This window comes from Fulvivirga sp. M361, from assembly GCF_007097395.1.
GTDB lineage: Bacteria > Bacteroidota > Bacteroidia > Cytophagales > Cyclobacteriaceae > Fulvivirga.
In genome coordinates this window covers 115,344-230,686 of the sequence record NZ_VKDC01000004.1, presented here as the reverse complement: position 1 = coordinate 230,686, position 115,343 = coordinate 115,344, and the positions used below count along the sequence as shown (strand labels likewise).

Sequence of the window (115,343 nt, the reverse complement as noted above, 5' to 3'; positions counted from 1 at the left end):
TTTTTTTTAGGATCAGAATGTAAACCTAAAAGTATGTGAAAACGACCCTACACTGTTTGGTATATGTTCCAAACACAAGGGATATATGTATCATCGTATTGTAATTGCAGCCTTTTTCATGTAAAATGCATAATGAGAAGTGTGCTATTCATTGTATTATTCGCATGCTCCAACCTCTTTGCTCAGAACAATAAAACACGTTTTTTCAGAGTACCTAAAGGGCTGTCGCAGCATACCATTACCAGCATCGTTCAGGATGATCATGGATTTTTATGGTTTGGTACCCGATACGGGCTTAACCGTTATGACGGACTTCGGTTTACCACCTATAAACACCTGGCCAGCGATAGCACCTCACTGGGCAATAGCACGATAAAGTCCATGATCGTGGATAAAAAAGGGGACCTGTGGATAGGAACATCCGGAGGTGGGTTAAGCCATTATTTGTACGATCAGGATAAATTTATGAATTACCGTCATGATCCTGACAACGCGGTCAGCCTGAGTGATAATTTCATCAACACAGTATATGAGGATGATCAGGGTAGTATTTGGATAGGAACAGAGAACGGCGGCCTGAATAAGTTTGAATTTGACAGCAACACATTTACGAGGTATTATGCTAACCAGGATGATCCTTTAAGCATTGCCGATAATCATGTGACGGCCATACAGGAAGATAAATATGGCAACCTATGGATAGGTACTATTAACAATGGAATGAGCTTGTTTGATAGCAAGGGAAATCGGTTTACAAACTATAACATAAATCAGAGAGAAAACGGACTGGACGGTAACAGTATCCGGTCATTGTATCAGGGACGAAGCGGATCACTTTGGGTTGGGGGCCATGGCATACAGGAAGTTGTTTACCATAAAAATGGACGATACAGCTTTAGAAATATAGGACTTAAGAATAAGTTGTTAAGCGATAAACTGGCAGGTGCAGTAGTACTATCCATATGTGAAGACAAGCGTGGTCAGTTATGGGTAGGTACGGAAAACGAAGGGTTGTTTATCATCGATTTAAAGACCAATGATATTACACATTATACGCATAACGTTCAGGATGAGTATAGCTTAAGTGGTAATTCTATATGGGCTATAGCAGAAGACCGCACAGGTACTATCTGGATAGGGATTCACCATAATGGCATCAATAAAGTTGACCCCTTTGAACAGAAATTTCAGGCAGTTTTACAAAGTAAAGTGCCGGAACAAGGTCTGAGCTATGGCTTGGTAAGCTCTTTTGCGGAAGACCAAGACGGTACGATCTGGATAGGGACGGACGGAGGGGGGCTGAACCACTTCAATCCCGGAAGTTATCAATTCATGCACTATGAAAATGAGTCTCTTAATGCTAATGTAAGTTTATCCAGTAATGCTATTGTCAGCCTCATTATGGATGAGCGTAGTGATTTATGGATAGGTACGTGGAATGGCGGGGTAAACTTAAAAAAATCCGGTTCAAAGCGTTTTATTCATATCAGACATGATCCTGACAATCATAACTCACCTTCAGGAAATGATATATATGATCTGTACCAGGATAAAGATGGTGATATCTGGATGTTGGCCTTTCGCGACGGACTGGACAGGTTGGATGTAAAAACGGGATTATACCATCACTACATGAGTGACCATGGACCCAATAGTATTACCAGTAACTATGTACGGACCATTTTACAAGACAACAATGGGTATTATTGGTTAGGTACGGAAGGCAGCGGGCTGGATCGTATTCATTTGAATGATGCTCATGAGATCACTCAGGTGAAAAACTATAGCTATGCACAGGGTACAACTTCAGGGCTTAGTCACAACACCATAACCTGCCTGTACCAGGATACACGCGGTAATTTATGGATAGGCACTGAAGGAGGGGGATTAAATAAACGGTTAGATAATGACACGTTTCAAGTGATCGATGAAGTTAAAGGTATGCCGGGTAATGTCATCTACAGTATTGAAGAAGATGATTTTGGGAAGCTATGGATAAGTACAAACCAGGGACTGGCCAAATATGACCCACTGAGCAATAATATCGAGAAATTCACAAATACAGACGGACTTCAATCACTGGAGTTTTACAAAGCTTCAAGTTACAAAACTACATCAGGGGCTCTGCTCTTTGGAGGTATTAACGGGTTTAACATGTTCTATCCGACAGAAGTGGAACAAGGAAATGAGAACATACCGCCGGTGCATATCACCAGGTTCTCTATCTTCAATGAAGAAGTAAGGCCTGGAGCACATTCACCATTGGATCATAATATCATTGTGGATTCGGTCATATTACTTCATCATGATCAGGACAATTTCAGCTTCGAATTTTCAGCCCTTAATTATTCCCAGTCCATTAAAAACCAATATGAATATAAATTAGAAAACTATGATCGTCAATGGCAAAGTATAGGAAACCGGAATAGCGCCTTTTATACAAATGTATCTCCGGGAGAGTATGTATTCAGGGTCAGGGCGTCTAATAATGACAATCTTTGGAATATGGAAGGAACGTATGTGAAGGTCATTATCGCCAGGCCGTGGTATTTTAGTAACTGGGCATATATCGTGTACTTTTTTATTTTCGCGGCCATTCTTTATATAGGCAGGCAGAATATTATTCACCGTGAAAGGTTAAAAAGCGAGCTTCAGCTGGAGCATGTAGAGCTTACCAAAATGCAGGAGATGAGTGCGGTGAGGTCTCGTTTTTTTGCTAATATTTCACATGAATTCCGGACACCACTTACATTAATAATAAGCCCGTTAAAAACTCTTTATCTTGACGAAACCGGAAGCAAATACAGGAAGCAGATAAAAATGATGCTGCGGAATGCTGAAAGGCTGCTACGATTGATTAACCAGATATTGGATTTGTCGAAACTGGAGTCAGGCAGTATGAAATTAAAAGCCACAGAACAAGATATCACCAAGTTTATTCACCCTATTGCATACTCCTTTATCAATTATGCGGATAAACAATATATTAATTACAAAATTAACCTTCCGAAGGAACCGGTTATGGTCTATTTTGAAAAAGACCAGTTTGAAAAAGTATTGATCAACCTGCTTTCCAATGCCTTCAAATACACTCCGGAATTTGGTAAAATACAGCTTTCGGTTACCGGGGATAACCATCAGGTAGTTATTGAAGTAAAAGATACCGGTATTGGGATCCATAAAGACCAGTTAGACTTAATTTTTAACAGGTATTACCGGGGAGATAAAGATGAGTTCAAAGGAACAGGGATAGGACTTGCCCTTACCAAAGAATTGGTAGAGTTACACAAGGGAAAAATAAGTGTAAGTAGTACGCAGGGTCAGGGCACCAGCTTTACCGTCACTATTCCTTTGGGACATCAACACCTCAAGCCAGAGGAAATATCCAGCGAACCTATAGCGTTTGGCCTGAGTGCGGAGTCCCTCATGGAGCTGGATGAAATGGGTAAAAACGGACTTCTGGAAAAAGAAGCAGACCCCAACGATACACAAGAAAATGATCTGCCATTAATCTTAATAGCGGAGGATAATGTGGAGGTGAAATCTTTTATAGTGGAATTCCTGGAGACAACCTACAGGATATTGGAAGCGGAAGATGGTGTAACAGCCCTGGAGATGGCGAAAGAACAGATTCCTGACCTCATTATAACAGATGTGATGATGCCTGAACTGGATGGTTACCAATTGTGCCAAAAGCTTAAGCAAGATGAAAAAACCAGCCATGTTCCTATCATAATGCTCACTGCCAAAGCTTCCGGGGATAGCATGGAAAGAGGTTTTGAAATGGGAGTGGATTATTATGTGACTAAGCCATTCAATCCAAAACTATTAGAGTTAAGGATTAAGAATATTTTACGATCCAGGCACCTTTTTAAGGAGCAGGTACTTCATAATAAAACAGTAAACCTCGACCCTAAACATGTTACCATTTCAAGTGCCGATGAAAACTTTTTGAAAAAGGTTGTGGCCTGTGTGGAAGAAAATATGTCAGATTCTAATTTTCAGATTGATGATCTGTGCAAGCACCTTGGCCTTAGCAGGATACAACTCTATAGGAAATTAAAAGGATTAATCGGGCAGTCGGGGAATGAATTTATACGTTCCGTGCGGCTGAAAAGAGCTGCCCAGCTGATCAGGCAAGACCAGCTTACCATAGCCGAGATCACCTACCTGGTAGGTTTCAACGATCTGCAATATTTCAGGGACTGCTTTAAAAAGCAATTCGGTGTCAAACCTTCGGAATATATGACGCAAAACAGGGAATCAGAGATCTAATGTCTTTATAGTCAGCTGGTTTATAAGCCATATAGTTTTGGTAATGTTTCAAAAGCCTTGCACTATTGAAATATTTATCGGGTTATCTTTTACTATTCCAATATAATTTAAGGTTCCAAAACCAAACCTAAGATGTTTATGATGAAACTTAGACTATTTACAAAAGTATTGATCTTCAGCCTGGCCATGTGCCCAATACTTGTACCTGTATTAGCACAGGTACAGGTAGCGGGCAAAGTTTTGGATGGAGATACGAATGACCCTTTACCAGGGGTTAGTGTGCTGGTAGAAGGAACTACTAATGGAACCATAACTGACATAAACGGCGACTATAATCTTTCCGTGGCCACAGGCAGTGAAATCCTTGTATTTTCTTTTATTGGATATGAGACGTTGAAAGTGCCTGTAGAAAATCGATCGCAGCTTGATATTAATCTTAAAGTAAGTACAACAGCACTGTCTGAGGTAGTAGTGGTAGGCTATACGTCACAATCGAAGCAGACTGTGACAGGATCTATAGCTACGTTAGACACGAAAAAGGCCTTTGAAACACCAGTGGTGAATGCATCCGAAGCTTTACAGGGTAGAGTTGCCGGGGTAAGTGTAATTGCTGCCGGCCAACCTGGTGACGCTCCCATTGTAAGGGTACGAGGGTTTTCTTCACCAAACCTAAATGATCCCTTATATATTGTGGATGGAGCACAGATCGTAGATGCAGCAGCTATGGCTGATCTGAATCCGGGAGATATAGCGTCAATTAATATCTTGAAGGATGCAGCTGCTGCATCTATCTATGGAGCCCGTGCTTCTAATGGAGTTATTATCATTACAACGCGTAAAGGAGAGGCAAGCCAAAAACCTACCATTACCTTTGACACCTATTTAGGTGTACAGCGCCCCACTAACCTACCCGGAGTATTAAATTCTCAGCAGCTAGGTGACGTGATCTTTCAAAGTCAAATAAATGATGGTGTTACCCCGGGTCATGCTCAATATGGAAATGGTGCAGCGCCTGTGCTCCCGGATTTCATCAATGGAGATCCTTCATTACCTTACAGCACTTCTGACAATCGTATTGCAAGTGCCAATCAATCAGGTACCAATTGGTTCGATGAAATATTTGAAGAAGCCCCGGTCCAAAACTATTATATCTCAGCTAACGGAGGTACTGAGAAAGGCCGTTACATGATGTCGGTTGGATATCTTAATAAGCAGGGGATCATGCTAAATACAGATTTTGAGCGTTTTTCCGCCAGAGCAAACACCGAATTTAATGTCAAGGACAACGTTCGTGTAGGACAACACCTCAGCCTTTCTTACTCTGAACAGACAGGTGTGCCGAGCAAGCTAGGTGACGACAATCCGGTGTCATTAGCCTATAGAAGTAACCCTCTGGTGCCGGTCTTCGACGATGGGGGTAATTTTGCCGGTACGTACTCTACCGCAAATGAGCTGGGTAATGCCCGCAACCCGGTAGCAGAGTTGGAAAGAGCTAAAAATGACCTGAACAGATCATTCAGAATCTTTGGAGATGCCTATATGGAGGTGGATATCATTGAGGGGTTGACAGCCAAAACATCTATAGGTATTAATTACCAAAGCTTCTTGAGTGGTTCCTTCACAGCGTTGAATCCTGAACATAGTGAGCCAAGAGGTGAAAATGCGCTCTCTGAAACCGATGGGTTTCAAAGTGGCTGGGTATGGACGAATACCCTTGTCTATGAAAAAACCTTTGCGGATATCCATAACTTCAAAATATTAGGAGGTGTTGAAGCATTGGAAACAACGTTACGAAGAAAGAGAATTACGGTTGGAGACTTTTTTCTTGAAGACCCCGATTTCCTTATTCCCGGTGCTGGCTCAGGTCCTCTTAACATTATTCCCAATACACGCGATGAATCTATTGTGACCACTTTTCAGAAGAACTCACTTTTTTCCGTTTTTGGACAGCTAAACTATACACTAAAAGACCGTTACCTGGCTACGTTCACTCTTAGAAGAGATGAGTCATCCAACTTTATAGATAATACAGATATTTTTCCTGCTTTAGGACTTGGTTGGATCATCAGTGAAGAAGCCTTTATGAACGGCGTTGTTCCCATTTCAAATTTGAAATTGCGCGGTTCATTTGGTGAGCTCGGAAATCAATTTGTGCCGATAAGCTCTCCCACTGGCGATGTATTTATACTAGATCAACTTTTTGGATCTTACAACTTTGATGGTACCTCAGGAGGTAACCGTCCGGGAGCAGCTCTCTTTACGGTAGGTAATCCGGATCTGAGCTGGGAAACCTCTCAGCAGTTGAACATTGGGCTGGATATTGGTCTGTTAAAAAATGACCTTTCTCTTTCACTGGATTACTTTCAAATTGATACCAAGGACCTGATTTTCGCGCCTCGTTTACCTTCTACCGGTTCAATTGCCAATCCACCTTTTCGCAATATCGGTACTATGACTAATAATGGGATAGAAGTACAGGTTTCTTATGGTAATTTTTCTAAACCTGGTGATTTCAGGTATGACCTGTCTTTAAACATATCCACCTACAATAATGAGCTGACAGATTTACGCGGCAGCTCATTCATAATAGGAAAGGTGCTCCGTGGAAATAGTTTTACACGCACACAGCAGGGGCAGCCGATTTCATCTTTCTACGGCCAGGTGGTCGAAGGTATTTTCCAGAATGAAGAAGAAGTTCGGGAACATGCAGATCAGGGATTTGAAGACCCTGCAGATGGAGTAGGTAGATTTAAGTACAGAGATGTTAACGGAGACAGTGTGATCAACGGAAATGACAGAACTTTTATAGGAAATCCTCATCCCGATTTCACCTATGGTTTTAGTGCTAATCTGGCTTACAAAAATTTTGATCTGTCTTTGTTCTTCCAGGGCTCACAAGGTAATGATATCTACAACTACACTCGATTCTTCTCAGATTTTCCATCCTTTTTTAATGGAGGACGAAGCGATAGGGTACTGGATTCATGGTCACCTGAAAACCCAGGTGCCCAATTACCTGCACTAAGCGAAAGGGTAATCAATGGTGAGACCAACCCCAATTCTTATTTTGTGGAAGATGGTTCATATTTAAGACTGAAAAACGTTCAACTAGGATATAACCTTCCGAAGTCGCTTCTCTCTCGAATTGGCTTCAGTAATGCAAGAGTTTATGTGCAAGCTACGAACCTGTTTACCATTACTGATTATGAAGGGCTGGACCCTGAAATAGGTTCGCTTTCCCCGTCGCTTTTCACCTCTAACCTGGACCTGGGAGTGGACTTTGGAAGCTTTCCGTTGGCGCAGACGTACACACTTGGTTTTCGTGTAGATTTTTAATTTCTCAAAGAGACACTTATGAAAAAGATAATTGCAATTATAGTAGTATCGATCGCGGTCATATTCAGTTGTAGTGATGACTTTCTGGATAAACCCTCTCAAGGCAGTTTGGATGTGCCGGAAAATGCGGAGGGTGTAGACCTGTTACTTACCGCAGCTTATGGGCTGTTGGATGGAGTTACCCAGGGTACGGTAGGAAACGAATGGTGGGGAGCCGGTGATAACTGGTGGGTAGAGGCGCTATCTGATAATTCACACAAAGGGAGTGAAAATAATGACCAGGAACTGCTGAATGACCTTCAGCTTTACAATTGGGACGCCAGTAATTCTTATTTTCTGGGCAAATGGTTGGCTTTATACGGAGGCATCGACCGTACGAATACAGTCATTAATTTTGCTTCACGCATTACAGGTGATTTTCCTGCACAAGTAGCCGAAGCCCGTTTTTTGAGGGGACATTATCATTTCGAGCTACAGCGCCTTTATCAGAACGTGCCTTACATAGGCGAAGAAGATATTTTCGATCCTAATAAGCCGAATGAAGGCCCCATCTGGGATGAAATAGAGGCTGATTTTCAATTTGCCATCGAAAACCTGCCTAACACACAAGATCTTCCTGGCCGTGCTACACGATGGGCGGCTTTGGCTTATAAAGGCAAAGTGCACCTCTATCAGCAAGAGTGGGATGAAGCGCTTCCTCTATTTGACGAAGTGATTACGGACGGTCCGCACGCGTTGCACCCCAATTTTATCAGCAACTTTAATTTTCCGGATAAAAATGGTATAGAATCAATATTTTCCATCCAGTTTGCTGTAAATGATGGGGCTCCTAATAATTTCAATGGCAATCAGGGAGGTACTCTTAATTTCCCGTCCGCCTTTGGATATTGCTGTGGTTTTTACCAACCGACCCAGGACCTGGTAAACACTTTTAAAACGGATGGTGCGGGTCTGCCTTTGTTAGATACCTACAGTGAAACGGACGTCACTAATGATCAGGGCATCGAAAGTGAAGACCCCTTTACACCTTATGCCGGAGAGCTGGACCCAAGGCTGGACTTTACGGTAGGGCGACGAGGGATCGAGTATAATGGTTTCGGAGTGCATATTGGGAAAGACTGGATCAGGAAGCAGTCTGATGGAGGCCCATACCTGCCCAAGAAAAACGTGTATCAGTCGGATGAATCTGATGCCCAGGGTACCGGCGCCTGGGGACAACAGTTCCCGGGTATAAATCACAACGTGATCCGATATGCTGATGTACTATTAATGGCAGCTGAGGCTGCGGCTGAACTTAATGAACTGACTAAGGCGCTGGAATATGTCAATGAAGTAAGGTTGAGAGCTAAAACCACTGAACGTGTTCAGGCACCAGGCGGTGGAGATGCGGCAAACTACGAGGTAGAACCTTATGGTAACTTTCCTGATCAGGCGTTTGCTATTAAAGCAGTCCGTTTTGAACGTAGACTGGAACTTGCCATGGAAGGGCATAGATTATTTGACCTGAGACGATGGGGAAATGCTGTAGAAGTGATGAATGAATTTTTTGAGAACGAATCAAGGTTATTGCCAGAGGCCTTTATTAACAGCACTTACATGGAAAAACATAACCTATTCCCGATACCTACTAACGCAATAGACCTGAGCGAAGGTGTATTGAAACAGCATAGTGTCTGGTAACACCTGTGCTTAGAAGTGTTGGCTAATGAGAGATAGACCATACTATTGGTCTATCTCTTTTTACATAATTGATTAAAACATACACCCGTTGTTTAGCTTTTCACTTTTGTAATAAGTAGCTGTCGCTAACTTACAGGTTGAGATGTTTTGAGAAATTGTAAGTAATATTTTAATACTTATAAGCATTGAGATGAGAAGAGCCATATTGAAAAGCCTGTGTTTTTCCCTGGTTGTAGCCGTTTACTCTTTTACCACAGGTTGTAATAGGCCAAATACCACGGATAAAAAAAGGTTCAAAAGAGTGCCTACCAATGTATCAGGTGTAGTTTTTTCAAATGACCTGACAGAATCCGATACACTGAATTACTTTACTTACCCCTATATCTATATGGGAGGAGGTGTAGCGATCGGAGACTTCAATAATGATGGGCTTCAGGACCTGTATTTTACAGGTAATATGGTGAGCAACAAATTATACCTCAACCGGGGCAACATGCAATTTGAGGACAATACCACGTCCAGTGGTGTGGCGGGAGATGATCGGTGGTATACCGGTGTGACATTGGCCGATGTAAATGCGGACGGATACCTGGATATCTATCTCAGTGTTTCAGGGCTTAATGGAATAAAGGAAAACCAGCTGTTTATTAATAACGGTGACCTGACCTTCAGTGACAGAGCCCAGGAGTATGGTATGGCCGATCCGGGTCAGTCAATACAGTCCGCTTTTTTTGATTATGACAAAGATGGGGACCTGGACCTATTTGTTGCTAACTATCCCATCGCTCCTTTCAATACCCCCAACTTTGTTTATCGGAAATGGATGCAGGAAAATGATCCGGTTAAAAGCGACAAACTTTACCGCAATGAAAAAGGAACATTTGTAGATGTAACACAGGAGGCCGGCTTGCAAAATTTTGGCCTTTCGATAGGGATTTCTATTACGGACCTTAACCAGGATGGATGGGAAGATATATATGTATCCAATGATTTCAGTACCCCTGATTACCTGTATCTGAATAATGGTGATGGAACGTTCACTGATCAGTTAAAGCAGGCCACCAAACAGACCGCATTTTATGGCATGGGGGTAGATGCTGCAGATATTAATAATGACGGGCTTATGGATTTCATGCAGGTGGATATGGCAGCACAAGATAATAGAAGGTCGAAAGCCAATATGGCCAGCATGAACCCTGCATTGTTTTGGAGTACGGTGAATGCCGGCTTTCATTACCAGTACATGTACAATGCCCTACAGCTTAACCGGGGAATTGACCCAAACAACCTCCCGATTTTCAGTAATGTAGCCTGGATATCAGGAGTGTCTTCTACTGACTGGAGCTGGGCACCACTTTTTGCTGATTTTGATAACGACGGATGGAAAGACCTCTTTATTTCCAATGGTACCAGGAAAGAGATCAACAATCGTGACTTCTTCAAAAGTATAGAAGGAAAAAGAGCTAAAATGAGCGCCTCGGAATTATTTGATGCTAGTCTGAAGCTTCCTTCTGAACCCATTGACAATTATATGTTCAGAAATATGGATGGTCTCAACTTTAGTCCGGTTAACCAGGAGTGGGGTATCCATTTTAACGGATTCTCCAATGGCGCATCCTATGGTGACCTGGACAATGACGGTGACCTGGACCTGGTACTTAATAATATTGATTCCATGGCTGTGATACATCAGAATCTGACCAGTGAAGAATTTGGGACCAACTATCTAAGGCTACAACTAAAATCGCCTTCAAAAAATATTCATGCTATTGGCAGCAGTGTAAAAGTAGTGACAGGAAGTAACAGTCAGTTTCTACATCTTGCGTTAAGCAGGGGATTTCAGTCTTCCATAGAGCCCTTTTTCCATGTAGGAATGGGTGACCATACGCAGGCAGATTCAATTATTGTGACCTGGCCGGATGGCACCTTGAGCTATCAATTAGACGTACCTGTCAATCAACTGATTGAAATTGAATATCAGAATACATCCTTGCCTGTCAGGAACCCTGATCCCAAAACAATGTTTACCGCAGCCACCGGATTATTTGATACTGCCTTCCTGCACCAGGAAAACATCTTTGACGACTATCGTTTTCAGGTATTATTACCCCATAAAATGTCAAACCTGGGGCCGGCGCTGGCCACAGGAGATGTTAACGGGGACTCGAAAGAAGATGTATTTGTGGGCAATGGCGCCGGTTATGCGGCTAAACTTTATATCCAGAATGAAAAAGGCACATTTGTTATGACCCCGGTCCCGGCCTTTGAAGAAGATGCAGGATATGAGGACATCTCAGCAACATTTTTTGATGTGGACAATGACGGGGATAATGACTTGTATGTGGTTAGCGGAGGCAATGCTTTTCCGGCCGATGATCCTCATTATCAAGACCGATTGTATCTTAATGATAACGGCACTTTTCAGCGGGCCATGAACATATTACCCGACGGTATGGGGAGTGGCGCTTGTGTTAAACCCTACGACTTTGATAATGATGGAGACCTGGACCTTTTTGTGGGGGGTAGACACCATCCCAGAAACTATCCTAATCCCGGTAAAAGTCATTTGCTTATTAATACGCTCGATCGGGGTAGGTTGGGTTTTGAGGACCTGACGGATAAACTTGCGCCGGGTTTAAAAAACACCGGAATGGTGACCGATGCCCTATGGATGGACTTCGATGGAGATAACCTGACAGACCTTGTGATAGTGGGTGAATGGATGCCTGTCACCATTTTTAAAAATGTGGGCCACGGCTTCATAGATCATACCAAAGAGTTCGGCTGGGATCAGAGTGCCGGATGGTGGTTCAGTATTGATACTGCCGATTTTGATCATGACGGAGATCAGGATATTGTTGTTGGAAACCTAGGCCTGAACTACAAATACCAGGCATCCGATGATGAACCATTTGATATATTCTTCCATGACTTTGACAATAACAGTTCCTCTGACATTGTACTGGGGTATTATAACGAAGGCACTCAATTTCCGGTGCGAGGAAGGCAGTGCTCTTCTGAACAAATACCAACAATAAAAGTGGTGTTTGAAGATTATAACTCATTTGCAAACGCCACTCTAAAAGACATTTACGGAGCAGGCCTGGAAGAAGGGCTGCATTATTCTGTTAGCAGCTTTTCAAGTGTTTATCTTGAAAATCAAGGCGGAGGTGTTTATAAGAAAACAGCTTTACCTCAATTAGCACAAATTTCTACCATTGATGATTTGCTTATCTACGATTTTAATGAAGATGGTGATCTTGACCTGTTGTTGGCGGGCAACCTGTATGCCTCGGAAGTAGAAACCCCCAGAAGCGACGCGAGTATTGGTCAGGTGTTGCTGGGTGATGGAAAAGGAGGTTTTGAATCACTTCATTACAAGAAAAGTGGCTTACGGCTGGATCAGGATGTCCAGGCATTGCAGCTTATCACTATTGATGGTGAAATTCACATACTGGCGGCAAATAATCAAGGGCCATTACAAGCCTATAAAACGTCAATAAAAAAGGAGACCCTGGAATAAGGGCCTCCAAACCTAACCCTGAATGTGACTAATCATCCCGGGCCAATTCTAAAACTCGTATTGGGAGACCCTGCAAAGCATCTTGAGATCACGGGGAATGCTTCAGTGATCACATAGAAATAGCTGAATGTTTCACCGTTGAGGGTAATGCTTCGGGCAATACCGTTGCATTCATCAAGATCACCTGAGTTTGCTACAAACTCGTAGTCATTAGTATATTTTCCATTATAAGTACCACATGGTGCTGTGATACCATCGCCAGGCCGGTCACCGCTCTTCAGTTGATAGCCAGGTGTCAGTTCTACCATATTACCGCTGGCATCCGGGCCGAATTTGTATAGAATAGGAAAGCCGTCTGCAGCCCAGCCGATTTGTATACTTTCTCCGGGAACTACACTTCCTGTTCCAAGGCCTGCCAACAGTTGATCAGCATATATGGCCATATCTCCATGATAATGATAGGTGCCGTCTGGCTGTACATGTGCAATAGCACAATCGAGCCCTACGGCATTCATATTGTTATTAGGTTCAAATACCCAATCCCAATTAAATTCACCTGTATTTGTATTTTCAAATATAAAAGGTTCGGCGGGTGCAGGATCAATGGCTACTCCGTTTAATGCTACGCCAAACTTGTATCGTGGGCGCCCATCGTCATCAATAGCGGTGATCGAAGCTCCTGTCACAGGGTTTGCATTCATGCTAAACGATTTGGACTCACTGTTCAGGGCTGATACGATCTTTGGGATTTGATTACCATAATCATGGGTTGGGATACCGTTAGTGGTGATCTCACGTGTGCCACCATTTATAGAGGCTGAATAGGTATTCGATACTCCGGTAGTCTGGTCACAAACCCGGTTATTTTGGTCGGTAGAATTATCATTGCTACATGACACTCCGGGTATACCACTGTCATCGTTATCGATCAAGGTAATGGTCAGTGAAGTAGCCCCCGTAGCACTGACCTGGGAAGGAAGGCGTTGTGTATTTAACAGGATGATGATTGTTTCATCATCTTCTTCCACCGTATCATCAATAATTGGAATGGTCACTGTAGTTTCTATGTCACCGTCTTCCACAGTTACCGATCCCGCCAATGCCTGAAAATCCTGTCCGGCTTCAGCAGTTCCATTTACATCATAGTTAAATACAAGGCCTGTTCCGGTTTTATTTACCTTATCAAGACTTATTTTGAATGTCCCTATATCCGATTCACTGACAGAAGAGATACCTGAAATACTTGCACGGTAAGCCACTTCTTCCGCACCGGCCTCATCATCTCCGCATGACCACACGAACATACTGATACTGAGTATTATTAATCTTAATTTATTCATCTTCATCGTTTTGATCTTCTTCATAATCCAAAAATTAACTTCCCTTTATTTTATTACTACCTCTATCCTGTCCTTATCCAACCGAAAGGCACGTGCCTTCCCGAAAACATTCGTTCTTATGAGATTGGAATGTGTCTCGTTATAGTCAATCAGGCAGGTGTTGAAAACATTTATAGTTTGTATCTGTACCTCTGGAAGGGGCAGGCTTGCAGTAATCCGTATATAATCCTGCTCATAGTCAATGGCATGTATATCTATTTCCGTACATTGCTCATTGACTATGAGTTGAAAGTTTGCTGCGAGGTATTCTTGTATATGTATTCTCCAGCTAACCTCATGATGGGCATTTATCAGTTCCGGATAAGTGGTGACCAGGGATTTTTCGAGGTTTCTTCTGTCAAAGTTTATGTTCAGTACATACCCAGAGTCCCCTCGCGTTATCTCAAATATTGCCATGTTTAGTTCATGACCATAGCTGTTATAACAGAGAAACAGTATTATTATGATTATGATATGTTTTTTCATTTCAAGCTTTTTTGTAAAAAGTCAGGGACCAGTTATAAGATGGCTGGTGTTTAAACAGATGAATCGGAAAATATACTACCCCCTGGCAAGAAATATTTTAAAAATGTGCTGTGAGTGCTAGATATTGCGGATAATAATATCCGGCAATATATGTGTACTGATGTACTGCAACGACAATAGCATAATGTGGTGCAGATTGCCCGGGAAAAAGTATATCAGAAACTGTCCTGGTTACATAAATGCAAAGAAAACCAACCATACCAGCAGTAAAAGTGGCAGGAGGAAAGGAATAGAAAAACGGATGATATATCCAAAGAAGGACGGCATCTTGATCCCGATTTCTTCTGCTATGGACTTCACCATAAAGTTAGGGCCATTACCGATGTAAGTAAACGCCCCAAAGAATACAGCGGCGACAGAAATGGCAGTCAGGTCGATGATAGAGTTCTCGAATGTGCCTCCATTGGCAAATGCCATTACATCAGTAATATTAAGGATAGAACCTCCCGAAGCCGCGAGTGCAGCTGTAAGAAAATTGATATAAGTAGGAGCGTTGTCAAGGAAGCCGGAAAGTAACCCGGTGCCCCAGTAAAGCGTATTATGGCTGATCAGTTTGGAACCTTCCGGAGAAGCTGCGAAACCGCCTACTAACTCCAGGGCCGGCATCATTGTGCCAAAGATGCCGATAAAAATAAAAGCCACTTCTCTGATGGGTTCAAAACTAAATGCATTACCGTCTATGGCTTCTTTCTTAGCAAGTTTGAATGAGAAGAAAGCCACAGAGAACATGATGATCTCCCGTAAAAAAGAGAATTTTTGACCGTCATAATGGATAGCAGGGACCCAGTCCAGTACATTAGGATCGAGGAATACAGAACCGATAATCACGGCCAGCCAAAGAAAGTTCCTCTTACCCGTAATGCTTATTTTGTTGGTATAAGTGATATCTTCTTCACTTAAGCCGACACCAGACTTGTTACGCTTGTCAAACACATAAAACGTAATGAGCAATAAAATAAGTCCAAACATCCATGGAAAGAAATTATGAATGAGTGTCCAGAAGAAAGGCACCCCTTTTAAGAATCCCAGGAATAGTGGAGGATCACCAATAGGGGTCAAAGAGCCGCCGATGTTACTAACAATAAAAATGAAGAAAATAATATGATACGCCTTTATCCGGGTTTTGTTTAAGCGAATAAAAGGCCGGATCAACAGCATTGACGCCCCGGTAGTACCTATTAGATTAGAAATAACGGCACCAATCAAGAGCAAAACAACATTCAGGATCGGTGTGGATCTCTTGTCAACATTGATCATTATACCGCCTGATGCAATGTAGAGAGAAGCCAGTAAAGCTATAAACTGTACATACTCTGCCAATGCATGGATAGGGCTGTGTGTATTGTGCAGTGCAAACAAATAGTACAATACCACGGCTGCAGCGAGTGCCATAGCGACTTTCGGATAATTCTGATGCCAGAAATGTTCGTAAAACAGTGGCCCCGTGGCGATCATGAGGAGTAAAGTTACAAACGGAATCACGGTCCATCCCGGAGGGGCATGGTGATCATCTTCGGACTGATGCCCTTCCTCCTCACCCCCTTCGGATAATTCGGTATTGGCAGTATGAGCCAAATCATCTTTTTCAGAACGTGCCTGAGCGGAAAGAGACGAAAACAACAGAAGAATAAGAAAAGAGAGATTGAGCAGTATCCGTCCCACAGAAAAATATTTTTGCTAATATAAATTAATAAAAAAGAATTTTACAAAACTGACACTGTCTACTACAAGCTTATTAGAGTTTTGTCTTCAAATAGGCAATGCGCTTTTAACCTTTAAACTTGTAATAAATGGAATTAAACTAACTGTTGGAGAGCTATTTCGAACGAAGTACTTGCAATGTTTATGTTTTTGTTATTCTTTTTATAGGTGCGTTCCAGTGCTTTGCGAATGGTTTCTGAGGTGTCATTAAATATGGCCTCATCCGTTACATTTACTTCATTTTCCATAAGAAATGCAAAAACCCGTGCCATACCACAGTTAGCGATGAAATCAGGGATCACAGAAAAGTTCTGATCTGCATGGAGTCCTGTAGCTCCAAAAAAAATCTCAGGATCGGCAAATGGCACATTAGCGCCACAAGAAAAAACCTCCAGCCTGGATTTTATCATCCGATCCACCTGGTCCCGGTTGATCAGGCGTGAAGCTGCGGCGGGAACAAACACCTCGAAATCCAGGTCCCATATCTTTTCGTTGACCTCTTCAAAAGAAAGCATTCCAGAAGCGGAAAGTTTATTCCCATCACGATCCAGATAGAGTTTCCTGATCTCTTCAAAGGTAAAACCATCAGATTTGATTAAACCACCGTCTTTATCGATGATTCCCACTATTCTTACTCCCATTTGTGCCAAGTAGAACCCTGCGGCGGCGCCTACATTGCCCCAACCTTGTATTACAGCACGTTTAACTTTCACATTACCTTCCCAAAGGTGGTAGTAGTGTCTTACTGCTTCAGCTACCCCATACCCGGTGATCATGTCAGCAACGGTATATTTTCCTGTTATCGAGGGAGAGTATTTTTCATCTTCAAGTACCTTTACCACACCCAGTCGCAATTGACCGATGCGGTTTATAATTTGAGCTTCATTGGGATGGAAGTGACCATGAAATACACCTTCTTGCGGATGCCATACTCCTACATCCTCTGTTACAGGTATTACTTCATTGATCTCGTCCACGTTCAGGTCGCCGCCTGTGCCGTAGTAATATTTCAGTAGAGGCTTTACCGCTGCAAACCACCGCTGTAACACCCCGGATTTACGGGGGTCGTTAGGGTCAAAGTTAATGCCTGACTTAGCCCCTCCAATGGCCGGGCCTGATACGGTAAATTTTACCTCCATGGTTTTGGCCAGGGATTCCACTTCTCTTCTGTCCAGCCCTTTGCGCATGCGTGTACCACCTCCGGCGGCGCCTCCGCGTAATGAATTGATCACTACCCATCCCTTCGCTTCCGTCTCCTGGTCACTCCATTCAAAAATAATTTCAGGCTGTTTGGTCTCAAATTTTTCGAGAAGTTCTTTCATACTAGGTGGTTTGGTTTGTAATGCGCCAAAACTACACAAATTAATAAAGTTAGTCGGTTACAAAGTGCCTTACACAAAATCAAATATTGTGAAGCTGTTTATGTACTTTTGAAGTTTATAGGATCAATTTTAATCGATGAACCTGGTAGTAGATGTTGGCAATACGAGAGCGAAGGCCGCTGTTTTTCGACAAGAGGAGCTTTGTAGCGTTACACACGAAATAGATATAGAAGATCTTAAGACATTACTTGCTGAAAATAAGCCTGAAAAAGTTATCATAAGCAGTGTGCGTGATGATACAGCCGATTTTTTAGAGGTGTTGAATGAATATGATCCACTTGTATTGTCACATCGTACAGCACTTCCTTTCAGTGTAAACTACTGCACACCGCAAACCCTTGGTAATGATCGTCGCGCAGCGGTAGCTGGTGCTCAGGCATTATTTCCAAATACGAACTGCCTCATCATTGACTGCGGAACGTGTATTACCTATGATATACTTTCTAAAGAGCAGGGCTACATGGGAGGCAGTATATCCCCTGGTTTGCATATGCGTTTTCAGGCCTTACATACTTTTACTTCCGGTCTGCCGTTACTAACACCTGAAGAAAATGTGCCGGTTACCGGGCAAAATACCCGGGATGGTATAGAAAGTGGGGTTATTCATGGTATTATAATGGAAATAGAAGGGTTGATAAACCATTACAGTAGTAAATTCGTCGAATTACGTGTAATTATGTGTGGTGGAGACACCAATTTTTTTGAAAACAAAGTGAAAGCTCGCATATTTGCAGCCCCCGAGTTGGTTTTGAGAGGTTTAAACACGATTTTACACCACCATGCTTAAGAATTTATGCCTTTTACCGGTAATAGCCTTGCTTTTTACCTATAGTCAGGCATTGTGTCAGACCGGTAATTCCCCTTTCACCTCGCAAGGTATTGGTGATATCGTAGATTTAGGACTTACACATAACCAGGGTATGGGTGGCACAGGTATAAGTAATGGGTCTTTTTGGTTTCTCAATAATATCAATCCGGCACTTTTACCCTACAATTCCTTCACGACGTTTTCCGCAGGGTTCGTAGGAGAAAACAAAACACTTGAAAACGCTGAAACTTCTGAGAAAAACGGATCAGGGAATTTAGGTTATCTGGTTACGGCATTTCCTATTAAGCCCGGAAGGCTGACCACTTCCGTAGGCCTGATGCCATACAGTAATGTAGGCTATGAATCAGAGTCATTGGTTAACATTCCCAACGCCCCAAATGGAGAACAGGCGCTTAGGGTAGTGGAAGGTTCGGGTGGATTCAACCAATTTTTTTGGTCTAACGGATACGCTATAAATAAAAGGTTTTTTGTAGGCCTGAAAGCAGCTTATATATTTGGCAACATAAAAAAGGACGAATCATTTGTGTTACCGACTGTTTCAAATTTTACGAGTGGGTTTAATCAACGTTTATCTACTTCAGATTTTATATTTACCGGTGGGATAGCCTACAATAAAGATTCAATTTTCAACAACCGGATACAGTTTAAGGCAGGACTTACCTATGATTTCGGCTCTAAGCTCAATGCTAAAAATTTCTCGAGGCTGGAACTAAGGACCGCCGATATACCTATTGACGGAGATACGTTAAACCGTAATGACGCAGGTAGTTTGAGCATTCCTCATGCAATAGGTGTCGGCTTTTCCTTGAATAATGGCTTCAAGTGGACTGTAGCGCTGGATGTTAAATACCAGCCATGGTCTGATTACAGAAACTTTGCAGGTGGCAATGATGATCTTGGTGATCAGGTGAGAATTGGCTTTGGAGGAGAGTTTACCCCGGACCCTTCTTCAGTTACCAGTTACCTTAAAAGAATAACATATAGGGTGGGATTAGCCTACGAAAATACGCCATATCAGATAGTTGGTCCGGATGGTTCTTTCACACAGGTGAACGACTTTGGCATAAATCTTGGATGGACACTTCCGATAAGTAGGGTTTCGAATCTTGACTTTGCATTGCAATATGGAACCAGAGGTAATGTAGACGACACTTTAATTCAGGAACAATATCTTAATTTTTATTTTGGTGTGACTATCAACGACCAACCCTTTAAAAAGAGAAAATATTATTAAGCAACTGTGTTAATTATGAAAAGAATAATGATGAAGACAATTTTATTTTCAGCAGTAGTTGCGTTGACAGGATACTACGCTCAGGCGCAGTGTGGAGATTGGAAGTTTCCTGAAGACAAAGCTACATTCGATGAAAAAAATGTTTTATATAGTGATGCATTGAGGAACAAGGATTATGCAAATGCCAAGGGGCCACATCTGTGGATCTTAACAAATGCACCGGATGTCAACAAAGCGATCTACATAAACGGGGAGAAAATATACAAAGGATTGGCCGACAAGGAAAAAGACGCCGATAAGAAAAAAGAGTATATAGACTCTCTAATGCTGATGTATGATATGAGGCTACAATATACTCCCTGTGGTGAAGAGGCAGATATTGCAGCCAGAAAAGCTTACAATGCCTACCGCTACAACGTAAAGAACAAAAGTGAGCTAGAAAATATCTTAGGACTATTTGACAAGGCTTATGAACTGAATGGCAAAGACCTGCCCTATTATATGATATTGCCTTACATGAGCGTAGTACAGTACAATGTTAAGTATGTTAAAAATTTATCTGAAGATCAGATACTGGATCGCTACGATAAAGTGATAGAAACAGTGGATTATCAGATCGCCAACGGGAAAAAACCGGACAGGATAAAGAAACTGAAAGATTATAAAGGTTCGATAGAAGGAATTCTTGTAGGCTTGGTTGACATAAACTGTGACTTTGTCAGAGAAAAAATGGCTCCTAAATTCAGAGAAAACCCTGAAGACCTTAAAATGGCTAAGAAAATTTTTGGATTCATGCTGAAAGGTAAGTGTACAGATGATCCATTGTGGTTAGAGACAGGTGAAGTAATATTGGCCAACACACCTGACTTTGCCATTGCAAAAGCATTAGGTAGCAAGTTCAAAGCGGCGAAAGAGACAGAGAAAGCTGAAAAGTATTTCAACCAGGCGTTAGAGATTGCTAGTGAGCCTGCCGATAAAGCGGATATGTATATCCAACTTGGTAATTTGAAGTCCGGTAGTGTAGCCAGAGATTATTATAGAAAGGCACTCAGTGCGGACCCAAGTAAAAAAGAAGCGTATTCAGCCATAGGCTATTTGTATTATGGTAGTTTCGAGCGATGTGCTGGCAAAGAAGATTGGGTAAAAGACAGAGCAATTTTCATCGCTGCGTATGATATGTTCAAAAGAGGTGGTAATACAGCTATGATGGGCAAAGCAAAAGATGCATTTCCTTCAAAAGAAGAAGTGTTTACATATAACTACGAGGTAGGAACTTCAGTTACCGTAGGTTGTTGGGTTAATGAAACAGTTACCATTCAAACCAGGGATTAACAAAAACATAATGTGATAACCAAGGCCGTAACTTTTTTGTTGTTACGGCCTTTTTTAGTAAAATGAAAGCTCTTTTTGTTACCATAGCACTTCTGGTATTGATCTCTTGCGGCGCCCCTGATCAGGGGATGGAAGAAATTCCTAATTATGATGGCGCTATTCAATCGGCTGAAGATATGGTATTGTACCATAGTGAAGATGCCAGAGTCAAAAACAAACTGGTTACCCCCAGGTTCCTGGAATATGTAAACGGTGACAAAGAATTTCCGGAAGGGCTGTATTTCGAATTCTTCGATGAAGAAGGTAACGTTACCTCTACGTTGAAAGCCAATGAAGCTTATTATTTTAAAGAGGAGGATCAATGGAGAGGAAGAGGTGATGTAGAAGTGCAGAGTATGGAAAAAAATCAGAAACTTAACAGTGAAGAGCTCTTTTGGAAGCCAAAAGATGAAAAGATCTTTACTGAAAAATTTGTGACTATAACACTTCCGGATAAGGTATTATACGGACATGGCCTCACAGCCAAGCAGGACTTTTCTTCTTACCAAATCAAAAAAGTGCAGGGGACTTTTAACGTTGAAGAATAAAGCTCTACCTACGATCGTTTTATCCATTGCCGTCGGGTTACTCGTTATAGGCATTCACCAAACCATGACCTTAGGTTTCTCCTATTCCTACTGGATTTTTATGTTATGCATAAGTCTTTTATTTTTATATAAGTTGATAAAGCCGAAAGGCAAAGCAGAGTAAAAGTCCTATGGAACTATCCCTATTGGCCCCTATTTTGATAACATTGCTTTTTTCTGCACTCTTCTCAGGGATTGAAATTGCTTTTGTCTCTGCAGATCGGCTTCATATTGAGTTACAAAGTAAAAAGCGTTTATGGTCAGCTCAAATTGTCTCAAAATTTGTTCAGAACCCATCCAGGTTCATAGGAACTACCCTGGTGGGTAATACCCTGGCGCTTGTATTGTATGGGATTTTTATGGCCCAATGGTTGGAACCCTTAATGTGGGCCTATCTGCCGGAATTCTTAAAGAATGAAGTTGCAGTACTAATATTTGAGACCATCCTGTCTACCTTGGTTGTTTTGTTTACAGCAGAATTCCTTCCAAAAAGTATTTTTCTGATCAACCCAAACTGGATGCTTAATGTTCTGGCCTTTCCCATGGACATTATATACAGGATAATGTACTTGCCAGTGGTGGCGCCGATAGTATGGATGTCTAAGATCATTATCACCAAGGTATTAAGGCTGGAATACCAGGAAGATAGGCCTGTATTTCGACTTACTGATCTGAATAACTATATCAAAAATACAGTTGAGACCAGTGAAGAAACAAATGTTGAATTGGATACTAAAATATTCAGCAATGCACTGGAATTCAAGACAATACGGGTTAGGGAGTGCATGATCCCACGTACTGAAGTGGAGGCTATCGATATTGAGGATTCTATTAAAGACCTGAAAAAATCGTTTATAGATTCGGGTCATTCAAAGATACTGGTATATAAGGAAAGCATTGATAATGTCATTGGGTACTGTCACTCACTTGAGCTTTTCAAAAAACCTAAATCTATTGAGGATATCTTGACACCCATCATTATTGTTCCTGAAACGATATTGGCGAATGAACTTATGATCCAATTTATCCAGGAACGTAAAAGTCTGGCGCTGGTAGTAGATGAATTTGGTGGTACTTCCGGTATAGTGAGCATGGAAGACATCATAGAAGAGATATTCGGTGAAATACAGGATGAGCATGATGAAGAAGAAGATTACGCAGAACACAAGATAAATGAAAAGACCTACATCTTAAGTGCAAGACATGAAATAGACTACCTGAATGAAAAGTATAACTGGCAGCTTCCGGTTGGCGATTATGAAACATTGGGTGGCCTTATCCTGTCAGTAACTGAAGATCTGCCGGATACAGATGACCGTGTGGAAGTGGAGCATTACACTTTTGTCATCCAATCTATGAAAGATATTCGCATAGATACGGTTAAGTTGCTTATTGGCACTGAATAACTTAAATCGGAAGTTAGTAATTCCGGTATCGTATGTCAGACCATATCAGTTTGATTTTATACTTAGACTGCTTAAATTTGCGCACTTTTAAAATAATTAGCTAGAAACTATACATATACAATGGCATTAATAAATACGCTCAGGAATAAAATGGGCAAAGTAGTCGTAGCGCTCGTTTCGCTGGCTATACTGTCTTTTATCCTGGCAGATCTGATGGGGCCGAACTCTACATTGTTTGGTGATGACAATAACGTAGGTGAAATAGCAGGGCAAACCATCAGCTTGAAAGATTTTCAGGCGGAAGTGCAGCAAAGAGAGAATAGCTACATCTTGAATACCGGAAGTGTAGCTACGGAAAAAGAAAAGCCATCACTACGTCAGCAAGCCTGGGACTTTCTGATCACCAGATATGCCTTTGGCGAGCAGTATGACGAATTAGGTGTAAGAGTGACTGGAGATGAACTATGGGACATGATGCAGGGAAAAAACATCAGCCCGGGGATCAAACAGTCCTTTACCAATCCTGAAACAGGTGAATTTGACCGTGCTCAGTTTATGCAGTTTTTACAGCAACTGCCAAGCCTTCCCGGTGATGCCCAGGTGAGATGGGAACTCTTTAAAAAAGAGCTGAAGCCAAGTCGTGAGCGTTTGAAGTATGAAAACCTGATGTTACTCTCCACTTACGTGACTTCTGCAGAAGCTCAGCGTGAATACAATATGCAAACAGATCAGGCAGAAGTAAAATACCTCTATATTCCATATTACGCTGTTAATGATTCATTGGTAAGCGTAACAGATAGCGAGTTGTCCGGTTACCTTGAAAAAAACAAAGAAAAATACAAGGTAGAGGAAACCCGAAGTATGAAATATATTTCATTTCCCGTAGTTGCTTCAGCACAAGATTCTGCCTACGTGAGAGAAGAGATGACGGACCTGTTGGAAGAGTTCAAAACAGTGTCGGATGATTCTGTTTTTGCCGATGTAAATACCGACGGATTGAACTTCTTTGGTAAATACCATATCGGTAACCTGCCACAACAGCTACAGCAAGAAATAGAAGGACTTTCCATTGGTGATGTAAAAGGGCCTTACCTGGATGGAGCCAATTATAAATTGTATAAAGTAACCGACATTTTTGAAGATACCATAGCGAATGCAAAAGCCAGTCATATCCTGATCAAAGGTGAAGATGATGAGGCGGAAGCAGAAGCGAAGAGAATATTGAGAGAGATCAGAAGTGGCGCCAGTTTTGAGGACATGGCCAGGCAATATGGTACAGATGGTACAGCTTCCAAAGGGGGTGACCTCGGATGGTTTGAAGACGGTAGAATGGTGGCTGAATTCAATGACGCTGTATTTGATGCTACCCGAACCGGCCTGATCAACCAACCTGTCAAAACTCAGTTTGGATATCATATCATCAGAGTGGATGAACTTAAAACAAATACTGCATATAAAATAGCGACCATAGAGCGTGAGATTTTGCCGGGGGATGAAACCCAAAATGCAGCATTCAGGAAAGCGGATGAGTTTGCCGCTAAAGTAGACGACCTTGATAGCTTTGATGCACAGGCTGAAACAGACACACTCACTATCGTTCCGGCTAACGATCTGGCGAAAAATGCTGCCAGGATCGGCTTTTTAGGAGAAGCCAGGCAAATTGTGAGATGGCTGTTCAAAGATGCTTCCAAAGGTAATGTATCAGAGGTTTTTGAACTGGATGATCAATATGTAGTAGGCGTTATGACCAAAGAGACAGAAGAAGGCTATCAATCTGTAAATAGCGTGAAGGGTGAGCTTACGGCTAAAGTAAGAAATGAGAAAAAAGGAGAGATAATTATCAATAAGCTTTCCGGTATGTCGGGATCACTCGACGATATTGCAGCGTCTTATGGCGACGACGCCAAAGTGTATACTTCTTCTGATTTAAAGATCAGTAGTAATTCTCTTCCGAGTGTAGGGTTTGACCCTAAAGCTGTGGGTAGGGCGTTTTCTTTGGAAGCAGGTCAGAAAACAGAGCCCTTTGCATCGGAAAATGGGGTATTGATCGTAGAAACAATCACTAAGACGATCGCTCCTGAAATAGCCGATTATGCCACATACAAAACTCAGTTAGAACAGAATAGAAAAAATCAGACGAGTTATAACATAGGAGAAGCGGTAAAAGAATTCGCAGACATCAAAGATGATCGCTTCAAATTCTATTAGTAAAATATGTAAGATCAGTAAAAGGAAAGCGGGCAGTATCCCCGCTTTCTGTATTTTAAGACCTATCATGTATGGACAACTCCATAGAATCTTTTCGTGAAAAGTTGGACCAGGAATATAACTGGCCCTCGCTCTACACCTTTAAGTTCATAGTGCCGGTTGATAATATAAGCGCGCTGAAAAAGATATTCCAAAATCATACGGTTACGGAAAAGAAATCAAGGAATGGCAACTATGTGAGTATTACAGCCGAGGTAATGGCCCAGTCAAGTGATTACATTATTAATGTTTATCTTGAAGCCAATAAAGTGGAGGGAGTAATCTCATTGTAGATAAATGGGACTATTTAGAATGCAGTAAATCTCAAACAATAAATAAACACCAGCTTATGTGGACCGAAGAAGACAATAAACTCAAGAAAACCTTCCAGTTTGATGATTTTGTCCAGGCATTCAGTTTTATGACAAGGGTAGCTATAGTGGCCGAAAAAATGGACCATCATCCGAATTGGTCTAATGTATATAATCAGGTAAATATTGAGTTAAATACACACGATGCCGGGAATATAGTGACCGAAAGAGATCACAAACTGGCGGCTGAAATAGATAAACTGATTTGACACCGTGTTAACTCAGCTTTACCTGATACCTACGCCTATAGGTAACCTGGAAGATGTCACACTTAGGGCATTGCGTATTCTTAAAGAGGTGGATGTTATCCTGGCAGAAGATACCCGTACCTCGGGAAAGCTCCTGAAACATTATGACATTAACAAGCCACTTCGCAGTTACCATATTTTCAACGAGCATAAAGCCGTAGCCTCCCTGGTGCAAACCATGCAGGAAGGTAAAGTCATGGCTTTAATGTCGGATGCAGGTACTCCTTCTATTTCCGACCCGGGCTTTTTGTTAGTGAGAGAATGTCTGGCTAACGGGATACAGATAGAATGCCTTCCGGGGGCTACGGCCTTTGTTCCTGCACTGGTCAAATCCGGGTTGCCCTCTGACAAATTTATATTTGAGGGCTTCTTACCTCATAAAAAGGGAAGACAAACGCGCCTTGAAGGGATAAGTGATGAAGATAGAACTGTTGTATTATATGAATCACCACACCGGTTGGTGAAATGCCTGGACCAACTGATCCGGCATTGTGGAGAGGAAAGGCAGGCATCCGTTTCACGCGAACTCACTAAAATGCATGAAGAAACAGTGAATGGTACGTTAAAAGAATTAAAGGAACATTTTGATAAGGGGCCTATCAAAGGAGAGATAGTCATTGTATTGCACGGAAAATGATCTTTAACAGTAGACTATAAACTGGAGTAAAAGTATTCCCTCAAAAAATGATAAGCATCATTCGTCGTACAAAAAAGGCGATAGATATAATTCACTATGCTTTCAATTTACATATTTGCAATTGAACATTAAGTCAGTAAGTGTAAGCGAATGAAAGACCTCATATCCATCAACCAATCTGTTCGTGAGAGTTGCCGTGAAGTGGCCCGTTTCATAGGGAACGAAAGTAAAAACTTCAGTAAGGATAAAATAGAACATAAAGGCCTCAACGACCTGGTTTCTTATGTGGACAAAGAAGCTGAGCGTAGTTTGGTGGAAGCGTGTCGTAAAATATTGCCGGAAGCTGGTTTCATCACCGAAGAAGGTACCGATAACACTCGCCGGGAGGCCTATAACTGGATCATTGACCCGCTGGATGGCACCACTAATTTCACGCATGGATTACCTGTTTTTTCGATAAGTGTAGGACTCATGCACTACGATGAAATTGTGGCTGGCGTAGTACATGAAGTGAATAGAGATGAGTGTTTTCACGCAGTAAAAGATCAACAGGCATATTGTAATGACGAGGTGATTTCCGTGTCACCTGTAGAAGATTTGCAAGACAGCCTGCTGGCTACAGGCTTTCCATATTATAACTTCGATCAAATGAACGAGTACCTTAAGGTGCTGAATACCTTTATGCATAAAACCCATGGATTACGGCGTATGGGCAGTGCTGCGGTGGATCTGGCTTACGTAGCTTGCGGACGGTTTGAAGGGTTTTTTGAATATAATCTAAATGCCTGGGACGTAGCGGCGGGTGCATTTATTGTACAGCAGGCAGGGGGTAAAGTGACCACTTTCAATGGTGGAAAAGAGGCCATATTTGGAAGGCAAATAGTAGCAGCCGGCCCGGTTCATCCCCAAATGTTACAAACGATACAGGAATTCTGGGGAAAATCGAACTAAAGTATTTATATTGAAGTTTCTATAACACTATGCAGGAAGTATTTGTAGGAGTATTATTTACGGGTGCTTTGGTCTATCTGGGGTCTTTTTTATTCAAGGCTACAAAAAGAGAAGGAGGCTGTGCCTCAAATTGTAATTGCGGATCAAAAGCTTCTACAGCACCTTCTTTGAAATCTACTGTCAAGTTGCCAGGATCTTAAATTTTACCTTTCCAAGATCAGGCCCAAACGGTGGTCCCCTCCGTGCAATTTTTACACATCTCTATCTCAGCTCGTGAACCAAGTAAAGCAGATCTGAACTGTTGATATGCTTTCCCGTGCCATAATGCTTTAAAAGAGCCTTTGGCCACCTCTCCTAAGGCGTGATGGCCATCTTTATCAAAACAGCAAGGCACTACTTTTCCATCCCATGTTATTACACAGCTATGCCACATCTTCCAACAGTGGTTGAGCAGTTTGTTCTTAATCTTATAACTACCACCGGCCTGTTTCACATACCTGGAATACCGGTCAATGGTGGGGATCAGGTCAGATCCCTTTTCATAATCATAAATTTGGGCTGTTTTTAAACCTATTTCATCCACACCCAGCTCGTGTGCTAATTTTTGCACTTCATTGATTTGGTGCTGGTTGGGTTTAACTACCAGGAATTGAAAGATCACATGAGGAGTCTTTGATCGCAGTTGACGTTTCCATTTTATTACATTTTTTGTTCCCTCAATTACTTTTTCGAGTTGTCCGCCTACCCGGTAGGCCTGGTAGGTGGCTTGTGTAGTGCCGTCAATGGAAATGATGAGCCGGTCCAGGCCTGATTCTACTGTTTTTCTGGCATTTTCTTCCGTCAGGTAATGCGCATTGGTAGAAGTGGCTGTATATATATGTTTCGAAGAAGCATACTGGACCAGGTCTAAGAACTGAGGGTGCAGGTAAGGCTCACCCTGAAAATAAAATAGCAGGTACATAAGTGTGTCCTGCAATTCATCAATTGTTTTTTTGAACAGCCCTTCCTCCAGCATTCCGGTAGGCCGGGAAAAAGATCGGAGTCCGCTCGGACACTCAGGACACCTTAAGTTACACGAGGTAGTAGGCTCAAAAGAAATGCTTATCGGCATGCCTTTATGTACCGGCCTTCGGGTAAGTCTCGAATAGAGATAGCTACCAATAACTTTGACCATATTACCCGCTCTTCTTAAAGTAAGTTTAGAAGTAAAATTAATGCCGTCTCTGAGGTTTGCATTCACATGGTGAAATTATGAAATATCAGCTAAACAATCCTTGGCGGTTCAGGTAAGAAACGGTGTTCTGAAAAGATGTGTCCTTTATGGTTTGTTTTCTCAACATTCAAATGCTTCTTTCGTAGTATATTCACAAGATGAAAACATTTTACTCCCTGCTTCTTCTGCTCCTTAGCTTCAATGTTCACAGCCAGGTGAAATTGTCAAACAAAGCAGATATACGCGTAATAACCGTTGGTCCTTACCAGGGAGAGCTTTATTCTGCTTTTGGGCATAGCGGCATAAGGGTGTATGACCCGGTCAACAGAATAGATGACTTCTATAACTATGGCATATTTAACTTTGATCAGCCTAACTTCTATTTGAATTTTGCCCGCGGGTTCCTGAACTACAGAGTGGCTGTGAGTGATTATTCCAGGGTGGCTAATTTCTATTCCTATGAAAATCGCTACATACACGAACAAGTACTCAATCTGGATTCAATACAGCAGCAACAACTCTTTGAGTATCTGGTATGGAATGCCAAGCCGGAAAATATGTATTACTATTATGACTACTTCTATGATAACTGTGCTACCAGGGTGCGTGATGTGCTGGAAAAAGCTTTGCCGGGAAGTGTCTCTTTTGATGGTTCTTACATTACTACAGATTATAGTATTCGTGACCTTACGGATGTATATCTTCAGTACCAGCCATGGGGTGATCTTGGGATAGATATATGCCTTGGATTGCCCATGGATGTAAAGGCGACACCTTTTATGTATATGTTCCTCCCGGACTATGTGGAATCGGGATTTGACCATGCCAGTATTATTCATAATGGTCAGAGCGTACCTTTAGTAAAGGAGAAAGTAATGAGTTATACGCCCAGGGAAGTAACCGTTTCAGAAAGCTTTTTTACTCCCATGGTAGTATTTACACTCATACTGGTAGCTGGTGTATTCATCACATTTACAGGATATAAAAAGAAGAAAGCTTTTTTAGGGATTGATGCTGTACTGTTCAGTATCATAGGACTGATAGGATGGTTACTATTTTTGCTATGGATAGCTACGGACCATAAGGCTGCTGCACGAAATATGAATCTGTTATGGGCCTTTCCTCTCCATTTTCCCATGGGCTTGTTACTGCTGAGCAGTAGATGGAATACTTTTAAGTCAATTTATTTCAAGGCAATTGTCATCCTTCAGGCGATAACATTGATAGGATGGTTTTTCTGGCCTCAAAATATGCACGAAGCACTCATTCCCATTGTGGTTTTGTTATTGATAAGGTCATGGCATGTTCATAAGCGTTTGAAAATGTCAATATAAAGTAAAAGGTTGTCCCGGATGCTTCCGAAGTGGATCATTAGACAAAGGACGAACTAAGTATAAATAGCAGGCATTTAAATTACCGTTTGATAACATGAAAGAATTGTATACAGAAATTCAGATCAATGCACCTGCATCAAAAATCTGGTCCGTTCTAATGGATTTTGACCTATATCCCGAATGGAATCCTTTTGTGATAAGTGTCATTGGCCGCGCCCATTTGAGAGAACGTTTGAAAGTGACAATTCAAACAGGTGAAGCAAAAACGATGCGGTTTACCCCAAGGGTGACCATTTTCAAAAAGGAGAAAGAATTTGCCTGGTTAGGCCAGCTTTTGATGGCAGGGCTGTTCGACGGACACCATAGGTTTGAGATCAAAGAAATAGAGCACGGGCAGCACCTGTTTATTCAAAAAGAACAATTCAGCGGTTTACTCGTGCCGCTATTCTGGAAAAAACTGGATGTGGGTACCCGTGCAGGTTTCGTAATGATGAATGAAGCACTTAAAAAAAGAGCAGAGCAATGAATCGGATCGATCGTCTTTCAGCAATATTGATTCAATTACAGAGTAAAAAAATAGTGAAGGCCCATGAAATTGCCGATCGTTTTGATATCAGCCTTCGCACGGTGTATCGTGATGTGCGTGCGCTGGAAGAGGCCGGCATACCCATAGGCGCTGAAGCCGGAGTGGGCTATTTTCTAATGGAAGGATACAGCTTGCCGCCGGTAAAATTTTCAAAAGAAGAGGCTGGTTCATTACTTATGGCTTCCAAATTGGCCGAAAAGCTGACAGACCGATCCATTAAAAAACACCTAAGTGATGCCTTGCTTAAAATTCGTTCGGCGTTAAAACTGGAAGAGAAAGATTATCTCGAAAGCATTGAAAATAGTATTGAAGTAATCCATTTACCTGAAACAATGAATAATACCGATGCATCCTTTCCCGATCATTTTTTGACTGAAATACAGAATGCTCTGGCACAGAAAAAGGTCATCAACTTTGATTACTTCTCGAATTATAATGGCGCTTTTACCAATCGTAATGTTGAGCCTTTGAGCCTTTGTTATTATTCCAGGCATTGGCATTTAATAGGATACTGCCAACTCAGGAATGATTTGCGTGACTTTCGTTCAGATCGCATCATGAAATTATCAATGACAGCTCAGGCTTTTGAACCTTCCAGGCATTCAGACTATAAAGACTATGTGACTACTATTATGCAAGGGTCGGAACTGCAGGAAGTTACCATAAGATTCACACACGCGGTGACCCCGTACATCAATGAGCAAAAATATTTTATGGGCTATGTAGAAAGCACCAAAGCAGCTGATTACGAAGAAATGAAATTTATGACGGCTGATCATCGCAACTTTGCCCATTGGTTGCTCCAGTTTAGTGATCAGGCAACTATTGTTGCACCTCAGACCTTGAAAGATCGGGTGATTTTATTACTAAAGCAGGCTCATGTGCATCATTCAGCCTTAGAGCATGCCGAAAAACCAGGCAATTGAATAAATACCAATGGCAAGGGCTACCGGCATAGCTGCGAGACCTTTGAAAAGTTGGCTAGCCTTATTTTTTCATTTTTTTTAATAGATAGTACTTATTTCTGATGAGCACTCTTATTTAAGTATAAACATTGTGGGTAGTTTTCCAGGTGGCATTTTCTTTTAATACCTTAAAGCCTTCTTTTTGCTTGTAAGACTGATACCATTGGAAATGGGTTATTCATGGAGCACTGTGCTCCAAACCGTCCTCCGTACATTTTTCTAAGGTTTCTTCGCCGGACGAAAACAGTGTTCCGTATTTTTTCAATTTTTTTCATTTTTCTCAAATCCTGCTGACATAGGGTTGTCACTACCCCCTGTTTTCTTTACTGAAAAAACATGAAACATCTAACAATTCTAATTTTAATGATCATGACAGCAGTAGTGACAGCAAAAGAAACCGCCGTTTATGAACTGGTAGTTTACAAAATCAAAAAAGATTATGAAGATAACTATCACGAAGTACTGGCAAAGGCCAGGGGGCATATACAAAAACTGCCCGGTTTGATAGAATACCAGACCTTTCGTTCTGCAGAACATACCACAGTTTTTATGGATCTGGTCAAGTGGAATTCAATAGAAGAAGCGCTGGACGCAGCCAAGAAGGTGGAAAAAATGAAAGAACTGGCAGAATTCATGAAGGCATTTGAAGAAATCAAATTTATGGACCATTTTGAATCGTTTGACTTAGAAAATACCACTAAGCTGGATTTGATCAAGGCAGATAAGGACTACTATAAAGCTGGACGGGAGCCTGTTATAGTGAATGTCAAACCTTATAACTATTTAATGATCAATGGTGTTTCTGCTCCCGAGGATGTGCGATTTCTTGAAGCTATAGAGGCCATTTATTCCGTAGCATATACGGTTAAATTCCAATATAAGTCCAAAGAGAAAGATTTCGTGGTGCCCAAAATGGAGGCGCAATGGTGGGCGGAAGGACCTCTCACTTTTGAGCAAACGCCAAGAGAGGAGTGGCACTGGAATATAGTGATCCCAATGCCGGAATATGTAGAAGCGGAGGAAGTAGAAAGTGCTATTCAAATCTCAATAGAAAAAAAGCAACAGTCTCAGATCAGTGAGGTGGAATTCAAACCGCTGAATGAAGGCAGGTCTATTCAGGTACTGCATGTTGGAAGTTACGAAGAAGAAGGTCCGACATTGGAAAAAATATTTGCCTTTGCCGCTGAAGAAGGACTTGAGATCAACGGTCATCATCATGAAATCTATATTACTGACCCGAGAAAGACAGCCGTTGAAAAGTTAAAAACGATCATTCGTTATCCCGTGAAATAACCAAGCATATGGCGCTGTCTTTATTTTCGGGCAGCGCTATTTAAAATAATTACTATGGCAGAACCACTCAAAAACCAATTTTTTCAACCTCCATTTATTACAGCGTTAGGTAACTCATTACAAGAGGAATATGAACACTTTAACGCTAAACAGTTTACACAAGATGTATTAAATAACATATGGACAGACCTGGAATTAAAAGGGCGTATGACCCATATCAGCCAACAACTGCATAAACAACTGCCTGAAAGTTTTCCGGAAGCGGTCAATATTCTTTCAAAAGTAGTGCACACGTTTACCGGGTTTGATGGTATGGTCTTTCCTGACTATGTACAACACTATGGTTTGAACCATTGGAATGAATCAATGGATGCTTTGGCCTTATTTACGCAGTACTCCAGTAGTGAATTTGCGATAAGACCATTCATAATGTCTTATGAAAAAGAAACGATGAGTAAAATGCATGAATGGTCTTTACATGCTGATCATCATCTTCGGCGGCTGTCCAGTGAAGGCTGTCGTCCACGCTTACCCTGGGCCATGGCATTGCCAGGGTTTAAAGCAAATCCCATCAGGATCATTCCTATTCTTGAAAACCTTAAGGCAGACTCTTCTGATTATGTGCGGAAAAGCGTAGCCAATAATTTAAATGACATTACAAAAGATAACCCGGATGTTGTAATAGGTATTGCCCAACGCTGGGGACTTAATGTTAAAGAAACGCATTGGATAGTAAAACAAGGACTCAGGAGTCTTGTGAAATCAGGAAATACAGATGCACTCGATATATTGGGTTTTACCAAAGCAGAGGTACAACTATCAGACTTTATACTACAAAACGACAGCATACAGTTAGGAGAAGGTATTCAGTTCACTTTTACGTTGACCAATAAAGGTGCTAAAGCCTGCCACATAGCGGTTGACTACATCATCCACTTTAAAAAAGCCAATGGTTCCAATACGCCCAAAGTATTTAAATTGACTACCAGTAAAATGGAACCCGGTGGAAGTCAGCGTTTTTCGAAAGAACACCGGATTACACCTATTACAACACGTCGTTATTATGGTGGTGAGCAGCTATTGGAGGTCCAGGTAAATGGTACCGTGCTGGCAAAGAAAGCTTTTAAGCTTAGTATTGTTTAAGCCTCAACAGATCAGTCAAAATGAAGAACGGGTTAATTGACGTCTGGTCGACACCATAGGTTATTTCGACGATTAATACATACTAAGGCCAACATTTTAATCGTTGTTACGGTTACTTAATAATAAACATAGCGCTATGGAAAACCTACAATTAAACCAGGAAGGAAAAGAAATCAAGCTGAAAAGAGCATTGATTTTGGGAAACTTCTATCAAAGAAAAGTAAAGATCATCAGAGCCATTAATCAAGGTTATGAAACAATCGTTGATACTATCGTCGGATTGAAGCATGATTTTGTGATTACACGAGATGGACGAAGTATTCCCAAAAGCTCTATTAAGATCATTTATCAAATATAAATTTCTCCGAAAGCCAAGCTGTACATTATTAAAACCGGGTCATTCACCCGGTTTTTTTATTTATCCCAGACCGGGTTGATGCCTTACACACGATCAAAACAACTGTGCTCTCATCAATACAATATGTTAATTTATGATCTGACCTACATCTGTAGACCAGGAACAAAGCGGTTGAAGCGCTTTTACACATTAAACGACGCTTTTAATATGTTGGAAGGGGTCGTTGGTCGAAATATCTGTTGACATACAACTTTCCCAGCTTAAACACGATTAATTTTATTGTAGTTGAGTGTTGTGAAATTGGATCCTGCCATAAGATTCAGGAAAAGCACGCCTGACCATAGTTAACAGATAGTATAGATAATGCAAACAAGCCTGATTACATATTATCAGCGAATTCCAAGGTTAGGAAAACACATCTTGTTTTGGCTTACCTTTATTACTTTTTTTGCTGTGTTGTACGGCAGTTTTGATGAAGATTATGGTCGCCAGTTCAGGCTGCAACTTATTTACCTACCTAATAAGCTGCTGGCTACTTATATCACCATTTACATACTTCTGCCCCGCTTTCTGCTTACCGAGCAATACCTCAGGTTTTTCTCTCTGACCAGCCTGGTCTTGTTGGTAGCAGGTTTTATGCATTGGCTCACTTATTATTATGGGGAGGCGCCTATATTCTGGCCGGAAAAAGATATAGGCCCTTTGTGGTATCCTAACAAAATATTGAAATCCGCCACGTATGTATATCCGGTGGTGGTATTGGCAACATTGATCAAGTTTTTTAAACACTGGTACCAAAACCAGCAGGCTACGCGGCAGCTTGCGGAAGATAAATTAAGCGCCGAACTCAAATTTTTACGATCGCAAATACATCCGCATTTTCTTTTTAACACCTTGAATAACCTGTATGCACTTACCTTAAAGAAATCTGAAAAAGCCCCGGAAGTTGTCTTAAAGCTATCTCATTTGTTAAACTATATGCTTTATGAATGCAATACGGATCGTGTGCCGCTTTCGAAAGAGATTGAGTTACTCAAAAATTACGTGTCGTTGGAAAAACTCCGTTATGGTAACCGTCTGGACATATCGCTGAATATATCCGGTAATACACGTGATCATGACATAGCACCCATGCTGGTGCTTCCATTTATAGAAAACAGTTTTAAACATGGTGTCAGTGATGAGATTGAAGACGCCTGGGTGAGTATTGATCTAACCATTAAAGAATGCCTGCTTACCTTAAAGGTGGACAATAGTAAAAGCAATCAGCTAAGTAAAGATGAACAGAAATATAGAGAAGGGATAGGATTGAAAAATGTGAAAAGAAGGTTGGAATTATTGTATAAAGGTGGTTACGAGCTAAAAACCCTGGATACCGTTGAGTCCTACCTGATCGTTTTAAAAATGGATATGCAGTCACACAAAAATGTAGTAAAAGCGGATTGATGGTTCATTTTAAACCCTAAAAAGACCTGGTTTGGTCCCTTGTAAGGATGCTTAAATAGTATAACATTATGAAAACGAAGTGCCTGATAGTAGACGATGAACCATTGGCTGTAGAGATCATAGAATCTTACCTCAATCGCCTGGATAATATGGAGATTATTGGTAGTTGTAACAATGCGATCAAAGCGTTTGAAGTTTTGCAAAAGCAGCCGGTAAACCTACTTTTTCTGGATATTCAAATGCCCAGACTTACAGGGATAGACTTCCTTAAGACACTTAAAAACCCACCGAAAGTAATCCTGACCACGGCATATCGCGAGTATGCTCTTGAAAGTTATGAGTTAGATGTGGTAGACTACCTTTTAAAGCCAATTTCCTTTGAGCGTTTTTTCAAAGCGGTAAGTAAAATATATCGACAGGAAATGACCGGCAATGGTGGGTTCAGGGAAAAAGAGGCAAATGCCACGGATAATGACCCTTACCTGTACCTAAAGGCAGATAAAAAGATGGTAAAGGTGATGCTTAAAGACATCCTTTACATAGAAAGTCTCAAGGATTACGTACGTGTAAAAACTCCTGCCAAAGATGTAATTACACATCAAACCATCAGTTATTTTGAAGAAAAGTTGAGCGAAGACTCATTTTTACGCATCCATCGTTCCTTTATAGTGCCCATTGGTAAGATTGAGACCTTTTCCGCTTCAGCAGTGGAAGTGCCGGGTAAGGAGCTGCCTATTGGCCGCATTTATAAAAATAATGTGTTGAAAGTGTTAAACGAGCTGCATCATTTGTGATGCTATTGCTTGAGGGTCAACAGCGAAGTTAGTAAAGCTAATTTTGAACAAAACCCGCTTAAGGTGATGATAGGTCCTTACAAACTTCATTTGATACCTGTTTTAGATATAAAGTCCCTTTAGGCGAATTCCATATTTATTAGTTAAATTAATAACTTTACTAGTAGTCAATTTTTTAATCGGTATGAAAAAGACATTTGGCATCCTTTTCATTTTTATATGTACAGGACTATTTACGGAAATTTTTGCGCAGGACGATCCATTGCTCGATACCTACAACAAGGCGAATGAAAAGCTGAATAAGGGAGAGTACAAAAGTGCACTGTTGGATTACAGCCAACTTATCAACTCTAAATTCAGTGATAAAGAAGTACTGGTAAAACGAGGTATAGCCTACTTCCAAACCAAAGCATATCAAGAGGCTAAATCTGATTTTGATGCGGCATTGAAGGCCAGAATAAATACAGCTGATCTCTTCGGCTATCGGGGGCTTACCAAATATGAGTTAAAAGACTATCAGAGTGCCGCTGCAGATCTGGAAAAAGGTATAGATATGGGTTTTAATGAGCCCCAGGCTTACTTTCACCTGGCGAATGCAAAGTTTCGGTTGGATAATTATAACGATGCAGTAAAGTATTACGACCGTGCCGTTACCGCAGGTTTAAACAACGCTTCACTGTTTAATAATCGCGGTAAAGCCAAGTACAACCTAAAGAACCTCGCAGGTGCAGTACAGGACTATGATAAAGCGTTGTCAGCAGATGCCGGATATACAAAAGCACTTGAGAACCGTGCCCTGGCGCAATATGAGTTGAAAAACTGGGAAGCGGCAAAGACCGATTATGAAAAATTGATCAAGAGCGGACAAGTGACAGCGGATAATTTTGAGAGAAAAGCCATTAGTATTTATCAGGCCGGCAAACCTGCGGACGCAATTAAGGACATGGAAAGTGCCATTCAACGCGGGAGTAAAAATGATCTGTTGAAATTGTACCTTGGGAATGCTTATTATGCACAGGAAGATATAAAAAAAGCAACGCTTTACTACGAACAGGCACAACGCGCCGGATTGGAAGACAAGCAATTACCCATTAACCTGGGGAAGATATATTTCCAAACGAAAAACTATTCAGCAGCAGAAACTACTCTTTCGGAGGCTTTGAATAAGGGTAACAATACAGCGGATGTATACCTGTATCGCGGATTGGCAAGGTACCAACTAAAGAATGAAGAAGGTGCTTTACCCGACCTGCAAAGGGCGATAGAAGGAGGCGCTACTAACTATGAGGCTTTCAGTTATCTCGGCAATCTGCAATTCAAACAGGAAGAGTACTACCGGGCTATAGCTAACTATGATAAGGCCTTGGCGGTAACAGCTACTGATCATGTTATATTTAATAATAGAGGTAAAGCCAGGTTTAAACTGGATAAGCCCCGGGAAGCCGTAGCTGATTACTCCAAAGCACTGGAGTTAAAGGCGGACTACAGTAAAGCGCTCGAAAACCGGGCAGAAGCCTATTTTTCATTGGACAAGTGGTCAGAGGTGAAAGAAGATCTGGAAAAGCTTAAAACCAAGGTGCCTTTAGAGGCAGAACACTATGAAAAGCTGGGAATAGCTTATTATAAGCTGGAGCAATATGAAACTGCCGTTAAAACACTAAAGTCTGCTATTCAACGCGGGTCCAAAAATGAAAAGCTGAATGAAATGTTAGGGGTGTCTTACTTCAAAACAAGTAATTATAAGGAGGCCTTCAGTTATTTACAAAAAGCGGAAACGACTGGTTCTACCGTAGGAGAATTAGATTTAATGCTGGGTACATCGGCTTATGAAACCAAAAACTATCAGTCTGCGGCTGATTATCTGGCAAAAGCCATTGCCGCAGGGGCAAATGATCCCAATATATTCTTCATGCGAGGGATGTCCCTGTATAATTCCAAAGATACTGATGGGGCATTTGAAGACCTTAAAAAAGCGGTGAATGCGGGTGTTTCAGATTACACTGCTTTTAAGATACTTGGTGATCTGCATTTCAAGAAACAGGAATACCCCGACGCCATTGCTTCATATGATAAAGCTATAGCGCTAAAAAGTACTGATCCGGTCATTTTTAACAATAGAGGTAAGGCGAAAATACTTAGTGGAAATAAGCAAGCTGCTCTGAGTGACTATGATAAGGCACTCGCCATTCGTCCTGATTATGGAAAAGCCTTGCTCAGCAGAGGTGAGCTGAAGTTTGACTTAAAAGACTATCCGGGAGCGGTAGCTGATCTGGAATCTGCTAAAGAAGCCTCAGGTATGACTAAATCTGTGGTGAAGATGCTGGCGTTGTCATACTATCAAATGGGACAAAAGGATGAGGCAAAAAAGTACCTGGACCGTGCCATTAAAGAAGACATAAAAGTAGGAGAGGTATTCCTTTACCGGGGATTGATCAGCTATGATGAAAAAGATTATAAAGGTGCGGCCACTTATCTGGACAAAGCTGAGGACCTTGGCATGAAATCAATGGAGGTCTTTGAGAAAAGAGGTGATGCCAAATTTGAGCTTAAAAAATATCAGGCTTCGCTGGATGACCTGGGTCGTGTGCAAGCAGCCGGTAAAGCCTCCGCAGAAGTGCTCCGTAAGATGGGCTTGGCCAATTATGAATTGAAAGTATATGATCAGGCAATAGACCTGCTCAAAAAAGCGACCGCAAAAGGGGCCGGTGGACAGGAGTTATATTACAACCTGGGTAATGCTCAGTTTCGCCTCAAAAACTTCAAAGAAGCGATCCTTTCATATGATGCCGCTATTACTGCCGGGGCAAACGATGAGATAATTTACAATAACCGTGGTAAAGCTAAAATGCTTAACGACAATGTCAACGGTGCGCTGGCTGATTATAATAAATCATTACAAATAAAGCCTGATTACCAGGTGGCACTACGGAATAGAGGTACGGCAAACTATCTTCAAAAGAACTACAAGGAAGCGATCACTGATTTGAATGCAGTAGTAAGCACGGGTAAGGGAGGTAAAGAAGAATACCTTTACCTCGGGGTGTCAAAGCTTGAGACCAACGATCATACGGGCGCTCTTGCCGACCTGGAAAAAGCACGCTCACTAGGGGCAAATGATAAACTGCTGTTTTATGGCATAGGGAACGCACGTTACCTGTCAAGAGACTTCGAAAATGCGATACCGGATCTGGAAAAAGCAGCCAATAGCGATCTGGCGGATAACAAGACACTAAAACACCTGGGAAATGCCAAATACGAAATGGAAAACTATAGTGGGGCCCTCAATGACCTGAAACGTGCCGTAGCGGCCGGTGTCAGTGATGCTGAAACGCTTCATAACCTGGGGCATGCCTACTACGAAGGAAAAGATTTTGAAGAAGCCATCTCCTCGTTGAATAAGGCCATTCAGTCAGACGATGCCTATGGCTCTGCCTACTATCACCGTGGCAATTCAAAGTTTCGTGTAAAGAACTACGAAAGTGCTATTAAAGACTATGATCAGGCTATAGCCAATGGTATCGATAATGCATTGGTATACAATAACCGCGGTAAGGCGCACCAGCTATTAGAAAGATATGATGAGGCTATTTCTAACTTTGACAAGGCCATTTCTATCGATGATACGTATGCCAAGGCATATCAGAACAGGGGAGAAACATACTACAAAAAAGGAGATTTCGAAGGCGCCATAGAGAGTTTAGCACGTTTTGAGAAAATAACCGACGAGGAAAATCCTCAGGTTGTCTTTTATCTGGGAGAGGCCTATTATGCGCAGGATGATTATGTCAGGGCGCTTTCATACTACGACAGATCCATAGAGCTGGGAAATAAAGATGTTGAATTATATAAACACAGGGCAAAGGCGCTTATCGCTAATGAAGATTATGCTGCTGCTGTCAAGGATATTGACAAACTGCTGAAGCAAGGTACAAACACAGCCTCATTATACATCGACAGGGCCAGGGCCAATACCTACCTGGGGAATCCCAGGGCAGCCATACAAGATCTGGATAATGCCGTCTCAGCAGAGCCGAATAATCCTGATGCTTATTACAATCGGGGCTATCTAAAAGAAGAAGCAGAAGATTATGAGGGTGCGATCAGCGATTATAATAAAGTCATAAAACTTACACCGGAAGATGCACGGGCTTACTACGATCTTGCCAATGTCAAAATGGCTGTTGGAGACGTTGGAGGAGCGCTTGAGCCTATCAATAAAGCGGTTGAACTGGACAGCTCAGAACCCTCTTTTCATAAAGTAAAAGGCAATGTACATTATCGCCTCAAGCAAAACGCCCCTGCGTGTGAAAGTTGGCAGAAAGCATTACAATTAGGGGATAAAAAAGCAGATTACTTTATCCAACAGTACTGCAAATGATCTCAGGGTTTCCCCTTAAGGGAAATCCAATTATTTGTATAAGTTACTCATTCAGAATGTTGTAGATATTGCAATAACTTCAATTTAACCCTGAACCTTACATCAGTGGTTTCCCGGCACGCTTTTAAAGTATATACTGTAAAAAGTGTTATGTCTATGAGAAGTTTATTGATGATCTGTATTTACTTGGGCTTCTCTTTTCTTCAAGCCCAAGAGTTTTCTGCAAAAGTAATAAGCGTGATGGATGGTAATACGTTTGAGATTATCGATCCGGAGAAAGAAAAAGTAAAGATAATGTTAAGCATGGTAGATGCACCGGAGCTGGGGCAGTCCTTTTCAGAGGAAGCCAAGGCATATGCGGAGAAACTGTTGCTGAAAAAGAAGGTGACCGTTGAGTATCAGGGAAAAGATTTTTTTGGAAACAAACTCGCGCACATTACGCTGAAAAATGGTGACGAAGTGCACAAACTATTGTTAGAACAAGGCCTTGCCATGGTTATGGAACGTAAAAAAGATACTGAACTATTGGCCATCCAGGAAAAGGTAAAAAAAGAGCAAATTGGTCTGTGGGCTTCTGATGATATCGTGACTCCCTGGGTGTTCAGAAGGAAACAAACCATGTTACAAGCCAAATCCCGTTAAACATACTTCAATTTTTATAACTACCTGTTTTTTTATTCTATACTTTCAATAATTATTGAAAGTATAGAATATTTATATATCTTTGGAACATGGAGTACGACGAGGCAAAGCATAAATTCATACAAGCCTGGGGTACATTAGGCTCAAGTTGGGGTATTAATAAAGCAATGGCACAAATTCATGCCTTATTACTGATCTCCAAGCAACCGCTGTCTACAGAGGACGTTATGGAAGAGCTTCAAATATCCCGTGGGAATGCAAATATGAATATCCGCGCTTTGATTGATTGGGGAATTGTACAAAAGGAGTTGATCGTCGGGGAGCGAAAAGAACATTTCGTGGCGATTAAAGATGTATGGGAGCTGGCCAGGCAGGTATCGAAAGAACGTCGTAAGAGAGAAATAGAGCCCATCGTTAGAGTACTGAATGAGGTACAGGCTGTTACAGGTGATACCGATAGTGTGAGAGAGTTTAAAAAAATGACAGGTGAGCTGAAGGACTTTTCTTTAAAAGTAGATGGAGCGCTCGATAAATTCACCCGGTCCGACAAAAACTGGTTTTTTAAAATGCTGCTTAAGCTTTAATTTTTTATTTCTATTTGTTTCAAAAATTATTGAAAAAAATGAATTATTGTAAAACAATCTGTACTGACGTCAAAGAACGTCCAATTAAAACATCAGGAACGGGAAAAAAGGAACTCCTTTCTTATTATGAAAAGGCCGGCCCTGATTACGCAACATGGAGCAAAAAATTCAATATGCATTTTGGGTACTTTTCAAAAGGTATGAATCCGTTCAACAGGGAAGCCATGCTGGAGAATATGAACCTGCAAGTGTTTAAAAGGTTGAAATTAGATCGGGTTTCCAATGGTACATTGGTAGACTTAGGGTGTGGTCTAGGAGCAACGTTAAGAACGGCCGGTGCAAACTTCCCGCATCTGCAACTCATAGGGCTCACACTGGTACCCTGGCAAGTACAACAGGCAAGAGAATTGAATAATGTACAGGAATGTAACAAGGAAATTCAAATCATTGAAGCAGATTATTGTGCGATACCTCTGGAAGATGCATCTGTAGACTCTGTATTAGCTATAGAAAGCAGCTGTTACGCTCCCGGCGCCTCAAAATACAGGCTATTTAAAGAGATTTACCGGGTACTCAAACCAGGAGGGCATTTCGTAATTGCTGATGGTTTTTTGAAGAGTAATGCCAGTATGGGACTCTTTATTCGTCGAGCTTACAACAAGCTGTGCCAATCCTGGGCGCTCACAGAACTGGGTAATATAAAGAATGTAGAAAAATCTATCCTTGCCTTAAATTTTAAGGATTATCATATAGAAGAGAGGTCCTGGAATGTAGCTCCGTCTGTCGCACATGTTCCTTTTACGGTGCTAACATTTCTGACACGTCAGCTCATCTTCGGAGGTGCACCTATGTGCAAAGAGCGATGGGATAACCTGAAATCTCCCTTACTTACCCTGATTTTGGGCCTTACCAGAAAACATTTTGGATATTACCTGATCAGCGGGACAAAATAGTTTTTTTGATTTTAACTTTCAAAAGTTATTGAAAATAATGAATGAAAAATAAACAACCTTTAAGACTATGAATTACATCATTTTAACATATGCACTCTACCTACCCGCCACCATCGGCCTCACGGTTTGGGTAGCGAAAACGTTATTTGTCAATGGCCGGATCTTTCTGATTGATATATTCCATGGAAATGAACTATTGGCAGATAGCGTCAATAAGTTACTCGTAACAGGCTTTTACCTCATCAATATTGGATACGCTGTTTATACACTTCAAATACTGGATGATATCCAAACTACACGTGCTGTAATAGAGAAACTGAGCCTGAAACTAGGGGCTATTATTTTAATACTGGGAGGCATGCATTTCTTCAACCTGTTTATGTTTTTCAATTTGCGCAAACGCGCCACAAAGAATCCCACCCATCATGATCAGGTTTAACTTCTGGCTTCAGGCCATGTTTTTGATAATTGTGGTTATTCTGCTGCTTGCCTCGGTTTTTATCCATCCTGACTTTCTGATAATTCTGTTTACTATTCAAGCTGTACTTGGAGCTACACAGTATTTGAATGGATGGTTCATTCAAAGAAGGCAACCTGATACTGCATTACTTTTATACCTGAAACTTGCTACTGTCTATATCGTATTGGCAGTGGCATTAGGCGTATCAGGTATTTCTTTAGCCAATAAAGCCGGCGCCACTTGGTTCTTAATTGTACCCTGGTTTATAGCAGCATTTTACTGGTATATTTCTTACAAACTTAGCATTAAACATAGATGAAGAAGATCATTATTTCAGGGGGCACAGGATTTCTGGGTTCCAGCCTTATCAATCACTTTCAAGGTAAGGAAGTAGAATTAGTATTGCTTACCCGGCAATTGCGTGAAAATTTTGGCAATGTCAGGTATTGTTTGTGGGATGCTGAAAACCCCGGAGTCTGGAGAGACGAATTGATCCGGGCAGATGCTGTCATCAATTTGAATGGCAGATCAGTGGATTGCCGTTATAATGAAAAGAATAAACAACAGATCCATCACTCCAGGGTAGCAGCGACAAATGCGCTCGGAGAAGCCATTCAAAGCTGCCCTGAACCTCCAAAAGTGTGGATCAATGCATCTTCTGCTACCATATATCGGCACTCATTAGAGCCGGCAATGACTGAGAATGAAGGTGCGTTAGGTACGGGGTTTTCAGTGGATGTTTGTTGTAAATGGGAAGCTGCTTTTCATGCTTTCAAGTTACCACACACGCGAAAGGTCATTGCCAGGATTGGTATTGTATTGGGTAAGGATGGAGGGGCATTTATTCCATTAAAGAGGTTGGCCCGGCTTGGTTTTGGTGGAAGGCAGGGGCCCGGTAATCAAATGATCAGTTGGTTACATGTTCAGGATTTCTGTGTTATAATGGACCACATGATACGAAACGATGAGATGAAGGGTACTTATAACCTAACGGCACCGAACCCTTTGAATAATCGAACGTTCATGAAACTGCTCCGAACGAAGCTCAGAGTGCCTTTTGGTATCCCAATCTCAAAATGGTTGCTGGAAATGGGAGCATTGGTAATAGGTACTGAAACAGAACTGATACTGAAAAGCAGAAATGTAATACCCCAAAGGTTAGTAGAGGAGGGTTATTCATTCCTATACAAAGATTTAGATGCTGCACTTGACTCATTGATCGGTTCAAAGCAGGACGGCTAAATAATTACAATCAAAGAAGCAGAATAGGTTTAAAGGCAATTTTTCTATTACTTTTGAGTTTCTTAATAAAAGTGTCATGCGATTATTGATCTTAACTTCCTTCCTTATCCTTGTCTATTCAGCAAGTTCTTATGCTCAATCAAAGGAAGAGAAAAGCAGTAGCAACCCAAATTCATTTTCGCCTTATTCTTCAAAAGAAGAAAAGACGCAGGTGCGCCAGATCAAAAAACGTCAAAAGAAAAAATCCTTCCGGAATAGTTTTAACAAGGACATGGATCAAAAGATAAAGGAATTTGACAAACGAATGCAGGCTAATGCGAAAATGGCGCGAAAAAAGGAACGCGAAATGCAAAAGCCTCAATATTCAGACCCTTCCTATTTCGGACATAAACGTAAGCCTAAAAAACGACCGGTAGGAAAGCGGAAGTTCTGCAAAGAGTGTAGTATCGTACACTGATTTACAAGGGAAATACCAGGTCGGAGGTATCTACTATTTTATCGGTAATATTGGTTTTCATGAGTGTGTAGATCACATTTTCCAACATCTTTTCACTTAAATTCCTGTCAGTGCTCCATTCGGTGGAGTAGAACCATCGTTCCACGTCCTCTCCATTTTGGTGGTAGCGTTCACTTACCTGGTCTATTACATCCATAGATCGCATAAATTGCTGACAGACGAAATGGATCGTTTTTAGCATTATATCAAGCTCATTGCTTTTGCTGTCTAATGCCTTTTCTGAGGCTGCAATGACAAAACATGGCCAGGGAGTGACGTATTCGCCAATTCGTTTCAATTTCCCCTCATCCACGTACGGTTTTGTTGTGTATTTTTCCCAATAAAAAACGTCTGTTTCATTTTTATCTAATGAGACCAGTGCAGTATCCAGGTTATTAACAACGGAAAACTGTTCGCTGGCCAGGGTTTTGTCTTTGCCATAGGCATCTACCATGGCCATTAAATGAGAACCTGACCCAAAACGACTTATGGCATATTGCCGGTCAAAAATTTCACCATAATAGTTCAGCGTGTTATGTACACCAGTATGTACACCCCAGATCAAAGGTGTTTTTATAAAGCCTGAAATGATCCTTGAAGTACCTCCTTTAATAATATCAGCAATGATTCCTTCAGTAAGCAGTACACAACAGTCTACGTCACCATTTTTGAGGGCATTGGTCATAGCGCCGGTACCTTCCTTATAGGTTATCCACTCTACAAGGGCACCACTTCTTTCAAAAAGATTATTTTCTAATGCCAGGTGCCAGGGAAGGTTAAAATGTTCAGGCACCCCGCCCACTCTTACTTTGGTATCCATCTACTGTCTTCTTAGGGTCTTCTCCGTTAGGCCGTGCAAGTTAAGTGCAAAATCGGGCTTAACAAGTCAGTTGAGCGTCAAATACAATCAAATCACCTACCAAAAGTAAGAAAAGCCTGTCCCACTTTATAAATACTATATAATCTGTTACATTAAAAGGTCCTAAACTTTATGAAGATGCAAAACATCGGTTTGAACCAGTATCAACCCAGCGGATTATTTTCACTAAAAGTCTACATAATACTATTGCTTTTTGGACTCACTGTGTTACCCGTGCTTGGTGTGCTATACAGCACACTGACATGGTTCGTCCCAGTGATCTATTTCAATTTTATCATAACAGCGGCTTTCGGTAGCATTTTGGGAGTGATGGTATATCCCGTGATTCGCCTTGGTCATGTGCGATCCTGGAAAATTGAGCTTTTGGCTATGGCTATCATCGTGTTCTTAAGTTGGTATTATTCCTGGGCAGCTTACTTAGTACTATGGTATAATGCATCTGGTGACCCCGGGTTAATTACAGCTTCTTCATTTACTATTGTAGATTTTCTTAATTATGTTTTTAATCCCTTTGCTATGCTGCAAGATATAGCTGTGCTGTATGAGTATGGCTCGTGGAGTATTGGGTCAGTTGTGATCAACCAGGAAGCCCTGATAGCAACCTGGGTTATGGAGCTGGCTATCATTCTGGCAGTAGCCTGGAAAGTGAATAAAAAATGGAGTGAATTCCCCTATTCGGAATATGATTTAAAATGGTACCGAAAAGTGACGTTAAAGGAAAGGATAACATTGATAAGAGGTGTATCAAAGATCATTAAGGAAATTGGACAAAATGAACTTTCCGAATTAAAGAGCAAGCCACTATTAGGTGATTATAGCCGGGAATATACGGAGCTGGTTCTGTATGTTTCAGATACAGACCGAACAGCCTATGTCGTCTTCTACAATCAGGCATTATCCAGAGGTTCAAGCGGGGAGCCTAAAACACGGTATTATCGTAACAGTGGTTTCATCAAACTGGGGGAAGAATTAAAAAAGGAGTTAATGGATACCTTTAAAATAAGGGATAAACACGGCTTAAAAGGAAATTTACAACTCCCTTTTTTAGATGTAATACGTTCTATGGCCACAGCCTTGTTCAGATAAGGTTTAGTACGGGAGAATCAATACCCATACTTCTCTTTCCATAACGCCCTCAACCTTTTTCTCATTTCCTCTTCACGTGCATTATGGCCCGGTTCGTAGAGTTTGGTGTCCCGGATCTCTTCAGGCAAGAAATCCATCGCCACAAAATTACCTTTATGATCATGTGCGTACTGATATCCTTTGCCGTAGCCTGCGTCTTTCATCAGTTTGGTAGGAGAGTTGCGCAAAGCCATAGGTACAGGAAGGTCCCCGGTTTCCCTTACCAGGGCTTGTGCCTTATTAATAGCCATGTAGCTTGCGTTACTCTTCGGCGAACATGCCAGGTAGGTGGCACATTGAGACAGTATAATCCTCGCTTCCGGATAGCCGATGACATTCACTGCCTGGAAAGCATTGGTAGCAATTACCAAAGCTGTGGGATTTGCATTGCCAATATCCTCTGAAGCCAGTATGACCATTCTCCGGGCAATAAACTTTACATCTTCTCCACCTTCTATCATTCGGGCCAGGTAATAAACGGCGGCATTGGGATCACTGCCGCGCAAGGACTTGATAAAAGCTGAAATAATGTCATAGTGCTGCTCGCCACTTTTATCGTAAATGGCCACACGCTGTTGCGCAATATTTTTTACCAGTTCATCTGTGATCTCCACCTTGTCTCCTTTTACTGCATCTGTGACCAACTCAAGTAAGTTCAACAGCTTACGAGCGTCACCGCCTGATATTTGAAACAAGGCTTTATGTTCTTTTAAGATTACTTCTTTTTTACCAAGCTGCTCGTCCTTTGCCAATGCTTGGTCTACCAGTAGCAATAAGTCATTTTCATTCAACGATTTAAGTGTATATACCTGGCAGCGGCTTAACAAAGCAGCATTTACTTCAAAAGAAGGGTTTTCGGTAGTAGCTCCAATCAGAGTGATAATGCCTTTTTCTACAGCGCCTAACAATGCATCTTGCTGTGATTTATTGAAGCGATGGATCTCATCAATAAACAGGATGACCTTTGATTGGCGCCTGGCTTTATCTATGACTTCACGTACGTCCTTTACCCCGGCACTTACCGCGCTGAGTGTATAAAAAGGTGATTTTACCTCATTGGCTATAATATTCGCTATGGTAGTTTTACCTACACCTGGCGGGCCCCACAGGATCATAGAAGGTATAATGCCGGAGGTAATGGTTCTTCGTAATATCCCGCTTTCTCCCACCAAATGTTCCTGACCTATTAATTCTTCTAATGAGGAAGGACGAAGACGTTCTGCAAGTGGTAAGTTGAGATCAAACATACTACATTCAAGATAAGCCTGGCATCCAAAGATTCTCAGGCGCTGAAACGGACAATTTTCATAAAGGTAATATTTTCAACTTTCAATAGCCGTAGATTTGGCCGTGCCTGCAAAATATAAAGTACACTTTGCCTTATTTACGGTTGCGCTACTCTATGGAGCTAATTATACCATAGCCAAAATAGCATTGCCGGCCTACATTGGCCCTTTTGGGTTTATAGTATTACGTATTGCTATTGCCACTGCCCTTTTCTGGAGTATCAGTGCTTTCAAACCTGCTGAACTTATTGCCAAAGAAGACTTCTGGAAGCTAGTGCAATGTGCGTTCTTCGGTGCGGCCGCCAACATGTTATGTTTTTTTCAAGGTTTAAGCCTCACCAACCCCATTAATGCCTCTGTGATCATGACACTTACACCAATAGCTGTGCTGGTTACGGCAAATGTACTGGGTCAGGAAAAGTTTACCAGACCCAAAATACTGGGAGTATCTGTTGGTGCTGTCGGCGCATTTTTATTAGTTACGAAAGATGGATTTACATTTGAATCCGGTACACTTATAGGAGACCTTTTCATCTTACTCAACGCTTCTTTCTTTGCCGTTTACCTGGTTGTGGTTAAACCCCTCATGTTGAAATATAAACCTTTGACTGTCATTAAGTGGGCTTTTTTAATCGGTATGTTCATGTGTTTGCCATTTGGAGGTTATGAATTAAGTATAGTCGAATGGTCAACATTACCATTCCAGGCATGGATGAGTGTTTTCTATGTAATTATTGGCGCTACATTTTCAGTGTACTTGCTCAACACCTGGGCACTTCAACATGTGAATGCTTCAGTTGTCGGCACTTACATTTACTTACAGCCGGTCATCGCCACCGTTATAGCCATTACTTTCAGAAATGATTCATTGGATATAAAAACCATTATCTACGCTGTATTTATCATGTCAGGGGTGTATTTGGTAAGTAAAAAAACAGCTTTACAGAAATAATAAAGGAATAGAGTTGGCACTTACCTCAAAAGTTTGATATTTTAGAATATGTCTGGATTATTTTATTTACTGGGAGTTGCTGCCGCCGTTTGGGTGATTTACGAAGTATGGTCACAAAATAAACGGCTTTCTGATACAGAAAAACTCATATGGACAATATGTGCCATTTTCTTTAGCGTTATTACTGCTATTATCTATTACATTACGCAAAAGCGGGATTGACTTTTGAAGAGATTCAGTAAAGCTATTAATGGATTCAAACCTGGATTATTGCATGCATTTAAGCCTGTGAAAGCAACATAAAGCTTTCATCGTTGGCTTTTGTATTCATCTTATTTGATCTTAAGGCTTTTCAGGATCTCAATGGTCCTTTCCAGCATCTCATCATTAAAATCCAAATGAGTGACAAAACGAACCTCATTTGACCCAAACGGTACAGCCTTCACTCCATGACCAGACAGCTCTTGAAGAAAATCATTGGCTGTAAGATCATCTGCCAGGCGAAATATGACAATGTTAGTATCTACAGGCAATACTTCGTCTACAAAGTTTAGTCCGATAAGTGCTTTACCAATTTCATTTGCACGGTAATGGTCTTCTTTTAATCGATTTACATGATGGTCCAATGCATATAATCCTGCAGCAGCCAGGTAGCCAGCCTGGCGCATACCACCGCCAAAAAATTTACGCACGCGTCTGGCCTGTTTAATATGCTTTGCTTTGCCTATGAGTACTGAACCGACAGGAGCACCGAGCCCTTTGGAGAGACATAACGATAGAGTATCAAAACATTTGCCATAGGCTGCCGGACCTTCTCCTGTTTCCACCAAGGCATTGAACAAACGAGCGCCATCCAAATGCATTTTAAGACCATACTCCATGCTCAGTTCCCTGATCCGCCTTATTTCATCAAGCTGATAATGGCATCCACCCCCTTTATTCACGGTATTTTCCAAAGCGATTACGGAGGTTTTAGGAAAGTGAATGTCATCCGGATTGATGTTGGCTTTGATGTCATCTACATTTAACCGGCCACGGTTGCCCTTTAAAAGACGGAAAGATAAACCACTATTACCTGCTACACCTCCGCCTTCATAACGGTAGATATGAGCACCTTCATAACATATTACTTCTTCATAAGGCTGTGACAGTACGTTAAGGCCTATCTGGTTGGTCATGGTGCCTGAAGGACAGTAGATAGCATCTTCCATATCAAATAATTCGGCACACTTTTTTTCCAGCTCATTCACGGTAGGGTCCTCCCCAAATACGTCATCTCCTACGGAAGCATTCATCATGGCTTCCATCATCTCAGGAGTGGGTTTTGTCAGTGTATCACTGCGCAGGTCTACAATCATAACGGCATCTTTTTTACCAAAGTTAAAATTCACTATTTCATAAATATGGCAAGCCTTTAAAAAAATGACACTACCATTCATCACTCATGTCATTACTTTTCCTAAATTCAATCGTTCACAATCTCACCATGGCGAAAAACAGAAAAGCAGCACTAGGTTTTATTTTTGTTACCTTACTTATTGATGTTACCGGCATAGGGATCATTATCCCTGTGATACCCGACCTGATTATTGAGTTAACGGATGTCTCTGTCAGCGAGGCTGCGGCTATTGGTGGGTGGCTTATATTCTCATTTGCCATTATGCAATTTATATTCGCGCCTATTTTAGGTGGACTCAGTGATCAGTTTGGCAGGAGGCCCGTATTACTGATTTCCTTATTTGGTTTTGCTGTAGATTACCTTTTTGTAGCGTGGGCCCCTACCTTGGCTTGGCTTTTTGTTGGCAGGTTGATTGCGGGGATAATGGGGGCTAGCTTTACAACTGCCTCAGCTTATATAGCAGATATTAGTAAACCCGAAGAACGGGCCAAAAATTTCGGATTGATCGGAGCAGCCTTTGGACTTGGTTTTATTATAGGTCCGTCAATAGGCGGACTACTGGGGCAGTATGGTTCCAGGGTGCCGTTTTTTGCTGCTGCTGCGCTTACACTTATTAATTGGCTCTATGGATATTTTATTTTACCGGAATCATTAGAAAAGAAAAATCGGAGAAAATTCAGCTGGAAACGAGCTAACCCTTTAGGCACTCTTATGCAGCTTAAGAAGTACCCCGTAATCATAAGTATGGCCGGAGCGCTGATGCTGATCTACATAGCCGGTCATGCTACACAAAGTACCTGGGCTTATTATACCAAAGAACGGTTTGACTGGAATCCTGCATGGATAGGGTATTCACTTACCTTTGTGGGGGTGATGGTAGCTTTTGTCCAAGGAGTGCTGATCCGGTGGCTTATGCCTATTCTCGGACAGAACAGGGCAGTATATATAGGATTATTACTTTACGCTATAGGCTTTGTGTTATTTGGTGTTGCTAACCAGGAATGGATGCTGTTTGCATTTACTGTGGTATATACGTTGGGTGGGATTGCCGGACCGGCTTTACAAGGTATCATGTCGAATGAAGTGCCCCCCACAGAGCAAGGAGAACTTCAAGGAGGGCTCACCAGTCTGATCAGTGTGACCTCTATTACAGGCCCCCCGTTGATGACCCTTATTTTTGCTTACTTTACAGGCCAAAATCTCTGGGACCTTTACCTGCCGGGAGCGCCGTTCTTTGTAGGTGCGGTACTTACATTGATGAGTTTGGCTTTATCTCTTCGTGCATTGTCAGGCAGGAGATTGACAGCTGGTACTTAACTTCATTAGATAAATTGGCGTAACATAAAAGCATGAGTTCTTTACGGAAAATAGCGTTGATCTTATTGCTGGTCTTTCTGTTGCCGGCCATTTTCTTTTCGGCTTATGAGATATCAGCTTTAAGTGAGGAGGAAAAGATGATAGAAGAGACCTATCGAAACCAGCTAGACGCTATTCTTTTTTCAGCTAACCAATATTCGGATGATGTATTGAATAACTGGATAGCCAAAGTGCAGGTAGGATTCGAAGAACATGGTGTTGCCGGTGGCCTGCCTTCTAAGATTGAATCTTTACTTTCGTTACATCCTGCGCTGCCTGTCGTATTTACCGGAGACACACTGAACAACGAAGCGTCTGTAAAACTTTATCACCTGGATGATCCTGAATTTGATATAAAACAGACGAGAGTATGTTTGAGGAAAGCTTTATCTACCGCAGGAAAAAGAATGAGGCAGCTGCTTCGCTACCAGGAAAGCGGCTTCCAAAAGATAGAGCCACTGAACTATGATCTGCCAGATTGCAATAACCATGTTGTTTTGATCTTTATTTTGGATAGTCCTGTAAACCACAAGCGCATTTGTGGTATGGTTTTGCAGCCTGATATGTTTATAGAAGAATTACTTGGACCTAAATTACAATCCATTGCCAAAGATCAGTTTGTCCTCAGGGTATATCGGAAAGGCTCTCCTTCTCCAACATACAGTACTTTTGAAGGTGATCAGACCTCAAATTCTGCGGCATTAACGAAAGATTTGTGGGTGTTACCAGATTATTACCTGGGTATAGCCACTTTGGGAGTATCGATCCAGCAGATTATAAAAGATCGTACCTATACGAACATCTCATTGATCGTAGTTCTGGATATTATACTCATTTTAGGAGTATGGATGGTATTTTCAAGTGTAAAAAAAGAGGTACAACTGGCACAAAACAAGTCAGATTTCGTTTCAAATGTTTCCCATGAGATCCGCACTCCACTTGCCTTGATTAGCATGTTTGCAGAAACACTGAAATTAGGCAGGGTTAAATCTGAAGAAAAGAAGCAGGAATATTACAGTATTATCCATAAAGAGACGAACCGCCTTACAGGTATTGTTAATCGTATATTGACTTTCAGTCGTGTAGAGGCAAATGATAAAGCATTGACTATTCAACCGGCAAATTTAAATACCATAGTGCAGGATGTACTTAATACATACGAGTTCCATTTGAAAAACAAGGGGTTTCAGTGGCAGTTTACTCCTAATTTGAAATCAGATGTTCTGGTGGACGATCAGGCGGCAGTGGAGGTTATTGTAAACCTTATTGATAATGCTATAAAGTATAGTGATTCTGTGAAAAATATTGAGATCAATACGGCCAGAAAAGATGCTTTTGGTATTGTGCGTATTATAGATAAGGGTGCCGGTATCTCCAGGCAAGACCAAAAACATATTTTTGAAAAATTCTATCGCGTATCGAGCGGTGATCTGGCTAAAAGCCGGGGCACTGGTCTTGGATTGTCTCTGGTCAAAGAGATTGTGGAAAATCATCAGGGAAGAATTGAAGTAGTCAGTGAGTTAAAGAAAGGATCAACTTTCACGATATATTTCCCTTTAGCAAATCAAAAAGAATAGTATCATGCCCAAGATATTGATTGTAGAAGACGAGCCCGCTATGCAAATGGGGCTAAAAGATAACCTGGAGTTTGAAGGTTATACTGTGGAAACGGCCGATGATGGCAACAACGGCCTGGAAATGATCCTTACCAATGTATATGATCTTGTGCTTCTGGATGTAATGCTTCCGAATATGTCCGGTTTTGACGTCTGTAAATCAGTACGGTCCAAACAGATCGGCACCCCTATCATTTTGCTTACAGCTAAAGGAGAAGAAATCGATAAAGTACTGGGCCTTGAACTTGGAGCGGATGATTACATTACTAAACCTTTTGGCGTACGTGAACTCCTGGCAAGGATAAAAGCGATATTACGAAGAAGCCAGGCTGGTAATGAAGTAAGGGGGCATCAACTGACAATAGGTCGGTTGGCACTGGATTTTGAATCATATGTCGCTCATGAAGGTGAATTAGAGGTAAAGCTATCACATAAAGAATTTGAGATATTAAATTACTTGTTCAACCATCGCAATCAGGTAGTAAGCAGGTATGATTTACTGGAAGATATTTGGGGTTATGAAGAGCAGCCTACCACCAGAACAGTGGATAATTTTATCGTTCGGCTGAGGCAAAAGGTTGAAACCAATCCTAACTCGCCTAAAACAATTATTACAGTGCATGGGTCAGGGTACAAATTGATACTTTAACCTGGGTTATGCGTGTACTGTCTCTTCTGTCGGAGAGTAATTTAATGAAGTTAGGATAAAGGTGCTTGTTATGTTTAGTATATAGCATACTAAGAGCAAAAATATCTGTAAAACAAAAAGGGGCCCAAAGCCCCTTTTCTATTTATCTATATAAAATCCGTGGTGATTACTTCTTAGTATCGTCCACTTCCTCGAATTCTACATCGGATACATCGCCGTCACTGTCAGCTGTTCCGTTATCTGCCTCAGAAGCATCTGCACCTGGCTGAGCGCCGCCGTCTGCCCCACCTGTAGCGGCGTACATCTCTTGCGCTGCACCTTCCCAGGCTTTGTTCAGTACTTCCATGGCACCGTCGATAGCAGCTATGTCTTGTGATAGATGTGCTTTTTTAAGCTCTTCTAATGCGCTGTTTATCTTAGTCTTATTATCATCCGAAAGCTTATCACCATATTCTTTCATCTGCTTTTCCGTTTGGAAGATCAATGAGTCAGCAGCATTTATCTTATCGGCTTTTTCTTTTACCTCTTTATCGGCCTCAGCATTTGCCTGAGCTTCCTGTCTCATTTTTTCGATTTCCTCATCGGTCAGTCCGGAGGAAGCTTCAATTCGGATCTTCTGCTCTTTACCTGTGCCTTTATCTTTAGCAGAGACATTCATGATACCGTTAGCATCAACATCAAATGATACCTCTACCTGTGGAACTCCTCTAGGTGCCGGTGGTATACCATCCAGGTGGAATCTACCTATGGTACGGTTATCTTTTGCCATTGACCGCTCTCCCTGAAGTACGTGTATTTCAACAGATGGCTGGTTGTCAGCTGCCGTAGAGAACACTTCAGACTTTTTGGTAGGAATAGTAGTATTGGACTCAATAAGTTTGGTGAAAACACCGCCCATTGTCTCTATGCCTAATGAAAGAGGTGTAACGTCCAGAAGTAATACATCTTTTACTTCCCCGGTTAACACACCCCCCTGGATAGCTGCTCCAATGGCCACAACCTCGTCAGGATTAACTCCTTTTGAAGGTTTTTTGCCAAAGAATTTTTCTACCTCTTCCTGTATTTTAGGGATCCTGGTAGATCCACCTACCAATATGACTTCGTCAATTTCAGAAGCGTTCATACCAGCGTCATTCAATGCAATCCTACAAGGTTCCATAGACCTTTTTACCAATGTGTCAGAAAGCTGTTCGAATTTAGAACGTGTGAGTTTCCTTACCAGGTGCTTAGGCACACCATCTACCGGCATGATGTAAGGCAGGTTGATCTCAGTTTCCGTAGAACTTGATAATTCTATTTTAGCTTTTTCAGCAGCTTCTTTTAATCGTTGAAGCGCCATAGGGTCTTTCCTCAGGTCAATGTTCTCATCGGCCAGGAACTCTTCTGCCAGCCAGTTGATAATCACCTGATCGAAGTCATCCCCACCAAGATGTACGTCACCGTTAGTTGACTTTACTTCAAATACACCATCACCAAGTTCTAAAACAGAGATGTCAAAAGTACCACCACCAAGGTCATACACAGCGATTCTCATGTCGGCATTTTTCTTATCCAGGCCATAAGCCAATGCTGCTGCAGTAGGCTCGTTGATGATCCTTTTTACTTCCAGACCGGCTATCTGTCCGGCTTCTTTGGTGGCCTGGCGCTCAGCATCGTTGAAATAAGCGGGTACGGTTACTACAGCTTCTTTTACTTCAGTGCCTAGAAAGTCTTCAGCAGTCGACTTCATTTTTTGAAGGATCATCGCTGAAATTTCTTGCGGTGTGTAGTTTCTGTCCCCTATTTTTACCCTTACTGTATCGTTATTTCCTTTTTCGAGTTGGTAAGAAACCGTTTTAAGTTCTTCACCTACATCGGTATATTTTTTACCCATAAACCTTTTTACAGAGCTTATGGTATTCTGTGGGTTAGTGATCGCTTGTCTTTTAGCAGGATCTCCTACTTTTCTTTCTCCTTTACCCTCGTCTAAAAAACCTACAATAGAGGGGGTAGTTCTTCTTCCCTCACTGTTAGGAATTACTACCGGCTCATTACCCTCCATCACTGCGACGCACGAGTTGGTAGTCCCTAAATCAATGCCAATTATTTTTCCCATGATCGTTATTACTTAATAGTATTAGTATTCAATATATGTTTCACTTGTATACCGTGCATTTATCAATGGTTGTGCCAATTGGTTTTGAGTGACAGAATGGCAGGAAATGAAAAGACAATAAATATCAGGTGGATTGACTTGTTTTAAAAAACAAATACCAATGAAACTTGAAGGTTATTTGTTTTTTGGTCTATAAGGTCTGTCGTGTCGTCAATATCTACAACGCCCCCTATATAGCGCCCCACTAGTGTTATATTTTGTTCGATAAAGACTTCCAAACCGATAGCAAGTGCCAGATTGATTGAGGTGGTTTCTTCCGTTATGCTTACCCCGTTTACGGAGGTTCCGTCCACCAGGTAGGACAATTCCGGCCCTCCGTGGATATTTACGGTACGATTAAAATAGTATTTTACCATAACAGGTAAGGCTATGTAATTGAAGTCTATTTTATCGATAGGACTATTATCGACAGGTTTGAAACCATGACCTGAATATTGTAATTCCGGTTGGATGGCCACTTTATCAGATACCATCGCATTATAAAGAATACCGAAGTGGGGCTTGATGGCCCGGTCTGGCGTGGAAGAACCGCTTATGCCGCTCCCTGAGAATTTTTGTGTCACAAAGTTAGCACCCCCCTTTAAACCAAAGTAGTTCTCCTGGCTGTAGGAAGTAATACAGAAACTAATTAAAAGGAATAATGTGAATGAGGTGATTTTATAAATTTTCATAACCAACTATATATTTAAAATTTGATGCAAAGTATTAAAAACTTGATAAGTTGCTCAACTTATATTAAACTATCGTTTCCGAAATGATCAAAGTATTTCCATTAGGTGATACATCTCACAAATTCTAACTTTGCACCTTCATTTTAAGCATATGACACTTACAGAGGAAATTGAAAAGAGAAGGACCTTCGGGATCATAAGTCACCCAGATGCGGGAAAAACGACACTAACAGAGAAATTATTGCTTTTTGGTGGAGCTATCCAGTCAGCGGGAGCTGTGAAGTCCAATAAAATAAAAATGCATGCCAGGTCCGACTGGATGGAGATTGAAAAGCAGCGTGGGATTTCAGTGGCTACTTCTGTGATGGCTTTTGATTATAAGGACAAAAAGATCAATATCCTGGATACTCCTGGTCACCAGGACTTTGCTGAAGATACTTATCGTACACTTACCGCTGTGGATAGTGTTATTATGGTGATAGATTGTGTGAAGGGTGTGGAGATGCAAACGGAGAAACTTATGGAAGTATGTCGAATGCGAAATACCCCTGTAATGTGCTTTATTAATAAGCTGGACCGTGAAGGAAGAGACCCATATGATCTGTTGGATGAAATAGAAGAAAAGCTGAACATTAATGTAAGGCCTTTATCCTGGCCGATCAGTATGGGTAAGACCTTCAAAGGTGTATATAGTTTGTTTAATAAGAGTCTGCACCTTTTTCAGGCCAGCCGATCGAAAATTGAGCAGGATGGAATAGAAATAGATGATATTAATGATCCGCAAATTGATGAGCAAGTAGGGGAGGCTGATGCTGCGCAGCTTCGGGAAGATGTAGAGCTCATAGAAGGTGTATATCCGGAGTTTGATGTAAATGAATATCTGGAAGGTAAAGTAGCACCGGTATTTTTTGGAAGTGCTGTGAATAATTTTGGAGTGAAAGAGCTATTGGATTGTTTCATAGAGCTGGCCCCGGGACCTCTGCCCAGAGAGACCGAGGAGCGTGTTATCCATCCTGATGAAAAAAAATTTTCAGGGTTTATTTTTAAGATCCATGCTAATATGGACCCTAACCACAGGAACAGGATTGCGTTCGTACGAATATGTGCAGGTAAATTTCAAAGAGGCACTAATTATTATCATGTTAGAGCAGATAAAAAGATCCGTTTTTCAAATGCTACGGCTTTTATGGCCCAGGAAAAAGAGCTGGTTGACGAGGCATGGCCTGGTGATATCGTAGGGCTTTATGATACAGGTAATCTGAAAATAGGTGATACCTTGTCTGAAGGTGAGCCAGGAATGTTTAAGGGTATCCCCAGCTTTTCACCGGAAATCTTCAAGGAAGTGATCAATAAAGATGCAATGAAAACCAAGCAACTGGAAAAGGGACTACATCAACTGATGGAAGAGGGGGTTGCGCAGCTGTTTACCTATGAGCTGGGTTCAAGGAAAGTAGTAGGTACAGTGGGGGCGCTTCAGTTTGAGGTCATTCAGCACCGATTGAAAAATGAATATGGTGCGTCCTGTGATTTTATGCCGATCAACCTTTTTAAGGCCTGCTGGGTGGACAGTTCAGATAAAAAGAAACTGAAAGAATTTATTGATTCAAAAATGAGACATATTGCCAGAGACAAAGATGGTAAAGTGGTGTTTATGGCAGAATCCAGATCATGGCTTACTATGGTTCAGGATAATTTTCCGGAGGTCAGCTTTCATCTTACGTCTGAATTTTAACCTGGGGTAAAACTACATTTACTTATTTAACCTGAATTAGCGAGTTTATGAAGAAGGGAATTCCTGTTTTGTATGAAGATAATCACTTGATAATAGTGAATAAATCAGGCGGTTGGCTGGTACAGGGTGACAGTACGCAAGATGAGACGCTTGCAGATAATGTTAAAGACTATATAAAAATAAAATATAAGAAGCCTGGCGATGTTTTCTTAGGGATAGTCCACCGCCTGGACAGGCCGGTAAGCGGTGCGGTAATTTTTGCACGTACTTCCAAAGGGTTGGAACGTATGAATGCGCTTTTCAGAGATAGGAAAGTGACCAAAACCTATTGGGCGTTGGTAAAACATCGTCCGCCTCAAACCCAGGAAGAGTTAGTTCATTGGTTGAAAAAAGATCATATTGCCAATAGAACGGCTGCCTTCAATAAGGAGGGGAAAGAAACTCAAAAAGCGATACTCTCTTATAAATTGATAGGAAGAATAGCTGAGTATTACCTTTTAGAAGTTGAGCCTGTTACCGGTCGGGCGCACCAGATCCGTGTACAACTGGCTAAAATAGGTTGTCCTATCCTTGGAGATCTGAAATACGGGGGCTATAAGGCAGAAAACTCAAGGCAAATATATTTACACTCTCGTGCGGTTAGTTTTGAACATCCTGTGAAAAAAGAGCCCCTGACGGTTGAGGCGCCACTTCCACAAGATGATATCTGGAATCTATTCAGCCACTATTGACAGTGAGGTGAGAAACCAGTTTGAAAGTGTTTTACTTTTCTGGCTTTAGCTGAGGCTTTACTTAAATCCAGATCATATGCTGATATTCTATTCCAAGCCCAAACTGCTTCAATATCAAGCATTTTAGGATGTTTTGCTACTCACCATGAGGGTGGACTTAGCCCAAGTTTCCTTGTCAAAATAACCCGAAATACTTGATCTTATTGCATTTTGAACTTTTATAACGGATCTTAATACATTCGGGTTAAACTGCCACTGTCTGAGTTGCATTTGGAAAACTCACCTGAAAACTGGTTCCCTGACCATAACTGGAACTTACTTTAATCTTACCGTCAAGTTTTTTAACAGATTCCTGTACGATATAAAGCCCCAGACCTGAGCCATCGGACTGTTCAGTGGCACGATAGAACATTTTAAAAACGCTATCCATATATTCCTGTTTAATACCTATACCATTATCTTCCACACGAAGTAACCATGAGTTTTCTTCTTTTTTGGACACTACTGTAATGCGTTTTTTGTCTTTCATTGTATCCTGATATTTTATCGCATTACTTAAGAGATTTCTCAGTATTACTCTAAGACGCTGACGGTCAGATTGGGCTATAGGAAAGTGTTCAATGTTATTTATAATTTCAATATCACTGAACTCTTTTTCATACGATAGATCGCCCAGGCATTCCTGTATTAACTGTTCCATTTCAATTGACTCTACCCGGGTTTCTGTTCTGGAATTTCTGCTGAAATCAATCAGGTTTTTAATAACGTCTTCCAGCTTAAAAACGCTGGCTTCTATACGTTCCATATAAGATGCCAGGCTGGCCGGGTCTGACTCAAATTTTGAAATGTTGATCAATCCTAACACAGATTTTAACGGGGCGCTAAGGTCATGAGAGGCACTATACACGAACCTATCCAGTTCTGATACTGTTTTATTCAGTTCTTTAATAGTGTCACTCAACTCTTGTGTTCTCTCACTGACTTTACTTTCAAGCGTTTGATTGATTTCTTCTAACTCGTACTTTGCATTGACCAGCATCTGGTTTTGTTCTTCAATTTTCTCTTTCTGAGTTTCTATTTCCTCAGTGGTTTCTACTAACTGCGTATTACTTATTGATAACTCCCTATTCAGTTCGCCCTGAACTCTAAAAGCCTCTTTTATTTTTAGTATCATCAGGTTAAAGGCTTCACTGAGTGTTTTCATTTCACCATCCCCATATATTTGCACTTCATGGATCTGGCCTGAGGAAATGATACTCTCCATAGATTTTTCCAGCTTAATCAATGGGTAAGTCACAGATTTGGAAAGGTAAACCCCGATCACAATAGCCAGAAACCCTGTGATAAGTATGATAGTGGTGGCTTCTACCCGTGATTTTTGAAGAATACTTTCAGCTCCTAACCTGTTCTTATCGAACTCCAGAATTTCACTTTTCATTCGTTCCAGTGAAAGATCAGAAAATACCTTTTGCTGCAGCAGCAATTCCCGGGCCTTTTGTTCATCCACCACCTTACCGTCACTATAGGCTAAAGAGACGGTTTCATATAGTTGAATGATGTTTTTCTTGCTCTCCTCGATTAGTGCTAATTCTTCATCCTCGTTTTGTACAAGAGTCTCGAATTCATCATCTCCTTCTTCCCATTCTTCTAACTCATCTAGAACGGTGAGAACTCTATGATACAAGGAATCAGCCATTTCTTCTTTTCCTAATTCCATGTTTAAAATCATTTCTTCTGTCAAAGTAGCGATTTCATGATTTTTCAATAGCTCCGGAATACTTTCCTGAGCAAAAAAGTTGATGCTGTTCAAAGATTTTTGAGAACGATTCACCAGGAGGTATCCTGATATGGCTCCACTTATCGTAATTAACCCAAAACCAAGCATTATTTTAATTCCTATTCTCATCACCCTGCTATTTAATCCTCGTCACCACCAAATTCTATGGTCATTCGTACTACAAACCCTGTTCTATTATTTTTCTCGGAAAGAGATACAGGTACGCCAAAGGCAAATTCTGATTTACCTAAACCATTCCATATAATCCCTGGGGTTACCTGCCAGTCTGTACTTTCATTGGTAGTTCCATTCAGTTCCAGAATGCCTTTCCAATCATTTAAAGGGGCGATTAATCCGGCGTTGTAATGCCATTCAGTATCTTCAGACATTTCCACACCGATGTCTGTATGAAGTTGTAAAGGACCTAATGGATTAGAGAAGACAACCTTTGGTCCCCATTCTAATTCATATTCTTTCATCAACGATTCATCGAACTCTTCTTCTATTCCAACTTCGGTGGCTATCGATAATGAAAATCCTTTTCTATTTATTGCATTGTATAGCAGTCCTATTTCACCCGCAATACTTTCAGTCACTCCACGAAGTGCCAGATCAGATAGCTCCAGTTCAATTTGGAACCTGTCCGTAAACCCATACTCTACTAATAATTGAAGATCATGGTATTCGCGGTAGTAGTTACTAACGGTGAATTGCAACTCGTTTTTCTCTTGCGGATAAACTGCTTCCGTAAAGAAAAACTCTTGAATATATTGTTCATATTCTGCTTCCTCCTCTTCCGTGTTTTCTTGCCGGTTCTGAGCCAGCATTTGGAAGCTGAAGATGAAATAAAACATTCCTGCCATCAGCCACCGTCCAATCTTTAAAGCCATAACAAATCAAAAAGTAGGTTAAGTAAACCTTTTAAAAGATGTTTTGAGGGTGGGAGGCTACGTAATTACATCTTTTATATTGTTTGACAAATGTAAATATTGTACATAGCGAGTGAAATAGTTTAAATTCGGTATTTTGCCTAAGTGATTTTACTTAGGGTATATCATTAGTCTGTAAAGTAAAATCAGCATATACCCTTATTAATTGATAGACAGGCAAATACGTAATACATGAGATGGATTGACAAGTTAAAAACAAAATGGCAACTGAGCACGGGCCAGGTGATAGTTGTATTGATCGTTTTTGCGTGTACCGGATTTACCATAGTGTTGATTAAAGCTCCTGTATTATCGCTTTTTGTTCCTGAAGGAGAACGGACATGGCTGTTTACACTCCTTTATTATCTTTTTATTCTTCCGGTCTACAATGTTGTGCTTCTTATATATGGCTTTTTATTTGGCCAGTTCCGTTTTTTCTGGGCCTTCGAAAAAAGAATGTTTTCCAGGATGTTTGGCAATAAAAAAAGCCCCTGAAAGGGGCTTTTTGGCTTAATATGAGTGCTAATCTTAGTTTTTCTGTAATCCGTCAGCGAGTACTATCACCTTGTTATGCAGCACTTCTACTACACCTCCTGTGATCATTACGTCGCTTTCACCTTCTTTCCCTTTATAAGTAAGGGTGCCTTCTCTGAGGGTACTTATAAGAGGGGCATGATCATTCAGTACCTGGAAAGAACCGTCGGTTCCGGGGAAAGTAACAATATTTACTTCGCCTTCAAATACTTTCTTGCCAGGTGTTACGATTTCTAAAAACATGGTTCTTTTTATTTAGCCTCAGCAAGTATTTTTTCGCCTTTTTCTACGGCATCTTCTACAGACCCTACGAGGTTAAATGCCATCTCAGGCAAATGATCATATTTACCATCGATGATGTCATTAAACCCTTTGATGGTATCTTTGATGTCTACGAGTACTCCGGGTATTCCTGTAAATTGCTCAGCTACATGGAAAGGTTGTGACAAAAATCGTTGTACTCTCCTGGCTCTGTGTACAACTTCCTTGTCTTCATCAGACAGTTCGTCCATTCCCAGAATAGCAATAATATCCTGAAGTTCTTTGTAGCGCTGCAGGATCTCTTTTACACGCTGAGCACAATCATAGTGTTCATCACCTAATACTTCTGCGTTAAGAATACGTGAAGTAGAATCTAAAGGATCCACTGCGGGGTAGATACCTAATTCAGATATTTTCCTGGAAAGTACGGTGGTTGCATCCAGGTGGGCAAAAGTGGTGGCAGGAGCAGGGTCAGTCAAGTCATCAGCAGGTACATAAACAGCCTGTACTGATGTGATGGACCCTTTCTTGGTAGAAGTAATCCTTTCCTGCATAGCACCCATTTCCGTGGCAAGTGTAGGTTGGTATCCTACAGCGGATGGCATACGACCTAATAACGCAGATACCTCAGATCCTGCTTGTGTAAACCTGAATATATTATCAATAAAAAAGAGGATGTCCCTTCCGGCGCCTTCTCCATCCCCGTCACGGAAATATTCTGCCACGGTAAGACCGGAAAGTGCTACACGGGCCCTTGCCCCCGGAGGCTCATTCATCTGACCAAAAACAAAGGTAGCTTTAGATTCTTTGAGCTTTTCTTCATCTACTTTTGAAAGGTCCCAGCCGCCTTCTTCCATTGAATGCAAGAATTCATCTCCGTACGTAACGATACCGGACTCGATCATTTCTCTTAAAAGGTCATTTCCTTCACGCGTTCTTTCCCCCACTCCGGCAAATACGGAAAGTCCTGAATATGCCTTGGCAATATTGTTAATAAGTTCTTGAATAAGAACAGTCTTTCCAACACCAGCACCACCAAAGAGACCGATCTTTCCACCTTTGGCGTAAGGTTCAAGCAGGTCAATTACCTTGATGCCTGTAAAAAGTACTTCGGTAGAAGTAGAAAGCTCTTCGAACTTAGGGGCTGCTCTGTGTATAGGCAATGTGCTTTTTCCTTCCGGCTGCTTGATGCCGTCGATGGCTTCACCAACTACATTGAAAAGCCTGCCTTTAATATCTTCACCAGTAGGCATAGCTATGGGAGTGCTTGTATCTAATACATCCATACCTCTCACCAAACCCTCAGTACTTTCCATTGCTATGGTTCTGACACGGTCTTCTCCAAGGTGCTGCTGGCATTCTAGCACTACTTTTTGACCGTTTTCTTTGGTTACTTCCAGTGCATCGAGAATGCTAGGTAATTTAGCGCCTTCTGCATCAAAGCTTACGTCTACTACGGGCCCAATTACCTGGGTAACTTTACCAATGTTTGCCATGTGTTATTGTTTTATAGAAATAATTCAGTATGCCTATATATTTTAAGGCGCAAAACTACGTTTTATCCGGTATAAAGCCAAGTCATGATTTCTTTTTTGGATATCTTATCTGCTAATGTTATGACTGAAGTACAATCCTGAAAGTCGTACCCTTATTTTCTTCTGATGATTTTATATAAATCTTACCTTCATGGTATATTTCAATGATACGTTTAGCCAGCGTTAAGCCTAATCCCCAACCCCTTTTTTTGGTAGTAAAACCGGGGTTAAACACCTGCTTTATCCGTGACTTTTGTATACCTTTTCCTGTATCATTTATATCAATGAATACACGACCTTCACTACCCTTGAGTATATAGATGTGGATAGAACCCGAGCCGGCCATAGCGTCCACGGCATTTTTGCATAGATTTTCTATGACCCATTCAAACAATGGGGCATTTACCCTGGCAATAATCCCCTCTGTCAACGCGTCTACTGTAATGGAGACCTTTTGAGAAATACGTGGTTTAAGATATCCAACGATACTGTTGATCAGGTTTTCTACCATTTCTTCTTTTAGTGCCGGGGTAGAACCTATGTTAGAAAATCGTTCGGTGATCACTTGCAGTTTTTTGATGTCTTTATTCAGTTCATCAATCAGGTTTTTATCCTTTATGTTAGACTGGTCCTTAAAGTATTCTACCCAGGCCATTAAAGAAGAAATAGGAGTGCCTAATTGATGTGCAGTTTCTTTAGCCAACCCAACCCACACACGATTTTGTTCTGCCGCCTTTGAATAATCAAAGGCCATATATGAAATAAAGGCAATGATAGCAATGACGGAAAGTTGTACAATAGGGTAGTACTTGAGTTGTGTTAACAAAAAAGAATTTCTGTAGTATACATAATTGATAACATATATTTCGTTGGTGATTTCGTCCCTGTCCACCACTTCAATGGGTTCATATTCGTCACGCATTTTTTCTAACTCTTTGTAGAGCGTTTGTTGTTTCCCCTTGTCGCTGAGTGTAGAATCAATGGCTATGTTTCGGTACTCTAAGATCTGGCCGCTTTCAGATAATAATATGGTCGGAATCGAGTTATTTGGTACTAGTATTTCATCTGAAACAAAGTTAAGGTCTTTGTCCAGCTTGGCATCCAGAGTGTATTGTATGGCTTTTGCGTAAAGCTCGATTTGTCTTCTTTCCCGCTCCTTTAGCTGATTTACAAGTACGTTGGTATAGAATATGGAACCTACACTTATTAATACCGAAATTGACAAAATAATCCATTTGAGTTTGGATTTGTCATAATACAGATCAATCCCTCCTGACTTGTTTACTTCAGCCATGATACGGGTAAATGATGTTTATAGTTATAGGTGGATCTAACGGCGGCTTCTTTGGCATAAAGCTTTCACGAATCAGCTGTAAATTAAGCAAAAAACAGGATATGATCATATCCTGTTTTTTGCTCTTGTACGTGTTTTCAGGTTTTCATCATGAACCATTTAGCCAGTACTCTGTAGTTGACCTTAGCGCCGTGCATTAAAATACCCACGCGATAGATCCTCCCTGCCAGCCAAACAGTGAATATAAATCCCAGAATAAGCAGTACCATGGATAAAACTAACTCCCATACAGGCACACCAAATCCTATTCGCCCCATCATGGCAATAGGTGAGGTAAAGGGTATAATGGAAAGCCAGAAACTAACCATACCATCAGGGTTTTTAATGATACTACTCATTCCCACGATCCCTGCGATAAGTGGGATCATGATAGGTAACATAAACTGCTGAGCTTCTGATGGTGAATCTACTGCCGATCCGGCTGCAGCAAATAAGGAGCCATATAATAAGTAGCCCCCAATAAAGTAAAAAATGAAGGTAAGTATGATTTTGGTAAAGGGTATACCCGCTAATAAACGCATGAATTTTTCTCCTTCAGCAGATGCTTCCATGGCTTGTGTAGCTTCTGACAGCTGCGCTGTTTGTGGCATTTCCAGCTCTAATATGCTGGTAACAACAGTGATTATGGTTGTCATGAGTACTATCCAGATAACCATCTGGAACAGCCCAACGGAAGCCAGCCCGAGAATTTTGCCTAACATTAGCTGAAAAGGCTTTACAGAAGATATAATAACTTCCACTATTTTACTGCTCTTTTCTTCTATTACACCTTGCATAACCTGGCCTCCGTAGGCGAACATAAAAATGTAGATCAGGAAACCTGTCACATAGCCAATACCAAAAGCCAGATTGGCATTACTTTCTTTCTCCTGGCCTTGACTTATGTTCAGCGCTTTCAGGTCTATTGAGGTGTGTAGTTTGTCCAATACGGATTTATCAATATTGTAATATCTTAGCTTTTCATCCCGAACTGATCTTTCTATCTTTTTCTCGAGCTCATTCATCACTGAGAAGTTAGGATTACTCTTTGCATAAAAGGTGAATCCAGTCGGGTTCTCTACATTGAATTCCGGAATATATAGCAGACCATAGCTATCACTTTCAGTTAGCACTGTTTTGGCCTCTTCCAGAGAGCTTTGCGTGGCTATATATTTAAATTTATCGGATGATGTAAGTTCCAGTGTGTTACTTTCATCCAATACCTGTATGACTTGTTGTTTGGCACTTTCATCCTCTTTTTGCATAAAGTAGAAGATACCACCGAAGATAGCCGGAAACACGAGAGGGACTAATATTGTAGTCAGAAGAAAAGACTTTTTCTTTACCCGGCTGGTGAATTCTCTTTGTATGACTAAGAATAATTTATTCATGACCTCTTCCTTCTACGTTGGTTATAAAAATATCATTAATACTTGGGATCTTTTCGATGAAAGAATGTACTTCTACAGAGGATATCAAATGCTGCAATAAGTTATTTGGCCCATCACCGTTCGTCATTTTTACGATAGACTGATGGTAATCACCTTCCAGGCAGCTTTGTTGCAGAATAGAATAATCATTAGAGAGGCTTCCATTAAGCGTACCGTTATGTTCTACTATATAGGTATTATTTCTATAAGACTCTTTGATCTCCTTTTTAGTCCCTTCCAGTATTTTTTTGCTTTTATTGATCAAGGCAATATGGTCACATAATTCTTCTACGGACTCCATTCTATGCGTAGAAAATATGACAGTACTACCACGCTCTCTTAATGCCAGTATTTCATCTTTTATTAGATTGGCATTAACCGGATCAAAACCTGAAAAAGGCTCATCCAGGATGATGAGTTCCGGCTCATTGAGTATTGTGGATATGAACTGGATCTTTTGGGCCATGCCTTTGGAAAGGTCTTCAATTTTTTTGTTCCACCAATCGTATATATTCAGCTTTTCACACCAGGCCCTGCTACGTTTAATTGCCTCACGCCTTGGTAAATCCCTAAGCTGCCCCAGGTATACCAATTGTTCACCTACCTTCATCTTTTTGTAGAGCCCACGCTCCTCCGGTAAATAGCCTATAATTGCGATGTGCTTCGTACTGAGTGGTTCATTATTAATCAATATTTCACCGCTGTCAGCGTTTATTATTTGATTGATAATCCTGATGAACGTTGTTTTGCCAGCTCCATTGGGACCCAGCAAGCCGTATATGCTTCCCTTAGGTATGGTCAGACTGACATCATCCAGAGCAATATGTTCAGCATACTGCTTAGTAATGTGGGTTGCTTTTAGTGCTTCCAAAAATGATACGATTTAAATTCTGACTGGTTAGTATGCTTTATGATTGATTTTATTACATTAAAACCAAATAAAGTCATCGGTGAATTTAAATCATTGATAGCAAATACAAAGGTTAAAGTGAGGAATGGTAATCGAACGTGGTGAGTGAAGTTCTTATTGTTGCTCTTTGAAAACTATACTACCCATACTTACATCCAGGTCGAAGTTTAATAAATTATCGGCGTTTTCACTGTAATCGGCATTGACGTAAGTGTTATTGGAAAGGCGCTTGAAAGATTTAGTCAGTTTCACTTTACAGAGCCAGGAATCATTAATGGTTACTTTAATAGGCGTGCCGTTTTTGGGCAGAAGGATCATTAAATTACCGGCACCTACAGAACCTTTGATATTACTGGAAACTTGTGATTTGTCCGTAAAATCCAACATGAGATTTCCAAACCCAATGTCAGCTACAACATTTTTTGCCTTGGATAGATTTACCTTTTTCACAGATACTGAACCCAGATCTACCTTTACATAAAAGGTGTCCATAGGCACTGGGTTATTCAGGTTTTCAAAATATCCTATGTTAACATCAGCACTTCCCGTACGTACTTTTAATTTTTCAATTGACAGACCCGATAAGTCTATGTCTGCTGTGCCAACGCCGTAATCTAAATTGAGATTGTATGTTTTGTCTTCGGAGAGATAAACTTTCCAAATATTTTCCTTTTCATCATCAGACCTTCCAAACATACGGTAGGAGATGGATTGACTTAATCCTTCGGATTTGACATCTTCTAATGCAAGGTTAATTTTACAGACCTTATTGTTAATGGATTTTTGAAAAGAATGCCCGTAATCGTCGTATTGCAGATTACTGTAAACGTTTAACAATTCTTTACCTTCTCCCCCTTTAATAAAACAGGAGCCGCTGTTAACCTTAAAGTCCAGATCTATCTGTTCAATCTTCTCGTTACTATCTACTGAAAATTGCTTCTTAACCTGGGAAAAAGATAACGTTGCGCTAAAAATACTCGCCCCCAGAACTACAATTCTTCTCCGCATGACCATTAAATACGTGAAAATGAGAAGGGTGTTACGTTTAATTTGCGTTTTTTTAGCCAAAAAAACGACAAAACCTTACATGTCTTTAATTTGAATTGTGACGCTCTTTTTTTAAAAGAATTCTTTCATCTTTTCAAAAAATCCTTTCTCACTCTTACCAGGTTTAGGTTGGAAATTGGAAGAAGTACGCAGGCCTTCTAATATTCCTTTTTCGTCATGCGTCAGGTTTTTTGGTGTCCATACATTGACATGGATCAACTGGTCTCCCTTATCATAACCATTAATATCTTTTATCCCTTTCCCTCTAAGACGAAGTATTTTACCACTTTGTGTGCCAGGCTCTATTTTGATCCGTACTTTTCCCGAAATGGAAGGGACTTCCACATTTGTACCTAGCGCGGCGTCTATAAAACTGATATAAAGGTCGTAAACGACATTGTTCCCTTCACGAATTAATTCCTCGCTTTCTTTTTCTTCGATCAGGATAAGCAGGTCACCGGCAGGCCCTCCTCCCGGAGCTTCATTCCCTTTCATTGACATGGAAAGCTGCATGCCATCGCTTACACCAGCAGGAATCTTTATAGGGATTACTTCTTCCTTAGGTACTAGCCCTGAACTATCTACTCCCGGAGGTCTGTGATCAATGATTTGTCCGGACCCGCTACAGGTAGGGCAAGTGCTGGTGGATACCATCTGACCAAGCATTGTATTTACAGCCTTACGTACTTGCCCTGCGCCCTGGCAAGTAGAGCAGGTTTTGAAAGTGACACCATCCGCTTTTACCAGACGATTTACCTTTATTTTCTTTTCAACTCCTTCTGCTATTTCTTCCAGCGTAAGTTTTAATTTGATTCGCAGGTTTGAGCCACGGCGCTGCCTCTGTCTGCCACCACCACCGCCAAAAAAGCTCTCAAAAGGGCTTCCGCCGCCAAAAATATCTCCAAATTGGGAGAATATGTCATCCATATTCATTCCGCCGCCACCGCCGAAACCACCACCACTCATTCCCTGGTGCCCAAACCGGTCGTAACGTTGACGTTTCTCGTGGTTACTCAGGACCTCATAAGCTTCAGCGGCTTCTTTGAATTTTTCTTCAGCTTCATTGTCACCAGGATTTTTATCCGGGTGGAATTTAATGGCTACTTTACGATAAGCCTTTTTGATTTCACTCTCACTGGCAGATTTATCTACCCCTAAAACTTCGTAATAATCTCTTTTTGCCATAATGTTTATTTCTTTGGCTGGTATGACTTCGCCTTGTTACTGCCTTATAAAAGTTCTGAATTATAGGGTGCCCTATTTATCTATATTGCTATGAACCAGTTCTTTTTCCTGTAGAAATAGTCTGTTAATTTCCAATGACTACTTTGGCGTATCGTATTACTTTCTCGTTCAATAAATATCCCTTTTCTACCGTATCCACTACTTTACCCTTAAGCTTTTTGTTTGGTGCAGGAATTTGTGTAATAGCTTCATGAAATTCGGGATCAAAATCCAATCCTTCTTTATCATCCATACTATTCAAGCCTTTTTGCTCCAGCGCTTTTTTGAATTTATTAAAGATAAGTTCTATCCCTTCCTTAATTGCTTTGATATCTGTGCCTTCTTCTGAAAAAGATTTTTCAGCTCTTTCTATGTCATCCATTACCGGTAATAGAGATTTGATGAGATCTTCATTTGCCGTTTGGACCATTTCCAGCTTCTCTTTGGCAGTACGCCTCCTGAAATTGTCAAATTCAGAATATAGCCTGAGGTATTTGTCCTTGCTTTCTGCCAATTCGTCTTGTAAAACTTGCTCACTGCTTTCTTCTGCCTCATCTCTGTCATGAATCTCTTCTTCCTGTTCTGCGTCAGTGTTATCAGTTTTATCTTCTGAGGAGGTTTCATCTACAACTTCCTCTTTTACCTCCCCTTCCTCGACCTCTTTTACTTCTTTTTCGTCGGTATTATTACTTTTCATGATGATTATCTTTGACAACTTTCATTTAACCAATCACTGATAGACAATTATATTGCCAAAAATTGTAAGATGTCATTTTGACATCTTTTCAGTATTCAGTGTTTTCCAAAGCTCATCTTTGAGCTGATCGATAGCTATTTGGGCAACACTGGAAATAAATATATGAGGTAACTCTGAGGGTAATTCTTCTTTCATTTCCTGCATTAGCTCATCGTCCAGCATATCACATTTGGATATGGCTAAAAAGCGTTGTTTATCTAATAACTCAGGGTTGTATTTTCTTAATTCCTGAAGCAATATTTCATATTCCTTTTTGATGTCGTCAGAGTCTGCCGGGACCATAAACAGGAGTATACTATTACGCTCAATATGCCTGAGAAATCTTATGCCAAGTCCTTTTCCGTCTGCAGCTCCTTCGATAATGCCAGGGATGTCAGCAATTACAAATGATTTAAAATCGCGGTAAGGCACTACTCCTAAATTAGGGGTTAGCGTAGTAAAAGGATAATCCGCAATTTCCGGCTTGGCGGCTGAAAGTACAGAGAGTAAAGTGGATTTACCAGCATTTGGGAAACCTACAAGCCCTACATCTGCCAGTACTTTTAACTCTAATGTGATCCACTCTTCTTTGCCTTCTTCACCGGGTTGAGCATATCTTGGAGTTTGGTTGGTAGCTGTTTTAAAGTTTTCGTTGCCCAGACCACCTCGCCCACCGGGTGTCAGTATTTTTTCTTCCCCTTCAGTCGTAATTTCAAATAAGGTTTTACCAGACTCGCTGTCTTTGGCCACAGTACCCAATGGCACTTCTAAAATAATGTCTTCACCTTGTGCTCCTGACCTGCGCCCACCTTCACCGGGCTTGCCGTTATCAGCCACTACATGTTTTTTGTACTTCAGGTGAAGGAGTGTCCACAACTGGGTATTGCCTTTTAAGATAACATGGCCGCCCCGGCCCCCGTTACCTCCGTCAGGTCCGCCCTTTGGCACATGTTTTTCTCTCCGAAAGTGTACCGATCCATGCCCTCCGGCACCTGACCGGGAACAAAACTTTACATAGTCAATGAAGTTAGCGGATGACACTCATTTAAGGTTTGGCTACCTCAAAGCCATTCGTTACCGCAATGATGTCTTCGAAGATCTTATCAATTGGGCCGATACCATTTACAGTTTGAAGCCGTCCCTGTTCATGGTAGTAAGGTAGTACATGAACGGTTTTATTGAAGTATTCAGCTATTCTCCTGTTAAGTTTGTCTTCCTCATCATCAGCTCTGTTCTGAATGGATTTCCGTTTTGCAATTCTTGATCGCACCTCTTCTTCCGAAACTTTCAGCTCTATTACGCCATGAATGGATGAGTTCATAGAGGTCATTAATGTATCCAGTGCCTGGGCCTGGGCTACTGTTCTGGGGAAACCGTCAAACAGAAAACCATTCACCTCCGGATTTTTTTCTACCTCTTCTTTTAGCATTGCAATGGTGATATCATCGGATACCAACTCTCCATTGTTCATAATTTCTTTAACACGAATTCCTAATTCAGTGTCATTTTTAGTATGCCATCTGAATAAGTCTCCCGTAGAAATATGTTTGAGATTGTATTTTTCTATTAATCGTTCGCTTTGCGTGCCTTTTCCTGCCCCTGGGGGGCCAAATATGATGATATTTAACATATAGCTTACGTTTTTCCTTGTTGCGTTAGGGGTTTGGATTATTCCTCTTTTAGTTTATATAAGTCCTTTAAATTACGACCAAGCCCGTCATAATCCAAACCATAACCCAGAACAAAAACTTCAGGTAATTGGAAACCTACATACTTAAGCTGATCACTGATTGCCTCTGATTTTGGCTTCCGCAGGAGTGTGGCAATTTCTATTGAATTTGCACCCAGAGACTTAAATTCTTCCAAAATTTTTACGATCGTCCTCCCCGTATCTATAATATCTTCTATAATGACTACGTCACGATTGAAAATATTGTCATTAAGCCCTATCAGTTGCTTAACGTTACCGGTACTTTCCATTTCTTCGTAAGAGGCCAATTTTACAAAAGAAATCTCACATTCAACATTTATTTCCTTTAGCAGATCAGCGGCAAAAATGAATGAGCCATTTAGTATAGCAATGAAAAGTGGTTTTTTGGTTTTATAATCCTCGTTGATACGGTCACTGATGAGCTTGATCTTATCTGAGATTTCATCGTGACTAATGAACTTTTCAAAATCTTTATCCTTGATTGTGACCATGTTAGTTAAAATAAAAATGCCTTTCGATTGTCAAAAGGCATGCAAATATAGAAATTATATTGAAAGGCAAAATGAAGGATTCAAAGGTGTTTCATCAGGTATTGATATAGCGTTATCATACATTTTATATCATGTTTGTTAACGGTTTCATTTGGTGTATGTACGTTTTCTTCAGCCGCGCCTATGAAGCACCAGTCTATTGGATAGGGAGACAGCTGTATTTCGCGTCCGTCACTAGACCCGTTTCCTTCTACTTCAAGTTGATAATCTACGCCTGACGCTTCAGCATGTGCAATGATTTTATCGATAAAAGATTTTCTCGGAATGTTTCTGTCACGCATAGATATAGCCACACCTTGCCCGGGATGTACTCCGTCGGTTACCCAGGTGATGTCAGATATCAATACCTGTCGGAGGCTCCATCGTTCATAGAGAAAACGTATCAAATGAGGGACAGAACCTCCACCATGTTCTTCCCAAGTGCTGAATACAATGACACCATTTTCCAGTGTTTCAGCTACACGCAGTGCATTGTATACTCCAAGTCGATTATCCAGGCAACAGGATGATATTGTATCCGATGTTTCTCTAAAGTCACATTTGTACACGAGGTTGGTACCGGTGGCGATGGGTCGTCCGAACTTGTAAAATAGTTGATGATCCTTGCTGACATCTAATTCACATTCTATAGGCCCCATGGCATCGGACCCTGTAAGTAAGTAGCCACTTTTTGTGTCGGGGCCGCCAATGGCTACCAGTTGATTTTGATACCTGACCGTAAAACCTATGCTATCCATATGTGCGAAAATAGCTGTTTTAGGTGTGCCGAATTTTAAAATAATATTGTCCTGAAACTCATCTCCGTGATAGACTTCCGGTACGGTAACCCATGCATTAGATTCTCTTTTTATATAGTCCAGGATGTAATCTTTTACCATAACCTCGTTGCCGGAAGGGCCAAATGATTCACAAAGCTGTTTTAATAATCTTGTTTCCATAAAAATATATACGAAGAATAATTTTTATCTTGTCGTCATAACTTAGTTATACCTATTTTTGCTGATGCGCCAGTTTTTATGAGTGCATCAGAATTGATCTTTGAGAAGGCTTCTTATAAAACAGTATGATCCATATTCTATCTGAAACTAACTCTGTAGCTAACCAGTTTCTCTTTGAACTTCGCAACAAAGATATTCAAAATGACCGGGCTAGGTTCCGTCATAATTTGAAAAGATTAGGCTGGGTAATGGCATATGAGGTATCAAAAAAGTTGCATTATGAGCAAAAGGATCTGATTACTCCACTGGCTTCTATGCATATGCCGGTAATAGCCTTGGATCCGGTTATTATCACTATTCTTAGGGCAGCGACACCTTTTATGGAAGGATTTTTGGATATTTTCCATCATTCGGAAGTGGGCTTTGTAGGCGCTTACCGTAAAAAAGGGACGGAAGAAGTTGAAATAAGTGCGGATTATTATGCCTTGCCTGATGTAATCAACAGAGACGTTATCGTTGTAGACCCAATGTTAGCCACCGGAAAATCCATGGTTAAGGTAGTCAAACAGCTATGTGAGAATGGCTTGCCCACGCACCTTCATTTGGCTTGTGCTGTGGCCGCACCAGAGGGTATTGACTATGTGACAGACCAATTGGACGATTTTCCTGCCACGATTTGGGCAGGGGCGGTTGATTTGTATTTAAATGATAAGTCTTATATTGTTCCAGGATTGGGTGATGCAGGTGATCTGTGCTATGGTCCTAAAAACTAAGTTTTTGTAGATGCTCTTTAATATTGTACTCCTCATTTCCGGCTTGTTTATTTTGATCTTAGGAGGTGACTTTTTGGTACGTGGAGCGTCAAATATGGCACTCAGGGCACATATTTCTCCCTTAGTGGTGGGGCTGACTGTGGTGGCTTTTGGTACTTCTGCACCTGAATTATTGATCAGCATTAAAGCAGCATTAGCGGGTAGTCCTGACCTGACCATGGGTAATGTGGTAGGGTCCAACATATGCAACCTGGCGCTTGTGCTGGGTGTCACTTCCTTGATAGGAGTTATAAAAGTCCAGACGGACAGTATTAAGATCGATTGGCCGGTTACTATGGGGAGTTCCATCTTGTTGTATTTGGTCATTAAGGGCAAAGAGGCTACGATCGACACCTATGAAGGGGTATTATTTATTGTACTTCTTATTATCTACACTGTGTTGATCATTCGAAAATCCAGAAAAGAAAACAGGGCTTTGATGGATTTGGATACAGACAAAAATACGATACAAGCTTCGTCCAATCTTTGGAAAGACCTTGTATATATCATTGGTGGATGCGCCGGGCTTTATTTTGGCTCTGACTGGTTTGTAGGAGGAGCACAGGAACTGGCGCTGAATCTTGGGGTGAGTGAAAGAGTCATTGGTATTACAGTGTTAGCACTGGGAACCAGCCTTCCGGAACTGGTTACTGCTATTGTAGCATCCATTAAAAAAGAAACGGACCTGGCCCTGGGAAACCTGATGGGGTCCAACATTTTTAATATTCTTTCTATTCTTGGAATAACCAGCCTCATCAAGGATATTCACGTGAGCAAAGCAATTATAGAGCAAGACGTAACGGTAATGTTGGGGGTAACACTGCTTATCTTACCTCTTATGTTATATAAAAGGTCTTTGGGCAAGTTGTCCGGTGTTATCTTATTAATTGTTTATACTGTATATACCTACTCCGTAATTTCATAAAGCAATGGAAGCTGAAATTCTGAAGGGGATTACTATATTCCTCTTGACGATGGTGAAATTCATTGCAGGTCCCACGTTAGGGTATGCTGCTGGATTTAGTTTTATTACTACTGTTTTGATTACTACGGGGGGTATGATGGCGAGTGTGCTACTATTTACTTATTTGGGCACACTTCTTAGAGAAAAAGTACTTTCACGCTTTCTTAAACCCAGGAAGCTCTTCAACAAGAAAAACAGGCGGTTTGTAAGTATCTGGAGAAAATACGGACTGGCGGGTGTCTCTTTTTTAACTCCACTCATCCTTACACCTATAGGGGGCACTGTTCTTGTTGTGAGTTTTGGTACTCCTAAAGCGAAAGTGATCATAGCAATGCTGATCAGCGCTACTTTTTGGTCAGTAGTGTTTACCGCAGGGATCTACTTACTAGGTACAGCGTTCCTTGAAAAATTTATTCCTTGACTTCTTCGTCAGGTAGTATTTCAATGTCCTGGATCAATACCTTTTTGGAAATGGCTTGCCCTGTTTTTGTTGCGGCAAGTCCGCCTAAAGCAGTTTCTTTATAACGACTTTCCATACTCTGTCCTACTTCTCCCATAGCCTGAACGCATTCATCAACAGGTATTACACCACTCACGTTGGACAGAGCGATCTGTGCAGATGAATTGGCTATAGCGGCAGCGCTGGCATTTCGCACAACACATGGCACTTCTACCAGGCCTGCGACAGGGTCGCAGACAAGGCCAAGCATGCACTGGATTGTGATAGCGACAGCATTAAAGACCTGATCTATATCTCCACCCAAACAATGCACAATAGCTCCCGATGCCATAGCGGCAGCACTACCTGTTTCTGCCTGGCAGCCACCTACAGCTCCTGCAAGGGAGGCCCGTTGCTCTATGATAAGTGCAATGCCGGCCCCCACTAACAAGCCTTCCATGATCTTATTGTCGTCCAATTGGTGGATTTCCTGTAATGTGTATAAAGTACCTGGTAGTATCCCTGAAGCGCCGGCAGTTGGAGCAGCCACCACACGACCCATACAGGAGTTTACCTCTTTTGCGGCAAGTGCCCGGGAAATAAGGTTTTGAAATTCCTTTGACAGTACAACGGTAGAGTTGTTATATACTTTTTTTGCTCCGTTATTGATCATGCCTGATCGGGAGGTCATTTCTTCTTTAAGGCCTGTATCCACAGCCTCTTTCATCACATTATAAGCGTTGGCGAGGCCCTGCTGGATTTGATCGTGTGTATGCCCCTTTTGTTTTTTTTCGTATTCCAATACAGTCTCGAACAATGATATGTTATGTTCCTGGCAATAAGTTTTCCAGCCTGCAAAATTATCGAATAAAAAGGCCATCGTTTTTTGGTAAAGTTAATGAAAAATACGTGGATACATAGCTATAGTACGTAGTGTGATAGGTTTGTCTTTTTAAGCTGCTGATCAGTTATAACTTAAATTTAGAATGTATGCCAGGGATCCGTAAGTATACTGCAATACTAATGTTTGATGAATTGCTAACATCTTGAAAGGTAGGTAACAAAAACGGGCTGTATGATTACATTACAGCCCGTTTCCGGTATATCGAACGTTGATGGATACGCTATCCGTTCATTGAGATCAGGAACTCTTCGTTGTTCCTCGTTCCTCTCATTTTGGATAGCAGGAAATCCATGGCTTCGTTGGAGTTCATGTCTGACATGAATTTGCGTAGTATCCAAACGCGTTGCAGTTCTTCTTCTGTCATCAACAGATCTTCTCTTCGTGTGCCGGAAGCCGGAACGTCGATGGCAGGATATACACGCTTGTTGGAAAGCTTTCTGTCCAATTGAAGTTCCATATTACCTGTTCCTTTGAATTCTTCGAAGATAACTTCGTCCATCTTAGAACCTGTTTCTATTAGTGCGGTAGCTATAATGGTCAACGAACCACCATTTTCTACATTTCTCGCTGCACCAAAAAAGCGTTTTGGTTTGTGTAGTGCATTAGCGTCTACGCCACCAGATAAAATTTTTCCTGATGAAGGAACCACTGTATTGTAAGCGCGGGCCAGTCGGGTGATAGAGTCAAGAAGTATCACCACATCATGACCACATTCTACCATCCTCTTGGCTTTTTCAAGCACCATACTGGATACCTTTACATGTCTTTCTGCCTGCTCATCAAAGGTGGAAGAAATTACCTCAGCCTTCACACTGCGAGCCATATCAGTTACCTCTTCAGGGCGCTCATCTATAAGTAAGATGATCAGGTAGCATTCAGGATGATTCTCAGCAATGGCATTGGCCACATTTTTAAGCAGTACTGTTTTACCTGTTTTAGGCTGTGCTACGATCATTCCGCGTTGTCCTTTACCAATAGGTGAGAAAAGGTCCAATATTCGTGTGGAATAGTTGTCAGGCTTGGCGCTTAACTTTATTTTTTCTTCGGGAAAAAGCGGAGTAAGGTATTCAAAAGGTACCCGGTCACGGATTTCCTCGGTAGTTTTCCCGTTAACATTGCTGACACGGAGTAGAGCGAAATATTTTTCTCCTTCCTTTGGAGGCCTTATTTGTCCTTTGACAGTATCCCCGGTTTTCAGGCCGAATAATTTGATCTGGGAAGGTGAAACGTAAATGTCATCAGGGCTGGCCAGGTAGTTATAGTCTGAAGATCTGAGGAAACCATAACCATCTTGCATGATTTCCAAAACACCTTCGTTTTCTATCACACCGTCAAAATCCTTGACATTGCTTTCTTTCTTGCGGTTTCTATTATCTTCTCTTTCTTCTTTTCTTCTGGGAGATTCCTCCTTGTTTTCAACTACTTCAGGAGTAGTTACGGGTTCTGGCTTATCAGTTTTTGGTGTAGCCTTAGCAGCTGAACTATCGTCAATTTCGATATTGAAAGATTCTAAGACCTCATCTGAGGATATTTTTTTCTCCTCTTTTTTCTGAGGCGCTGTATTTTTTCTGGCTACATTCTCTCTTTTACGGGGTGCCTTTTCGTTCTTTCTCTCGTTTTTTCTTTCAGGCTTTTCCTGGGGTTCCTTTTTTTCGGCTTTTTCAGCCCGCTTTTTCTGAGGTGCTTTTTTTTCAGGTTTTTCAACTTCCTTTTTCTGAGGAAGTTTGTTTTCAGGAGTCACTGCCTGCTGGTCTAATATTTTATAGATAAGGTCTTGCTTGGTAAGCTTGCGATAGTTTTTCAGGCCCATCTCCTCGGCTATTTCTTTCAGTTCCGAAAGAAGCCTTACATTAAGTTCTTCAATAGTGTACATAAAACTGTTAGAGTCATTTACGACTTGGGATAGATATGTTGAGTAAATTGTGTATGTAATAAGGTTTGTTGCTTATTACCTTATAAAAATGACGTATCGTGATGATTAAATAGAGTAAGCTTTTTGAAATCAGAGAGACTACTAAAGCCTAGATGTCTTTTTTGGACTTTGCAATAATAGATGAACGACTTTCAATCGCCAAATTATTTGTTATGAAATAATCATTCTTGAGGTTAAAATCTAAAGATTTGCACCTAAATCCATTATTTTGCAGCTTTTTAAAACCACAATCAAGACATGTTACAAGTAGCCTACATTCGGGAAAACAAAGATTTTGTGATAAAGGCACTGGGGAAAAGAAAATTTGCTGACGCTGAGCAGGTTATAAACCAAGTCTTAGCCATAGATGAATCCCGGCGGTCTGCCCAGCAAGAGTTGGACAGCTTGTTGGCAGAAGCGAATCATCTTTCCAAACAAATTGGAGGGCTGATGAAACAAGGTGATGTGGCAGCAGCGGAATCCATTAAAGCTCAAACGGCTGAAATAAAGTTAAAAAGTAAAAGTTTGGGAGACGTTCAGTCTTCAGCTGAGGAAGAGTTAAAGGCGTTACTGTATACTATCCCTAATATCCCGAATAACAATGTGCCTGAAGGGGCGAGTGAAGACCATAACGAGGTAGTCTATGAGCACGGCAGCACTCCTTCACTGCCTTCCGGTGCTTTACCTCATTGGGAATTAATAAAGAAGTATGATATCATAGACTTTGAGGTTGGTGTTAAAATAACCGGCGCCGGATTTCCGGTGTATAAGGGTAAAGGTGCCCGACTACAGCGTGCCCTGGTCAATTTCTTCCTGGAAGAAGCTTCCAAAGCCGGTTATATGGAAGTACAACCCCCCATTGTTATCAATGAAGCTTCCGGATACGGTACCGGTCAACTGCCTGATAAAGACGGACAGATGTATCACATTAGTGAAGAGAATTTTTTCTTGATCCCTACTGCAGAGGTACCTATTACCAATATGTATCGTGATGTGATCCTGAAAGAGCAAGACCTTCCCGTCAAAAATGTAGGATTTACCCCATGCTTCAGACGTGAAGCAGGCTCATGGGGGGCGCACGTTCGGGGACTTAACCGACTGCACCAATTTGACAAAGTTGAGGTAGTACAGATCAGGCGCCCGGAAGAGTCTTATCAGGCGCTGGAAGAAATGTGTAAGTATGTCCAGGGGCTTTTGGAAAAACTGGGATTACAGTATCGTGTACTCAATCTATGTGCCGGAGATTTAGGGTTTACTTCTGCTCAGACCTTTGATATGGAAGTATTTTCTGCAGCACAAGGGAAGTGGTTAGAAGTCAGTTCAGTGAGTAACTTTGAAACATACCAGGCCAATCGATTAAAACTCAGGTATCAGGCTGCAGATAAGAAAAAACAATTGTTACATACGCTCAATGGCAGTGCACTGGCGCTACCAAGGATAGTAGCCTCGCTTCTGGAAAATAATCAGACCGAAGATGGTATAGTCATTCCTGAAATACTAGTGCCATACACAGGCTTTGACAGGATTAACTAAGATTATTTTGGCCTGTAGCACCTTGTTTTATAGCTCTTGAGTTAAACACGTTAGCTTACTTAATCAGTTAATTTACGTTAGCCATTTACCTTTCGTCAATAACTACGTGCATGTTAGTCTTATGCATAGTACTTTCGATCTTCATCATAAAAACCATGAGAATATGGACCGGTTAGTACATTTTTTGATTTTAGTAACGTTGTTTGGAGCCTGTTCGAAAACTGAACCTGAACAATCATTCCTTTACCCTACTTCAGATAAAGTGGATACCGTGGATACATACTTTGGTACGGAGATCCCGGACCCATATCGATGGTTAGAAGATGATAATTCTGATGAGACCGCTAAGTGGGTGCAGGCACAAAATAAATTGACATTTGATTATTTGTCTGATATCCCATTTAGAGAAAAAATCAAAAGCCGTCTGGAAACCTTGTTCAACTATGAGCGTATTAGTGCTCCCTCGAAGCATGGAGACTATCTTTATTTTTATCGTAATGATGGTCTTCAAAATCAGAATGTGCTGTTAAGGAAACCTTTAGAAGGTTCGGATGAAGAAGTTTTCCTTGATCCCAATGGGTTTAAGGAAGATGGAACGATATCTCTGGGAGGGACTAGTTTTTCAGACGATGGTAGTCTTTTTGGATATTTGATTTCAGAAGGGGGCTCAGATTGGAGAAAAGCAATTGTAATCAAAACCGGTGATAGATCACAGGTAGGAGATACACTGAGACACATCAAGTTCAGTGGCCTTTCATGGTTAAATAATGACGGGTTTTACTATGCCCGATATGATGCGCCTGAAGAGGGCAAAGAACTTTCAGGATTGAATACGAAAGCAAAATTGATGTATCATAAAATGGGTACACCTCAATCAGCCGATGAGATGATCTTTGAACCTGAAGGGGAGAAGGTAGGTGTGAATGGCTATCTTACGGAAGATAATCGTTTTCTGGTGATCACAACTTTTCAGGGTACTTCGGGGAATCAGTTGTTTATAAAAGACTTGACCGGAAGCAGTGAAATTATTACCGCGGTGGACCATTTTGATAATGACCACCAGGTAATTGATGTCTATAATGGGCGACTTTTGGTAGAAACTAATCTTGAAGCACCTAATTACAGAGTGGTAGCAGTCGATCCGGAAAATCCACTGCCTGAAAATTGGGTCGACGTAATTCCTGAAACCGATCAGGTACTTTCTGCTGCCACGGCAGGAGGGTTTATTTTTACTGATTATCTGGAAGATGCAAAAACGGCTATAAAGCAACATGACATGGAGGGAAAACTAGTGCGGAACGTAGCTTTGCCAGGGATAGGAACAGCGTACGGTTTTAGTGGTAAACAGGCTGATGCCGAACTTTATTATACGTTTACTTCTTTTACCTATCCGCCCACCATATTTAAATACGACCTGGCCACAGGGAGCTCTGAATTATATGAAAGCCCGCAAGTTGATTTCAACCCTGAAGATTATGAAACCCGGCAGGTATTTTATGACAGTAAGGATGGTACTAAGGTACCCATGTTCATTGTGCATAAAAAAGGTCTTACGCTGGATGGCACAAACCCTACTTACCTGTATGCCTATGGAGGTTTTAATATAAGCTTGAAGCCTTCTTTTAGTACTCAGCGTATTCTTTGGTTAGAAAATGGTGGAATATATGCACAGCCAAATATTCGTGGAGGAGGTGAATATGGCGAGAAATGGCACGAAGCAGGTACCAAAATGCAGAAGCAAAATGTATTTGACGATTTTATCGCTGCCGGGGAATACCTCATAGCAAACCAATACACCTCCAGTGATTATCTTGCCATAGCTGGTGGAAGTAACGGTGGTTTATTAGTAGGAGCCACTATGACACAACGACCGGATTTGATGAAAGTAGCTTTTCCTGCTGTAGGAGTTATGGATATGTTACGTTACCACAAATTTACCATAGGCTGGGCCTGGGCTACGGATTATGGCACTTCTGAAGATTCAAAAGAGATGTTTGAATACCTAAAAGGATATTCTCCGGTGCATAATTTGCGCTCGGGAACCTCTTATCCTGCCACTATGGTAACTACAGCGGATCATGATGACAGGGTGGTGCCGGCACATTCATTCAAATATGCTGCTACATTACAAGAGCATCAGGCCGGTGAAGACCCGGTGTTGATCAGAATAGAAACGGATGCCGGTCATGGTGCTGGTACTCCCATAAGTAAAAGGATAGAGCAGGTGGCGGATATCTATTCGTTTGCCTGGTATAACATGGGGGTTATCCCCCCTTTAGCTAAAGAGGCGCAATAATGAACCAAGTGCAATTTTAGTAACGATCATTGTTAATTATTACATGATTATTAGAAGAGGAACGAAAGAGGACTTACCGCAGGTTTTATCATTGATCAAGGAGTTGGCCCAATATGAAAAGGCAGCAGATCAGGTCTCTAATACTGTGCAAATGATGGAAGAAGATGGTTTTGGAGAGGTGCCGGTTTTTGGCTTTTTTGTCGCAGTGGAGGAACACAAAGGAATAGTCGGTATAGCGCTTTACTACTATCGCTATTCTACCTGGAAAGGCAAGCGGATCTACCTGGAAGACCTTGTTGTTACTGAAAATGAACGAGGCCGTGGGACAGGTAAAAAGCTATTTGACGCTATTATTGATCAAGGTAAAAGTACAGGATGTACAGGGATGATGTGGCAGGTACTGGATTGGAATGAACCGGCCATCAATTTCTATAAAAAATATTACCAGGCCACTCTGGACGATGAGTGGGTGAATTGTAGTATAGACTGGTAGATCAATTAGCTGGCTATAACGTTAGACTGTATAGGTAGGTCAAACATATCTTTCAACTCCTCACCCATTTCAGCCAGGCACTCATCATCCGGATAGTACCCCCACCTTACTTCTATGATATATCCGATCACGAAGTATTTATTAAGCTCTCCAATGACATCTACTACCATGCGATAAGAGGCAGAATTAATGTAGTCAAATTCAAGCTCGAGTAATGTATATGGCTTTGGGTTTTTAAAGTAATCACGGAGCCATTCTATAATAGCAAAATAGAAAGGACTGGTATCTTCCATGAACGATCGACCCCGGATAACCAGGTGCCCTGTATCAGAATTAAAGAGTATACGAGGGCTATCTTCTGTGGGTTCTAAAAATAACTTTGACATACCTTTAGAAAGTTGATGGAAATTCAAATTTAAATGAATGCCTCAGGTATGTGAAATTAGAAACGTTAAAGGCCCTATTTGTCCGTTCGGGACATGTTTAAGTTCTTTAAGTGGATGTCAGATCACTTCTTCCAATAACGTACGGAAAGCCACGTGATGTTTTCCATACCTGTCCTGATGTTTTTGAATAAGGCCTGGAGCGTGTTTGCTTAAATATTCATCGACAATACCCACATTCTTAGCGAAATACTGAATAGAATATGAGTTAGTCTGCGGATCTTCATTTTGTCCGAGTACTTTGTACATTTTAGACTCAACGAAAAGCCCTGTACCCATTACTTCGGGAATATGTTCTTCCTTCATCCATATCAACCATTCCTGCTCTACTGTTATATCAATACCCACTGTAACATTATACAGAACCATGCGTAATCTTTTTTTTAACTTATCGTATGCTTTTTCGGTATCAAAAATATCACTATTTTGAAATCATGCGGCAAATGTTGTCACAGAAAAAAAGCATATGGGCAGTTCTTTTTGGGATTTTATTACTTTCAGGTTGTAAAGGACCTGGAAATGAGAGTACAGGTGTAGCTGGTAAAGATAACCCGGCTTTAACAAGTACGGTAATAGATTTTAATCTCAAGAAAATCAAAGATCGTGGCTCGCTGATTGCTATTGTTGACAACAGTTCTACAGGCTACTTTCTTTATAAAGGCCAGCCTATGGGTTATGATTATGACCTGCTACAGCTTTTTGCAGAGCACTTGGGTGTAAGATTGGAAATAAAGATCACTCAAAGTATTGATAATTCGTTCAAAATGCTCAATCAAGGCAAGGGAGATATTATTGCCAATCAGTTAACCGTTACGAAAGAACGAAAAAAGCTTGCGAATTTTACGAATAGCCATTATACAACACGCCAGGTATTAGTACAGCGTAAGCCTGATAACTGGCGACAGTTAACGTTGGATCAGTTTGAGAGAGCTGTAATCAGAAATCAGGTAGACCTTATTGGGAAGGAATTGTACGTGCGGAGAAGCTCGGCATATGCTGATCGTTTGCATAACCTGGCTCATGAAATAGGAGGAGATATAATCATTATAGAAACGGAAGATAGTCTTGAAACAGAGTCTCTGATAAAGATGGTCGCCCGTGGCGATTTACTTTATACGGTCGCAGATGAGTCAGTGGCCCTGGTGAATGCTTCTTACTATTCCAACATTGATGTAAAGACGCCAATCAGTTTTCCGCAGCAAATTGCCTGGGCGGTACGTAAGAACGATCCTGAGCTGTTAGATGAACTTAATGACTGGTTAAGAAGCATAAAAAGGCAACCTACGTTTAATGTTATTTATAATAAATATTATCGTAGTCCGCGTGCTTTTGCTATTCGTGCCAAGAGTGATTTTTCTTCTATTTCAGGGCAAAGTATTTCAGCGTATGATGATGTCATTAAAGCCGCCGCAGATTCCATAGGGTGGAACTGGTTGCTTCTTGCTTCACAGATCTACCAGGAATCACGGTTTGATCCTAATGCAAAATCCTGGGCCGGAGCGATTGGTCTCATGCAATTAATACCCGAAACAGGGAAGAGATACGGTGCCCGTCAGCTGACTGACCCAATTCAGAGCATATGGGCAGGAGTTGGTTTCCTGCGTTACCTTGACGGATTATGGGCTGGTACGATACATGATGAAGAGGAGCGGATCAAATTTGTGTTGGCGTCTTACAACGTGGGTCTGGGTCACGTTGTGGATGCACGTAATCTGGCTAAAAAGTACGGAAAAGACCCAACGGTGTGGGATAATAATGTAGAATACTATTTGCTCCATAAAAGCAAAAAAGAGTACATGAATGATCCAATTGTTCGCTTCGGTTACTGTCGTGGAGAAGAACCGGTGAATTACGTCCATTATATTTTGAACCGCTATTACCAGTATGAACAATTAATGAACTCATAGTACATATTACTGCTCTAATTGAATCACAATATTTTCCAGATCCAACTGCTCCCAGTTTTTTTCAATTCCGGGAGTATTCATTACTTCATCCATGATCTTTTTTTGCTGTAGCCCTTTTTCCAATGCTTGGGAATACCTTAATGACTCCCGGAAGGTAACCATGGAATACAGGGGTACCCATTTATCGGGATAGCGCTCCTGGAGTTTGGCTTCAATTTTTTTTCGGAGTAAGAAACTTTCATCCCCTACCAGGTCACGCATTTCTATAAAGTTTTGCAATGCCAGGTGTGAAATAGCGTCAGCATCTGGCTTACGTTCCTGTTGAAAGGTGGGAAGTACTTCGTTCCAGTTATCATCAAAGGTGTCCAGTAAAGCATTCAATACCCTACAGTCTTCAAAGCCACTGTTCATGCCCTGGCCATAAAAGGGTACAATAGCGTGTGAAGCATCACCCATGATCAACGTTTTGTTTTTTACCCATGGGTAACATTTAACGGTTACTAATGATGAGGTTGGGTTATTTTTGTAGTCATCAACTACGGAGGGTATAATGGATAATGTATCGGGAAAGTCCCTTCCAAAAAGGTCCAAAATGTCCTTGTCGGAATTAATTTTTTCGAAAGAATGTGGCCCCTCATAAGGGAAAAATAACGTACAGGTAAAACTGGCATCTTTGTTAGGCAGAGCGATCAACATATAGTTGCCTCTGGGCCAGATATGGAGGGAGTGTTTATCTAGCAGATATTCACCGTTTTTGCCTGCCGGAATGGTCAGTTCTTTATAACCGTGCTCAATATAATGCTGTGAATAATTGAAGCGATCTGTCAGCTGCATGGACTTTCTTATGGCTGAAAAAGCACCATCCGAGCCTATAATAATATCCGCCTGCTGTTGAGTGAGCGGACCATTACTTCTTTGATAAGATATGGTGCTGGTATCGAAGTCCACATGATGAATGGAACAGTTAAAATGGATCTGAACTCCTTCCTTTTCGGCCTCATTCATTAACAGAGCATTCAAACCTCCTCGTGAGATAGAGTTGATGGCTTGTCCTTCTTTACCATAGGGCTGGAAGGTCAGTATGCCGGATGTATCATGCATCATACGACCTGTCATAGGTATCACCATATCCATAACAGCAGATTCCAATCCCACTTCCTTCAATGGCCACCATCCGCGATTACTCAGTGCCAGGTTAATCGACCGTCCACCGTCCAGGCTTTTTGTGCGCATGTCCGGGCGTTTTTCAAAAACATTTACCGCATAGCCGCGCTTTGCCAGGTATATACTTATCAGTGAACCGACTAACCCTGCACCTGCTATGGTGATTGATTGAGATTTTTTCATTGTAATGCCTTACGTACTAGATCATAGAAATGATACACATCAGAGTAGGTATTGTATAAAGGAACAGGCGCTACTCGTATCACACCACCCGTTCCCGGTATATGGGGTTCACGCCAGTCTGTTATTACACCTTGTTCAGACAGTTGGTCAAACACTACTTTACCATTATGGTGTACCAATATGGAAAGTTGGCAGCCCCGCTCGGCCGGATTCTCTGGTGTTATGATCTCTAACTTTTCTTTTGGAATACTGTTTAGTAAAAACTCTAAAAAGCCTGTTAGCTGCTTACTTTTTTGCGATAAACTTTCAATACCCACCTCATCAAATATCTCCAATGAAGCAAGATGTGCTGCACTACTCAATATGTTTACATTGCTCAGTTGCCATCCATCGGCACCAGGCATTGGTTTAAAGCCTTTTTCCATTTTAAACCGTTCCGACTCATCATGTCCCCACCAGCCGGCAAGTCGTGGTGTATCGGGATTTAGCCCATGTTTTTCATGAATGAAAACGCCACTTACACCACCAGGGCCGGAGTTTAAATACTTATAGCTACACCAAACAGCAAAATCTACATTGTCATCATGAAGCTGCATTGGTACGTTACCGATGGCATGGGCCAAATCAAAACCAGTAAATGCGCCGGCTTTGTGGGCTGCTTTTGTGATCGTCTTAAAATCGAACAACTGCCCGGTGAAATACTGCACCCCTCCTAAGAGTACCAGCGCAAGATCATCTTTGTGAGCTTCTATGGCTTTTATGATGTCTTCCGTTCTCAATGTATATTCGCCGGTTCTTGGAGTTACTTCTATTAAAGTTTCATTCCAGTCGTAGCCATGGTTTTTTATCTGGCTTTCCACCGCATATTGATCAGAGGGGAAGGCACCCCCTTCTATTAGGATTTTGCACCTTTTACCAGTTGGTCGGTAGAAAGAGGCTAGCATCAAATGAAGGTTGGAAGTGAGGTTGTTCATAGATACCACTTCCACCGGCTTAGCCCCTAAAAGCTGTGCAAGTGACTGCTTACTGAATTGATGATAATAAAACCATGGTCTTTTATTGTTATGAAAATGACCTTCAACACCCAGTGTGGCCCAGCCTGAAAGCTCTTCCTCGATGATTTTTTTAGTGGTTTTTGGCTGTAATCCCAGCGAGTTGCCAGTGAAATAAACACAATCTTTTCCGTTGTGTTGCGGAATGTGAAATTGTGACCTATAGTTTTTCAGGTGGTCCTTTTCATCAAGCCTGAGAGCAAATTCAAGAGAGTTTTCGTACGTCATATGAATGTGTGATAGAGGGCTGGTAAATACATTGTTTGTGAGCTTTGTATAGCTTTGAAAGACGTTAGTTGCTAGTGGATACGATACGGATAAAATGGGAGGTGCTACTAGTATACAATATTTTATTAACTCTTTGGGAATAAGTCTATTTGCTCTCCGGGAATAGCTCCTTCACGCTGAAGCAGCCACTTTTTGGTGTATAACCCACCGGCAAAACCTACCAAAGAACCATTTTTGCCAATGACGCGATGACAAGGTATTAGAATAGGCAGCTTATTTTTTCCATTGGCGCTACCCGCAGCACGTATTGTTTTAATATCTCCGAGACGAATGGCCAGCTCAGAATATGATATCGTTTTGCCGTAAGGGATTTTTCGCAGCTCGGTCCAAACCTGTTTTTGGAAGTCTGTTCCCCTTAATTCAACAGGCAGTGAAAATTCGGATCGCTCTCCTTTGAAGTATTCGGAAAGCTGCTGCTCACATGCATCCAGGAGCTCAGAGGTATCATTGGCCTTTGTTTCTTCATCGAATTTTATCTCAACGATACATTTGTCATCCTCGTATATTGCCAGCGGCCCAATGGGAGATGCTATCGTTTTTTTCTTCATTAGACGAATCGTGGATCAGTTTCCATGGTTTGGCCGCAGTTATTACACGTTCTTAAGTCTTCAGAACTGTAAAACTCCCTGAAGCGTGACAAAAAGTCTTTTTCAATGTCCACCAGTGGAAAATAGGTTTCATGAAGTTTGTGGTTACAGTTATCGCAGAACCATAACAACCCGTCCGTATGAGCTTTCTCTCTTTTTCGTTCGATGACAAGACCTACACTGCCTGCCGGTCGAATAGGAGAATGCGGGACTTTAGCAGGATGCAAATACATATCACCTTCTTTGATGGCTACATCAACAGCCTTCCCGTCTTCCTGTATTTTGACAGTAATGTCTCCTTCCAACTGATAAAACAGCTCTTCCGTATCATTATAATGATAATCCTTACGGGCATTAGGCCCACCTACTATCATCACGATATAATCCCCGGCGTCAGCGTACAGGTTTTTATTTCCAATAGGAGGTTTGAGGATATCCCTATTATCTTCAATCCATTTTTTCAGGTTAAAGGGTCTTTGAATAGCCATAGAAGTAGTTTCTTTATTTCTCGCTAAATTTAGTGAAAATAAAACCATGCTGATAACGAATTGATCGTATGAATTTAGACTTTACAGGTAAACGCGCCATAGTTTGTGGAAGTACACAGGGCATAGGAAAGGCTACTGCTATTGAACTGGCCCGGCTGGGTGCAGATATTACATTGATAGCTCGCAATGAAACAGCTTTACAAGGCGTAAAAGATGAGCTGGCCAATGAAAATGAACAGGACCATCACTACGTCAAAGCAAATTTTGACCAACCAAAGTCACTCCAGGAAGCTTTATCCGGCTATATTGCTGACCTAGGTGAAGTCCACGTTCTGGTGAATAATTCTGGTGGCCCGCCTGCCGGAATGGCCATTGACGCCGATCTGGAGGAATTTCGGGTCGCTTTTAATCGACATCTCATCTGTAACCAGATCATGGCACAGACATTTGTGCCGTTGATGAAGGCGGTAAATTATGGACGTATTATTAATGTAATTTCTACATCTGTAAAAGCTCCGATAAATGGATTGGGTGTTTCTAACACTATACGCGGAGGTGTTGCAAGCTGGGCTAAGACACTGGCTAATGAACTGGGACCTTATGGTATTACTGTGAATAACGTGCTTCCGGGAGCAACGATGACCGCCCGGCTGGAGACCATTATTAAAAATAATGCGGTTAAATCAGGTAAGTCTGAAGAAGATGTAGTGAATCATATGAAGTCAGAGATACCAGCACGAAGATTTGCGGAACCGGAAGAGGTGGCTGCCGCTATAACCTTTCTTGCCAGCCCGGCCGCCGGGTATATCAATGGCATCAATGTGCCGGTTGATGGAGGAAGGTTGAGTTGCTTATAATGTCGAGATTTTTGAGGGCACCAAGAAATATGCACTGCTACTTCTGATAAGCCTTATTATCTAACTTCAAGTTAACCTTACCATATGCAAAAAATCAGTAATTATATCAATGGTGAGCTGGTACCTCCTGTATCGAATGAGTACCTGGATAACTATGACCCGGCTATAGGTAAGGTTTACAGCCTTATACCAGATTCGGATATGAGGGATGTAAAACATGCTGTGGAGTCTGCACGGATGGCTTTCGAAATATGGTCTCAGGTACCTGCACAACGGCGTTCGGATATTCTTATGAAAATAGCTGATCTCATAGATCGAGATCATGAGGTGCTGGCGGTGGCAGAGTCTATTGACAATGGTAAACCTGTAAAACTTGCCGGTAAAGTCGATATTCCCAGGGCTTCGGCGAATTTACGTTTTTATGCAACTGCCATTTTACATTTTGCCTCGGAGGCACATCATACGGACCAGGCTGCTATTAACTATACCTTAAGAAAACCGGTAGGTGTAACATGCTGCATTTCCCCATGGAACCTGCCACTTTATCTGTTTACCTGGAAAATAGCTCCTGCGTTAGCTGCCGGAAATACAGTAGTGGCCAAACCGTCGGAACTCACTCCATATACAGCGTTTTTATTATCAAAATTATGTGTAGAAGCAGGCCTTCCTCCCGGCGTGCTGAACATTGTGCATGGGGCAGGTGATAAAGTGGGGCAGCCCATAGTCGAACATCCGGATGTGCCCATTATCTCTTTTACCGGGGGAACAACTACCGGCAAACGCATTGCTTCTATCGCAGGGCCTATGTTCAAAAAAACTTCCTTAGAGCTGGGAGGAAAGAATCCTAATATTATTTTTAGTGACTGTGACTTCGATCAGGCAGTATCTACCTCCATACATTCTTCATTCTCCAATCAGGGAGAAATATGTCTGTGTGGTTCCCGGATATTTGTGGAAGAAGATCTTTATGAAAAATTTGTAGAAGCCTTTGTCGGGCAGGTCAAAGCCCTTACCGTTGGTGATCCGCTGGAAGATGGGACTCGTGTCGGAGCACTTGTGTCGGCAGCACATCGGGACAAAGTGTTAAGCTATATCCAATTGGCGCAAGAAGAGGGAGGCACGCTTCTGACCGGAGGCGAGGAGCAACTTTCAGGACGCTGTGAGAATGGTTATTTCATTCGTCCTGCGGTAATCACCGGGCTGGCATCAAATTGCCGTACCAATCAGGAAGAGATTTTCGGACCTGTGGTCACCATTATGCCATTTACTAGGGAAGACGAGGTGATTGAATATGCGAATAGCACAGCCTATGGCCTTTCTGCTACCTTATGGACTGAAAACCTGACGCGTGCTCATCGTATGGCCGACCGGTTAAAAAGTGGTATCATTTGGATTAACTGTTGGCTTTTGAGAGATCTGAGAACACCTTTCGGTGGTATGAAACAATCAGGTGTGGGTAGAGAAGGTGGCTGGGAGGCACTCCGGTTTTTTACAGAGCCTAAGAATGTTTGCATAAAGTTGTGATTTTCCAAACAGTATTAAATCCCAGGAAAGCAAGGAATGCTGTGCTGCTCACAGTATGAAGTAGGAAGACAGACCCTGGTGTGAGCCAGGGCCTCAAATGGTCTTAGAATTGCTCCGTTGCAGAAAAGAAAAAACTTCCTTCTATCTGTGCATTTTCGTCTGAATCAGAACCATGAATTGCATTCGCTTCAATAGATTCTGCAAACAAAGCACGTATTGTTCCTTCAGCGGCTTCTTTTGGATTAGTAGCTCCAATGAGTTTTCTAAAGTCTTCAACAGCATTGTCTTTTTCCAATATCATGGGAATAATAGCACCTGATGACATGTAAGATGTAAGGTCATTATAGAAGGGTCTTTCTTTATGAACTTCATAAAACTGTCCGGCACGTTCTTTTGAGAGATGCGTCTTTTTCATCGCTATGATCCTGAAACCTGCTTCTTCTATCATTTTGATGATAGCGCCCGTATTTCCGGCCCCTACTGCGTCCGGTTTTATCATTGTAAAAGTTCTTTTTCCCGCCATGGTATTTTAATATCTTTTGAATTTTGGCGCAAAAGTAGCACTTTGAATGAATACCTCAATAGCCTAATTCCCTTAATTATATCACGTAAGCTTATCCGGCATTGTGTTTTGTATTTGATTTATTTTATTATCAATTTTGCCGCTTACTTAAGCAGTAACCTTCCTGAATAAAAGGTGGGGTTTTAAGATGCAGAATGTTGAAATATTTAGAGAGCTGGTAAGTTCCCCTGGCAAAGTGATCATTACCACTCACCATAAACCAGATGCAGATGCACTGGGATCTTCTTTAGCCCTGGCCGGTTACCTTAAGAAAAAGGGCCATCAGGTAAATGTCATTTCCCCAACAGACTATGCAAGTTTTCTTGCCTGGATGAAAGGCAATGAGGAGGTAATTGTCTATGAAGAGCAGAAAGTGCTTTCTGCACAACTTATTCAAGAAGCAGATATTGTGTGCTGTCTGGACTTCTCCAACCTTGCCAGGCTCAATGAACTTGGTGAAATAGTAGCGAAATCTTCGGCAAAAAAGGTTTTGATAGACCATCATCTGCAACCTGACGATTTTGCTGATTTTATGTATTGGAGTACGGCTGCTGCGGCTACAGCAGAGCTGACCTATCAGCTTATTGAAGATATGGAGGATACAGACCTGATCGATGCAGACATGGCAGAAAGCTTGTATGCCGGTATAATGACTGATACAGGTAGCTTTAAACACCCCAATACAACAGGTAATGTATTTAAGGTATGTGCTGACCTTGTTGGAAAAGGTGCAGACACGGCTAAGGTGGCTAAACTTATTTATGATTCTAATTCTGTAGATAGAGTAAAGTTTCTGGGCTTTGCGCTGAGCGAACGCCTTACTATACTTCCTGAATATAATACAGCTTATTTTGCCATTTCATCAGACGATCTGAAAAGGTTTAAATCGCAAACAGGAGATACCGAAGGGTTGGTGAACTATGCTTTATCCATCACCGGGATCAAATTTGCGACATTGATCGTAGATCGGTCAGTGATGATCAAAATATCTTTTCGTTCTATTGGTGAATTCTCAGTAAATGAATTCGCAAGAAAACATTTTGAGGGTGGAGGACACAGAAATGCCGCCGGAGGGAAATCAGAATTGACATTAGAGGATACTGTAGCTAAGTTTGAAGGCTTGGTAAAAGAATATAAAGAACAACTAAGTAATACTATTAAAACGTACGCATAAATGAGAAAATTAAATTTAGGCTTGATGGCCTTGTTGGCATGGGTGATTTCGTCTTGTGGTAACAGTGAAACTATAGCCACAAACGGGTTAAAATATACGCTCATCGCGAGCGGTGAAGGTGCAACAGCTGAAAATGGTGAATTTATTCTCATGAATATGCGTTATACTGATCAAAACGATTCTACCTGGATGAATACTGCAGACAATGGTTTTCCGGTAGTTCTTCAGAAAGATTCTACATGGGCTATGGCGGAAGGTAGTATTTATTCTATTTTCTCGGATTTGAAAAAGGGAGATAGTGCACAATTTTCTATTGGCGCCACGCAACTTTTTTCAAAGACATTTAAAGCGCCTATGCCGCCGTCATTGGATAGTACCAGTACGCTGACATTCCAGGTGGGTATTGCAGAGATATATGATAGAGAAGGCTTCCAGGCCTGGCAAATTGAAATGCAACAAAAACAGCAACAAAAGGAAGAAGAAGGCGCTGCACAGCAACTGGAAGAAGACATAGAAACCATTGATAAATATCTGTCAGAAAATAATATTGAAGCTCAGAAGACGGAATCAGGTATAAGTTATGTGATCACAGAGGAAGGTAGTGGAGAAAATGCTTCCAGTGGCTCTACGGTAAAAGTAAATTATACAGGATATGTACTTAATGGAGAGTACTTTGATAGTAGTGTGGAGGAAGTTGCCAAGGAAAAAGGCTTGTATACAGAAGGTCGTGATTATGGACCTTTTGAGTTTCAATTGGGAACAGGTTCTGTGATAAAAGGATGGGATGAAGGCATAGCTTTGTTAAATAAAGGTTCAAAGGCCACCTTATATATCCCGTCACCATTGGCTTACGGGCCACGCCAAAGGAGTGCACAGATAGGAGCGAACTCTATTTTGGTCTTTGATGTAGAATTAATAGATTTTAATTAGTTTTTACTTTAACTGTTAAAAGATGAGAAAACCGGGCTATTTATTCCTTACGGTAACTGCGTTGTTATCTTCTCTGTTTTTATCGGGTTGTTTAGACTCCGACGATGGGATTGATACGTCAGAGCAGTTCAGGATTGACTTGGAATTAATTGATCAATACCTGGCTACCAATGGTATAAATGCTCAACGGGATGAAAGTTCAGGAATAAGCTATGTTGTAACTAACCCGGGAACAGGTCTGGCCCTTGTTTTTTTTGCAGATTCGATCACACTTTCGTATGAAGGCCGGGTAATGTCCACAGGAGCCCAATTTACATCAGTCACCAGTAAAAAATCCAATACACTTGCTGTATTTAATAATGGTATTCGCGGTATTATTTCTGCTATCACTAAGGTCAGAGAAGGAGGGTCTGTAACGGCATACATTCCTTCTGGCTTAGGGTATGGTACGCGTGAAGTGGACGGCGTGCCCGCTAACTCAGTGCTAATAATGGATATTGACTTTGAAGAGCTGAACCATATACGGTTGAAACAGGATATTCAGGTCATAGATAATGCCTTAGCGGAACGTAATATTACTCCTGCGGAGCATCCAAGCGGTATACGTTATGTTATAAATGACATTGGCACCAGTGATTCACCAAATTTCAGTACTTCCCCTAATTTCAGGGCCAATTATGAAGGAAGGATATTTGGAGAAACAGTAGCCTTCGATGATGGAACGAACAGCCCGTTTTCTCTTGCCGAAGGTTTGATTATCGGATGGCAAGTAATGATACCAGAAATGAAAATAGGAGAATCCCGGACGATTTACCTTCCATCACCTTATGGTTATGGTGTAAATGGTACCCAGGATGGTGTGATCCCTCCCAACGCCATCCTGGAATTTGACATCGAATTCATATCTGTGAATTAATGCGTATTTGCTTCGCTACTAATAACCAGTTTAAGGTCAACGAAATACGGAGCCTTTTACCTGAAGATATTGAGTTGATCAGTTTGTTGGATATCGGCTGTGTTGAAGAACTGCCTGAAACGCAAAATACGCTGGAGGGTAATTCACATCAGAAGGCTGAATATGTGTACAAAAAGTATGGTATCCCCTGCTTTGCCGATGATACAGGCTTAGAGGTATTTGCCCTGGATGGCGAACCGGGAGTATACTCTGCACGGTATGCCGGAGAACACAGAGGTAATGCGGATAACATTCAATTGCTCCTGGATAAGCTAAGTGGGAGTGAGGACCGGAAGGCGCAATTTAGAACTGTAATCACTTTTATCAATGAACACGGTAAGGTAAAACAGTTTGAAGGTATGGTAAAAGGTGAGATCCTGGACGAATTGAAAGGTACCGACGGATTTGGTTATGATCCGGTATTTTTACCCAAGGGCAAGAGTAAGACATTTGCCGAAATGTCATTAGAACAAAAGAATGAAATAAGTCATCGGGCCGTTGCCATAAGCAAGTTGGTTGCTTATCTCATCAAACATTACCAGGAGGAGCATTGAAACCATTTTTAGTTGGTATAACGGGAGGTAGCGCCTCAGGCAAAACCATGTTCCTCAATAGCCTGCTACACCTTTTCGATAGCCGGGATATCTGCCTTATCTCCCAGGACAATTATTATTTTCCGCGGGATCAACAGCCCGTGGATGAAAATGGAGTCAAGAATTTTGATACACCGCAATCCATCGATTCTGCCGCTTTTAGTAGTGACATTAGAAAGATCAAAGCCGGAGAAGGTTTTCAACGCCAGGAATATACATTCAATAACCCAAAGGTAGTTCCTAAGTTATTGAAATTTAGCCCTGCGCCACTGGTGATAGTAGAAGGACTTTTTGTTATGCATTTTCCGGAGCTCAATGAGCTGATGGACTTGCGTCTTTTTATTGATGCAAAAGCGCATGTTAAGCTTAAAAGAAGGATTATTCGTGATAAAGTGGAAAGGGGGTATGACCTTGATGATGTGTTATACCGGTTTGAAAAACACGTCATGCCGACGTATGACAAATACCTGGCACCCATGAAAGAGCAGGCTGACATAATCATTCCCAACAATAAGAGTTTTGACAGAGCACTTGAGGTATTGGCGGGTTTTATTGATTCTAAGCTTCGGAAAAGAGAATAATAGGCTTTTTATCTTCTGAGAAGTACTTTCTAATGCAATCAGTCCAGCTACTTGTTTTATCTTGAATTATGACTAGTTTTGTAGCCCTTAGTATGAATTGGGTAAGAGTAATATTGAAACACAAGCATTTTACAGGTATTTTATTCGGTATTTTTGCCGGGTTAATAATACTTAGTAATCAAAGCCTGTATTACAACCTTAATGCTGAAACAGCCGAGCAGACTAAAAAAGAAATGGCTGATCAGGAAGAGGGTGAAGAAGTACCCGTTATAAAAGTAGGGCAGGAAGCAATCACTTCAGTGGTACAGGTCATTCTTGTTCAGGCTATACGCTCTGTAACAGATATCCTTTTTTCAGATGATAGCGAGGTAAAACATACTTATTCGTCTGAAGTTAGTCCAAATTCGTATTTCAAGGCGCTATTTAATTTAATCATATCACCTAACGCGCCCTAGTCGATATAGTTATATCCACCCTTTTACTCCTGTTTTACGGAGTTTTAATTTCTATTTAATAAATCCAACAAACTAATTTATAATCATGCGAAACAAAGGAGCAGTAATAATGCTAACAGTCATTATTACGTTACTATGCATTTACTATTTGTCGTTCACATTTGTATCGAGGTCCATCAATCAGGATGCAATATCTTTTGCCACTAATGAAGCGGGCGTAGTGGATCTGTCAAAGAAACAAGCTTACCTTGACTCGATATGGAACCTTCCGGTACATAACCTTTTTGGGATAGAGTATACCTATAAGGAAATAAAAGATACTGAACTTAACCTGGGGCTGGATTTACAAGGCGGTATGCACGTGACTCTGGAGATATCACCTGTTGATATTATTAAGGGCTTAAGCGGCGGTAGTGAAGACGCTGACTTTAATCAGGCCATAAACGATGCAGTAGCAAAACAAAGGGACAGTCAGGACAGGTTTGGTGATCTTTTTTACGAATCGTATCGGGAGGCTACATCAAAACCTTTAGCTGACATTTTTTCTACCGCAGCAAATCGTGGTAGAATTAGCCGTGGAGATTCTGATGATGATGTGATGGCTATTATCAATCAAGAGATTGAAGATGCTATAGACCGGTCATTTATTATTTTAAGAACACGTATTGACCAATTTGGTACTTCTCAGCCTAATATTCAACGGTTGCCGGGTACAGGTAGAATACAGATAGAAATACCCGGAGCAGACAACCCCGAGCGAGTCAGAAAGCTTTTACAAGGAGTAGCCAAGCTGGAATTTTGGGAACTGGCTGAGATCTCTGAGTATAACAGTTCCATGGTTGCGATCAACGATATGCTTGTAAAAGAAAGGCAAGCAGCCGACGCCTTGAAAGCTACCGAAGAAAATGGTGATGAAGAGGCTTCTATTGAAAGTTTGGGTGAAGCTTTAAGCAATGATACTGAAACGGATACTACTGCCAACGAGCTGGACGCTGCACTGGATTCCAGGGACAGCCTGGAAGAAAACCAATCACAACTTGATTCATTGGCTAATGCTCAGCTCTCTCCGTTGTTTGCGCTGACAAAAGCGGGAGGAGCATTAATCTATGATGTAAGAGATACGGCTGAAATCGGTAAGGTCTTAAGAAGAAAAGATGTTAAATCATTGTTGCCACGTACTATCAAGCCACTTTGGGAAGTAAAACCTAATGTGAATGAACAAACCGGAGAAGAATTGCTTCAACTCTTCTTTGTACGTGTGGGTCGCGGTGGCAATGCTCAGCTTACCGGTGAGGTGATCACAGACGCTCGTCAGGACCTGGATGAATATGCACGCCCAGCCATAAGTATGCAAATGAACGCTTTAGGTACACGTGTCTGGAGAAAAATGACTGCGGAGGCAGCAAGAAGGAGCCCCCAGGGAAGAATCGCCATTGTGCTGGATAACCTGGTGTATTCAGCGCCATCTGTTTCGGGTGAGATCCCTAACGGAAGTTCCCAGATATCAGGAAACTTCACCACGGAAGAGGCAAAAGACCTGGCTAATATATTAAAAGCGGGTTCTCTACCGGCGCCAACACGTATTGTAGAAGAAGCCATTGTAGGGCCTACACTGGGAGCAATAGCCAGAAATCAGGGGATCATATCAATTCTTGCCGGGTTGGCAGTGGTTGTTTTGTTTATGGTAGCTTATTACGCCAAAGGAGGATTTGTAGCCAACATAGCTTTGGTGTTTAATATCTTCTTTATACTTGGAATTTTGGCCCAGCTCAATGCTTCACTCACGCTTCCTGGTATCGCCGGTATCGTACTGACCATTGGTATGTCCATAGATGCCAATGTGCTGATCTTTGAACGGATCAGAGAGGAAATGCGTAACGGTGTGAAGTTGCGCGAGGCGATCACTCTGGGATACAAAAAGGCATTTAGCTCCATTGTAGATGCTAACCTTACTACATTACTAACCGCTTTTATTTTATATGTGTTAGGTCAGGGACCTATCAAAGGTTTTGCTATTACGCTGATCATTGGAATATTCTGCTCATTCTTTTCAGCAGTATACATTACCAGAGTGGTGGTGGAATGGATGACAAGAAAAGGGGATAAGGAGAATGTATCCTTTAAAACACCTTTATCTGCAGGCCTTCTGTCTAATTTGGGAATTGATTTCATGGGTAAAAGACGCATGGCTTATCTGTTTTCAGGAATTGTGATTGCTGTGGGAATGTCGATCACAGCAATCCAAAAGTTGAACCTTGGAGTGGATTTCAAAGGGGGGCGGTCGTACATCGTCAATTTCCAAAACCCCGTAGAAGCGACTAATCTGGATCTTGCCTTAAGTGATGCTTTTGAAAAAACAGGTACGGAAGTAAAGAATTTCGGCGGTAACAATATTGTAAAAGTTACCACATCATACCTGATTGACGATGAATCAGATGTAGCAGATGAAAAGGTGAAAAATGCGCTTATCGATGGTATTGAAACGTTTACAGGTAAAAAATATGTCTACAGTGATTCCGAGTTGGATGATGAACATTTCATTATTTCAGGGTCATCGAAAGTTGGACCAACCATTGCGGACGACATAGAAAAAGCTTCCTATCAGGCAGGCATTTTTGCCATATTGATCATCTTCCTATACATTTTGATCCGATTTAGAAAATGGCAGTTCAGTACCGGGGCTATTATTGCTTTAGTGCATGACACGGCCTTTGTTATTTCTGCTTTTGCCATAGCAGGATTGTTCGGTATTAAATATGAAATCGACCAGGTATTTGTGGCAGCGATATTGACGATCATTGGTTACTCTATCAATGATACAGTGGTGGTATTTGACCGTATCAGAGAGTTTTTAAATCTGGGTACCAATACAGACCGTCAGAAAGTATTTAATGATGCTATTAATGGCACACTCAACAGAACGTTGATCACATCTGTTACTACGCTGATCGTGATTTTAATTCTATTCATTTTTGGAGGAGAAGCGTTAAGAGGTTTTTCATTTGCCTTGCTGATCGGTGTTATGATCGGTACCTACTCTTCCGTTTTCATTGCATCCCCAGCAGTGGTGGACCTGGATAAAAGAAAGATAGAATAGCTAGCTATAAAGTAAACTGTGAAAAGGCCATCTGATGTTTAGATGGCCTTTTTTGTTGTAGGATCATGCAAAATCAACGCATTTACGAAATCATGATTTTATGATTAGAGGGGAATAATGGGCTCAGACCTATTTTCTTTTAACGTCCTGCTAACAAGTTATCTATTGCGTCAATAGCTGTTTTCTTTCTGCTATGGAATTCTCCTTTGATCTCTATAAAGGGTAGGCCTTTTTCTTCCAATTCCTTTTTGAAAAGATGAAAGAAAAAGTCTCTTAAGTGAGGGTTCTCTCGTTGAGGGTCCTCTTTCCAGGGAATGTCCACATGGGTGAGCAAGTATAGATCATACGTACGGCCTTTGATCATTTCCAATACCTTAGGGTAGCAGTCCCCATACTTATATTCCTGCCATATTTTTATTACAAGTAAGTTAGTATCACAAATGACAATTCTATCAGCCTTTTTTGTCCATTGATCTTCTGACAACAGTTGCCCTTTTGCTATAGGTAAAAGGTCAGCTTCGTTATAAGGCCTGTCTAACCGATCGATGTAGTAGCGCGCGTATTCCGGTACCCAAGTAGTGTTATAATAAGTGGCCAGTGATGACGACAATGTGGTTTTGCCACTACATTCCGGCCCTATAACCACTACTTTTTTCATGCTTTCTGTAACTTCATTGTTTTGTTCCAGGTTATGAATCCGATAACAGCCAATATAATATAGATCAGATAGAGCAACGCATAAAAATGTATGCCTTTATAAAAATATATACCTGTAGCCAAAACATCCACTACTAACCAGAAATGCCAGTTTTCAATTTTTTTTCTTGCAGTAAGCCACATACCGGTGAGGCTTAGAACCGTAGTGGCGCTGTCCCAGTAAGGTAATGCAGCATCAGAATACTGATGGAGCAATGAGCCCATGATAAAGATGCCAACCCCTGAAATAGTCCAAAGTGTTAATTGAAGTGTCGGGTGTGTTGTAGTAACGGGGATATCGTCTTGTTCATTTTTGCTGCCACCTTTCCAATACCACCAACCATAGATATTGAGCACCAGGAAAACGATATGTAATCCAAAATCAGCATATAATCTGGCACGCCAGAAAATAACGAATGACACTAGTACATAAATAATACCGCTGGGCCATGTCAGACTGTTTTCACGGATAAGATAATAGACTGCCAGAAGGCCAAATAGCAAGCCAGCTGCCTCAAGAACATCAATTTGTAAAATGTAGGAAGTAATACTGTCCAAAGTAGGTCAAGATGATAAGCCACAAATATATTCTTAATAAGCACATCAGGTGTGTGTAGATAGGCAAAAAAAGAAGGTGTTGATTTTATCTTCACGTGATATATAATTATTTTTAACGTAAAGAAATGACGTATGGATACTAAAGTCACCTTGCACTTCAATCAAGAGGTTATAAATAAGGCCAAAGCCTTTGCTGCTAAAAATAACATCAGCTTATCAAGGCTAACTGAGTTTATCTATGATAAAATCACTTCTGGCAATTACAAAAACCTTGAAGAATTACCTATTTCAGATTGGGTATTGCAGGTTTCAGAAGGTGAGGCCGAATACAAAAGACGGTCCAGAAAAGATACCCGAAACGAATATCTGCAATCCAAGAAATGAGGGTATTTCTTGATGCTAACGTAATCATTTCTGTACTGAACAAAGAATATCCACTCTACACCTATTCTTCACGGATATTAAGTCTTGCCAACAGTACTTCTTATTCCTTATACACCTCACCACTGTGTTTGGCAATTGCCTTTTATTTTGCTTCAAAAAAAAGTGGACAGACTATGGCAAAGCGTAAAATCAGTATTCTGGCAGCGAACCTCAAAGTCACATCTATTGACGGAGCAATCGTAAAAAAGGCGTTGCATAATCTTAGTGTACATGATTTTGAAGACGGACTGGAATATTATTCTGCCGTGGACGGAGAATGTCAGATCATTCTAACCGAAAATCAGGAGGATTTCTATTTTGGAAAAATGGAAGTGCTGGGTTGCAGGGAATTTATCACTAACTATTTTTAATAGAGATGGTTTTATAACAGGGCTTGTGCTTCTTTTTATTTAAGAGCATTAAACTCCTTAATTGGTATCCAATACTTCAATTGACACGTCGGCTATACCTTGTCTTACAAAGCCCAGCTGTTCTGCTGCGGATTTTGAAACATCTATAATTCTACCTTTAACAAACGGACCGCGATCATTGACGAGCACAATGACCTCTCTTTTATTGTTAAGGTTGGTCACTTTAACTTTTGAGCCGAAGGGTAGTGTCTTATGTGCAGCGGTCATTTTTTTATGCTGATAGATTACTCCGCTGGCTGTGGGCTTTCCTTCAAATCGATCCGCATAGTAGGATGCTTTTCCCTTCTGTATTTTGAGCTGGTAAGTATTGAAACCCAAACATAATAGGCTGATAATTATCAAATACTTGTACATAATAATCTACTGACGTTTCCTTTATAGAACGTTACATGATTTAATTCAATCTAATTGAAGGTACAATTAAATTCTTTTTGGGTATTCTGTTTTTTTCTGATGTGTTATATTTAGTTTTGCTCGGCAAATAACACAAACGCTTATTTGCTATGTCCTTCGACACTTCCAAATTCCTTTATGAAGCATTTACCTATGACGATGTGCTTCTGCTTCCCGATTACTCGGAAATACTTCCAAGAGATACGGATACTTCCTCTCATCTGACAAGAAATATCAAATTGAATATTCCTCTGGTATCTGCTGCCATGGATACTGTGACGGAATCTGATCTGGCGATAGCCATAGCACTGGAAGGAGGCCTTGGGTTTATTCATAAAAACATGACCAGCGATCAGCAGGCACAGCAGGTACGTCGTGTAAAAAGGTCACAAAGCGGGATGATCCTGGATCCTATCACGCTTCATGTAGATTCTAACGTACAAGATGCGGAGAACATTATGCGTGAATTTAAGATTGGTGGGATTCCGGTCATAGACGCTAAAAAGAGGCTCATAGGCATCATTACCAATCGGGACCTTCGCTTTCATAAAGACATGTCTACCCCAATTAAGGAAGTGATGACTACTGAAAACCTGATCACGGCCTATGAAGATGTCGATCTTGAAAAAGCGGAGGACATTCTTCAGAAGTACAAAATAGAGAAGCTACCGATCGTAAATAAGGACGGCACCCTCATGGGACTGATCACTTATAAGGATATTTTGAAGAAAAGAAATAAGCCCAATGCGTGCAAAGATAATTATGGAAGACTTCGTGTAGGCGCGGCAGTAGGAGTGACGCCGGATTTATTGGAAAGAATAAATACATTACGTCAGGCAGGCGTAGATGTTATAAGTATAGATACTGCTCATGGCCATTCTAAAGGAGTGATTGATGCCTGTAAAATGGTGAAAAAAGAATATAAAGACCTGGATGTTATTGTAGGTAATATTGCTACGGCAGAAGCGGCAAAAGCCTTGGTAAAAGCTGGCGCCGATGCGATCAAGGTAGGAGTTGGGCCAGGTAGTATTTGTACCACCCGTATCATAGCCGGTGTGGGTGTTCCTCAGCTATCTGCAGTTTATGAGTCGGCTAAGGCCATTAAAGGGTCCGGTGTGCCAGTAATAGCGGATGGGGGTATAAGATTTTCGGGAGATGTGGTAAAGGCGCTGGTAGGCGGTGCAAATAGTGTGATGATAGGTTCACTATTGGCAGGTACAGAAGAGGCTCCCGGAGAGTTGATCATTTATGAGGGACGGAAATTTAAGTCCTACAGGGGTATGGGTTCGCTGGAAGCTATGGAGGATGGTTCCAAGGATCGCTATTTTCAGGACGCTGAGGACGACATTAAGAAACTGGTGCCTGAGGGTATCGTGGGTAGGGTGAACTATAAAGGATTGGTATCCGAAGTTTTGTACCAACTTGTAGGAGGATTAAAGGCTGGCATGGGCTATTGTGGTGCGCCTTCGATTGAAAAACTTCAAGAGGCCAAATTTGTTAAAATCACATCAGCAGGGGTTCAGGAAAGTCACCCTCACGATGTGTTTATCACACGAGAAGCACCAAATTATAGCAGATAAATAATTTGAGAATTATATTTTTCCGGTAAAGAGAGGAGGGTAATACGACTTTTACCCTCTTTTATTTTTGAATCATTTATATTTACTTTTTGAAGAATCGGTCTGATCCAGACAATTGAGCAGTAAGGCAATCATACGGTTAAGCGCCATTGTGGCGGGAGTCTCCTGGCTGGGAACAGTGTTTACTGCATTGTCTATCCTATTCAGCAAAACAACTGGAATAAATCAAGGTGTTGGGGATGAAGTACCTCCCGTATTGTTCAGCTTATTTATTCTTTCTCTTTTTACCTTCTATAAGTACCGGATTGAAAAAGCGGAAAGTATCAACTTTGTTGATCTGCTATGGAAGGTTTTTGTTACCGGACTTATTGCGACTATAGTTTCGTTACTTTTCCAACTGGTATTGAATATGTTGGGCAATACCAAGTTGGCCCAAAATCTGATTTTTCTTGACTTTATCTATCTGTCGAATTTGGGATTGGTCGCTGCGTTTCTGATTTCCACTTTCATTGTGTGGAAACGACTTATCCTCTATCAAAAGTCACGTTTTCTCCTGACTACCTGGAAAATATTTGAGTACTCCCTGTTAATAAGCCTCGTTTTTAACGCTTTACCGATACCCACCATAACTTATGTTAAAGACATTTATGCAGGACTCCTGGTGCTGATGGGTATGTTCTTATCTGCTAATATGAAGTGGGTAGCTTATCTTAATTTCAAGCAAAAGTGGAAGAGTATACTCCTCATAGCGCTCGCCATGTTCTACCTGGGGTATTTTTCATTTACACTTTTAGGAGCTGCTGAAGATATCTCTGAGCAGACCGTTGATTTTCTTGATTTCCGGGGGAATATGTTTATTGTAGCGTTGATTGGGTTCATATTTATCTACGCACTTTTCTCTTTACTCGTGCTTCTCTTTAACTTACCTACCTCATCTGTATTTGAGCAAAAACTAGAGGAAGTAGTTAATTTTCAGAAACTTAGCCAGTCCATTCAGACAGAACAAAATGAAGAGCGTGTTTATGAGATACTTTTGGAAAGTTCCTCAAATACGGTCTTCGCAGATGCGGCATGGATTGAAGTAAATGATAATCCTAAGGAGCCTGTTTATTACACACAGAATATTAATGCAGAGGAGATCAGGCAAATCAAATTTCACCTTGAAGCAAATAATATAAAGGGAATACTTGATCAGGGGAGTGATAAGACGAAAAATCTCAATAGGTACCTGTCCACCTTAAAAGGTTCTTCTTACCGATCAATCATAGCCTTTCCCATTAAAGTAAAGGGGAAACAAGAAGCCACACTGGCATTGTTGAAAGATGTGAGTGACGGGTTTAATAAAGAGAATTCCAAGATTATAGGCACTTTTACCAACCAGGCCGGTATTTCCATAGAAAACTTCAGACTTCTTTCGGAAGCACTACAAAATGAGCGTTACCTGGAAGAGCTAAAAATTGCTAAGCGGGTTCAAAGTAGTCTGCTGCCAGCTGAATTGGAAGATGATAAAGATTTTAACATAGTGGCATTTTCAGAAGCTGCGGATGAAGTAGGTGGGGATTATTATGATTCTTACCGAATAAATGAGCATAAGATTGCATTAATTATCAGTGATGTTTCAGGAAAGGGTACCTCGGCTGCATTCCATATGTCGCAGATGAAAGGAGTATTTCATAGTCTTTCTCAGCACGATATGTCACCAAAAGCTTTTTTAGCCAGTGCGAATAAGGCGTTGAGCAATTGTTTAGACAAGGCTTCATTCATTACTACTTCCTATTTTGTGATAGATACGAAACAGAAAGCGGTGGAATTTTCGAGAGCAGGACACTGCCCTACCCTCTTCTATAAAAAATCTGATGACGAAGTCACTTATTTTCAGAATAAAGGCCTGGGGTTAGGCATACTCAGGAATAATGGCTTTGAAAACTATATACAGATCAATTCTTTTAAATACAGCCCCGGAGATGTGATCGTGTTATATACAGATGGTATTACAGAGGCTAAGAATGGTAAAGGAGACGAATTTGGTTACGAACGTTTACAACAGGTCATTAAACGTATGAGTCAGGCTCCGGCCGATGAGATACAAAAGGAATTGATTAATGAATTGTACGCTTTTACCGGTACAGAAGCAATAGATGATGACTACACTACATTAATAGTGAAGTTTATTTAGTGGTTTAAACATTAGTTTTACTAATACGTATTAGCATTATGGTTGACATAAAGAGGATAAATGAGGGAGATTATGAATTGCTCAGAGTCGTGGGCGAGGTGGATGCCAGTTCTTCAATAGAATTAGACAGTGCCATCAATGAGGCCATTGGAAGTGGTGGTAAAAAATTTCTCGCTGATTGTTCTAATCTTGATTATATTTCTTCCGCAGGATTAGGCGTGTTTATGTCATACATAGAAGAGTTCAAAAAAAGGAACATCACATTTGTGATCTATGGACTTAATGAGAAAGTACAGAATGTTTTTGAAATACTTGGCCTGGACCAATTGCTTGTTATTCATTCTACCAAGGAAGAAGGTCAGACTGCGCTAAAATGAACTATTCATATAAGATACCGTGCAGGAAAGAAAAGCTTCGGGATATCAGGGGCTTTGTGAAAGAGGTACTGAATAAGCACAGTATTTCTGAAATTGATGTCAGCACGTTGGTACTCGCTATTGATGAGGTTTGCGCTAACCTCATTATTCATGGCCATGGTTGCAATCCAAAAGATTCTATAGAATTGGAAATTAAAGTAGCCGGAGATCTCAGAGTAGAGTTTAATATTATTGATAGCGTGGATATGTTTGATATATCTGCTTACAAGGAGCCAAAAATTGAAGATGTTGTACGCAAACAGCGTAAGGGAGGTATAGGTCTTATCCTTGTCAAACGTATCATGGATGATATACAGATCATCAAAGAGTCTAAGAAAAATATTTGTCGACTTACCAAGAAAGTAGAGTTACGTTGACTTTTAAAAAAGTGCCACCCGTTTCTCTTATAAAATCGTTAAAATTGCAGGGTTTTTGTAACTAACGCCTCCAGAAATGAAGAAGTTATTAGGGATTAGTCTAGTGATATTATCGGGTTGTGCTACCCAGACGAGTGTTAATAAAAGTACTGAGCTTAATCCGTCAAAGGAAATTGACCATGTATTATTTTCAGTAGGAGCAACAGATGTGGGCACCGAAGAATTCATGTACGTGTATAGAAAAAATAACGTCAATAACGATAGCGCGTATACTAAAAGCGATATCGATGAGTACTTTGAGCTATATGTAAAATTCAAACTTAAGATCCAGGAAGCTTTGGCAAGAGGCATGGACACCACCCGGAGTTTTTTGAATGAGTTTAATGGATACCAGGAACAGCTCAAAAAACCCTATTTGACCGAGACCAAAGTAACAGATAGCTTAATGCGTGAGGCCTATGACAGGTTTTCACAGGAAATAAATGCATCTCATATCTTACTCACGGTTAAGCCGGATGCTTCTCCATCTGATACATTAGCAGCTTTTGAGAAGATTTCAGCAATAAGAAAGCAAGCGTTGGAAGGAGGCGATTTCGCCCGGTTAGCCAAAGAAAACTCAGATGATCCCTCGGCCAAAACAAATGGTGGAAACCTGGGCTACTTTACATCATTTCAAATGGTATACCCTTTCGAATCAGCTGCTTATAATACCTCGGAAGGAGATGTTTCGCCTCCGGTACGTACCAGGTTCGGTTATCACATCATTAAAATCCTCGACAAGAGGCCTTCTCAAGGAAGTGCAGAAGTATCCCATATCATGATCCGCGTAAATCCTGATAAAAAAGATAGCATTCAGGCAAGGAATAAGATATTTGAGATACATGACCAAGCCATGGGAGGCGTAGCATGGGATGAGCTGGCCAGTCAGTTTTCACAAGATATCAATACCAAGGATAAAGGCGGGCGTCTACGGCCGTTTACCGTAGGTCAGATGCCTTATGCATTTCAAGAAGCTTCGTTTGGACTTAATGAGGTTGGTGCCATTTCCGACCCGTTTATGACACCCTATGGCTGGCATATTGTGCGGCTTGAGGGAAAGTCGCCATTGCAGTCCTATGAAGAAATGGAGGCTTCTATTAAGTCAAAAATCAATCGAGATGTACGTGCTGAACTGAATAAAAAGGCCTTGATTAATCGCTTGATAAAAGAAAATGGCTTTAATGAAATATCAGGTGTTAAATCCATTATTTCACCACATGCAGATAGCTCTATGACATCCGGAAAGTGGGAAGCTACAGAACTCGCTAGTGATCAAAATGTGACACTTTTAAGTGTCGGGGACCGAAAGTACAGTCTGAACGACTTTCTTGATTTTGTGGAAAAAGAGCAAAAGAATAATTCGTATGCTCCCGATGTGTACCTTAACATACTGTACGACAATTTTAAGATTGAAAAAATCGTTGAATACGAAGAAGCCCGGCTCGAAGAGAAATACATTGATTACCGAATGTTGGTCAAAGAATATAAAGAAGGGATCTTATTATTTCAATTGATGGAAGATGAAGTATGGTCTAAAGCTGTGAAAGACACGGTAGGCCTGCGACAGTTTTATGAAAGCCACGCAGATGATTATCAATGGAAAGAACGTGTGAAGGCCACTATTTATAATGCAGCGGATAGAGTTGTATTGGAAGAGATCAGGAGAGTGCTACAAGAGGCAGACGTACCATCGAATAAAGACCTTGAAACTAAGTATAACAAGGAGTCAAGCCTTACATTGCAAATTGAGGAAGGTGATTTTGAAAAAGCTACGAATAAGGTGATAGACCAGGTTGATTGGGTCAAGGGTGTATATGAGGTGGAGTCAGAGGGTAGGTATAATCTGGTAGTAGTGCATGAAGTGAAGGAAGCAGGTGCTAAAGCATTAAATGAAACCAGGGGGTTAGTGATTTCCGATTATCAAAATGAACTGGAAGAGCGTTGGATTTCCGAGTTAAGGGAAAAGTATCCCGTGGCGATCAATGAAGCAGGACTTAACTATACCTATGAGCGCCTTAAATAAAATATCGGTATTAGGTATTCTCGCATTGTCCTTATTATCAGGTTGTGACCTGATTAAAATGAAAGAAACAGTAGACCAGGAAGTGGAGGACCGCCAGTCGGTAGCCAGGGTAGGAGACCAGTATTTATATATAGATGATCTGGAGGGCATAGCCTATGAAGGCATGGCTCTGGAAGATAGTACTGAACGTACAAGGGCTTTCATCAACAACTGGATAAGAAAGCAACTCTTGATACAGGAGGCTTCTACAAGAATTGAATTTGACGAAGCTGAGATCGAAAGAAAAATACTGGACTACAGGTATAGTCTTATGGGGTACGAATATCAGTCTTATTATATTAGTGAGAATCTGGACAGAGAAGTTTCCGATGAGGAAATAGAGAGCTATTATGAAGAGAATATTGATAATTTCATTTTAAAGCAGAATATCATTCGGGCGAAATTCGTTAAGCTACCCAATGGTGCGCCCAGAATTAAAAAGGTGCGGAGTCTGTTGTATTCGGTCAGTGATAAGGATCACGAGGAGTTAAATGCGTATTGTTTGAGTTTTGCCACTGCTTATGAGTTGAACGATTCTATTTGGATGACCTTTGATGAGGTAGTTAAAAATTCTCCTTTGGCAGAAATACCTAATAAAGTGCAGTTTCTTAGGAAAAACAAGTACGTTGAAACAGAAGATGACCTGTATAAGTACTTTCTGAAAATAGAAGAATACCGCATTTCAGATAATATTTCACCACTGGAATTTGTAACGGAAGACATAAGGAACATTATTATAAATAAGCGTAAAGTAGAGCTCGCAAAAGAACTGGAGGAAAACATTTATGAAAGAGCTAGCAAAAACAATCAATTTGAAATTTATAACTAGATCTCTGTGTTTAATAGCGCTTTTAAGCCTGTTGCATGAAGTAAGTAAGGCCCAGGACAAAGCTGGTGTAGTAGTAGATGAGATCATTGCTAAGGTGGATAATTATATAGTGTTGCGTTCTGACCTGGAAAAGGCCTATGCCAGTTATCTGGCAAGTGGTAAGCCAGGTGGTAGTGATACGCGTTGTAGATTATTGGCCCAATTGATCAGTGGTAAGTTGATGGTAGCGAAGGCAGAAATCGATTCAGTGATCGTTACGGATCTGGAAGTGGATAATAACCTGGATAGAAGAATGCAGGTAATCTTGTCACAATACGGCGGCTCTGAGGACCAACTGGAAGAGTTTTATGGGAAAGGTATAGACCAGATCAAAAATGAAATAAGAGACGATATAAAAGAGCAGTTAATAGTGGGACGTATGCAGGAAACTATTGTTTCTGATGTTAAAGTGACACCTGCCGAAGTAAAGAAATATTTTAGCCGTATACCTAAAGATAGTTTGCCTTATTTTTCTACTGAGGTAGAAGTAGCCCAGATTGTGAAGATACCAACCGTCAATAATGATCGGAAACAAGAACTAAAAGTTCAGTTGGATAAAATTCGCGATAGAATACTGGGTGGAGAAAGTTTTGAAGCTTTAGCCAAAGAATACAGCCAGGGTCCCAGTGCCAAATATGGCGGGAGTTTGGGTTTTACCCAGCGTGGGGTAATGGCAGCGAAATTTGAGGCTGCTGCGTTAAAACTAAAACCAGGTGAGATATCAAGGCCTTTTGAAACCCAATTCGGTATTCATATCGTGCAGCTGATAGAACGGCGTGGTAACGAATATAATTCAAGGCATATCCTTTTGATCCCGGAGCCTTCTCCTGATGATATAAAACGAACGGCACATTTTTTAGATAGTTTAAGAACATTGATTGTTCTGGACAGTACAGAATTCCAGACAATGGCTAAGGAGCACTCCGATGATAAATACACCGGAGGTAACGGAGGGTTTTTTGAGGACCGTAACGGAGGTACCAGGATATCGTCTGAAGATCTGGACCCGGTCATATTTTTCACTATAGACAGTATGGATGTTGGTAGTGTTACAAAACCAATTACTTACCGCATGGATGATGGTAAAGAAGCTGTAAGATTACTGTATTACAAATCAAAGGTTAAACCACACCAGGCTAATTTGAAGGATGACTGGCAAAAAGTACAGACAGCTACCTTTAACGAAAAACAATCCAGGATTTTGAATGCCTGGTTTAATAAAGCCCGTGAAGATGTATTTATAAGTATTGATGAAGAATATAATAAATGTGGGATATTAAATTGACCTCGTTTATAAAAACAGTCAGGCATTAAGGCAAACAAAAAATAATGGCAGAATACAAAACAGATGTGGAAGCGGCAGATGCGCTCCATGAATCCTACCAAAAATTAAGTCAGGAAATTTCAAAGGTGATCATAGGCCAGGACGAAGTGGTTCGCCTGTTACTTACCTCTATATTCTGCCAGGGACACTGTCTGTTAGTAGGAGTGCCCGGTCTCGCGAAAACACTTCTGATCCAGACCCTGGCTTCGGTTCTGGATCTTAAGTTCAACAGGATACAGTTTACCCCTGATCTAATGCCTTCGGATATTTTGGGGGCAGAAACACTCGATAAAGATCGAAACTTCAAATTCATCAAAGGACCAGTATTTGCCAATATTATTCTGGCAGATGAGATTAACAGAACCCCACCCAAAACACAGGCGGCGTTGCTGGAAGCAATGCAGGAATATGCTGTGACTGCTGCGGGACAGCGTTATGAATTAGACAAACCATTTTTTGTATTAGCTACCCAAAACCCAATAGAACAAGAAGGAACATACCCCTTACCTGAAGCACAGCTGGACCGATTTATGTTTAACGTTTTACTGGATTACCCAGCATATGAGCAAGAGTTAGACATAGTAAAGAGCACTACCTCTGATGAGGAAATAAAGCTTGACCATATACTTACTGCAGAAGAGATCAGTTACTTTCAACATTTAGTGCGTAGAGTGCCCGTAACTGATAATGTGATTGAATATGCTGTAGGACTCGTTCATAAAACAAGGCCTTTTGGAGATAAGGCGCTGGAAGTCACTAATGAGTACCTGGAATGGGGTGCTGGACCAAGGGCGTCTCAATATTTGGTATTAGGTGCCAAATGCAATGCATTGCTTAATGGGAAGTACTCCCCTGATATTGAAGATGTACAGGCTATTGCCAAACCGACTCTAAGACATCGCCTGGTACGGAATTTTAAAGCCGAGGCAGATGGGGTTTCTATCGACGATGTGGTGAATAAGCTATTGTAAATCAAATATTTACAATACATTAAGAAGCTGTTCTTTTATTTTTTCCAGTTCTTCTTTCATAGCTACCACATGACGCTGGATACCCGAATCGTTAGCTTTTGATCCGATAGTATTGATCTCGCGCCCTATTTCCTGTGATATAAAACCCAGTTTTTTGCCCAGGCTTTGATTTTCACTCAGAACCTCTGAAAAATGTTCCAGGTGGTTTTTTAATCTGACTTTTTCTTCCGTGATGTCCAGTTTTTCAATGTAAAAGACAAGTTCTTGCTCCAGCCTGTTCTTATCCAGGGCTTCTTCTTCTACAAACTGTGCCAGGTTGCTCTTTATTCGGTTTCTGATCCTTTCAATTCGTTCCGGATCAAGATCCGCCACTGATTTTAAATGCTTGGAAATGGCGGTTATATAGTCTTTGAATTTCTTGGTTAATTCAGCGCCTTCTTTGATCCTGAATTCATTGCAGGCAACCAGGGCTTGTTCTAAAAGCTTATGTGTTTGAAGCCAATGGCTATCTTCAATGGTCTCATTTTGGTTATTTACGATAACATCAGGTGAGTTAAGTGCAAGTTTAAACAGCTCTTCATGAGGTGCAACGACGCGATCTGCCATTTTTTTGAGCTGCAAATAATATTGTATGAATAACTCTTCATTATAATGTTGCTTGAGCTCGGTTTCCTGCTCGTTTATGTAATCAATGGTAAGAGATACTTTGCCACGTGTAAGGATATTGGAGGCCATATTTCTTATTTCCAGTTCCTTTTCTGCAAAAGCCTTTGGGCAACGGATATTAAGGTCTAAGAACTTAGAGTTGAGCGTTTTTATTTCGATGTTGATCGTAACATTGTCCTGTGCGACCCTGGCCGATCCATAGCCGGTCATTGATTTCAGCATAGCTTATTTTTAGATGTAAATCTAACACAACTTGGTATTAGACCAATCGATCTGTGAAAATAACATCTGTATGTAAGTTTTACTTACAGGTTGTTAGGGTGGCAGGAATGATTAAAAATCATATCCGATAGTGAAGCTGAAATTCGGGTCTCTTACATTATAGTTTTCTACCGGGTAGGCCATATCTACTTTTACATAATAGCCCAGTAGCATTGTTCTAAGACCAAAACCATAGCTATACAGCCAGGGGTTGCGGAAATTCTTAAGATCAATTACAAATTGCCCTTCTTCAAGGGTTTCATTACTTATAGAGTTATCTTCATTGAAAGGAGAATTACCTGTCCAGGCAGATCCTATGTCAAAGAAACTTGTGAATTGGAGATTTCGAAAGAAATTTGAGGTAATAGGTCCGGACTGAAGATAACGGATAATGGGAATACGTAATTCAGCATTGAACAAAAGTGCATTATTACCGACTAACTCGGCATAATCGAATCCACGTAAGTTAGTAGCAAATTCCGTGAAGAGCAGTTCACTATTGTTGGTGCCTTCAGTGCGTGGGGCCAATGGGTTATTGTCACCCTGTAAACTTTCATCCTGGTTTATCCAATTATCCATACCTCCCAACAAGTAGTTTTTTGGACTTCTGCCAAAAAATGAGCCAAAAAAGATACGGCTGGCGAAAATTATCTCGCGATGTATTTTCTGGTAGTGTCGAATATCAACTTTTAAATTTGAAAAGCTTCTTTCCTTATCATTTAATCCTTCATAGTGCCATAATGATATTTTTGCTCTGCTTCCCTCAATTAGGTTCATGCCGTTAATAATCGAATTATCATAGACAAATTCAACTTTAGTTCCTACAAACTGGTCTGTTTCTGTATCAGGCA

103 protein-coding genes (1 of these 103 only partly in view) are annotated in these 115,343 nt (G+C 41.2%); 65 read left to right on the top strand and 38 right to left on the bottom strand.

Going from position 1 to position 115,343, the window contains the following annotated elements; all coding sequences use genetic code 11:
- The first annotated feature begins 132 nt into the window (after nt 1-132).
- From FNH22_RS04600 to FNH22_RS04585, 4 genes are all read left to right on the top strand, one after another.
- On the top strand, nt 133-4,275 hold the full coding sequence (locus FNH22_RS04600; RefSeq protein WP_185154076.1) for a two-component regulator propeller domain-containing protein: 4,143 nt from the start codon (nt 133-135) through the stop codon (nt 4,273-4,275).
- A 138-nt stretch (nt 4,276-4,413) separates the two neighbouring features.
- Complete coding sequence (locus FNH22_RS04595; RefSeq protein ID WP_185154075.1) at nt 4,414-7,611, top strand: TonB-dependent receptor; 3,198 nt, start codon at nt 4,414-4,416, stop codon at nt 7,609-7,611.
- An 18-nt stretch (nt 7,612-7,629) separates the two neighbouring features.
- Nucleotides 7,630-9,291, top strand: coding sequence for a RagB/SusD family nutrient uptake outer membrane protein (locus tag FNH22_RS04590; protein ID WP_143397160.1), 1,662 nt, complete (start codon nt 7,630-7,632; stop codon nt 9,289-9,291).
- A 190-nt stretch (nt 9,292-9,481) separates the two neighbouring features.
- Nucleotides 9,482-12,814, top strand: a complete 3,333-nt coding sequence (locus tag FNH22_RS04585) for a VCBS repeat-containing protein (RefSeq protein ID WP_143397159.1) — start codon at nt 9,482-9,484, stop codon at nt 12,812-12,814.
- Between the two features lie 32 nt (nt 12,815-12,846).
- On the opposite strand, the gene FNH22_RS04580 is transcribed toward FNH22_RS04585, so the two are convergent.
- The 4 genes from FNH22_RS04580 to FNH22_RS04565 form a co-directional block, all read right to left on the bottom strand.
- Complete coding sequence (locus tag FNH22_RS04580) at nt 12,847-14,178, bottom strand: YHYH protein (RefSeq protein ID WP_143397158.1); 1,332 nt, start codon at nt 14,176-14,178, stop codon at nt 12,847-12,849.
- Nucleotides 14,179-14,199: 21 nt separating this feature from the next.
- Complete coding sequence (locus FNH22_RS04575) at nt 14,200-14,679, bottom strand: DUF6702 family protein (protein WP_143397157.1); 480 nt, start codon at nt 14,677-14,679, stop codon at nt 14,200-14,202.
- 231 nt (nt 14,680-14,910) lie between these two features.
- Nucleotides 14,911-16,401: a sodium:proton antiporter gene (locus tag FNH22_RS04570; RefSeq protein WP_255517986.1), complete on the bottom strand. Its 1,491-nt coding sequence runs from the start codon at nt 16,399-16,401 to the stop codon at nt 14,911-14,913.
- A 134-nt stretch (nt 16,402-16,535) separates the two neighbouring features.
- Nucleotides 16,536-17,762 carry a Glu/Leu/Phe/Val dehydrogenase dimerization domain-containing protein gene (locus FNH22_RS04565; protein WP_143397156.1) on the bottom strand — a complete coding sequence of 409 codons (1,227 nt, stop codon included), beginning with the start codon at nt 17,760-17,762 and terminating at the stop codon, nt 16,536-16,538.
- Between the two features lie 136 nt (nt 17,763-17,898).
- Here FNH22_RS04565 and FNH22_RS04560 point away from each other — a divergent pair, with 136 nt between their 5' ends.
- The 10 genes from FNH22_RS04560 (at nt 17,899) to FNH22_RS04515 (ending at nt 27,703) form a co-directional block, all read left to right on the top strand.
- The gene (locus FNH22_RS04560; RefSeq protein ID WP_143397155.1) at nt 17,899-18,609 is read left to right on the top strand and encodes a type III pantothenate kinase; all 711 of its coding nucleotides are present in this window, start codon (nt 17,899-17,901) and stop codon (nt 18,607-18,609) included.
- Complete coding sequence (locus tag FNH22_RS04555; protein ID WP_143397154.1) at nt 18,602-19,885, top strand: hypothetical protein; 1,284 nt, start codon at nt 18,602-18,604, stop codon at nt 19,883-19,885. The genes FNH22_RS04560 and FNH22_RS04555 overlap by 8 nt, the downstream gene beginning before the upstream one ends.
- Before the next feature lie 27 nt (nt 19,886-19,912).
- Nucleotides 19,913-21,217 carry a tetratricopeptide repeat protein gene (locus tag FNH22_RS04550; RefSeq protein ID WP_143397153.1) on the top strand — a complete coding sequence of 435 codons (1,305 nt, stop codon included), beginning with the start codon at nt 19,913-19,915 and terminating at the stop codon, nt 21,215-21,217.
- Nucleotides 21,218-21,279: 62 nt separating this feature from the next.
- The gene (gene lptC / locus FNH22_RS04545) at nt 21,280-21,804 is read left to right on the top strand and encodes an LPS export ABC transporter periplasmic protein LptC (protein WP_143397152.1); all 525 of its coding nucleotides are present in this window, start codon (nt 21,280-21,282) and stop codon (nt 21,802-21,804) included.
- Between the two features lie 170 nt (nt 21,805-21,974).
- Nucleotides 21,975-23,249 carry a hemolysin family protein gene (locus FNH22_RS04540; RefSeq protein ID WP_143397151.1) on the top strand — a complete coding sequence of 425 codons (1,275 nt, stop codon included), beginning with the start codon at nt 21,975-21,977 and terminating at the stop codon, nt 23,247-23,249.
- Nucleotides 23,250-23,369: 120 nt separating this feature from the next.
- The gene (locus FNH22_RS04535; protein WP_143397150.1) at nt 23,370-25,457 is read left to right on the top strand and encodes a SurA N-terminal domain-containing protein; all 2,088 of its coding nucleotides are present in this window, start codon (nt 23,370-23,372) and stop codon (nt 25,455-25,457) included.
- A gap of 71 nt (nt 25,458-25,528) precedes the next feature.
- Nucleotides 25,529-25,789 (top strand): DUF493 family protein, encoded by a 261-nt coding sequence (locus FNH22_RS04530; protein ID WP_143397149.1) that lies wholly within the window; start codon nt 25,529-25,531, stop codon nt 25,787-25,789.
- Nucleotides 25,783-26,076: a 4a-hydroxytetrahydrobiopterin dehydratase gene (locus FNH22_RS04525; RefSeq protein ID WP_255517990.1), complete on the top strand. Its 294-nt coding sequence runs from the start codon at nt 25,783-25,785 to the stop codon at nt 26,074-26,076. Before FNH22_RS04530 ends, FNH22_RS04525 begins: the two co-directional genes overlap by 7 nt.
- Nucleotides 26,077-26,080: 4 nt before the next feature.
- On the top strand, nt 26,081-26,752 hold the full coding sequence (gene rsmI / locus FNH22_RS04520) for a 16S rRNA (cytidine(1402)-2'-O)-methyltransferase (protein WP_143397147.1): 672 nt from the start codon (nt 26,081-26,083) through the stop codon (nt 26,750-26,752).
- Between the two features lie 150 nt (nt 26,753-26,902).
- Nucleotides 26,903-27,703, top strand: a complete 801-nt coding sequence (locus FNH22_RS04515) for an inositol monophosphatase family protein (protein ID WP_143397146.1) — start codon at nt 26,903-26,905, stop codon at nt 27,701-27,703.
- 217 nt (nt 27,704-27,920) lie between these two features.
- Here FNH22_RS04515 and FNH22_RS04510 read toward each other — a convergent pair whose 3' ends face one another.
- Nucleotides 27,921-28,943 (bottom strand): SPASM domain-containing protein, encoded by a 1,023-nt coding sequence (locus FNH22_RS04510; protein WP_143397145.1) that lies wholly within the window; start codon nt 28,941-28,943, stop codon nt 27,921-27,923.
- Nucleotides 28,944-29,074: 131 nt separating this feature from the next.
- Here FNH22_RS04510 and FNH22_RS04505 point away from each other — a divergent pair, with 131 nt between their 5' ends.
- The 16 genes from FNH22_RS04505 to FNH22_RS04430 all read left to right on the top strand — a co-directional run bounded on the left by FNH22_RS04505 (nt 29,075) and on the right by FNH22_RS04430 (nt 45,551).
- A complete protein-coding gene (locus FNH22_RS04505) occupies nt 29,075-30,250 on the top strand; it encodes a DUF4105 domain-containing protein (RefSeq protein ID WP_143397144.1) in 1,176 nt (391 codons plus the stop codon).
- 94 nt (nt 30,251-30,344) lie between these two features.
- On the top strand, nt 30,345-30,776 hold the full coding sequence (locus tag FNH22_RS04500; RefSeq protein WP_143397143.1) for an SRPBCC domain-containing protein: 432 nt from the start codon (nt 30,345-30,347) through the stop codon (nt 30,774-30,776).
- Entirely contained in the window at nt 30,773-31,762 is a 990-nt protein-coding gene (locus tag FNH22_RS04495; protein ID WP_143397142.1) for a YafY family protein, read from the top strand. The genes FNH22_RS04500 and FNH22_RS04495 overlap by 4 nt, the downstream gene beginning before the upstream one ends.
- Before the next feature lie 375 nt (nt 31,763-32,137).
- Nucleotides 32,138-33,094, top strand: a complete 957-nt coding sequence (locus tag FNH22_RS04490; protein ID WP_143397141.1) for a GyrI-like domain-containing protein — start codon at nt 32,138-32,140, stop codon at nt 33,092-33,094.
- A 54-nt stretch (nt 33,095-33,148) separates the two neighbouring features.
- Nucleotides 33,149-34,237, top strand: coding sequence for a DNA alkylation repair protein (locus FNH22_RS04485; protein WP_143397140.1), 1,089 nt, complete (start codon nt 33,149-33,151; stop codon nt 34,235-34,237).
- Nucleotides 34,238-34,373: 136 nt separating this feature from the next.
- Nucleotides 34,374-34,595, top strand: coding sequence for a hypothetical protein (locus FNH22_RS04480; RefSeq protein ID WP_143397139.1), 222 nt, complete (start codon nt 34,374-34,376; stop codon nt 34,593-34,595).
- 363 nt (nt 34,596-34,958) lie between these two features.
- Nucleotides 34,959-36,041, top strand: coding sequence for a sensor histidine kinase (locus tag FNH22_RS04475; protein WP_143397138.1), 1,083 nt, complete (start codon nt 34,959-34,961; stop codon nt 36,039-36,041).
- A 68-nt stretch (nt 36,042-36,109) separates the two neighbouring features.
- A complete protein-coding gene (locus tag FNH22_RS04470; RefSeq protein WP_143397137.1) occupies nt 36,110-36,835 on the top strand; it encodes a LytTR family DNA-binding domain-containing protein in 726 nt (241 codons plus the stop codon).
- A gap of 184 nt (nt 36,836-37,019) precedes the next feature.
- A complete protein-coding gene (locus FNH22_RS04465; RefSeq protein ID WP_143397136.1) occupies nt 37,020-41,213 on the top strand; it encodes a tetratricopeptide repeat protein in 4,194 nt (1,397 codons plus the stop codon).
- 156 nt (nt 41,214-41,369) lie between these two features.
- Nucleotides 41,370-41,855 carry a thermonuclease family protein gene (locus tag FNH22_RS04460; protein WP_185154074.1) on the top strand — a complete coding sequence of 162 codons (486 nt, stop codon included), beginning with the start codon at nt 41,370-41,372 and terminating at the stop codon, nt 41,853-41,855.
- A gap of 89 nt (nt 41,856-41,944) precedes the next feature.
- A complete protein-coding gene (locus FNH22_RS04455; RefSeq protein WP_143397134.1) occupies nt 41,945-42,439 on the top strand; it encodes a GbsR/MarR family transcriptional regulator in 495 nt (164 codons plus the stop codon).
- A 38-nt stretch (nt 42,440-42,477) separates the two neighbouring features.
- Nucleotides 42,478-43,392 carry a class I SAM-dependent methyltransferase gene (locus tag FNH22_RS04450; protein WP_143397133.1) on the top strand — a complete coding sequence of 305 codons (915 nt, stop codon included), beginning with the start codon at nt 42,478-42,480 and terminating at the stop codon, nt 43,390-43,392.
- Nucleotides 43,393-43,459: 67 nt separating this feature from the next.
- Nucleotides 43,460-43,831, top strand: coding sequence for a hypothetical protein (locus FNH22_RS04445; RefSeq protein WP_143397132.1), 372 nt, complete (start codon nt 43,460-43,462; stop codon nt 43,829-43,831).
- Between the two features lie 16 nt (nt 43,832-43,847).
- Nucleotides 43,848-44,171, top strand: a complete 324-nt coding sequence (locus FNH22_RS04440) for a hypothetical protein (protein WP_143397131.1) — start codon at nt 43,848-43,850, stop codon at nt 44,169-44,171.
- A complete protein-coding gene (locus tag FNH22_RS04435) occupies nt 44,168-45,094 on the top strand; it encodes a TIGR01777 family oxidoreductase (RefSeq protein WP_143397130.1) in 927 nt (308 codons plus the stop codon). Before FNH22_RS04440 ends, FNH22_RS04435 begins: the two co-directional genes overlap by 4 nt.
- Nucleotides 45,095-45,170: 76 nt before the next feature.
- Entirely contained in the window at nt 45,171-45,551 is a 381-nt protein-coding gene (locus FNH22_RS04430; protein WP_143397129.1) for a hypothetical protein, read from the top strand.
- Between the two features lies 1 nt (nt 45,552).
- Here the strand turns inward: FNH22_RS04430 and FNH22_RS04425 are convergent, their stop codons facing one another.
- On the bottom strand, nt 45,553-46,410 hold the full coding sequence (locus tag FNH22_RS04425) for a uracil-DNA glycosylase (protein ID WP_143397128.1): 858 nt from the start codon (nt 46,408-46,410) through the stop codon (nt 45,553-45,555).
- A 177-nt stretch (nt 46,411-46,587) separates the two neighbouring features.
- On the opposite strand from FNH22_RS04425, the gene FNH22_RS04420 reads away from it, so the two are divergent.
- Nucleotides 46,588-47,556 (top strand): hypothetical protein, encoded by a 969-nt coding sequence (locus tag FNH22_RS04420; protein WP_143397127.1) that lies wholly within the window; start codon nt 46,588-46,590, stop codon nt 47,554-47,556.
- Nucleotides 47,557-47,573: 17 nt separating this feature from the next.
- Here FNH22_RS04420 and FNH22_RS04415 read toward each other — a convergent pair whose 3' ends face one another.
- Nucleotides 47,574-48,842, bottom strand: a complete 1,269-nt coding sequence (locus FNH22_RS04415) for a replication-associated recombination protein A (protein ID WP_143397126.1) — start codon at nt 48,840-48,842, stop codon at nt 47,574-47,576.
- A gap of 103 nt (nt 48,843-48,945) precedes the next feature.
- Between FNH22_RS04415 and FNH22_RS04410 the strand changes: the two genes are divergently transcribed.
- Together FNH22_RS04410 and FNH22_RS04405 are read left to right on the top strand one after the other, a co-directional pair.
- On the top strand, nt 48,946-49,833 hold the full coding sequence (locus FNH22_RS04410; RefSeq protein ID WP_143397296.1) for a DMT family transporter: 888 nt from the start codon (nt 48,946-48,948) through the stop codon (nt 49,831-49,833).
- Between the two features lie 48 nt (nt 49,834-49,881).
- On the top strand, nt 49,882-50,055 hold the full coding sequence (locus tag FNH22_RS04405; protein ID WP_143397125.1) for a PLDc N-terminal domain-containing protein: 174 nt from the start codon (nt 49,882-49,884) through the stop codon (nt 50,053-50,055).
- Nucleotides 50,056-50,165: 110 nt separating this feature from the next.
- Here FNH22_RS04405 and FNH22_RS04400 read toward each other — a convergent pair whose 3' ends face one another.
- Entirely contained in the window at nt 50,166-51,191 is a 1,026-nt protein-coding gene (locus FNH22_RS04400) for a low specificity L-threonine aldolase (RefSeq protein ID WP_143397295.1), read from the bottom strand.
- Between the two features lie 128 nt (nt 51,192-51,319).
- Here FNH22_RS04400 and FNH22_RS04395 point away from each other — a divergent pair, with 128 nt between their 5' ends.
- From FNH22_RS04395 to FNH22_RS04385, 3 genes are read left to right on the top strand one after another with little or no spacing between them, the layout of a single operon-like run.
- The gene (locus tag FNH22_RS04395) at nt 51,320-52,549 is read left to right on the top strand and encodes a TCR/Tet family MFS transporter (RefSeq protein ID WP_143397124.1); all 1,230 of its coding nucleotides are present in this window, start codon (nt 51,320-51,322) and stop codon (nt 52,547-52,549) included.
- A 32-nt stretch (nt 52,550-52,581) separates the two neighbouring features.
- The gene (locus FNH22_RS04390) at nt 52,582-54,165 is read left to right on the top strand and encodes a cell wall metabolism sensor histidine kinase WalK (RefSeq protein WP_143397123.1); all 1,584 of its coding nucleotides are present in this window, start codon (nt 52,582-52,584) and stop codon (nt 54,163-54,165) included.
- A 4-nt stretch (nt 54,166-54,169) separates the two neighbouring features.
- Nucleotides 54,170-54,853, top strand: a complete 684-nt coding sequence (locus tag FNH22_RS04385) for a response regulator transcription factor (protein ID WP_143397122.1) — start codon at nt 54,170-54,172, stop codon at nt 54,851-54,853.
- Nucleotides 54,854-55,019: 166 nt separating this feature from the next.
- Here FNH22_RS04385 and dnaK read toward each other — a convergent pair whose 3' ends face one another.
- Complete coding sequence (dnaK, locus tag FNH22_RS04380) at nt 55,020-56,948, bottom strand: molecular chaperone DnaK (protein ID WP_143397121.1); 1,929 nt, start codon at nt 56,946-56,948, stop codon at nt 55,020-55,022.
- 143 nt (nt 56,949-57,091) lie between these two features.
- On the bottom strand, nt 57,092-57,679 hold the full coding sequence (locus tag FNH22_RS04375) for a porin family protein (RefSeq protein ID WP_143397120.1): 588 nt from the start codon (nt 57,677-57,679) through the stop codon (nt 57,092-57,094).
- A 151-nt stretch (nt 57,680-57,830) separates the two neighbouring features.
- Between FNH22_RS04375 and FNH22_RS04370 the strand changes: the two genes are divergently transcribed.
- Nucleotides 57,831-59,411: a peptide chain release factor 3 gene (locus FNH22_RS04370; protein WP_143397119.1), complete on the top strand. Its 1,581-nt coding sequence runs from the start codon at nt 57,831-57,833 to the stop codon at nt 59,409-59,411.
- Nucleotides 59,412-59,458: 47 nt separating this feature from the next.
- Entirely contained in the window at nt 59,459-60,142 is a 684-nt protein-coding gene (locus FNH22_RS04365) for an RluA family pseudouridine synthase (protein ID WP_143397118.1), read from the top strand.
- A gap of 244 nt (nt 60,143-60,386) precedes the next feature.
- On the opposite strand, the gene FNH22_RS04360 is transcribed toward FNH22_RS04365, so the two are convergent.
- Nucleotides 60,387-62,048, bottom strand: coding sequence for an ATP-binding protein (locus FNH22_RS04360; protein WP_143397117.1), 1,662 nt, complete (start codon nt 62,046-62,048; stop codon nt 60,387-60,389).
- Nucleotides 62,049-62,059: 11 nt separating this feature from the next.
- Complete coding sequence (locus FNH22_RS04355) at nt 62,060-62,809, bottom strand: hypothetical protein (RefSeq protein WP_143397116.1); 750 nt, start codon at nt 62,807-62,809, stop codon at nt 62,060-62,062.
- A 231-nt stretch (nt 62,810-63,040) separates the two neighbouring features.
- Between FNH22_RS04355 and FNH22_RS04350 the strand changes: the two genes are divergently transcribed.
- A complete protein-coding gene (locus FNH22_RS04350; protein ID WP_143397115.1) occupies nt 63,041-63,343 on the top strand; it encodes a DUF6787 family protein in 303 nt (100 codons plus the stop codon).
- A 33-nt stretch (nt 63,344-63,376) separates the two neighbouring features.
- Here FNH22_RS04350 and atpC read toward each other — a convergent pair whose 3' ends face one another.
- From atpC to FNH22_RS04290, 12 genes are all read right to left on the bottom strand, one after another.
- Nucleotides 63,377-63,625: an ATP synthase F1 subunit epsilon gene (gene atpC, locus FNH22_RS04345; RefSeq protein ID WP_143397114.1), complete on the bottom strand. Its 249-nt coding sequence runs from the start codon at nt 63,623-63,625 to the stop codon at nt 63,377-63,379.
- An 8-nt stretch (nt 63,626-63,633) separates the two neighbouring features.
- Nucleotides 63,634-65,139, bottom strand: a complete 1,506-nt coding sequence (gene atpD / locus FNH22_RS04340) for a F0F1 ATP synthase subunit beta (protein WP_143397113.1) — start codon at nt 65,137-65,139, stop codon at nt 63,634-63,636.
- A 118-nt stretch (nt 65,140-65,257) separates the two neighbouring features.
- Nucleotides 65,258-66,472, bottom strand: coding sequence for a HAMP domain-containing sensor histidine kinase (locus FNH22_RS04335; RefSeq protein WP_143397112.1), 1,215 nt, complete (start codon nt 66,470-66,472; stop codon nt 65,258-65,260).
- 137 nt (nt 66,473-66,609) lie between these two features.
- Entirely contained in the window at nt 66,610-67,902 is a 1,293-nt protein-coding gene (locus FNH22_RS04330; RefSeq protein ID WP_143397111.1) for an ABC transporter permease, read from the bottom strand.
- A complete protein-coding gene (locus FNH22_RS04325) occupies nt 67,895-68,812 on the bottom strand; it encodes an ABC transporter ATP-binding protein (RefSeq protein ID WP_143397110.1) in 918 nt (305 codons plus the stop codon). Before FNH22_RS04325 ends, FNH22_RS04330 begins: the two co-directional genes overlap by 8 nt.
- 153 nt (nt 68,813-68,965) lie before the next feature.
- Nucleotides 68,966-69,859 (bottom strand): hypothetical protein, encoded by an 894-nt coding sequence (locus FNH22_RS04320; protein WP_143397109.1) that lies wholly within the window; start codon nt 69,857-69,859, stop codon nt 68,966-68,968.
- Nucleotides 69,860-69,970: 111 nt separating this feature from the next.
- A complete protein-coding gene (dnaJ, locus tag FNH22_RS04315) occupies nt 69,971-71,083 on the bottom strand; it encodes a molecular chaperone DnaJ (RefSeq protein ID WP_143397108.1) in 1,113 nt (370 codons plus the stop codon).
- Between the two features lie 124 nt (nt 71,084-71,207).
- Nucleotides 71,208-71,819 (bottom strand): nucleotide exchange factor GrpE, encoded by a 612-nt coding sequence (locus FNH22_RS04310; RefSeq protein ID WP_143397107.1) that lies wholly within the window; start codon nt 71,817-71,819, stop codon nt 71,208-71,210.
- A 72-nt stretch (nt 71,820-71,891) separates the two neighbouring features.
- A complete protein-coding gene (gene obgE, locus FNH22_RS04305) occupies nt 71,892-72,899 on the bottom strand; it encodes a GTPase ObgE (RefSeq protein WP_143397106.1) in 1,008 nt (335 codons plus the stop codon).
- A 4-nt stretch (nt 72,900-72,903) separates the two neighbouring features.
- Nucleotides 72,904-73,488: an adenylate kinase gene (locus FNH22_RS04300; protein ID WP_143397105.1), complete on the bottom strand. Its 585-nt coding sequence runs from the start codon at nt 73,486-73,488 to the stop codon at nt 72,904-72,906.
- A gap of 38 nt (nt 73,489-73,526) precedes the next feature.
- The gene (gene hpt, locus FNH22_RS04295; RefSeq protein WP_143397104.1) at nt 73,527-74,060 is read right to left on the bottom strand and encodes a hypoxanthine phosphoribosyltransferase; all 534 of its coding nucleotides are present in this window, start codon (nt 74,058-74,060) and stop codon (nt 73,527-73,529) included.
- Nucleotides 74,061-74,140: 80 nt separating this feature from the next.
- Nucleotides 74,141-75,058 (bottom strand): M20/M25/M40 family metallo-hydrolase, encoded by a 918-nt coding sequence (locus tag FNH22_RS04290; protein WP_143397103.1) that lies wholly within the window; start codon nt 75,056-75,058, stop codon nt 74,141-74,143.
- A 125-nt stretch (nt 75,059-75,183) separates the two neighbouring features.
- Between FNH22_RS04290 and upp the strand changes: the two genes are divergently transcribed.
- From upp to FNH22_RS04275, 3 genes are read left to right on the top strand one after another with little or no spacing between them, the layout of a single operon-like run.
- Nucleotides 75,184-75,831: a uracil phosphoribosyltransferase gene (gene upp / locus FNH22_RS04285; RefSeq protein ID WP_370513165.1), complete on the top strand. Its 648-nt coding sequence runs from the start codon at nt 75,184-75,186 to the stop codon at nt 75,829-75,831.
- A gap of 10 nt (nt 75,832-75,841) precedes the next feature.
- On the top strand, nt 75,842-76,795 hold the full coding sequence (locus FNH22_RS04280) for a calcium/sodium antiporter (RefSeq protein ID WP_143397102.1): 954 nt from the start codon (nt 75,842-75,844) through the stop codon (nt 76,793-76,795).
- A 4-nt stretch (nt 76,796-76,799) separates the two neighbouring features.
- Nucleotides 76,800-77,255 (top strand): hypothetical protein, encoded by a 456-nt coding sequence (locus tag FNH22_RS04275; protein ID WP_143397101.1) that lies wholly within the window; start codon nt 76,800-76,802, stop codon nt 77,253-77,255.
- On the opposite strand, the gene sdaAA is transcribed toward FNH22_RS04275, so the two are convergent.
- Together sdaAA and rho are read right to left on the bottom strand one after the other, a co-directional pair.
- Nucleotides 77,245-78,153, bottom strand: coding sequence for an L-serine ammonia-lyase, iron-sulfur-dependent, subunit alpha (gene sdaAA / locus FNH22_RS04270; protein ID WP_143397100.1), 909 nt, complete (start codon nt 78,151-78,153; stop codon nt 77,245-77,247). The genes FNH22_RS04275 and sdaAA overlap by 11 nt on opposite strands.
- Before the next feature lie 244 nt (nt 78,154-78,397).
- A complete protein-coding gene (gene rho, locus FNH22_RS04265) occupies nt 78,398-80,050 on the bottom strand; it encodes a transcription termination factor Rho (RefSeq protein WP_143397099.1) in 1,653 nt (550 codons plus the stop codon).
- Between the two features lie 297 nt (nt 80,051-80,347).
- On the opposite strand from rho, the gene serS reads away from it, so the two are divergent.
- The 3 genes from serS to FNH22_RS04250 all read left to right on the top strand — a co-directional run bounded on the left by serS (nt 80,348) and on the right by FNH22_RS04250 (nt 84,411).
- Complete coding sequence (gene serS / locus FNH22_RS04260; protein WP_143397098.1) at nt 80,348-81,622, top strand: serine--tRNA ligase; 1,275 nt, start codon at nt 80,348-80,350, stop codon at nt 81,620-81,622.
- A 163-nt stretch (nt 81,623-81,785) separates the two neighbouring features.
- Nucleotides 81,786-83,918, top strand: a complete 2,133-nt coding sequence (locus FNH22_RS04255) for a prolyl oligopeptidase family protein (RefSeq protein WP_143397097.1) — start codon at nt 81,786-81,788, stop codon at nt 83,916-83,918.
- Between the two features lie 43 nt (nt 83,919-83,961).
- Entirely contained in the window at nt 83,962-84,411 is a 450-nt protein-coding gene (locus FNH22_RS04250; RefSeq protein WP_143397096.1) for a GNAT family N-acetyltransferase, read from the top strand.
- 5 nt (nt 84,412-84,416) lie between these two features.
- On the opposite strand, the gene FNH22_RS04245 is transcribed toward FNH22_RS04250, so the two are convergent.
- Nucleotides 84,417-84,797 carry a DUF1987 domain-containing protein gene (locus FNH22_RS04245; protein ID WP_143397095.1) on the bottom strand — a complete coding sequence of 127 codons (381 nt, stop codon included), beginning with the start codon at nt 84,795-84,797 and terminating at the stop codon, nt 84,417-84,419.
- 117 nt (nt 84,798-84,914) lie between these two features.
- Nucleotides 84,915-85,223 carry a DUF4286 family protein gene (locus FNH22_RS04240; protein ID WP_143397094.1) on the bottom strand — a complete coding sequence of 103 codons (309 nt, stop codon included), beginning with the start codon at nt 85,221-85,223 and terminating at the stop codon, nt 84,915-84,917.
- A gap of 74 nt (nt 85,224-85,297) precedes the next feature.
- On the opposite strand from FNH22_RS04240, the gene FNH22_RS04235 reads away from it, so the two are divergent.
- A complete protein-coding gene (locus FNH22_RS04235) occupies nt 85,298-86,761 on the top strand; it encodes a transporter substrate-binding domain-containing protein (RefSeq protein WP_255517985.1) in 1,464 nt (487 codons plus the stop codon).
- 6 nt (nt 86,762-86,767) lie between these two features.
- Here the strand turns inward: FNH22_RS04235 and FNH22_RS04230 are convergent, their stop codons facing one another.
- The 4 genes from FNH22_RS04230 to FNH22_RS04215 all read right to left on the bottom strand — a co-directional run bounded on the left by FNH22_RS04230 (nt 86,768) and on the right by FNH22_RS04215 (nt 90,523).
- On the bottom strand, nt 86,768-88,108 hold the full coding sequence (locus FNH22_RS04230) for an NAD(P)/FAD-dependent oxidoreductase (protein ID WP_143397093.1): 1,341 nt from the start codon (nt 88,106-88,108) through the stop codon (nt 86,768-86,770).
- On the bottom strand, nt 88,105-89,388 hold the full coding sequence (kynU, locus tag FNH22_RS04225; RefSeq protein WP_143397092.1) for a kynureninase: 1,284 nt from the start codon (nt 89,386-89,388) through the stop codon (nt 88,105-88,107). The genes FNH22_RS04230 and kynU overlap by 4 nt, the downstream gene beginning before the upstream one ends.
- Nucleotides 89,389-89,513: 125 nt before the next feature.
- The gene (locus FNH22_RS04220) at nt 89,514-89,996 is read right to left on the bottom strand and encodes a methylated-DNA--[protein]-cysteine S-methyltransferase (RefSeq protein ID WP_143397091.1); all 483 of its coding nucleotides are present in this window, start codon (nt 89,994-89,996) and stop codon (nt 89,514-89,516) included.
- Nucleotides 89,996-90,523: a 3-hydroxyanthranilate 3,4-dioxygenase gene (locus FNH22_RS04215; RefSeq protein ID WP_143397090.1), complete on the bottom strand. Its 528-nt coding sequence runs from the start codon at nt 90,521-90,523 to the stop codon at nt 89,996-89,998. Before FNH22_RS04215 ends, FNH22_RS04220 begins: the two co-directional genes overlap by 1 nt.
- Nucleotides 90,524-90,591: 68 nt before the next feature.
- Between FNH22_RS04215 and FNH22_RS04210 the strand changes: the two genes are divergently transcribed.
- Nucleotides 90,592-91,380, top strand: coding sequence for an SDR family oxidoreductase (locus FNH22_RS04210; RefSeq protein WP_143397089.1), 789 nt, complete (start codon nt 90,592-90,594; stop codon nt 91,378-91,380).
- Between the two features lie 84 nt (nt 91,381-91,464).
- Complete coding sequence (locus FNH22_RS04205) at nt 91,465-92,904, top strand: aldehyde dehydrogenase (RefSeq protein ID WP_143397088.1); 1,440 nt, start codon at nt 91,465-91,467, stop codon at nt 92,902-92,904.
- 103 nt (nt 92,905-93,007) lie between these two features.
- Here FNH22_RS04205 and FNH22_RS04200 read toward each other — a convergent pair whose 3' ends face one another.
- Nucleotides 93,008-93,427, bottom strand: a complete 420-nt coding sequence (locus tag FNH22_RS04200) for a nucleoside-diphosphate kinase (RefSeq protein ID WP_143397087.1) — start codon at nt 93,425-93,427, stop codon at nt 93,008-93,010.
- A 187-nt stretch (nt 93,428-93,614) separates the two neighbouring features.
- Here FNH22_RS04200 and FNH22_RS04195 point away from each other — a divergent pair, with 187 nt between their 5' ends.
- From FNH22_RS04195 to secDF, 7 genes are all read left to right on the top strand, one after another.
- The gene (locus tag FNH22_RS04195; RefSeq protein ID WP_143397086.1) at nt 93,615-94,640 is read left to right on the top strand and encodes a bifunctional oligoribonuclease/PAP phosphatase NrnA; all 1,026 of its coding nucleotides are present in this window, start codon (nt 93,615-93,617) and stop codon (nt 94,638-94,640) included.
- Nucleotides 94,641-95,570 (top strand): FKBP-type peptidyl-prolyl cis-trans isomerase, encoded by a 930-nt coding sequence (locus FNH22_RS04190; RefSeq protein WP_143397085.1) that lies wholly within the window; start codon nt 94,641-94,643, stop codon nt 95,568-95,570.
- A 22-nt stretch (nt 95,571-95,592) separates the two neighbouring features.
- A complete protein-coding gene (locus FNH22_RS04185; RefSeq protein ID WP_143397084.1) occupies nt 95,593-96,486 on the top strand; it encodes an FKBP-type peptidyl-prolyl cis-trans isomerase in 894 nt (297 codons plus the stop codon).
- Nucleotides 96,486-97,079 carry an RdgB/HAM1 family non-canonical purine NTP pyrophosphatase gene (rdgB, locus tag FNH22_RS04180; RefSeq protein ID WP_143397083.1) on the top strand — a complete coding sequence of 198 codons (594 nt, stop codon included), beginning with the start codon at nt 96,486-96,488 and terminating at the stop codon, nt 97,077-97,079. The genes FNH22_RS04185 and rdgB overlap by 1 nt, the downstream gene beginning before the upstream one ends.
- On the top strand, nt 97,076-97,699 hold the full coding sequence (locus FNH22_RS04175) for a uridine kinase (RefSeq protein WP_143397082.1): 624 nt from the start codon (nt 97,076-97,078) through the stop codon (nt 97,697-97,699). Before rdgB ends, FNH22_RS04175 begins: the two co-directional genes overlap by 4 nt.
- A gap of 68 nt (nt 97,700-97,767) precedes the next feature.
- Nucleotides 97,768-98,154, top strand: a complete 387-nt coding sequence (locus tag FNH22_RS04170) for a hypothetical protein (protein WP_143397081.1) — start codon at nt 97,768-97,770, stop codon at nt 98,152-98,154.
- 85 nt (nt 98,155-98,239) lie between these two features.
- Nucleotides 98,240-101,251, top strand: a complete 3,012-nt coding sequence (secDF, locus tag FNH22_RS04165) for a protein translocase subunit SecDF (protein WP_143397080.1) — start codon at nt 98,240-98,242, stop codon at nt 101,249-101,251.
- A gap of 139 nt (nt 101,252-101,390) precedes the next feature.
- Here secDF and FNH22_RS04160 read toward each other — a convergent pair whose 3' ends face one another.
- Both FNH22_RS04160 and pnuC read right to left on the bottom strand, forming a co-directional pair.
- A complete protein-coding gene (locus tag FNH22_RS04160; RefSeq protein WP_143397079.1) occupies nt 101,391-101,909 on the bottom strand; it encodes an AAA family ATPase in 519 nt (172 codons plus the stop codon).
- A complete protein-coding gene (gene pnuC, locus FNH22_RS04155) occupies nt 101,906-102,505 on the bottom strand; it encodes a nicotinamide riboside transporter PnuC (RefSeq protein WP_143397078.1) in 600 nt (199 codons plus the stop codon). Before pnuC ends, FNH22_RS04160 begins: the two co-directional genes overlap by 4 nt.
- 132 nt (nt 102,506-102,637) lie before the next feature.
- Here pnuC and FNH22_RS04150 point away from each other — a divergent pair, with 132 nt between their 5' ends.
- A complete protein-coding gene (locus FNH22_RS04150) occupies nt 102,638-102,889 on the top strand; it encodes a DUF6364 family protein (protein ID WP_143397077.1) in 252 nt (83 codons plus the stop codon).
- Entirely contained in the window at nt 102,886-103,299 is a 414-nt protein-coding gene (locus FNH22_RS04145) for a PIN domain-containing protein (RefSeq protein WP_143397076.1), read from the top strand. Before FNH22_RS04150 ends, FNH22_RS04145 begins: the two co-directional genes overlap by 4 nt.
- Nucleotides 103,300-103,356: 57 nt before the next feature.
- Here the strand turns inward: FNH22_RS04145 and FNH22_RS04140 are convergent, their stop codons facing one another.
- Entirely contained in the window at nt 103,357-103,677 is a 321-nt protein-coding gene (locus tag FNH22_RS04140) for a septal ring lytic transglycosylase RlpA family protein (RefSeq protein WP_255517984.1), read from the bottom strand.
- Between the two features lie 185 nt (nt 103,678-103,862).
- Here FNH22_RS04140 and guaB point away from each other — a divergent pair, with 185 nt between their 5' ends.
- The 8 genes from guaB (at nt 103,863) to FNH22_RS04100 (ending at nt 113,565) form a co-directional block, all read left to right on the top strand.
- Nucleotides 103,863-105,332, top strand: a complete 1,470-nt coding sequence (gene guaB / locus FNH22_RS04135; protein WP_143397074.1) for an IMP dehydrogenase — start codon at nt 103,863-103,865, stop codon at nt 105,330-105,332.
- 115 nt (nt 105,333-105,447) lie between these two features.
- Nucleotides 105,448-107,508, top strand: a complete 2,061-nt coding sequence (locus FNH22_RS04130; protein WP_143397073.1) for a GAF domain-containing SpoIIE family protein phosphatase — start codon at nt 105,448-105,450, stop codon at nt 107,506-107,508.
- Nucleotides 107,509-107,546: 38 nt separating this feature from the next.
- A complete protein-coding gene (locus tag FNH22_RS04125) occupies nt 107,547-107,885 on the top strand; it encodes an STAS domain-containing protein (RefSeq protein ID WP_143397072.1) in 339 nt (112 codons plus the stop codon).
- Entirely contained in the window at nt 107,882-108,301 is a 420-nt protein-coding gene (locus FNH22_RS04120; protein ID WP_143397071.1) for an ATP-binding protein, read from the top strand. Before FNH22_RS04125 ends, FNH22_RS04120 begins: the two co-directional genes overlap by 4 nt.
- A 76-nt stretch (nt 108,302-108,377) precedes the next feature.
- The gene (locus FNH22_RS04115; RefSeq protein WP_143397070.1) at nt 108,378-110,363 is read left to right on the top strand and encodes a peptidylprolyl isomerase; all 1,986 of its coding nucleotides are present in this window, start codon (nt 108,378-108,380) and stop codon (nt 110,361-110,363) included.
- Nucleotides 110,347-111,231 carry a peptidyl-prolyl cis-trans isomerase gene (locus tag FNH22_RS04110; RefSeq protein WP_143397069.1) on the top strand — a complete coding sequence of 295 codons (885 nt, stop codon included), beginning with the start codon at nt 110,347-110,349 and terminating at the stop codon, nt 111,229-111,231. Before FNH22_RS04115 ends, FNH22_RS04110 begins: the two co-directional genes overlap by 17 nt.
- Entirely contained in the window at nt 111,215-112,555 is a 1,341-nt protein-coding gene (locus FNH22_RS04105; protein ID WP_255517983.1) for a peptidylprolyl isomerase, read from the top strand. The genes FNH22_RS04110 and FNH22_RS04105 overlap by 17 nt, the downstream gene beginning before the upstream one ends.
- 44 nt (nt 112,556-112,599) lie before the next feature.
- Entirely contained in the window at nt 112,600-113,565 is a 966-nt protein-coding gene (locus tag FNH22_RS04100; protein WP_143397067.1) for a MoxR family ATPase, read from the top strand.
- 9 nt (nt 113,566-113,574) lie between these two features.
- Here FNH22_RS04100 and FNH22_RS04095 read toward each other — a convergent pair whose 3' ends face one another.
- Nucleotides 113,575-114,453 carry a YicC/YloC family endoribonuclease gene (locus FNH22_RS04095; RefSeq protein ID WP_143397066.1) on the bottom strand — a complete coding sequence of 293 codons (879 nt, stop codon included), beginning with the start codon at nt 114,451-114,453 and terminating at the stop codon, nt 113,575-113,577.
- 111 nt (nt 114,454-114,564) lie between these two features.
- A protein-coding gene (locus tag FNH22_RS04090) for a translocation protein TolB (protein ID WP_143397065.1) crosses the window boundary here: on the bottom strand, nt 114,565-115,343 show its final stretch. 2,638 nt of this gene lie beyond the right edge of the window; only the last 779 of its 3,417 coding nucleotides appear in the window; its start codon lies off the right edge, out of view — the gene reads right to left on this strand; its stop codon occupies nt 114,565-114,567.

Coding starts and splice junctions, on each gene's coding strand:
- FNH22_RS04420 (WP_143397127.1), top strand. CDS start 46,588: ATGCAAAACATCGGTTTGAACCAGTATCAACCCAGCGGATTATTTTCA.
- FNH22_RS04350 (WP_143397115.1), top strand. CDS start 63,041: ATGAGATGGATTGACAAGTTAAAAACAAAATGGCAACTGAGCACGGGC.
- FNH22_RS04535 (WP_143397150.1), top strand. CDS start 23,370: ATGGCATTAATAAATACGCTCAGGAATAAAATGGGCAAAGTAGTCGTA.
- FNH22_RS04600 (WP_185154076.1), top strand. CDS start 133: ATGAGAAGTGTGCTATTCATTGTATTATTCGCATGCTCCAACCTCTTT.
- FNH22_RS04360 (WP_143397117.1), bottom strand. CDS start 62,048: ATGAGAATAGGAATTAAAATAATGCTTGGTTTTGGGTTAATTACGATA.
- FNH22_RS04530 (WP_143397149.1), top strand. CDS start 25,529: ATGGACAACTCCATAGAATCTTTTCGTGAAAAGTTGGACCAGGAATAT.
- hpt (WP_143397104.1), bottom strand. CDS start 74,060: ATGGTCACAATCAAGGATAAAGATTTTGAAAAGTTCATTAGTCACGAT.
- FNH22_RS04395 (WP_143397124.1), top strand. CDS start 51,320: ATGGCGAAAAACAGAAAAGCAGCACTAGGTTTTATTTTTGTTACCTTA.
- FNH22_RS04100 (WP_143397067.1), top strand. CDS start 112,600: ATGGCAGAATACAAAACAGATGTGGAAGCGGCAGATGCGCTCCATGAA.
- FNH22_RS04455 (WP_143397134.1), top strand. CDS start 41,945: ATGGAGTACGACGAGGCAAAGCATAAATTCATACAAGCCTGGGGTACA.
- FNH22_RS04355 (WP_143397116.1), bottom strand. CDS start 62,809: ATGGCTTTAAAGATTGGACGGTGGCTGATGGCAGGAATGTTTTATTTC.
- FNH22_RS04435 (WP_143397130.1), top strand. CDS start 44,168: ATGAAGAAGATCATTATTTCAGGGGGCACAGGATTTCTGGGTTCCAGC.
- FNH22_RS04245 (WP_143397095.1), bottom strand. CDS start 84,797: ATGTCAAAGTTATTTTTAGAACCCACAGAAGATAGCCCTCGTATACTC.
- secDF (WP_143397080.1), top strand. CDS start 98,240: ATGCGAAACAAAGGAGCAGTAATAATGCTAACAGTCATTATTACGTTA.
- FNH22_RS04275 (WP_143397101.1), top strand. CDS start 76,800: ATGGAAGCTGAAATTCTGAAGGGGATTACTATATTCCTCTTGACGATG.
- FNH22_RS04590 (WP_143397160.1), top strand. CDS start 7,630: ATGAAAAAGATAATTGCAATTATAGTAGTATCGATCGCGGTCATATTC.
- lptC (WP_143397152.1), top strand. CDS start 21,280: ATGAAAGCTCTTTTTGTTACCATAGCACTTCTGGTATTGATCTCTTGC.
- FNH22_RS04385 (WP_143397122.1), top strand. CDS start 54,170: ATGCCCAAGATATTGATTGTAGAAGACGAGCCCGCTATGCAAATGGGG.
- FNH22_RS04555 (WP_143397154.1), top strand. CDS start 18,602: ATGCTTAAGAATTTATGCCTTTTACCGGTAATAGCCTTGCTTTTTACC.
- FNH22_RS04370 (WP_143397119.1), top strand. CDS start 57,831: ATGACACTTACAGAGGAAATTGAAAAGAGAAGGACCTTCGGGATCATA.
- atpC (WP_143397114.1), bottom strand. CDS start 63,625: ATGTTTTTAGAAATCGTAACACCTGGCAAGAAAGTATTTGAAGGCGAA.
- FNH22_RS04475 (WP_143397138.1), top strand. CDS start 34,959: ATGCAAACAAGCCTGATTACATATTATCAGCGAATTCCAAGGTTAGGA.
- FNH22_RS04300 (WP_143397105.1), bottom strand. CDS start 73,488: ATGTTAAATATCATCATATTTGGCCCCCCAGGGGCAGGAAAAGGCACG.
- FNH22_RS04280 (WP_143397102.1), top strand. CDS start 75,842: ATGCTCTTTAATATTGTACTCCTCATTTCCGGCTTGTTTATTTTGATC.
- FNH22_RS04150 (WP_143397077.1), top strand. CDS start 102,638: ATGGATACTAAAGTCACCTTGCACTTCAATCAAGAGGTTATAAATAAG.
- FNH22_RS04595 (WP_185154075.1), top strand. CDS start 4,414: ATGATGAAACTTAGACTATTTACAAAAGTATTGATCTTCAGCCTGGCC.
- FNH22_RS04440 (WP_143397131.1), top strand. CDS start 43,848: ATGTTTTTGATAATTGTGGTTATTCTGCTGCTTGCCTCGGTTTTTATC.
- FNH22_RS04450 (WP_143397133.1), top strand. CDS start 42,478: ATGAATTATTGTAAAACAATCTGTACTGACGTCAAAGAACGTCCAATT.
- FNH22_RS04375 (WP_143397120.1), bottom strand. CDS start 57,679: ATGAAAATTTATAAAATCACCTCATTCACATTATTCCTTTTAATTAGT.
- FNH22_RS04125 (WP_143397072.1), top strand. CDS start 107,547: ATGGTTGACATAAAGAGGATAAATGAGGGAGATTATGAATTGCTCAGA.
- FNH22_RS04560 (WP_143397155.1), top strand. CDS start 17,899: ATGAACCTGGTAGTAGATGTTGGCAATACGAGAGCGAAGGCCGCTGTT.
- FNH22_RS04230 (WP_143397093.1), bottom strand. CDS start 88,108: ATGAAAAAATCTCAATCAATCACCATAGCAGGTGCAGGGTTAGTCGGT.
- FNH22_RS04540 (WP_143397151.1), top strand. CDS start 21,975: ATGGAACTATCCCTATTGGCCCCTATTTTGATAACATTGCTTTTTTCT.
- FNH22_RS04195 (WP_143397086.1), top strand. CDS start 93,615: ATGCAGAATGTTGAAATATTTAGAGAGCTGGTAAGTTCCCCTGGCAAA.
- FNH22_RS04505 (WP_143397144.1), top strand. CDS start 29,075: ATGAAAACATTTTACTCCCTGCTTCTTCTGCTCCTTAGCTTCAATGTT.
- serS (WP_143397098.1), top strand. CDS start 80,348: ATGTTACAAGTAGCCTACATTCGGGAAAACAAAGATTTTGTGATAAAG.
- FNH22_RS04430 (WP_143397129.1), top strand. CDS start 45,171: ATGCGATTATTGATCTTAACTTCCTTCCTTATCCTTGTCTATTCAGCA.
- FNH22_RS04215 (WP_143397090.1), bottom strand. CDS start 90,523: ATGGCTATTCAAAGACCCTTTAACCTGAAAAAATGGATTGAAGATAAT.
- FNH22_RS04250 (WP_143397096.1), top strand. CDS start 83,962: ATGATTATTAGAAGAGGAACGAAAGAGGACTTACCGCAGGTTTTATCA.
- FNH22_RS04190 (WP_143397085.1), top strand. CDS start 94,641: ATGAGAAAATTAAATTTAGGCTTGATGGCCTTGTTGGCATGGGTGATT.
- FNH22_RS04205 (WP_143397088.1), top strand. CDS start 91,465: ATGCAAAAAATCAGTAATTATATCAATGGTGAGCTGGTACCTCCTGTA.
- FNH22_RS04290 (WP_143397103.1), bottom strand. CDS start 75,058: ATGGAAACAAGATTATTAAAACAGCTTTGTGAATCATTTGGCCCTTCC.
- guaB (WP_143397074.1), top strand. CDS start 103,863: ATGTCCTTCGACACTTCCAAATTCCTTTATGAAGCATTTACCTATGAC.
- FNH22_RS04330 (WP_143397111.1), bottom strand. CDS start 67,902: ATGAATAAATTATTCTTAGTCATACAAAGAGAATTCACCAGCCGGGTA.
- sdaAA (WP_143397100.1), bottom strand. CDS start 78,153: ATGGCCTTTTTATTCGATAATTTTGCAGGCTGGAAAACTTATTGCCAG.
- atpD (WP_143397113.1), bottom strand. CDS start 65,139: ATGGCAAACATTGGTAAAGTTACCCAGGTAATTGGGCCCGTAGTAGAC.
- FNH22_RS04390 (WP_143397123.1), top strand. CDS start 52,582: ATGAGTTCTTTACGGAAAATAGCGTTGATCTTATTGCTGGTCTTTCTG.
- rho (WP_143397099.1), bottom strand. CDS start 80,050: ATGTACACTATTGAAGAACTTAATGTAAGGCTTCTTTCGGAACTGAAA.
- FNH22_RS04110 (WP_143397069.1), top strand. CDS start 110,347: ATGAGCGCCTTAAATAAAATATCGGTATTAGGTATTCTCGCATTGTCC.
- FNH22_RS04425 (WP_143397128.1), bottom strand. CDS start 46,410: ATGGATACCAAAGTAAGAGTGGGCGGGGTGCCTGAACATTTTAACCTT.
- kynU (WP_143397092.1), bottom strand. CDS start 89,388: ATGACGTACGAAAACTCTCTTGAATTTGCTCTCAGGCTTGATGAAAAG.
- FNH22_RS04235 (WP_255517985.1), top strand. CDS start 85,298: ATGTTGTCACAGAAAAAAAGCATATGGGCAGTTCTTTTTGGGATTTTA.
- FNH22_RS04550 (WP_143397153.1), top strand. CDS start 19,913: ATGATGAAGACAATTTTATTTTCAGCAGTAGTTGCGTTGACAGGATAC.
- FNH22_RS04500 (WP_143397143.1), top strand. CDS start 30,345: ATGAAAGAATTGTATACAGAAATTCAGATCAATGCACCTGCATCAAAA.
- FNH22_RS04310 (WP_143397107.1), bottom strand. CDS start 71,819: ATGAAAAGTAATAATACCGACGAAAAAGAAGTAAAAGAGGTCGAGGAA.
- FNH22_RS04170 (WP_143397081.1), top strand. CDS start 97,768: ATGACTAGTTTTGTAGCCCTTAGTATGAATTGGGTAAGAGTAATATTG.
- FNH22_RS04160 (WP_143397079.1), bottom strand. CDS start 101,909: ATGAAAAAAGTAGTGGTTATAGGGCCGGAATGTAGTGGCAAAACCACA.
- FNH22_RS04485 (WP_143397140.1), top strand. CDS start 33,149: ATGGCAGAACCACTCAAAAACCAATTTTTTCAACCTCCATTTATTACA.
- rdgB (WP_143397083.1), top strand. CDS start 96,486: ATGCGTATTTGCTTCGCTACTAATAACCAGTTTAAGGTCAACGAAATA.
- FNH22_RS04480 (WP_143397139.1), top strand. CDS start 34,374: ATGGAAAACCTACAATTAAACCAGGAAGGAAAAGAAATCAAGCTGAAA.
- FNH22_RS04470 (WP_143397137.1), top strand. CDS start 36,110: ATGAAAACGAAGTGCCTGATAGTAGACGATGAACCATTGGCTGTAGAG.
- FNH22_RS04185 (WP_143397084.1), top strand. CDS start 95,593: ATGAGAAAACCGGGCTATTTATTCCTTACGGTAACTGCGTTGTTATCT.
- FNH22_RS04460 (WP_185154074.1), top strand. CDS start 41,370: ATGAGAAGTTTATTGATGATCTGTATTTACTTGGGCTTCTCTTTTCTT.
- FNH22_RS04585 (WP_143397159.1), top strand. CDS start 9,482: ATGAGAAGAGCCATATTGAAAAGCCTGTGTTTTTCCCTGGTTGTAGCC.
- FNH22_RS04415 (WP_143397126.1), bottom strand. CDS start 48,842: ATGTTTGATCTCAACTTACCACTTGCAGAACGTCTTCGTCCTTCCTCA.
- FNH22_RS04115 (WP_143397070.1), top strand. CDS start 108,378: ATGAAGAAGTTATTAGGGATTAGTCTAGTGATATTATCGGGTTGTGCT.
- FNH22_RS04120 (WP_143397071.1), top strand. CDS start 107,882: ATGAACTATTCATATAAGATACCGTGCAGGAAAGAAAAGCTTCGGGAT.
- FNH22_RS04490 (WP_143397141.1), top strand. CDS start 32,138: ATGAAACATCTAACAATTCTAATTTTAATGATCATGACAGCAGTAGTG.
- FNH22_RS04465 (WP_143397136.1), top strand. CDS start 37,020: ATGAAAAAGACATTTGGCATCCTTTTCATTTTTATATGTACAGGACTA.
- upp (WP_370513165.1), top strand. CDS start 75,184: ATGATCCATATTCTATCTGAAACTAACTCTGTAGCTAACCAGTTTCTC.
- FNH22_RS04240 (WP_143397094.1), bottom strand. CDS start 85,223: ATGGTTCTGTATAATGTTACAGTGGGTATTGATATAACAGTAGAGCAG.
- FNH22_RS04210 (WP_143397089.1), top strand. CDS start 90,592: ATGAATTTAGACTTTACAGGTAAACGCGCCATAGTTTGTGGAAGTACA.
- FNH22_RS04320 (WP_143397109.1), bottom strand. CDS start 69,859: ATGCGGAGAAGAATTGTAGTTCTGGGGGCGAGTATTTTTAGCGCAACG.
- FNH22_RS04565 (WP_143397156.1), bottom strand. CDS start 17,762: ATGAAAGAACTTCTCGAAAAATTTGAGACCAAACAGCCTGAAATTATT.
- FNH22_RS04200 (WP_143397087.1), bottom strand. CDS start 93,427: ATGGCGGGAAAAAGAACTTTTACAATGATAAAACCGGACGCAGTAGGG.
- FNH22_RS04220 (WP_143397091.1), bottom strand. CDS start 89,996: ATGAAGAAAAAAACGATAGCATCTCCCATTGGGCCGCTGGCAATATAC.
- FNH22_RS04445 (WP_143397132.1), top strand. CDS start 43,460: ATGAATTACATCATTTTAACATATGCACTCTACCTACCCGCCACCATC.
- FNH22_RS04335 (WP_143397112.1), bottom strand. CDS start 66,472: ATGGCTGAAGTAAACAAGTCAGGAGGGATTGATCTGTATTATGACAAA.
- FNH22_RS04495 (WP_143397142.1), top strand. CDS start 30,773: ATGAATCGGATCGATCGTCTTTCAGCAATATTGATTCAATTACAGAGT.
- dnaK (WP_143397121.1), bottom strand. CDS start 56,948: ATGGGAAAAATAATTGGCATTGATTTAGGGACTACCAACTCGTGCGTC.
- FNH22_RS04400 (WP_143397295.1), bottom strand. CDS start 51,191: ATGATTGTAGACCTGCGCAGTGATACACTGACAAAACCCACTCCTGAG.
- FNH22_RS04580 (WP_143397158.1), bottom strand. CDS start 14,178: ATGAAGAAGATCAAAACGATGAAGATGAATAAATTAAGATTAATAATA.
- FNH22_RS04405 (WP_143397125.1), top strand. CDS start 49,882: ATGTCTGGATTATTTTATTTACTGGGAGTTGCTGCCGCCGTTTGGGTG.
- FNH22_RS04255 (WP_143397097.1), top strand. CDS start 81,786: ATGGACCGGTTAGTACATTTTTTGATTTTAGTAACGTTGTTTGGAGCC.
- FNH22_RS04365 (WP_143397118.1), top strand. CDS start 59,459: ATGAAGAAGGGAATTCCTGTTTTGTATGAAGATAATCACTTGATAATA.
- FNH22_RS04095 (WP_143397066.1), bottom strand. CDS start 114,453: ATGCTGAAATCAATGACCGGCTATGGATCGGCCAGGGTCGCACAGGAC.
- dnaJ (WP_143397108.1), bottom strand. CDS start 71,083: ATGGCAAAAAGAGATTATTACGAAGTTTTAGGGGTAGATAAATCTGCC.
- FNH22_RS04575 (WP_143397157.1), bottom strand. CDS start 14,679: ATGAAAAAACATATCATAATCATAATAATACTGTTTCTCTGTTATAAC.
- FNH22_RS04515 (WP_143397146.1), top strand. CDS start 26,903: ATGAAAGACCTCATATCCATCAACCAATCTGTTCGTGAGAGTTGCCGT.
- FNH22_RS04145 (WP_143397076.1), top strand. CDS start 102,886: ATGAGGGTATTTCTTGATGCTAACGTAATCATTTCTGTACTGAACAAA.